Genomic DNA, 89,862 nt, shown 5'->3' with positions numbered 1-89,862 from the left:
CCCCCCCCCCCCCCCCCCCCCCCCCCCCCCCCCCCCCCCCCCCCCCCCCCCCCCCCCCCCCCCCCCCCCCCCCCCCCCCCCCCCCCCCCCCCCGGCCCGGGTCTACCGGGGGTACCAGACGGCCCCGGCGAAGGCTCCGCCGAGGGTGGTGACGAGGGTGAGCAGACGGTGCGGGACGTGCTCGACGGTCAGGTGGAGTCCCCGGATCCTGATCTCCAGGAACGGGCGCGGCCGGGTGTCCGCAGTGCGTAGGGTGCGCGGCATGAGGTGGTTCTCCTTGTCCCTCGGGCCCGTTGGCGGGCCGTCGGGTCAAGAGAACGGTCCTGGCGTCATGTTGGCGACGCCGCAAGCCCGTATTGCGCGACGGCACGCAAGTTGCGCGCCTCGCAAGAGGGGAAAGTGCATGTCAGAGCAGCCTTCGAGCCCGAGCGGGGCCCAGTCGTTGCAGAGGTTGGGTTCCCTGAAGGGGCTCAATCCCGAGGAGGCGGCGTTCGCCCAGCACCTGCGCGAACTGCGCGAGGACCTGGGGATGTCCTCCACGGAGATCGTGACGTGGCTCAGGGAGAACGAGCCCGAGGTGAAGGTGGACGCGAGCCGGCTCTCCCGCTTCCTGAGCGGTGCGAACCTGCCGCAGCCGCCCTTGCTGCCGGCCCTGCACCGGCTGCTGGCCGAACGCGGGGCCGTGGATCCCGAGCGGGTCCGGGAGGGGTGGAACCGGCTGTACGCGGCCGCGCAGACCAAGGGTCCGCTGGTCGCGCGGGAGTACAAGGAGCAGGCCCTGCGGATCGCGCTGGAGGAGGAACGCGTGCGGACCGCGCAGGACCTCACCGGGCTGCGCGAGGAGATCGCCCGCGAGCGGGAGCACCGGGAACGGCTCGAAGACAGCCTCGCCGACGTCTTCGACCAGCCGTCCGGTGGCCACGAGGAGGTGCAGGGCCTGGAGGAGGAACTGGAGGGCGTCACGCGCCGGATCGAGGAGCTGGAGGACCTGGTGCAGCAGCACGAGGCGGTGCTGCGGCTCCAGCGGTCCGAGGCCGACCGGGCCAGGCGTGCCCGGCTGGAGACCCGCAGCGAGCTGGACGCGTGGCAAGGGGTGGGCGCGGGCCCCTGGACGGACGACCCGAAGGCCGTCGCCCGCTCAGTGGTCGCGTTCCGCGACGAGGGGGAGGATGAGCAGGCCGACCGGCTGCTCCTCCTCGCGGCGCGGGACCTCCCGGTCGATGCCCTTCCCCACCTGAACGACGCCTTCGACGACCTCGGCCGGCCGATCGAGCCGCGGCGGCTGAGTCGGGCCATCGGCGCACAGCGCAAGGCCAAGGACCTGCTCGAACTGACCAGACCCGAAGGTGTCGCCCCCCTGCCGGGTGAAGTCCGGCCGCCCCCGTCGCCCAGCGCCTGGGCGCAGCGGGTACTGACGGACACGGGCCGCCTGGCACCCGTGCGGGAACTGGTCCTGCTGGTCAGGCTCCTCGCCGAGACGGGCCGACACGCAGACAAGGGGTACGTGACCCAGGGCCTGAAGACCCGCACGGAGGGGCTGGACGAGATCGCCGCCTCGGGCGCGTTCCATCCCAACGAGCTGCCCCAGACCACCGACCCGGGCCCGTGGACCGGACAGGGGACGTCCCCGGCCACCCCCAAGCGCCGCTGGTTCCGTACCTGAGCCGGTCGGCCCGCGCCGGAAATCCCGCTGCTCCAGGGCTGGTTGACCCTTAGCATGGCCCACCATGTCGACCAACGAACGAATGATCGAGCTGGCTCTGGACCGGATCGGCGCGGGCTACGTCTTCCCGGAGAAGGCCGCGCTCATCGCGACCGCGATCCGCGGCCGGCTCGCGGCGGGTGCGTACGAGGGGCTGGACGGCCCCGCGCTGTGCGAGACGGTGACGGCGCACCTCCAGGAGGCCTGTCCGGACAAGCACCTGCGGCTGCTCTGGACGGACGTTCCGCAGTCGCTGGAGCCGGCGGACGACGACGGCGGGCAGGCCGCCTTCCTCGCGCTGCTCCGGAAGGAGAACCACGGGATCGGCCGCGTCGAGCACCTGGAGGGGAACGTCGGGCTCATCGACCTCCGGCGCATCACGACCGCCGCCGAGGGCGCGGGCATGATCGGAGCGGCCATGCAGCTGGTCGCGCACAGCTCCGCGCTCGTCCTGGACCTGAGGGCGTGCAGCGGCGGGTCGGCCGAGGGGGCGGCGATGTGGTGCAGCTACTTCTTCCCGGACGACCAGGTGCACCTGAACGACATCTACGACCGGCGCACCGACACCACCCGCCAGTTCTGGACGACCGCCCACCTGCCCGCGCCGCGCTACGCGGGCCGCCCGGTGTACGTGCTCACGAGCGCGGCCACGTTCTCCGGCGGCGAGGACGTGGCGTACACCCTTCAGGCGCACGGACGGGCCACCGTCGTCGGGGGGACGACGCGGGGCGGCGCCCATCCGACGGAGCGCCACGCCGTGGCCGAGCACGTCCTCGTGACCGTGCCGACGAGCCGCGCGATCAGTACCGTCACCGGCACCAACTGGGAGGGCGTCGGGGTCGTTCCCGATGTCGAGGTCCCGGCGGAGCAGGCCCTCGACGTGGCGCTCAAGGCCGCGCTGCGCCGGGCGGAGGCGGACGCCGGGCCCCGCTGACCCGGGCCGCGCGGTGGGGCGGCCCGGCCTCCCCCGTCGGCTACCGCGCCCCGTACACCGCCCCCGGCGCCGGCGCCGCCGCCAGTAGTTTCGCCGCCGCCTCGCCCGCCTCCGCCGGGGTCCGGCGGGCGGCGCGGTCGGCGGTGGGGCCGGGGCGCCAGCCCTCCATGACCGTGATGCGGCCGCCCTCCGCCTCGAAGACGCGGCCCGTGACCCCGGCCGAGGCGTCCGAGCCGAGCCAGACCACCAGCGGGGAGACGTTCTCCGGGGCCATCGCGTCGAAGGCGCCCTGCGCCGGGGCCGCCATGGTGTCCGCGAAGGTCTGCTCCGTCATGCGGGTCCGGGCCGCCGGGGCGATGGCGTTGACCTGGACCCCGTAGCGGCCCATCTCGGCCGCGGCGACCAGGGTCAGGCCGAGGATCCCGGCCTTGGCCGCACTGTAGTTGCCCTGGCCGACCGAGCCCAGCAGGCCGGCGCCCGAGGAGGTGTTGACCACCCGGGCGGAGACCGGGCGGCCCGCCTTCGCCTCGGCGCGCCACCAGGCGGCGGCGTGCTTCAGCGGCAGGAAGTGGCCCTTGAGGTGGACCCGCATCACGGCGTCCCAGTCGTCCTCGTCCAGGTTGACGAGCATCCGGTCGCGCAGGAACCCGGCGTTGTTGACCAGGGTGTCCAGGCGGCCGAAGACGGAGACCGCGCACTCCACCAGGGAGGCCGCGCCCGCGGCGGTGGCGATGTCCCCGCCGTGGGCCACCGCCTCGCCGCCCGCCGCCCTGATCTCCTCGGCCACCAGAGCCGCCGGACCGTCCGGGCCGGGCTGCCCGTCGAGTCCCACCCCGAGGTCGTTGACGACGACCCGCGCGCCCTCCGCCGCGAAGGCCAGGGCGTGGGCCCGGCCCAGGCCGCGGCCCGCGCCCGTCACCACGACCACGCGTCCGTCCGCCATGGCCGCCTTGCCCGCCGTACCCGCCGTACCCGCCATCTCAGCTCTCCTTGTTGACAGTTGCCGCATCAAGAAACGCCGGGCGCTCCCCGCCCCCGTGCACCAGCAGGCTCGCCCCGCTGACGTATCCCGCCCGGTCGGAGGCGAGGAACACCGCCGCCTCCCCCACGTCCGAGGGCTCGGCGAGCCGGCCCAGGGGGACGGTCGCGCCGACCGCCGCGATGCCCGCCTCGTCGCCGTAGTGCAGGTGCGCGAGCTCGGTGCGCACCATGCCCAGGACCAGGGAGTTGACCCGCACCTCGGGCGCCCACTCGACGGCCATGGAGCGGGCCAGGTTCTCCAGCCCCGCCTTGGCCGCCCCGTAGGCGGCGGTGCCGGGCGAGGGGCGGGTGCCGCTGACGCTGCCGATCATCAGGACCGAGCCGCGCGAGGCCCGCAGCCACGGGTGGGCGGCGAGCGAGGCGGTCAGCGGGGCGATGAGGTTCAGCTCCAGGACGCGGGCGTGCCGCTCGGCCCCGCCCTCGCCGAGGAGCCGGTACGGGGTTCCGCCCGCGTTGTTCACCAGGCAGTCGAGCCGCCCGAAGCGGTCGGCGACCGAGGCGAAGAACTCCGTCACGGCGCCGGGATCGCGCAGGTCGACGGGGGTGAAGGCGGCTTCCCGCCCGCCCGCCGCGACCGGTTCCTCCGGTGGTCTGCGGGCGCAGACCACCACCTCCGCGCCCGCCGCGAGGAACGCCCGCGCGATCCCGGCGCCGACGCCCCTGGTTCCGCCGGTGACGACGATGACCCTCCCCTTGAGCTCCATCGGCTGCTACCTTCCTCGCCTAACAAATGTTTGGTGGAAAGGTAGCTGATCCGCTCATGGGTGTCTCCACCTCCAGCCCCGGCAAGGGCATATCCCTCGTCACAGTCGACTTCCCGCCCGTCAACGCCCTTCCCGTCCAGGGCTGGTACGACCTCGCCGACGCCCTGCGCGCCGCCGGCCGCGATCCCGGGGTCCGCTGCGTGGTCCTGGCCGCCGAGGGCCGCGGCTTCAACGCGGGCGTCGACATCAAGGAGGTGCAGCGCGACACCGGGCACGGCGCCCTCATCGGCGCCAACCGCGGCTGCTACGAGGCCTTCGCCGCCGTCTACGAGTGCGAGGTGCCGGTCGTCGCGGCCGTGAACGGGTTCTGCCTCGGCGGCGGCATCGGCCTCGTCGGCAACGCCGACGCCATCGTCGCCTCCGACGACGCCGTCTTCGGCCTGCCGGAGCTCGACCGCGGCGCCCTCGGCGCCGCCACCCACCTGGCCCGGCTCGTCCCGCAGCACCTGATGCGCGCCCTCTACTACACCTCGCGCACCGCCACCGCCGCCGAACTGCACGCGCACGGCTCGGTCTGGAAGGTGGTCCCGCCCGCGGAACTGCGGGCCGCCGCCCTGGAACTGGCCGCCGAGATCGCCAGGAAGGACGGCTACCTGATCAGGCTGGCCAAGGCCGCCATCAACGGCATCGACCCCGTCGACGTCCGGCGCAGCTACCGCTTCGAACAGGGCTTCACCTTCGAGGCCAACCTCAGCGGGGTCGCCGACCGGGTCCGCGACACCTTCGGGAAAGACGCCTCCGGCAAGCAAGGGAGCACCCGGTGACCGACAAGACCATGACCCCCGACGAGGTGGCCGGCCGCTTGCGCAGCGGCATGACCGTGGGCATCGGCGGCTGGGGCTCGCGGCGCAAGCCGATGGCCCTGGTCAGAGCGCTGCTCCGGTCCGAGATCACCGATCTGACCGTGATCTCGTACGGCGGCCCCGACGTCGGCCTCCTCGCCGCCGCGGGCCGCATCGCCAGGCTGATCGCCCCCTTCGCCACCCTGGACTCCATCCCGCTGGAGCCGCACTTCCGGGCCGCCCGCGAGAGCGGCGCGTTCGCCCTCACCGAGTACGACGAGGCCATGTTCATGTGGGGCCTGCACGCCGCCGCGAACCGGCTCCCCTTCCTGCCCGTCCGGGCCGGCCTCGGCTCCGACGTGATGCGGGTCAACCCGGAGCTGCGCACCGTCACCTCCCCCTACGCCGACGGCGAGGAGTTCGTCGCCGTCCCCGCCCTGCGCATGGACGCGGCCCTGGTCCACCTCAACCGCGCCGACCGCCTGGGCAACGGCCAGTACCTCGGCCCGGACCCCTACTTCGACGACCTGTTCTGCGAGGCCGCCGACACCGCGTACGTCTCCTGCGAACAGCTCGTGGAGAGCACCGAGCTCGCCAAGGCCGGCCCCCCGCAGTCCCTGCTGGTCAGCCGGCACTCCGTCACCGGGGTCGTGGAGACCCCGAACGGCGCGCACTTCACCTCCTGCGTCCCCGACTACGGCCGCGACGAGGCCTTCCAGAAGCTCTACGCCACCACCCCCTGGCCCGAGTTCGCCGCCCGCTTCCTCTCCGGTCCGGGCGAGCACGACTACCAGACCGCCGTCCGCACCTGGCACGAGGAGCAGCAGTGACCAGCCCGATCAGCCGTTCGGAATACTGCGTGGTCGCCTGCGCCGAGGCCTGGCGCGACAACGGCGAGGTGCTCGCCAGCCCCATGGGCCCGGTCCCCTCCTTCGGTGCCCGGCTCGCCAAGCGCACCTTCTCCCCCGACCTGCTGCTCACCGACGGCGAGGCGATGCTGGTCGGAATCGACGGCACGCCCGAGGGCTGGCTCCCGTACCGCAGGCACCTGACGATGGTCACCGGCGGGCGGCGGCACGTGATGATGGGCGCCAGCCAGATCGACCGGTACGGGAACCAGAACATCTCCTGCATCGGAGCCTGGGAGCGGCCCGCCCGCCAGCTCCTGGGGGTGCGCGGGGCTCCGGTGAACACCCTGAACAACCCGGTGAGCTACTGGGTGCCCCGGCACTCCCCCCGGGTCTTCGTCGAGCGCGTCGACATGGTCAGCGGCGTCGGCTACGACCGCGCCGAGGCCGCCGGGGTCACCCGCTTCCACCACCTGCCCCGGGTGGTCAGCGACCTCGGCGTCTTCGACTTCACCGGCCCCGGTCACACGATGCGCCTGGTCTCCCTCCACCCGGGGGTCACCCTCGACCGGGTCCGGGAGGCGACCGGCTTCGAACTGGCGGTCGCCGACGAGGTCCCGTACACCCGTGAACCGACGGAGCGGGAGCTGCGGCTGATCCGCGAGGTCATCGACCCCGAGGGCCTGCGCGACCGGGAAGTGCGGGTCTGACATGGGGGAAGGGACCGGCGGGGCCGAAGTGCCCGCCCTGGAGACGGCGTTCACCAAGCTGGTCGGCGTCCGCCACCCGATCGTCCAGACCGGCATGGGCTGGGTGGCCGGGCCACGGCTGGTGTCGGGGGCGGCGAACGCGGGGGCCCTCGGCATCCTGGCGTCGGCGACGATGACCCTGGAGCAGCTGCGGGCGGCCGTCCACGAGGTCAAGTCCCGTACGGACGCCCCCTTCGGGGTCAACCTGCGCGCGGACGCCGGGGACGCCGCCGAACGCGCGCAGCTGATCATCGACGAGGGCGTCCGGGTGGCCTCCTTCGCGCTGGCCCCGTCGAAGGAGCTGATCGCCCGCCTCAAGGACGCGGGGGTGGTGGTGATCCCCTCCATCGGGGCGCGCCGGCACGCCGAGAAGGTCGCGGCCTGGGGCGCGGACGCGGTGATCGTGCAGGGCGGGGAGGGCGGCGGGCACACCGGGGACGTGGCCACGACGGTGCTGCTGCCTCAGGTGGTCGACGCGGTGGACGTCCCGGTGGTCGCGGCGGGCGGCTTCCACGACGGCCGCGGCCTGGTGGCGGCCCTGGCGTACGGGGCGGCGGGCGTCGCCATGGGCACCCGGTTCCTGCTGACCTCCGACTCGACCGTCCCGGACGCCGTCAAGGCGGAGTACCTGAAGGCGACCGTCAAGGACGTCACCGTCACCACCGCCGTGGACGGGCTCCCGCACCGGATGCTGCGCACGGAGCTGGTCGACGCGCTGGAACGGGCCGGGCGGACCCGGGCGCTGGCGCGGGCCGTGCGGCACGCGGCGGGCTTCAGGAGACTGTCGGGCCTGTCCTGGTCGCGGATGGTGCGCGACGGCCTGTCCATGAAACACGGCAAGGACCTGTCCTGGAGCCAGGTCCTGCTCGCCGCCAACACCCCCATGCTCCTGAAGGCGTCCATGGTCGAGGGCCGTACGGACCTCGGTGTCATGGCATCCGGCCAGGTCGCGGGGGTGATCGAGGATCTGCCGTCCTGTGCGGAGCTCGTCGGCCGCGTCATGGCCGAGGCACACGCGGTACTGCACACGCTCCGCGCCCTGCCACCGGCAGGGTGATCCCCCTTCTCCTCCACGGGAGTCGTCCCCATGAGCCGTGCCCGAATCCGTCTGGCGTCCACGGCGGCCGCCGTCGCACTCACCGCCGCGGTCGCCCTTCCCGCCGCGGCGCCCGCCGTCGCGGCACCCGGAGCGGGGGCCGCTGCCCTCCGCCCCCTCCGGCAGCAGGCAACGGCGATCCGTCAGATCCCGCTCCAGGGCGCCGTCAACGTCCGTGACGTTGGCGGCTACCGCACGTACACCGGCGGACTGGTCCGCCAGGGGCTGGTCTACCGCTCCGACGCGCTGGGCAGGCTGACCCCGGCGGACATCACCACCGTCGCGGGTCTCGGCCTCACCAAGGCCGTCGACTTCCGCATCCCCATGGAGGTCCAGTACGACGGCGCCGACCGGCTGCCGGCCGGGCTCTCCGCCACCTCCCGCCCGGTCAGCGACCTGGGCCTGTACGGCACCCTGGTCGGCGCGATCGCCAGCGGCGATCCCGTCAAGCAGGAGCAGATGCTGGGCGGCGGCCGGGCCGAGGCCTACATGCGGGACATCTACCGCACCTTCGTGAGCAGCCCCGAGAACCGGGCGCAGTTCGCGGCGACGCTGCGGGAGATCGCGGACTCCGGCCAGGGACCGCTGCTGTACCACTGCACGTCCGGCAAGGACCGCACCGGCTGGATGAGCTACGTGCTGCTGCGCGCGCTGGGCGTGCCGGAGGCGTCGGCCGGGAGCGACTACCTGGCCTCGAACACCTTCCGCGGGGCCTACGACGCCCAGGTCCGGGCGGGCCTCAAGCAGTCGGGCCGGATGCAGAACCCCGACCTGCTGATCCCGCTCCAGGAGGTGCGCCAGGACTACCTGGACGCGGCGACCGCGCAGCTGGACGCCGACTACGGCGGCTTCTACGGCTACCTGACGGACGGCCTGGGCCTGGACCTGCGGACGCTCGCGAAGCTCCAGGCCAAGATGGTGCGCTAGCGGGCCCGGCCCCGGCAGGGCACGGACGGCACGAAGGGGCCGGGCGGTGCGTGACGCACCACCCGGCCCCTTCTCGTGTCGCTGGGGGTCAGACCGCCCGGCGGCGGCCCTGGCCGCCGGTGCCGACGCGGCTGCGCGCGGAGGCCGCGGCAGCGCCACCGGAGGAGGCGCCCCCGGAGGAGCGGCGGCCCTGACCGGCGGAGCCGGCGGCCGAGCCGGAGCCCTGGCCGCCCTGGCCGCGGCGGGAGCGGTCGGAGCCGGCGGCGGGGGCCTGCCCGGACGCGCCGGAGCCGGTGCGGCGGCCGCGGCCGCCGGAGGCGGGGGCGGCACCCGTGCCGGAGCCGGTGCGCGGACCGCCCGAGCGGCGGCGCGCGGAGCCCGAGCCGGAGCCGGAGCGCTGCTTCGGCGGGGTCGCGACCGGGACCTCCAGCACCACGGGGATGCCCGAGGGCTCCCGGGCGCCGGTCAGGCGGGACAGCTCCTCGTCGGAGGACTTGATCTGCGCGGTGCGCGGGGTGATCCCGGCGTCCGACATCAGCCGGGTCATGTCGCGCTTCTGGTCGGGCAGGACCAGGGTGACCACGCTGCCGGACTCGCCGGCGCGGGCGGTACGGCCGCCGCGGTGCAGGTAGTCCTTGTGGTCGGTGGGCGGGTCCACGTTGACGACGAGGTCGAGGTCGTCGATGTGGATGCCGCGCGCGGCCACGTTGGTGGCGACCAGTGCGGTGACCTCGCCCGTCTTGAACCAGTCGAGGGTGCGGTTGCGCTGCGGCTGCGAGCGTCCGCCGTGCAGGCCGGAGGCGCGGACGCCGTCGGCCAGCAGCTTCTTGACCATGCGGTCCACGCCGCGCTTGGTGTCGACGAACATGATCACCCGGCCGTCGCGTGCGGCTATGCGCGTGGCCACGGCCTTCTTGTCGGTCTCGTCCATGACGTACAGGACGTGGTGCTCCATCGTGCTGACCGCGCCGGCGGACGGGTCGACGGAGAAGGCGACCGGGTCGGTGAGGAACATCTTGACGAGCTTGTCGATGTTCTTGTCGAGGGTCGCCGAGAACAGCATGGTCTGGCCACCGGGCTCGACCTGCTTGAGCAGGGCGGTGACCTGCGGCATGAAGCCCATGTCGGTCATCTGGTCGGCCTCGTCGAGGACCGTGACGGCGACCTGGGAGAGGTCGGCGTCGCCGCGGTCGATGAGGTCCTTCAGGCGGCCGGGGGTGGCGACGAGCACCTCGGCGCCGCGGCGCAGGGCGCCGGACTGCCGGTTGATCGACATGCCGCCGACGACGGTGGCGATGCGCAGGTTGACGGCCGTGGCGTAGGGGGCCAGGGCGTCGGTGACCTGCTGCGCGAGCTCGCGGGTCGGTACGAGGACCAGCGCGAGCGGCGCCTTCGGCTGCGCGCGGCGGCCGGAGGTGCGGGAGAGCAGGGCCAGGCCGAAGGCCAGCGTCTTGCCGGAGCCGGTGCGGCCGCGGCCGAGCAGGTCACGGCCGGCGAGGGAGTTCGGCAGCGTGGCGGCCTGGATGGGGAACGGCTCGGTCACGCCCTGGGCGGCGAGGGTCTTCAGCAGCGCCTCGGGCATGTCCATGTCCTCGAACGCGGCCACCGGCGGGAGGGCCGGGGTCAGCGGTTCGGGCATGGTGAATTCTTGCGGCCGGGCAACGGGGGCGGACTTCTGCCGTCCCGCGCCAGCCTTCGGACGTCCCTGGGCCGCACCTCGGCCCCGGGTGGGGCGGCGGCTGGGTCGTGCGGAGCTGGAGCTGGTCATGCGGAAAAAGCCCTCCTGAAACCGGCAGGTGCGAAACAGCGGTCGAGACAGCAGACAAGCCGGGGCCCGCACCTCGCGGCGCGGACCCCGGCATGCTGAAGAAATTAGGCGGGGAGGATGTTCTCCGCCTGGGGGCCCTTCTGGCCCTGCGTCACGTCGAAGGTCACGCGCTGACCCTCGGTGAGCTCACGGAAGCCCTGGGTGGCGATGTTCGAGTAGTGGGCGAAGACGTCCGGGCCGCCACCGTCCTGCTCGATGAAGCCGAAGCCCTTTTCCGAGTTGAACCACTTCACGGTACCGTTAGCCATTTGAATCTCCTGAATAGGCGGCAAGGGCCCCATCCGGAGATTCCGGTAAAAACAATTAAAGCGCCTGTCGGAGCATTCCCGTCAGGCGCACATAAAGTTCATGGGTACCACAACTGCAACAGCCCCAAAGCTAGCACACCTCCCCCGGGGGGCGACAAGACGCGGCGGCGGACCGCCGTGGCCGCCCGCCGCGCGTCCGCAGGACGTCAGAGGCGTTCGATGATCGTGACGTTGGCCTGGCCGCCGCCCTCGCACATCGTCTGGAGGCCGAAGCGGCCGCCCGTGCGCTCCAGTTCGTGCAGGAGGGTGGTCATCAGCTTGACGCCGGTCGCGCCCAGCGGGTGGCCCAGGGCGATGGCGCCGCCGTTGACGTTCACCCGGTCGGGGTCGGCCCCCGTCTCCTTCAGCCAGGCCAGGACCACCGGGGCGAAGGCCTCGTTGATCTCCACCAGATCGATGTCGGAGAGGGTCAGGCCCGTCTTCTTCAGGGCGTGCGCGGTCGCGGGGATCGGCGCCGACAGCATCCGGATCGGGTCCTCGCCGCGGACCGACAGGTGGTGGACGCGGGCCCGGGGGGTGAGGCCGTGCTCGGCGACCGCCCGCTCGGAGGCGATCAGCATCGCCGCCGCCCCGTCGGAGACCTGGGAGGAGACGGCCGCGGTGAGGGTGCCGCCCTCGACGACGGGCCGCAGACCGGCCATCTTCTCCAGGCTGGTGTCCCGGCGCGGTCCCTCGTCCACGCGCACGTCCCCGTAGGCGACGGTCTCGCGCTCGAAGCGGCCCTCGTCGATGGCCCGCAGGGCCCGCCGGTGGGAGCGCAGGGCGAATTCCTCCATGTCGCGCCGGGAGATCCCCCACTTCTCGGCGATGAGCTGCGCCCCGTGGAACTGGTTGACGGGGGCGTCCCCGTAGCGGGCGCGCCAGCCGGCCGATCCCGCGTAGGGGCCCTCGGTGAGGCCCAGGGGTTCGGCGGCCTGCCGGGAGGCGAAGGCGATGGGGATCATCGACATGTTCTGGGTGCCGCCCGCGACCACCAGGTCCTGGGTGCCGGACAGGACGCCCTGCGCCGCGAAGTGGACGGCCTGCTGGGAGGAGCCGCACTGGCGGTCGACGGTGACGCCCGGCACCTCCTCGGGCAGTCCGGCCGCCAGCCAGGCCGTGCGCGCGATGTCCCCGGCCTGCGGGCCGACGGTGTCGAGGCAGCCGAAGACCACGTCCTCGACGGCGGCCGGGTCGATCCCGGTCCGCTCGACCAGCGCCTTCAGGACGTGGGCGCCGAGGTCGGCGGGGTGCACGGCGGACAGGCCGCCGCCCCTGCGGCCCACGGGGGTGCGTACGGCGTCGACTATGTAGGCCTCGGGCATCGGGACTCCTCCGGTGGTTACGTGCGTACGGCGATCCCGTCCAGCACCATCGACAGGTACTGGCGGGCGATCTCCTCGGGGCTGTGCTGTCCGCCGGGCCGGTACCAGGAGGCGGCGACCCACACCGTGTCGCGGACGAAGCGGTAGGTGAGGCGGATGTCGAGGTCGGCCCGGAAGACCCGGGCGGCGACCCCGCGCTCCAGCGTGCCGAGCCACGCCTTCTCGAACTTGACCTGCGAGTCCGAGAGGTAGTGGAAGCGGGGCTGGGCGGACAGGGTCCGCGCTTCCTTCTGGTAGATGGCGACGGCGGCGCGGTGCCGGTCGATCTCCCGGAAGGACTCGGTGACGAGGGCCTCGATGGTCTCCCTGGGGCCGAGACCGGCGGCCAGGACGGTGTCGTAGCCCGCCCACAGCTCGTTCAGGAAGGCCGAGAGGATCTCGTCGAGCATCGATTCCTTGGAATCGAAGTGGTAGTAGAGGCTGCCGGCGAGCATCCCGGCGGCGTCGGCGATCTTGCGGACGGTGGTGGCGTTGTAGCCCTGGGCCGCGAAGACCTCGGCTGCGGTGCCGAGGAGTTCGCGTCGGCGCTCGGGGGAGGCCGTCACCTGCGGCTTCTTCTTGTTCGTTGGCACGGGCCCATTCTGCGGCTACGCGTGCTGGCTGCTGACCGAGACGGTCTCGCCCGTCATGTAGGACGAGTAGCCGCAGGCCAGGAAGACGATCACGTTGGCGATCTCCCAGGGCTCCGCGTAGCGGCCGAAGGCCTCGCGGGCGGTGAGTTCGGTGAGCAGCTCCTCGCTGGTGACCTTCACCAGGTGGGGGTGCATGGCCAGGCTGGGGGCGACCGCGTTGACCCGTACGCCGAAGGCCGCCGCCTCCAGCGCGGCGCAGCGGGTCAGGGCCATCACCCCGGCCTTGGCGGCGGCGTAGTGGGCCTGGCCGGTCTGCGCGCGCCAGCCGATGACGGAGGCGTTGTTGACGACGACCCCTCCCCGGCCGGCGGCCTTGAGGGAGCGCAGCGCGGCGCGGGTGCAGCGGAAGGTGCCGTTCAGGGTGACGTCGAGGACGCGGGACCACTGTGCGTCGGTCATGTCGACGAGGTCGGCGGTGCCGCCGAGCCCGGCGTTGTTGACGATGACGTCGAGGCCGCCGTGGAGCTCCTCGGCGCGGTCGAAGAGGGCCTGGACCTGCTCCTCGTCGGTGACGTCGCAGGGCAGGGAGGCGACGCGGTCCGCGCCGAACTCGGCGGCGAGGGCCTGCTCGGTCTCCTTCAGCCGGCGGGCGTGGGCGTCGCCGATGAGGACGCGGGCGCCTTCCTCCAGGAAGCGGCGGGCGGTGGCGCCGCCGATGCCGGCCCCGGCGGCGGCGGTGATGACGGCGGTGCGGCCCGCCAGCAGGTCGTGGGCGGGGACGTACGCGGGCGCGGTCATGTCCGTGCCTCCTTGGGAAGGCCGAGGATCCGCTCGGCGACGATGGTGCGCTGGATCTCGTCGGAACCCGCGTAGATCGTGTCGGCGCGGGAGAAGAGGAAGAGCCTCTGCCAGTCGTCGAGGTCGTACGGGTCCCCGTGCGCGCCGCCCGCGAGGAGGGAGGCGGCGCCGCGGACGTCCATGGCGAGTTCGCCGAGGTCGCGGGGCCAGCGGGCCCGGTACAGCTTGGCCGGGGAGGGTGCGGTGCCGGGGCTCAGTGCGGTGGCGCGCAGGGTCTCCAGGCCGATCCAGGCACGTACCAGCCGGTCGCGGACCAGCGGGTCGGCGAGGGCGCCGTTGCGTGCGGCCAGTGCGGCGAGGTCCTCCGGTTCGCGGCGGAAGCCGACCTGCTGGCCGAGGGTGGAGACGCCGCGCTCCCAGGGGGTGTCTGACGGATGTCCGTGGGGAAGGAGCGGCGTCCGGTGCGTGCTCTCGGCGTGCCGACCGGAAGCCCGCGTACTGGACGTACTTGGGCTTTCGGTCGGTGCGGCGAGAGTGCGTGCCGGGCGTCGCGACGCCGCGGAGATCCGTCAGACACCCCCTAGCCGAGGGTGGCCATGGCGACGGCCCGGCCGTCGCCGGGTGCGCCGACGACGTGGGCGGCGTCGGTGCGGGCGCCGTCGAAGAAGACCTCGTTGAACTCGGAGGTGCCGGTGAGCTGGACGATGGGCCGGATCTCGACCCCGGCCTGGTCCAGGGGGACCAGGAGGCAGGACAGGTCAGCGTGGCGCCGGGAGCCGGGGGTGGTGCGGGCGACTCCTCGCGTTCGCGGCCCGGTCCGCCGCGGCCCCTGAGGGCGGCGAACTCACCGGTGAGGTGGGCCCGTAGCCAACTCCGGACCGCGGTGCGGAACTCCTCGACGCTGCTCATGGCCGTACGTTAACCTACCAAACACTTGTTAGGGAAGGATGTCCGCATGCCCGACGCCACCGACGCCCCACCGGTGCTGGACGAGCGGCGCGGCCCCGTCGCGTACGTGACGATGAACCGCCCCCGCTACCGCAACGCGCAGAACAGCGCGATGACCTACGCCCTGGACGACGCCTTCTACCGGGCCTCCGACGACCCGGAGGTGAAGGTGGATGGGCATCCCCGGGGTCGAGTTACTTCGCGCACCCGTGGGCGATGCCCCCGCGGATCGCGAAGGAGTTCCTCTACACCGGCGACCGGATGCCCGCCCGGCGGGCGTACGAGGTCGGCATGGTCAACCGGGTGGTGGCCCCGGACGCTCTGGCCGCCGAGACCGAGCGGCTGGCCCTGCGGATCGCCGAGATGCCCCCGTTCGGGCCGGCCCTGACCAAACGGGCCGTCAACCAGGCCGAGGACCTCCAGGGGATGCACGGCGGCATGGACTCGGTCTTCGGACTGCACCACCTGGCGCACGCCCACAACGCCGAGACGGCGGCGGACTCGCTCGGCGGCACGGACGTGGCCGCCATGAAGGAGGCGAACGGCTGATGGACCTGACCGAGACCGCGGAGGTGGCGGCCTTCCGGGCCGAGGCGCGGGCCTGGCTGACCGCGCACGTACCGCGGCGGCCCCTCCCCTCGCTGGAGACCGCGGAGGGCTTCGAGGCGCACCGGGAGTGGGAGGCGCGGATGGCCGCCGACCGCTGGTCGGTGGTGTCCTGGCCCGAGGAGTACGGCGGCCGGGGCGTGGACCTCGAACGGTGGCTGGTCTTCGAGGAGGAGTACTGGGCGGCGGGCGCACCGGGCCGGGTCTCGCAGAACGGCATCAACCTCCTCGCCCCGACCCTCTTCGACCACGCGAGCCCCGCCCAGCGGGCCCGGGTGCTGCCCTCCATGGCGAGCGGCGAGGTGATCTGGGCGCAGGCCTGGTCCGAGCCGGAGTCGGGCTCCGACCTGGCCTCGCTGAAGTCCCGGGCCGAGCGCACGGAGGGCGGCTGGCTGCTGTCGGGGCAGAAGACCTGGTCCTCCCGGGCCGCGTTCGCGGACCGGGCCTTCGGCATCTTCCGTACGGATCCCGGTGCGGACCGGCCCCACCGGGGGCTGACGTACCTGATGTTCGGCCTGCGCGAGCCGGGGGTGACGGTGCGGCCCATCGGCCGGCTCGACGGCAAGCCCGCCTTCGCCGAACTCTTCCTCGACCGGGTCTTCGTACCCGACGAGGACGTGATCGGGGAGCCGGGGCAGGGCTGGCGGATCGCGATGGCGACGACGGGCAACGAGCGCGGGCTGACCCTGCGCTCCCCCGGCCGGTTCCTGGCCGCCGCCGACCGGCTCCTGGCCCTGTGGCGGGAGCGGGGCGACCCGGCGGACACGGCCCTGCGCGACCGGGTCGCGGACGCGGTGGTCGGGGCGCGCGCCTACGAGCTGTTCACCCGGGCCGGCGCCTCCCGCTTCGCGGCGGGCCGCGCGATCGGCGCCGAGTCCAGCCTGAACAAGGTGTTCTGGTCCGAGTACGACATGGCCCTGCACGAGACGGCCCTGGACCTGCTGGGCCCGGACGCCGAGCTGGCGGAGGGCGAGTGGGCCGAGCCGTGGGTCTTCTCCCTGGCCGGGCCGATCTACGCCGGCACCAACGAGATCCAGCGCGACATCATCGCCGAGCGGCTGCTCGGCCTCCCGAAGGGCCGCCGCTGATGCGCTTCCTGCCGACCGAGGAACAGGACGACTTCACCCGTACGCTGCGCTCCCTCCTCGGCGCCGCCGAGGTGCCCGCGGCCGTGCGGGCCTGGGCCGCCGGGGAGCACGGACCGGGGCTCGCCCTGTGGTCGCGGCTCGCGGACACGGGGCTGTTCGCGCTGGCGGTGCCGGAGGCGTACGAGGGGATGGGCCCGCTCCCGGTGGAACTGGCCCTCGGCTTCGTGGAGCTGGGCCGGGCCGGCGTCCCCGGGCCGGCCGTGGAGAGCGCGGCGGTGTCGGTGCTCCTGGCGCACCTCGGGGACGGGGCACTGGCGAAGCGTTTCCTCCCGGGGCTGGCGGCGGGTACGGCCCCGGCCACGCTGACCCTGCCGGGGGGCTCCCCGTACGCCCTGGACGCGGACGCGGCCACCTGGCACTTCACCGTCTCGGCGGCGGGGGAACTGCGCCTCGCCCCGGCCGGGAGCACCGTCGCCCCGCTGGCCTCCCTCGACCCGGCCCGCAGGCTCGGGGCCCCGGCGGACGGCGGGGAGCTCCTCGCGGCGGGCCCGGCCGTCACGGCCGCCGCGGAGGCGGCCCTGCGGTGGGCGCGGCTGCTGACGGCGGCCCAGTGCCTGGGCGTCGGCGAGGCCCTGCTCGGGCGGACCGTGGAGTACGCGAAGCAGCGCACCCAGTTCGGGACGCCGATCGGCGGTTTCCAGGCGGTCAAGCACCGGCTGGCGGACACCCTGCTGGGTCTGGAGTTCGCCCGGCCGCTGCTGTGGGCGGCGGCGCTGTCCCTGGAGCCGGGCGAGGTCGCGGCGGCGAAGCTCGCCGCGGGCGGGGCGGCGTACGCGGCCGCGCTGACCGCGCTGCAGCTGCACGGGGCCGTCGGCTACACCGAGGAGCTGGACCTGTCGCTGTGGCTGCGCAAGGCCCGGCCGCTGCGGGACGCGTGGGGCACGCCCGCGCAGTGCCGGGAGCGGGTGCTTCAGTCCCGGGAGCGGTAGTACGTCACCAGCGCGGTGTTCACCAGCACCAGGCCGGCGAACCACAGGGCCTGTGTGCGCATCCCCAGCCCGGCCAGGGCGAGGGCCGCGGACCCGAACACGACGGCCTTCACCGCGAGTACGGCCGGCAGCGGGACCGGATAGCGGGCGCGCGGCGCGGCGAAGGCCCCCCACAGCACGGCCGCGGCGCCCGCCACCACCGCCCCGAGCAGCGCGCCGACGACGATGTGGCCGCCCCACTCGTAGCCCCAGACGGCGAGCGCGAGGAGGGCGGCGACCTCCAGGAGGAAGGCGAGGAGTTCGTTGGCCCGCCGGAACGCGCGGTGGGCCGCGGAGGCGGCCGCCATCACGGGTTCCGGGCGAGGTGCAGGGCGACGGTGTAGGGCTCCTCCACCGTCCCGTCCGGGAAGAGCCCCTCCAGCCGGGCGCGCTCGGCGTCCATGAACGCGCGGGTGCCCTCCTCCCCGAGGAGCAGGAAGGCCGAGTGGCTGGAGAGGTTGGCGAGGTGGGCGTCGAGGGGGATCCGGCGCGACCAGGCGACGGTGCGGGTGGCGAATCCGGAGCCGATGCCCTGCGGGAGGGTGCGGAACCGGGTGGCACCGTCCGCCTCGAAGAACGCGCGGATGCGCGCGCCCTGTTCGGCGACCCAGGGGACGGACTCGTCTATGTCGTTCCACCAGATGGCGAGCGCCCCGCCGGGCCGCAGGACGCGGCGGGCCTCCGGGACGGCGCGGGCGGGGTCCGTCCAGTGCCAGGCCTGTGCGTACGTGACGAGGTCGAAGGCGCCGGTGGACAGGGGCAGTCGGTCCCCGTCGCCGCGGACGACCGGGATGTCCGGGTGCGCCCGCCGGAACTCGGCGGCCATCCCGTCCCCGGGCTCCACGGCGACCACCTCGGCCCCGCGCCGGCGCATCGGTCCGGTCCCGAGGCCGGTCCCGGCCCCCACGTCGGCCACCCTGGCGCCGGCGAGCGGCCGGCCGGCCAGCTCCTCGACGGCGTCGTACAGCGCTTCGGGATACCCGGGGCGGTGGGCCGCGTAGAGCGCGGCGGCCGCGTCGAAGGAACGGGCACGTGTCGTCATGTGCCCATTGTTTTCGATCGCCCTCCCCCTGACCAGCCCTTTCCTCCCACCCGCAGGCCGCCGGGGCTCGGTCTTTACAGGACACATAGGGCGATGGCCGATTTTCCCGACTTTGTAATCACATTGCCTGTCGTTTACGGTGTCGGAGGCGCGGACGAACCGCGCCTGGATTCGCGGGAGGTGATCAGCGTGCCTATTGGCAGTAGTTCCATGGCGTATACGCCACCGATCCCGCTCGACGCGCTGCGCTAGTCGCGCCTCTTTATCCCCATCCGACTTACACGGATCCGACTTATCCGGATCCGACACCGCATCGGCATGCCCCGGCACGTCCACCGGTGTCCGGGGCGCGCAGCGGTCGATCATGCACCGCAGCCCCGACTTCCCCGACTTTCCCGGCGAAACACATTCGCCACACGTTTACCGCCGAATCACGTCCGAGATCCGCGGAAGGAATGCCATGACCAACATGACGCCGACGACCCACGACAACACCCTCATGCCGGCCGAAACGGTGGAGGAGCACGCCCAGAAGGTGGAGCTGCTCCGCGAGATCAACCGGGAGATCCGCGGACTGAACCAGGAAATGGAAGACATCCGGGAAATCACCGAGGACCAGCTGAAGGTCACCGTGGAAACCCGGAGGGTGAGCGCCTGGACGGCGATTGCCGTCGTGCCCGGCGCCCTGGCGTCGCTCTACGGCTCCAATTTCGAGCACATGCCCGAGCTCCAGTTCAAGTACGGCTGGCCGGTGTTCCTCGCCGTCCTGGCGTCCACCGCGCTGGCGACCTACTTCGGGGTCAAGCGCAAGGGCTGGCTGTAGGCGGCCCGCCGCCGACCAGAGGAAGGGCAATCAAATGTCGGACAATTCCATGCGCCCCGTCCCGGCCGGGCTCACCCCGAAAGACCTCGACGCGTACTCGAACGAAGAGCTGCGCGAATTCCTCCAGGGAGTCCGCCGTTACCGGAAGGAAATGGTATTGCTCCACCGGAAGTCGGTGGAGCTCTTCGAGGGGAGCCGGGTCGCCCGGAGGGTGACCTCGTGGCTCGTGGTGTTCATGGTCCCCACGCTGCTGGGTGGTATCTACTCGGCGAACTTCCACCAGCCCGAGACCGCGCTGGTCTGGGCCTGGCCCGCCTTCCTCGCCCTGGTGGCCGGTTCGGGGATCGCCATGTTCGCGCACTTGCGGCGCAGGGGCTGCATCTAGGGAAGACGAGGATCCATGACCCGCAGCACACGGCGGGGCGGTTCGGGGGACCGCCCCCGCCGCACCGCACGCATCGCCGTCCCCTCGCTCCTCCTCGCCGTGGCCCTGCTCTTTCCGCGGCTCCTGCCCAACAGACCGGGCAACCTCGGCAGCCTGGCCGAGACCGCCCTCCCGTGGTCCGCCGTCGCGATAGTGGTCCTCCTCCTGTGGGCGGTGGCGCGCGGCACACGGCTGGGAATGGCCGCGGCCCTGGTGCCCCTCGTGGCCTGGTGCACCGTCTTCGTGCCCACCCTGGCGGCGCCGCCCCGTGCGGGGCTCGGCGACTTCAGGGCCCTGTCCTTCAACGTCGGCGGGGCCCGCACCACCCCCGAGGCCGTCGCCCGGGAGGTGATCGCCACCGGCGCCGATCTCGTCGCCCTGGAGAAGGTCCCCCTGGGGGCCGTCCCCGCGTACGAGAAGGCGCTCGCCGCGGCGTACCCCCACCACACCACCCGCAACACCCTCGGCCTGTGGTCGCGCCATCCGCTGCGCGAGGTCGAGGCGATGGACCTGGGCGGCCCCTGGCCGCACGCGATCCGGGCCGTCGCCGGGACCCCCGGTGGTGACACCGCCGTCTACACGGTGCGGCTGCCCTCCGTACGGGTCCGGGCGACCGAGGGCTTCGCCATCGGGCCCCGCGACGCGGCGGCGGCCGCACTGGCCGACCGCATCGCGCGGGATCCGGCCCCCCGCATGATGCTGCTCGGCGACCTCAACGGCAGCCTGGACGACCGGGGTCTGGCGCCCCTCGCCCGGCAGCTGGAGCCCGCGCACGAACACGCGGGCCAGGGCTTCGGGTTCACCTGGCCCGCCCCCTTCCCAGTGGTCCGGATCGACCACGTACTGCTGCGCGGCCTGGAGGCCACCACCACCAGCGTCCTGCCGGACCTGGGCAGTGACCACCGGCCCGTCCTCACCGAGGTGAGACGCACGGTGTGACGGGGCCGGGACGGGGGTGGGCCGCCGCCGGACGGATCAGGCGCGGCGCAGGGAGAGGCGCATGAGGGTGGCCGTCTGGAAGAGGAGGAGGACGGCGGTGGCGGCCTGGGCGGCCCACTGGGCGGGGCCGGTGTCCGGCCGGTCGTACGCCGCCCAGGCCGCGGCGCCCGCCAGGGCCACGCCCACCGCGACGGCGGCGACGAGGAAGCGGCCCGCGAACTCCGCCGGCGTGCCCTGGGGGACGGCGGAGCCGAGGACGAACACCCCGAGCAGGACCGGGATCCAGGGTGCTCCGGCGTCGCGCAGCAGGAAGGCGGCGCCCGCCTCCACGGCGAGGAGCAGGCAGGCGCGCAGGAGGAAGCCAGGCATGGACACATCATGCCGGGGAATCCGGCGTGCGCACCCGCCCACGGCCCGCATAAGATCCACCGCAAGGGCGGGGTCGTAGTACAGAGGTCGTTGCACCCCCCTGCAAGGGGGAAGACGCCGGTTCGAATCCGGCCGCCCCGCCCCCCTGTCCCGGCGTCTCCTTCACGGCGTCTGCGCCAGCCAGGCCGCCGCGCCCGCGAGCGCCGCCCGGCCGGCCGGCAGCGGCAGGCCCAGGAAGCCGTGGAAGACCCCTGGGTGGAGCCTGACCTCGCAGTCCACCCCCGCCTCCCCCAGCCGGCGCCCGTACGCCATCCCCTCGTCCCGCAGCAGGTCGCAGTCGGCGAGGAGGATCAGCGTGCGGGGCAGTGCGGCCAGCGCCTCCCGGCCGGCCCTCAGCGGCGAGACGTGCGGGTGCGCGGGATCGCCGCCGTACTGGTCCCAGTACCAGGCCATGTGCGCGGCGGTGTGGAAGTGGTCCCGGCCGTACGTGGTCACCGACCCGGAGCCCATCGAGGCGTCCAGCGGCGGGTACGCCAGCAGTTGCCCGGCGGCCAGTCCGGGTGCGCGCAGCGCGGTGACGGCGGCCAGGTTGCCGCCGCTGGAGTCCCCCGCGACCACCACCCGCCCCGGATCGCAGCCCAGCGCCTCCGCTTCGGCCCGCGCCCACAGCAGTACGCGCAGGGCGTCGTCGCAGGCGGCGGGCCAGGGGTGTTCGGGGGCCAGCCGGTAGTCGGCGGAGACGACCACCGCCCCTGAGGCGGCGGCCAGCTTCCGGCACAGGGCGTCGTGCGTGTCCAGCCCGCACATCACCCAGCCGCCGCCGTGGAAGTACACGGCGAGCGGCCGGCCGGCGGCTCCCGGCGCGGGGTCGTAGATCCGCACCGGGACCCCGCCCGCGTCGGCGTCGCGCACCGAGGCGACCTCGGGTCCGGGCGGGCCGGGCACGGCCGCCGCCCGCAGGGCCGTCACGTCCCCGGGTCCGGGGAAGACCGCCGCCATCGCGTCGCACAGCCCCCGCGCGGCGGGGGAGAGCCGCCCGCTCATCCGGCCGTCATCCCGCCGTCGACCGCGAACTCGGTCCCCGTCACGTACGAGGAGGCGTCCGAGCACAGGAACAGCACCAGCTCCCCGACCTCCCGGGGCCGCCCCATCCGGCCCAGCGGCACGTGCGACCAGTCCCGTCCGGCGACCGCCTCGGCCACCATCGGGGTGTCGATGGCCCCCGGGTGCACGGAGTTGACCCGGATCCCGTCCCCGGCCAGGTCCAGCGCGGCGGACCGGGTCAGCCCGCGCAGGGCGAACTTGGTGGACCCGTAGGCCGCGTGGCCGGGTATGCCGACCAGGCCCGCCGTGGAGGAGATGTTGACGACCGAGCCGCCGCCGGCCGCCCGCAGCACGGGCGCGACGGCCTGGATGCCGAGGAAGGGCCCCAGCAGGTTGACCCGGAGCAGTTCCTCGAAGCCCTGCGCGCTCTGCTCCTCCACGTGCGCGGTGCGCCACAGGGCGGCGTTGTTGACGAGTGCCGAGACGGTCCCGAAGGCGGCCACCGCCTCCCGCACCACCTCGGCCCAGCTGCCCGCGTCGGCCACGTCGTGCCGTACGTAGAGCGCGCGGTCCCCCAGTGCGGCGGCGACCGCCCGGCCCTCCTCCTCGCGGACGTCGGTGACGACGACCCGCGCCCCGGCCTCCGCGCACAGCCGGGCCTCCTCGGCGCCCTGGCCGCGTCCGGCGCCGGTGATCACGACGACCTTCCCGTCGAGTGAGATCACGGCTCAGCCCTCCAGTTCCAGGGCGCGGAAGTGCGGGATGACCTTCTCGCCCCACTGCCGGATGGTCTCCATGCAGGCCTCCTGCGGGACGGTGCCCATCTGGATCAGGCACATGACCTCGTCGACGCCGATCTCGCGCAGCTGCTCGACGTAGGCGATGGCCGTCTCGGCGCTGCCGTAGGCGTGGTCGGCGTTGTAGGTGCCGGTGTCGACCGGGCGGGCGGGGATGTTCGCCTCGTGCAGCCGGGCGACGAGCTCCTCGCGGCCCCGGTCGAGGGCGCCCACGTGGTCCTCGTCCTCGGCGTAGCCCGTCGGGGCGGGCGCGTTGCCGTACCAGTGGGCGATGGACTCGGCGAAGAAGCGCTGCCCGCGCGTGCCCAGGCGCAGCGCGCGCTCGGCGTCGTCGAGGACGATCGTGGGGCAGAGGGCGGAGAGGTGGTCGTTGACCCGGTCCGAGACGAGGCGCTCGCCGGTGCGGGCGGCGATGGCCTCGTCGTAGACCTTGCGCATGGCGCGGACGTCGTCGGCGCCGGCGAAGCCCATCACCAGGGCTCCGATGCCCAGTTCGGCGGCGAGCTTGAGGGTGTCGTGCTTGGAGCAGGCCATGAACAGGGGCGGGTGCGGGTCTTGCACCGGGCGGGGCAGGACCGCGCCGGGGCCGATGTCGAGCGACCCGTGCCATGCGAACTCCGGCTCCCGCCAGGCGGCGGAGAAGATCCGCAGCGCCTCCTCCATCTGCGGGTAGGTGTCCTCGGGGTTCACCCCGTACATGGACATCTCCTGGCGGGTGGCCCCTCGCCCGGCACCGATGTCGACGCGGCCGCCGGAGAGCACGTCGAGCATGGCGGCCCGCTCGGCGACGCGCACCGGGTGCTGGTAGGCGAAGGGCATGGTGACCACGCCGTGGCCGATACGGATCTTCCGCGTCCGGGCGGCGACCCAGGTCAGGAAGATCTCGGAAGCGCTCATGTGGGCGTACTGGGTCAGGGAGTGGTGTTCCACGGCCCAGATCCGGTCGAAGCCCATCTCCTCGGCGAACACGGCCTGTTCGACGCAGTCGTGGATGACCTGGCGTTCGCGTTCGGGGGTGGGGTCGACGAGCTGCGCCTCGAAGATCATCGAGAACTTCACGGTGCGGTCCCTCCATCCAGCTGTGGGGGCAGGTTTTTGCAGATATTTCGATTAGGAATACTTCTAGCAGTCATATCCTGTCAGGGGAAGGGCATCGCGGGGACCGGCCATAGACTGCGCTGCGTGGCAGACGAGACGAACACGCGCACGCTCCCGGCGACCAGCTGGGCGGTGCTCGGCCTGCTCTCCTTCGGTGAGGAGCTGTCGGGCTACGACCTGAAGAAGTGGTCGGACTGGTCGCTGCGCTTCTTCTACTGGAGCCCGTCCTTCAGCCAGATCTACAGCGAGCTCAAGCGGCTGGAGAAGGCCGGCTACGCCTCCTCGCGGATGGTCGCCCAGGACACCGGCACCCGCGACAAGCGCGTGTACCGGATCACCGACGAGGGCATGGCCGCCGTACGGGAATGGGCGCGCGAGGCACCGGTCGACCCCCCGGTCCTCAAGCACGGGCCGATGCTGCGGCTGTGGCTGGGCCACCTGCTGGAGCCGGAGCAGATGCGCGAAATCCTGCTCCAGCACCAGGAGTTCGCGGAACGGATGCGCCGCCGCGCGGTGGCGGACGTGGAGGGGGCCCAGGACGAGGCCGCATGGGCCTACCCCACCCTCACCCTCAAGTGGGCGGAGCGGTACTACGCCTCCGAGCGCGACCTGGCCGTCGCCATGCTCGCGGACATCGAGGCGCTCGCCCCGGCCCCGGAGTCCGGCACCCGCCCGTAGGCGCGCCGGAAGTAGAGCAGCGCCCCGGTCACCGCCGAGGAGCTGACCGCCTGGGCCCCGTACCGTACCTGGGCTCGGCGGTGCTGACCTGCAGGCGCTGCTCGCGTCCGGGGACCGGGAGGCCTGCGCACGGCACCTGCCGGGGCTGGCGGACGGGTCGGCGGTGGGGGCGCTGGCCTGGGCGGAGGGCCCGGACGACGGTTCCGCGACCGGTTCCGCGACCGGGGACGGACCCGGGGCCGGGCCCGCGGCGGGGCGTGGCGGGTGGGAGGACGGGGACCTCGTCACCCGGGCCGAGCCCGCCGGATCCGGCTGGCTGCTCACCGGCACCAAGCGGTACGTCCTGGCCGGCCCCCGGGCGACCCCTGCTGGTCCTCGCCCGGGTCCGCGACCTGGCCTGCTCCGAGGCGTACGCGTACGTCGCGGGCGAGATGATCCAGCTGCACGGCGGGATCTGCATCACCTGGGAGCACGAGGCGCACACCTTCTTCAAGCGCGCCCACGGCTCGGCGCAGCTCTTCGGTCCGCCCGCCGCCCACCGGGAGCGGCTGGCCGCACATCTGGGGTACGCCCCGGCCCGCTGACGTACCCTCGGGCCCATGACGGGCAGCGCCATGGACCTCCACGCGGTGCGAGCAGCCGCTCCGGCACTCGTGAACCTCTACAAGAGCGCCGGGGTGTCGCTGCGCGAGCACGGACTGGACGGTGGCCGGGCCGCCGTCTACCTGGTGCTGGACTACTCCGGATCGATGCGCCCCTACTACGCGGACGGCACCGTGCAGGCCCTCGCCGACCGGGTGCTGGGCCTGTCCGCGCACCTCGACGCCGACGGCCGGATCCCGGTCGTCTTCTTCTCCACCGAGGTGCACGCGGTGGAGGAGGTCCGCCTCGGCGGGCACGAGGGCCGGGTCACCGCCATAGCCGCCGGCCTCGGCCACATGGGGAAGACGGCGTACGACGCGGCCATGGACGCGGTCATCGACCACTACCTGGACGCGGGAACGCGCGAACCGGCGCTGGTCGTCTTCCAGACCGACGGCGGCCCGCTCAGCAAGCCCGCCGCGGAGCGGTACCTGTGCAAGGCGTCCCGGCTGCCGCTGTTCTGGCAGTTCGTCGGCTTCGGGAACACCCGGAGCAGCCAGTTCGACTTCCTGCGCCGACTGGACGAACTGCCCGTCCCGGCCCTGCGGGCGGTGGACAACGCCGGCTACTTCCACGCGGGCCCCGACCCGCGGACCGTGCCGGACGCCGTGCTCTACGACCGGCTCCTCGGGGAGTTCCCGGCCTGGCTGCGGGCGGCGCGCGCGGCGGGGATCGTGCGCGCCTGAGCGGCGGGCGACGGGGGCCGCGCTTTCATGGGGCCATGAAGACGAACAACTGGGCAGCGTTCGAGCAGGCGGAACCCGAGTTCGCGGCGGCCGTGCGGGCCCGCTTCGCGCAGTACCCGCACCATGTCCTGGGCACCCTGCGCAAGGACGGCTCGCCCCGCCTGAGCGGGCTGAACGTCGACTTCCGCGGCGGGGAGCTGTGGCTGGGCATGATGCCGGGCTCGCTGAAGGCCCTCGACCTCCAGCGCGATCCGCGGTTCGCCCTGCACACCAACCCCGGCGGCGGCGAGGACATGCCCGACGGGGACGTGCGGATCTCCGGGCGGGCGGTGGAGCTCGTGGACCCGCCGGAGCTGCACCGCTACGCGGAGGAGACCGAGTCCCCGCACCCCTTCCACCTCTTCCACGCCGAGCTGAGGGAGGTCGTGCGGGTCTCGGTGGAGGGCGAGGAGCTGGTGGTGCGGACGTGGACCCCGGCGCACGGGCTGCACACCCTGCGCCGGGGCAACGACGACGAACCCGCCCGGGAGGACCCCGTCAGCTGAACGGCAGGCCCGGGAGCGGGCCGCGGACCGGACCGCCGGCCGGCAGGCCGCCGACCGGTCCGAGGGCGGCCGGGTCCACGTCCACCCAGTTCCGGTCGATGTTGATCGTCACCCCGCCGTACGAGGCGTCGTGGTCCCCGCGGAACTGGTGGGCCCGGCGCGGCCCGGCCCACTGCGCGGTGTGCTCGGGCAGGCCCATGTCGGCGTCGGTGACGGAGGCCGCCAGGTTCCAGCGGGCCACCCACAGCACGTCCGGCATGGCCTGCGGGGCCTGCTGGTAGTGGGCACTGAGCGCCCTGGCCCCGGAGCTCGCGGAGACGTACGCCGCCGCGCGGTAGCCCAGCTCGTGCAGGCGGACCGTCCAGGCGGTGAGGTAGGCGACGACGGGGGCGTCCCAGGTGGCCCGGTCGGTGTAGTTCTCCAGGTCGTTGTAGAGCACCGTGCCCGCGTCCAGGCCGAGCGAGCGGGCCGCGTCGGCGGCGCCGTCGGCCGCCTCCCGGCCCTGGTCGTTGGCCCGGGAGGGGTCGGTGGACAGGCCGGTGCTGGAGCTGTTCCAGGGCTGCGGTCCCACCCAGATCGGCATCAGGTGCCAGCCGGCCGCGGCCTGCTTGCGGACCCAGCCCGCCGTCAGCTGCGGCTGGGCGCAGGCGCGGGCCCGGCCGCCGATGTAGATGCCGACCGCGCCGAAGGGGGAGTCGGCGTGCCAGGCGTCCATCGCCCGCTGGGTCGGGGCGGTGCAGGCGTCGAAGCCGGTGCCGGTGAAGGCCTGCTGGGTGGCGCGGGGTGCCGCCGCCGGGCCCGCGGCGGTGACCACCGGCGCGGTGGCGGGGGCCGGTGCGCCCTCCGGAGCGGCGGCCCGGGCCAGCATGCCCCGTACGGCGGCCGGGTCCTCCCCGTAGGAGAGGGTGGCCATCACCCCGGTCCCGCGCAGGGCGTAGCGCAGCTCGCCGCTGTCGGCGTCGGCGGGCGGCAGCGCGGTGCCGGCGTCGACGGGGAAGGTGGGGATGTCGGCGCGGGGCGGGGCGCCGTCGATGGGCTCCAGGTGCAGGGTGTCGGCGCGGTGGGCGACGGCCCGGCCGGAGGCGCATTCGGCCTGGGTGCCGGCGTGCCCGAGGTAGAGCGCGGGGCGGTCCAGGCGCAGGCAGGCGTCGGGGTGGCGGTCGAGGTCGACGACCTGCCAGCCGGCGGGGAGGGTGAGGTGCAGCCCCTGGTAGTCGACGGTCCGCCCGCCGTCGGCGCCCGCGGCGGCGACGGCGGGCGACAGGGGGGCGACGGGCAGCAGCAAGGCGGCGCCGAGCAGGCACCGCAGCAGCGTTCGGGAGGGCATGGCGCCCACAGTTACCAGACCCCGGCCCCGTCAACCGCGGTCCTCCGAGGCGCAGATCCTCCGTACGGCCTACCGCGCCCGGCCGCCGTCCCGCCCCGCGCGCGTCCCCGGCCGGGCCGCACCGACCGACCCCCACGCGGCCGGTGCGGCCCCACCCCCCTCGGGCCGGGGGCGGCGTCCGGGCGTCTCCCCCGGTCCCCGGACTCCCCCCCCCACGAGCCGGGGGGCCACCCCAACGAGTGGTCCCCCGGCCCCCGCCGCGCCGGGCGCGGCGCCCCCGGACCCGGCCCCCGGCCCTCGCCCCCGCCTCACCCACACGGGTGAGGCCGGGGCGGCGCCCCGCCGCCGCCCGGGCTCACTCCGGCGGGCAGTAGCCCGTCGAGGTCGGCGGCACGAACACGGCGTACAGGACCAGGTCCCCCGAGACCTCCACCTCGGTCCCCGTGTACCCGAAGTTCGTTTCCTCGAAGTTCAGGTGCCCCGGCAGGGCCGTCTCCTTCACCGGCTTCCCGAGGTGCAGGACGGTGATCCTCCCCCTGCAGTCCCGTACGTCCGGGGGCCGGCTCCCCTCGACGAAGCCGTTGTCCGGGCCGACCGTGAACTCCCGGTCCTCGACCGGCTCGTACCGGTACGAGAGGCTGTAGAGCCGCCCGGTCACCGGGTCCCTGTTCACCTCCCTCGTCATCACCACCCGGAACTGGGCCACGGACACCTTCTGCGCCCCGCACGGCCGGTGCAGGGAGTCCGGGCGGAAGTGCACGCCGTCGGACTCGGCGGCCAGGCCGTGCTTCTGCCCGTAGGACTCGCCTTCGAGGCCCCTGAGATAGGCGGCCCGGGCGGCCTCGTCCATGTCGTCGGTGCTCGTGCAGGTGGGCGTCGGGGTGGGCGTCGGCGACGGACTTTCGGACGGGGTCGGGGTCGGCGTCGGGGTCGGCGTCGGCGTCGGGGACGGGCTCGGGGTCGGCGTCGCGGCCCGGCTCGTCGTCCCGGCCCGCGTGCCCCCCGACGGGCCGGGCCGCGCGTCCGCCGAGCGGCCGGAGCAGCCGGCGGCGGCGGTGAGCAGGCAGGCGGCCAGGACAGGGGCGGCGAACCCTCGTAATCGGCGCATCGGGCATCCTCCCGGACATGTGAGGACGGGTCGCTCCCGAGCGTGACAGGGCGGGCCCGCGCGCACATCCGTAGGACCACCTACGTAAGTGCGTATCCGCGCGTGCGCCGGCTCGCTACGCTTCTTCTCCTCGCCAGTCGCAGGGGGGCTCATCATGACCAGGACCGGGCCGGTGGGCCGGGAGGCCGAACTGCGGCTCCTCGACGAGGTCCTCGCCGGGCGGGGCACGGACGGCCCCCGCGTGGTGGACCTGACCGGCGCGGCGGGCATCGGCAAGAGCCGGCTGCTGACGGAGCTGTGCTTACGGGCCCGGTCGCGCGGCATGGGCGTGCTGCGCGGCCGGGCCACCGAGTACGAACGGCACACCCCCTACGGGCTGTTCACCGACGCCTTCGCCGACCTGGACCCGGAGCTGCTGCACCCCGGCACCGGCCCCGCGGCCGCCCTCGCCGCCGCCGCGGCGCCCGTGCTCCGGGGCATAGGGGACGGGGGCGGCGGGGGCGGGCACTCCGGCGGCCGGGACCCCGGCGGCTGGGACACCGGGGACGGTCCCGTCGGCGGCGGGGGCCCCGGCCGCGGGCATCCCGCGCCCCGGGAACCCGACGGCGGCCCCACCGGCGGAGCCCGCTCCCGGCCCGCCGCCTCCCCGGACGCCGACCCGGCCGCCGCCGCGCATGCCGCCGCGCACGCCGACCGGTACACCGACCGCTTCGCCGTGCACCGGGCCACCGCCCGCCTGCTCGCCGCCCTCAGCCGTACCGGATCGGGGCTGCTCGTCGCCCTGGACGACCTCCACTGGGCGGATCCCGCCTCCCTGGAACTCCTCGACCACCTCGTCCGGCACCCCCCGCACGCCCCCGTCCTCACCGCCGTCGCCCGGCGCGACCGCCAGACCTCGGCCTCGCTCGCCGCCGCCCTGACCCGCGGGGTGGACACCGGCGCGGTGCTCCGGCTCGGCCTGGGCCCGCTGCCCGAGCGGGACTGCGTCGAGCGGCTCGCCCCCGGGCTCCGGGCGGACCGGGCCACCCGGCTCTACGCGGCCAGCGGGGGCAACCCGCTGTACTTCCTGACCCTGCTCCAGGTCCAGGACCCCGGCGCCGGGGCACGTTCCCCGCTCGGCGGACTCGGCTCGCTGCTGCTGGACGAACTGACCCCGCTGACCCCGGCCCAGCGCCGCACCGTCGAGGCTGTGGCCGTGCTCGGCGACCACGCCACCCCCGCGCTGCTGGCGGAACTCGCCCCGGGCCCCGCCGGGGAACTCGACGCCACCCTGCGGGCGCTGGCCCTGCGCGACCTGGTGCGGCCCGGCCCCGCCGGGAGCTGGACCCTGCGCCACCCGGTGCTGCGCACGGTCGTCCACGAGAACGCCGACCACCGGCGCCGCATCCGCATGCACCGCACCGCCGCCGAGGCGCTGGCCCGCGCCGGGGCCCCGGCGCCCGTCCGGGCCCACCACGTCGAGCACGCGCTCACCGACTGGGACCCGGCCGGTGCCGCCGTACTGCTGGAGGCGGCCGCGCTCGCCGCCGCCACCGCCCCCGCGAGCTCCGCGCACTGGCTCGCGGCCGTCCTGCGGGTGCTGCCGGACGGGCCCCGGTACGCCGGGCAGCGCCTCGCCCTGATGCTGGACCGGGCCCGGGCCCTGAGCGTCTGCGGCGAACTGCGCGCGGGGCGCGACCTGCTGGCCGAAATGATCGAGGCGGTACCGCCGGACGACGAGAGCGGGCTGCGCCCGGCCGCGGTCACCCTGTGCGCCTCGCTGGAGCGCCACCTCGGCCGGTACGCGCGGGCCGAGGCGCTGCTGCGCCGGGAGCTGTCGCGCAGCCCCGCCCCGCCGCCTTCCGACCTGCTGGCCCTCGGCATCGAACTCGGTTCCTCCGCCCCGCACTCCACCCCGTACCCCGCGGTCCGCGCCGACGTCCTGCGCACCCGCGGGCTGGCCCGCCGGCTGGGCGACGCGGCCGCCGAAGCGGACACCCTGGCCCTGATGGCGCTGGGCGAGGCCTACGAGGGCGGGCTCGACGCCGCCGCGCGGTACGCCGACCGGGCCGACGCCCTGCTGGAGACCCTCGCCGACCGGGACCTGGCCCTGCGGGGGGAGTCCCGGGCCCGGCTCAGCGCCGCCTCGTTCTACCTGGAGCGCTACGGGGAGGCCCAGCGGCACGCCGACCGGGGACTGGCGCTCGCCCGCCGGGCCGGCCCCCCGCACATCCTGTCGCACCTGCTGCAGTGCAAGGCCAACGTGCTGATGAGCACCTGCCGGCTGCACCCGGCGCTGGAGCTCGTCGAGGAGGCCGAGACCATCGCGCGCGGGATCGGCAACCCGGACCTGCTGGCCCTCGCACTCACCAACAAGGCCCAGGTGCTGCTCGCCTCCCTGCCGCCGGGGGACCCGGAGTCGCTCGCCGTCGCCGAGGAGGCGGCGGCCGTCGCGGGCCCGCGCACCAGCTGGTGGGCCTCTCTGGCCTGGTGCGTGCTCGGGTACGCGGCCCTGTTCGCCGGGAAGCCCGAGCGGGCCCGCACGGCCGTGCTCCGGGCGGCCCGCCCCGACCTGTCGGGGCTCCAGCCGTCGATGCGCCCGCTGTTCCTGGAGGCCCTGGTGACGGCCACCGTCGCGGGCGGCGACCTCGACTCGGCCGACGGCTGGGCCGCCCTGGCCACCGCGGACGCACAGCGGCTCGGGCTGCCCACGCAGCGGGCCTCGGCGCTGCGCAGCACCGCGCAGGTCCTGGCGGCCCGGGGCAGGACCGCCGAAGCGGCCGAGGCGTACGCGGGCGCGGCGCGGGAGGCGGCCCGCTCCGGGGCCACCCTGTGGGAGGCCCAGTCCCTGCTGCTCGGCGCCTCCGTGGCGGCGGACGGCCCGGCGGAGGCGATGTGGCACCGGGGCCGCGGCCTGGCGGAGTCGGGCGGCGCCCACCTCCTGACGGGCCTGGCGGACCTGATCCGCCCGTCAGCGCCCGCCGCTCCCCCGCCCGCGCCCACGCCCCCGCTGCCCGGTCTCACCCCCCGGGAACGGGAGATCGCCGCCCTGGTCGCCGAGGGCCTCACGACGGCGGCCATCGCGGCCCGCCTCCACCTGAGCCCCCGTACGGTGGACACCCACCTCTCCCACATCTACCGCAAGACCGGCGTCACGACCCGCGCCGCCCTGGCGGCCCTCACGGCCCGCGCGTCCCCGCCCCGTTGAGTTCGTGCCCGGCGCCCCGCCCCCGTCACCGGAAGCACCGGGAACCACCCGGCGCCGGTACGGGCCGGGCCCTCGCGGCCCGTACGGCCTACCGCGCGGCGGCGGCCCGCACCATGTGCACGTCCACCGGGTCCTGGGCCTCGACGGTGAATCCGTACCGCTCGTACAGCCCCCTCGCGGCGCTCCCCAGCAGCACGGTCAGCCGCACTTCGGCCCCCTCGGCGTCGGCCCGCGCCAGCACACCCTCCAGTATCCGGGTCCCGATCCCCCGCCCCTGGTGCGCCGCGTCCAGGTAGAAGTGCTCCAGCACCAGTCCGCCCCGCGCCGGCCGCACGGTGAGACTCCCCACCGGCTCCCCGCCGGCCTCGATGACCCGGGAGTGCTCACCGCCGAACGAATCCCGGATCAACTGCCGGGCCCGATGGTGGTCGTAGCGCCCGAGCCGCTCCAGGTCGTCCCGCATCACGGCCGCCTTCAACTCGGCGACCCACTCGACGTCCCCGTCCCTCACGGCCCGCACCCGTAAATCCATCCCACCAGTATCACCAGCCACTCCCGGGGGCGTTGTCAGTGGTGCCGCCTACCGTGGACACAGGCATCGGTGATCACTGTCTCCGGGGGGAAAGCCATGAACCACACACGCATCACCCGCACGGCCATGACGCTCACAGCGGCGGCCGCGGCACTGGTACTGACCACAGGGGTGGTCCAGGCATCCGCGGCGGAGGGGGAAGTGATCTCCTACCCGGGCCCCGACGGCCTGATCTGGGTGCCGGAGATCACCGGTTCCAGCGGCTTCGTCTCGGGCGGCCTCGCCTCCTACCTGGACACCTTCACCACCTTCGCCTGCGAGGGCGGCGGCAGCATCGAGGTGTCGTTCCGCCTCGACAACCACCCGGACCGCAACCCGGCCCCCTTCACCCTGGACTGCCCGACGGGCACCCCGGCGACCATCACCGTCCCCCTCGGCACCGGCCTGTCCGGCGGCTTCGGCGCCGCGGTGACGGCCTCCACCCCGACCACCCGCTGGGGCGCCGTGGTGGTCCAGCCCGAATAACCACCCCCTGGCCGGCGCCCGCCCCTCCCCACGGGCTCCTGGACCGCACCGAACGTATCGCCATTCGCGAATAGCGGCCAGGTTTGCAGGATGGGTTCACTCCTTGGCGTCGCATACCGTGGGGGTCAACGGAGCACGCAGAACGTCCGGGAGGCAGCGTGAGCGGCAGTGAGTGGACCAGCGTGTCAATGCCGTACCTGACCCCACGCGCGTCCGGCGCCACCGATGCATGGACCGAAGAGTCCCGGGCCGCAGGCCGGCGGGGAAGCCAGCGCATCGTCCACGCCGGGGAGGTCCCGGCGCCACCTGCCGTCGCGGCCCTCCTCGGCATCGGGTACGGGGACACCGTCGTCGTACGCCGCCGAATCATCGAACTCGACGGCGAACCGACCGAACTGACGGACACCTACTACCCCGCGGCCATCGCGTCGGGCACCCCCCTGTCCGCCACGGGAAAGATCCGCGGCGGCGCCGTGACCCTGCTCGCTGCCCTCGGGCACACCGGCGTACGGGTCGTCGAGAACGTGACGGCCAGGATGCCGGGCGACGAGGAACGTGATCACCTGCGCCTCGGACCTGGCCAACCGGTACTCCAGCTCTCCCGCACCACCTACGACGCGGAGGACCGGCCGATCCAGGCAGACGTGATGGTCATGCCCGCCAACCGCCAGCAGCTGCGCTACGAGATCAGGATCGGATGACCGTGCCCAACTCCGAGACCGAGGGGCTCGATCCGCGACCGCTCCACGCCCGCATCGCCGCCGACCTCCGCGACGAGATCATGAGCGGCAGTCTCGCACCGGGGGCGAAGCTGCCCTCGACCACGCAACTGAAGGCCCGCTTCGACGCGTCCAACGCCACGATCCAGAAGGCCGTTCAACTCCTGAAGGACGAAGGTCTGGCAGTCGGCCGTGCCGGAGCCGCGGTCACCGTACGGGAGAACCGGCAGCGAACCGTCCGGCCCGCGAGATCCCTCGCAGGGACGGAGGACGGAGGGGCGTACCCCTGGCTCGCCGAAGTCGCAGAGCAAGGGGCGGCCGCACGCAGCACGCTGCTCGCGGTCGAAACCGTGGTGGTCGCCGGCGATGTCGCGGAAGCGCTGGGGTGCCCGGAGGGCAGTCCGGCGGTATGCCGCCGACAGCTGATCAGCATCAACGATGAACCTGCGGAGCTGGTGAGCTCCTACTACCCGCCGGACATCGCCGACGGCACACCGCTGGCCGAACCGCGCAGGATCAGAGGGGGCACCCCGACGCTCCTCGCCGGACTGGGATTCCCTCCCCGCCGAAGCGTCGACCGGGTCTCCGCCAGGGTCGCGACGCAGAAGCAGTACACGTCGCTGCGGCTGCCGGGTGATCTTCCGGTCCTGCGCACCCTCCGCACGGTGTACGGGGACGGAGGCCGCCCCGTGGAGGTCACCGTCATGGTGAAGGCCGGACACCTCTACGAGCTCCGGTACGAGTTCACCCCCGAGTAGCTCGCCCCCGAACGCCACCGCGCCCGCCATCCCTGGTCGGGGACATGGCGGGCGCGGTGTCAGAATTCCGCACGTCGTTGTACGGACCGTATGAGGGGTCCCGCCCCGGACGGGGCGGGGGCAACGGTGGTTACACCGTCAGGGAGCGGTCCGTCGGCTTGACCGGGTACGGGAGGGCGCTGCTGCCGGTCAGGAAGCGGTCCACGCCGCGGGCGGCCGAGCGGCCCTCCGCGATGGCCCAGACGATCAGCGACTGGCCGCGGCCCGCGTCACCGGCGACGAAGACGCCGTCGACGTTGGTCGCGTAGGCGGCGTCGCGGTCGATGTTGCCGCGCGCGTCCAGCTCCAGCCCGAACTGCTGGACCAGGCCGTTCGCCTGGTCGGTGCCCGTGAAGCCCATCGCCAGGGTGACCAGCTGCGCGGGGAGGACGCGCTCGGTGCCCGGCTTCTGGACGAGCTTGCCGTCCTCGAAGGCGACCTCGACCAGGTGGAGCGACTGGACGTTGCCGTCCTCGTCGCCCTCGAAGTGGGTGGTGGAGACGGAGTAGACCCGCTCGCCGCCCTCCTCGTGCGCCGAGGTGACCTTGTAGAGCATGGGGAACGTCGGCCAGGGCTGGTTGGAGTTCCGGTCCTCGCCCGGCTTCGGCATGATCTCCAGCTGGGTGACCGAGGCCGCGCCCTGGCGGTGGGCGGTGCCGACGCAGTCCGCGCCGGTGTCGCCGCCGCCGATGACGACCACGTGCTTGCCCTCGGCGGTGATCGGCGGGGCCAGGAAGTCGCCCTCCTGGACCTTGTTCGCGAGGGGGAGGTACTCCATCGCGAGGTGGATGCCGTTCAGCTCCCGGCCGGGGACCGGCAGGTCGCGGGAGACGGTGGCGCCCGCCGCGATGACCACCGCGTCGAACCGCTTGCGCAGGTCGGTGGCGGTGATGTCACGGCCGACCTCGATGCCCGTGCGGAACTTGGTGCCCTCCGCGCGCATCTGCTCGATGCGGCGGTTGATGTGCACCTTCTCCATCTTGAACTCGGGGATGCCGTAGCGCAGCAGCCCGCCGATGCGGTCGGCGCGCTCGTACACCACCACGGTGTGGCCGGCCCGGGTCAGCTGCTGGGCGGCGGCCAGACCGGCGGGACCGGAGCCGATGACGGCGGCGGTCTTGCCGGACAGGCGCTCGGGCGCCTGCGGGGTGACGTCGCCGTTGTCCCAGGCCTTGTCGATGATCGAGACTTCGACGTTCTTGATGGTGACGGCCGGCTGGTTGATGCCGAGCACGCACGCCGACTCACAGGGGGCCGGGCACAGGCGGCCCGTGAACTCCGGGAAGTTGTTCGTCGCGTGCAGCCGCTCCGACGCCGCCGCCCAGTCCTCGCGGTACGCGTAGTCGTTCCACTCGGGGATCAGGTTCCCGAGCGGGCAGCCGTTGTGGCAGAACGGGATGCCGCAGTCCATGCAGCGCCCGGCCTGCTTGCTGATGATCGGGAGCAGCGAGCCCGGGACGTAGACCTCGTTCCAGTCCTTCAGCCGGTCGGCGACGGGACGGGAACAGGCGGTCTCGCGGGGGGTGGTGAGGAAGCCCTTCGGGTCAGCCATGGGTCGCCGCCTCCATCATCTTCTCCGTGGTCTCGGACTCCGAGAGTCCGGCCAGCTCGGCGGCGTCCTTGGCGGCGAGCACTGCCTTGTACGTGGTGGGGATGATCTTGCTGAAGCGGTCCACCGCGGCGTCCCAGTCAGCCAGGAGCTTCGCGGCCACGGTCGAGCCGGTCTCCTCCTCGTGGCGGCGCACCACATCGTGCAGCCACTGCTTGTCGGCGTCGGAGAGGTCGGTCTCGACCGCCTCCGTGTTGCCGACGTTGACGTTGTTCCGGTCGAGATCGATGACGTACGCGACGCCGCCCGACATGCCCGCCGCGAAGTTGCGGCCGGTCTCGCCCAGGACGACCGCCCGGCCACCGGTCATGTACTCGCAGCCGTGGTCGCCCACGCCCTCCGAGACGACCAGGGCGCCGGAGTTGCGGACGCAGAAGCGCTCGCCGGTGCGGCCGCGCAGGAACATCTCGCCGCCGGTGGCTCCGTAGCCGATGGTGTTGCCGGCGATGGTGGAGTACTCGGCGAGGTGGTCGGCGCCGCGGTCCGGGCGGACCACGATCCGGCCGCCGGAGAGGCCCTTGCCGACGTAGTCGTTGGCGTCGCCCTCCAGGCGGAGGGTGACGCCCTTCGGCAGGAAGGCGCCGAAGGACTGGCCGGCGCTGCCGGTGAAGGTGAGGTCGATGGTGTTGTCGGGCAGGCCCGCACCACCGAACTTCTTCGTGACCTCGTGGCCGAGCATGGTGCCGACGGTCCGGTTGATGTTGCGGATCGCGACCTGGGCGCGGACCGGCTGGGCCGCCTCCGCCGTCCCGGCGTTCAGCGCGTCGGCCGCGAGCTTGATCAGCTCGTTGTCCAGGGCCTTCTCCAGACCGTGGTCCTGCTCGATCAGGGCGTGGCGGACCGCGCCCTCGGGCAGCTCCGGCACGTAGAAGAGGGGTGCGAGGTCGAGCCCCTGCGCCTTCCAGTGCGTGACGGCCTTGCTGGTGTCGAGGAGCTCGGCGTGACCGACGGCCTCCTCGATCGTGCGGAAGCCCAGCTCGGCGAGGATCTCGCGCACCTCCTCCGCGATGAACTCGAAGAAGTTGACGACGAACTCGGGCTTGCCGGAGAAGCGGTCGCGCAGGACCGGGTTCTGGGTGGCGATGCCGACCGGGCAGGTGTCCAGGTGGCAGACGCGCATCATGACGCAGCCGGAGACGACGAGCGGCGCGGTCGCGAAACCGAACTCCTCGGCGCCGAGCAGCGCGGCGATGACCACGTCGCGGCCGGTCTTGAGCTGGCCGTCCGTCTGGACCACGATGCGGTCGCGCAGCCCGTTGAGCAGCAGGGTCTGCTGGGTCTCGGCGAGGCCGAGCTCCCAGGGGCCGCCCGCGTGCTTGAGCGAGGTGAGCGGGGAGGCGCCCGTTCCGCCGTCGTGGCCGGAGATGAGGACGACGTCCGCGTGGGCCTTGGAGACACCGGCGGCCACGGTCCCGACGCCGACCTCGGACACGAGCTTCACGTGGATGCGCGCGGCCGGGTTGGCGTTCTTGAGGTCGTGGATCAGCTGGGCCAGGTCCTCGATGGAGTAGATGTCGTGGTGCGGCGGCGGGGAGATGAGCCCCACGCCCGGCGTCGAGTGACGCGTCTTGGCGACCCACGGGTAGACCTTGTGGCCGGGCAGCTGGCCGCCCTCACCGGGCTTGGCGCCCTGCGCCATCTTGATCTGGATGTCGTCCGCGTTGACCAGGTACTCGGAGGTGACGCCGAAGCGGCCGGAGGCGACCTGCTTGATCGACGAACGCCGCGCCGGGTCGTACAGGCGGTCCGGGTCCTCGCCGCCCTCACCGGTGTTGGACTTGGCGCCCAGCTGGTTCATGGCGATGGCGAGGGTCTCGTGCGCCTCCTTGGAGATGGAGCCGTACGACATGGCGCCGGTGGAGAAGCGCTTGACGATCTCGGAGACCGGCTCGACCTCGTCGATGGAGATCGAGGGGCGGTCCGAGGCGAAGCCGAACAGGCCGCGGAGCGTCATCAGGCGCTCGGACTGCTCGTTCACCCGGTCGGTGTACTGCCGGAAGATGTCGTACCGGCGGTTGCGGGTGGCGTGCTGGAGGCGGAAGACCGTCTCCGGGTCGAAGAGGTGCGGCTCGCCCTCGCGGCGCCACTGGTACTCGCCGCCGATCTCCAGCGCGCGGTGCGTGGCCGCGATGCCTGAGGCCGGGTACGCCTTGGCGTGGCGGGCGGCCACCTCCTTGGCGACGACGTCCAGGCCGGCGCCGCCGATCTTGGTGGCGGTGCCGCTGAAGTAGGTGCCGACGAACTCCTCGTCGAGGCCGACGGCCTCGAACACCTGGGCGCCGCGGTAGGAGGCGACCGTGGAGATGCCCATCTTGGACATGACCTTCAGGACGCCCTTGCCGAGGGCGTAGATCAGGTTCTTGATGGCCCGCTCCGGCTCCAGGCCGGACAGGAAGGTGCCCGCGCGCAGCAGGTCCTCGACGGACTCCATCGCCAGGTACGGGTTGACCGCGGCCGCGCCGTAGCCGATGAGCAGCGCGACGTGGTGGACCTCGCGGACGTCACCGGCCTCGACCAGCAGACCCACCTGGGTGCGCTGCTTGGTGGCGATGAGGTGGTGGTGCACCGCGGAGGTGAGCAGCAGCGACGGGATCGGCGCGTGCTCGGCGTCCGAGTGGCGGTCCGACAGGACGATCAGGCGGGCGCCGGCCTCGATGGCCGCGTCGGCCTCGGCGCGGATCTCCTCGATCCGCGCGGCGAGCGCCTGGCCGCCGCCTGAGACCCGGTACAGGCCCGAGAGGGTGGCCGCCTTCATGCCCGGCATGTCGCCGTCGGCGTTGACGTGTATGAGCTTGGCCAGCTCGTCGTTGTCGATCACCGGGAAGGGCAGGGTGACGCTGCGGCAGGACGCGGCGGTCGGCTCCAGCAGGTTGCCCTGGGGACCCAGCGAGGACAGCAGCGAGGTGACGAGCTCCTCGCGGATGGCGTCCAGCGGCGGGTTGGTGACCTGCGCGAAGAGCTGGGTGAAGTAGTCGAAGAGCAGCCGGGGGCGCTCGGACAGGGCCGCGATCGGGGAGTCCGTGCCCATGGAGCCGAGCGGCTCACCGCCCGTGCGGGCCATGGGCGCGAGGATGACGCGCAGCTCTTCCTCGGTGTAGCCGAAGGTCTGCTGGCGGCGGGTGACCGAGGCGTGGGTGTGGACGATGTGCTCGCGCTCGGGCAGGTCCGTCAGCTCGATCTCGCCGGTCTCCAGCCATTCGGCGTAGGGGGCGGCGGCGGCCAGCTCGTTCTTGATCTCGTCGTCCTCGATGATCCGCTTCTGGGCGGTGTCGACGAGGAACATCCTGCCGGGCTGCAGGCGGCCCTTGCGGACGACCTTGGCCGGGTCGATGTCGAGGACGCCGACCTCGGAGCCGAGGACGACGAGGCCGTCGTCGGTGACCCAGTAGCGGCCGGGGCGCAGACCGTTGCGGTCGAGGACCGCGCCGACCTGGGTGCCGTCGGTGAAGGTGACGCAGGCCGGGCCGTCCCAGGGCTCCATCATCGTGGAGTGGTACTGGTAGAACGCGCGGCGGGCCGGGTCCATGGAGGTGTGGTTCTCCCACGCCTCCGGGATCATCATCAGCACGCTGTGCGGCAGCGACCGGCCGCCGAGGTGGAGCAGCTCCAGGACCTCGTCGAAGGAGGCCGAGTCGGAGGCGTCCGGGGTGCAGATCGGGAAGATGCGGTCCAGGGCGCCGTCACCGAAGGCGCCGGAGGCCAGCTGGGACTCGCGGGCCTTCATCCAGTTCCGGTTGCCCTTGACCGTGTTGATCTCGCCGTTGTGCGCGACGAAGCGGTACGGGTGGGCGAGCGGCCAGGACGGGAAGGTGTTCGTCGAGAACCGGGAGTGGACCAGGGCGAGCGTCGACGCGAAGCGGCGGTCGGAGAGGTCCGGGAAGAAGGGCTCCAGCTGGCCGGTGGTCAGCATGCCCTTGTAGACGATGGTCCGGGCGGAGAGCGACGGGAAGTAGACCCCGGCCTCGCGCTCGGCGCGCTTGCGCAGCACGAAGGCCTTGCGGTCCAGCTCGATGCCGGTGCTGCCGTTGCTCACGAACAGTTGCGAGAAAGCCGGCATGGTCGCGCGGGCGCCGTTGCCGAGCAGGTCGGGGGTGACCGGGACCTCGCGCCAGCCGAGGACCGTGAGGTTCTCCTCGGCGGCGATGGCCTCGATCCGCTCCACGGCGACGGCCTGTGCGGTGCCGTCGGCGGGGAGGAAGGCGATGCCGACGGCGTAGGCGCCGGCCTCGGGGAGCTGGAAGCCGGCGACCTCGCGCAGGAAGGCGTCCGGCACCTGGGAGAGGATTCCGGCGCCGTCGCCCGAATCCGGCTCGGATCCGGTGGCGCCCCGGTGCTCGAGGTTCCGCAGTACGGTCAGCGCCTGCTCGACGAGGGTGTGGGTCGCCTCGCCGGTGAGGTTCGCCACGAATCCGACGCCACAGGCGTCTTTCTCGTTGCGCGGGTCGTACATGCCCTGCTGGGCGGGGCGACCGTCCATGGGCGACCAGGCGGTGGTGCTGGGGCCGGTCGCGGAGTGCGTGGATGCGGAACGCATCGGCTCTCCCGTCGTCGTCGTGGCATATGTGCATAGCCGAGGGACGACGTTGGCCCTCTGCGAAATTTCGTGCAGGTTACATGATGACGGCAATCCCGAGAAGCGGATATGGCGTTCCAACATGCGGACTTCGCACGAGGCAGGAAAGAAGGACCTTCGCTGGGCTGCGGGGGCTCCTACATGGACTTCTGTGGACACAGCACGGGGCGAAGGTCCCGGCGCGAGGCGGGCATCGTTGCCCGGGCGCCCTGGTCTGATGCCCCGCGGTCACGGAATCGAAACCGCCGGGTAACGGACTACTTATGTTGCGTACTGCATAGTGTCTCACTCTCGCGGCGGTTAGCCTACGACGCCACCGATCCAGGTTCCCAGGATGTACGTCACACCGGCGGCCGCACCACCCAGGAGCAGCTGACGGGCGCCGCTGTACCACCAGGACCGGGCGGTGACCCGTGCGACGACCGCGCCGCAGGCGAAGAGCCCGATGAGCGCGAGCAGCACGGCCGGCCACAGGGCGGTCGCCCCGAGCAGGTAGGGCAGCAGGGGCAGCAGCGCGCCCAGCGCGAAGGACCCGAAGGACGAGACGGCGGCGACGAGCGGCGAGGGCAGGTCGTCCGGGTCTATCCCGAGTTCCTCGCGGGCGTGGATCTCCAGCGCCTGCTCCGGGTCGCGGGAGAGCTGCATGGCGACCTCGCGGGCGAGGGCGGGCTCGACGCCCCGCGAGACGTAGAGCTCGGCGAGCTCCTCCATCTCGTCGACGGGGTGCTTGCGCAGCTGCTGGCGCTCCACGTCCAGCTCGGCGAGGACCAGTTCGCGCTGCGAGGCGACGGAGGTGTACTCCCCGGCCGCCATCGAGAAGGCGCCGGCCGCGAGGCCCGCCAGGCCGGTGATGACGATCGTCTGCGGGGCGACGGCACCGCCGGCCACACCGGTCATCAGCGCGAGGTTGGAGACGAGGCCGTCCATGGCGCCGAACACGGCGGGCCGCAGCCATCCGCCGTTGACGTCGCGGTGGGTGTGGTTGTCGCGGTGGGCGGTGTGCAGCGGCGCTTCGATGTCGATGATGGACATGCGTCGAATCTCCCCTTTTCGTACGAGTGGGTACGCGAAGGCACCGCGCAGCCGTGCCCACCATCCGGGCACCCCCTGAACACCTCGAAACTACGCACGATTTCTGCCGCCCGCCAGCAAGGAAGGCCGTACTTACCTGGGGTTTCGCGGGTCGGCGACCGGGTGACGGCGACGTTCGCGGGGCGTTTCGCGGCGAGCGACAAACCTCATGCCGTGGCACAAATCCCCCAAGGGCTCATCATGAGTCCCATCAAGTGGAGAGGCGCGCCATGGAGCTGATCGCATCCCTTCCGCAGGCCCATCCGCAGGTCGTCCTCGAACGGGCCAGGGGCGCTCTTCTCGGCCTCGCGGTGGGCGATGCGCTGGGCGCCCCCGCGGAGAACATGAAGCCGTCGGAGATCCGGGCGAAGTGGGGCCGCATCGAGGGCTTCGTCTCGGACGACCCGGCGGGCACGGACGACACGGAGTACGCCATCTTCTCGGGCCTGCTGCTGGCCCGGCACGGCTCGGCGCTCACCGTCGCCCACGTCGAACGGGCCTGGCACCACTGGATCGCGGACCTGGACGAGGGCCCCTTCCGCGGGGCCGGCTTCTCGGAGCGCGGCACCCTGGAGAACCTCCGGCGGGGCCTGGCCGCGCCCATCTCGGCGCAGCACCGCCACGCCTGGAGCGACGGCCTCGCCATGCGGGCGGCCCCGTTCGGGGTGTTCGCGGCGGGCCGCCCGGCGGAAGCCGCCCGGCTCGTCGCCATCGACGGCTCGGTCAGCCACGACGGCGAGGGCATCTACGGGGGCCAGGCCGTGGCCGCCGGGGTCGCGGCGGCGATGGCGGGCGGCTCCCCCGCCTCCGTGGTCTCGGCGGCCCTGTCGGTCATCCCGTCCGACTCCTGGACGGCCCGCTCCCTGCGGCGCGCTGTCACCGCCGCCCCGCGCGGGGAGCGGGCGGTGCGGTCGGCGGTGGTCATCGGGGGCTACCCGTGGACGGACCTCGCCCCGGAGGCGGTGGGCCTGGCGTTCGGGGCCTTCGCCGCCTGCGCGGGCGACTTCTCCGCCTCCGTCCTGACCGCCGTCAACATGGGCCGGGACGCCGACACCACCGCCGCCGTGGCGGGTTCCCTGGCCGGGGCCCTGTCCGGCGCCGCCGCGATCCCCGCCGCCTGGGCATCGGCCATCGGCCCGGTCCGGGGCAGCTGCCTCCCCTCGATGCGGGGCTACCACGTCCTGGACATCGCGGACCTCCTCACCCCGGAAACCGAGCCGCCCCGATGACCCCGAACCCCACCCTGCCCCCGCCGCCGCCGACTCCGACGGCAGCTCCGACCACGGTCCCGACTCCGGGCCCGACTCCGGGCCCGACTCCGGGTCCGGCCGCGAGCCCGGCTCCGGCCCCAGGCCCGACCGAGGGCCCGGCCCAGGCGGCGCCCGCGACTCCGACTCCCGCCCAGGCCACGGCTCCGGCGGCAGGCCTGGCCGCGGCCCCGGCCCCCGGAGGCCGCGGAGTGGTGGAAGCCGGCGGGGTGTCCGTCGCCCCGGCGGGCCCGGCCGGGCCAGGGTCCCGGCACGGCGTCGGGGGTCCGCCCCCGGCGTTCGTGCGGGTCCGGCTCCGGGAGGCCCCCGCGACCGGGCCCGGGGGGCCGCCCCCGGTCGCGGGGCCGGGCGGGGCGCGGGGAGCCTCCGCGCCCGGCGGCGCCCCGCGCCCGGAGACCCGTACCCCGGACGGACCTCCACCGGCACGCGCGCCGCGACGGATCGAGGGGCTCCTCCTCGGTCTCGCCGCCGGAGACGCCGCCGGCTGGCCCGCCGCCCGCCACCGCGCCAGCCGCATGCCCGAGTGGACCCGCCGCCTCACCCGCGAGCTCGACACCTTCGCCGAGCAGAACGCCACCACCACCCTCCCCGTCCCCATCGCCCTCAACCAGCCCCCCGAGCCGCTCCGCCTCGGCCCCTCCGACGACGCCGAATGGGCCGCCTTCGCGGCCGAGTCCGTCCTCACCGCCGCCGGGGTGCTGCTCAGCGACCTCTCCCGGTCCCGCCGCATGCGCGCCGCCATCGACCTCGCCTGGAACGCCCTGGCCTCCGAAATCGCCGCGGCAGCGGAACGCGCCCCCGAGGTCGAGTCCGCCGTGCTCCCCCTGCGCGCCCGCATCTCCGTCCGCGCCGGCCTCGGCAACCTCGCCGCCGGCCTGCGCCCGCCCGCCACCGGCCACGACAACCCGCACTACTTCGACGACGCCGCCTGCGTCCGCGCCTGCGTGCTCGCCGTGGTCCACCCCGGCGACCCCCGGGCCGCCGCGGACCTCGCCGAGTTCGACGCCCGCTACACCCAGGACGGCGACGGCGTCCACGGGGCACGCGCCATGGCCGCCGCCCTCGCCACGGCCCTCGCGGGCGCGGACACCGACACCGCCGTCGACGCCGCCCTCGAACAGCTGCCCGCCGCCACCGAGATCGGCCGCAACGCCCGGCACGCCGTCGAACTCGCCCGCGCCGACGGCGGGGCCGGCGCGTTCGCCCTCGTCCCCCTCCTGGAACACCAGATCGTGGACCACGTCTACAGCTACGGCATCGCCGCCGCCGAGACCGTCCCCGTCGCCCTCGCCCTCGCCACCGCCGCCCGCGGCCGCGTCGCCGAAGCCGTCCCGGCCGCCGCCTGCCTCTCCCGCGTCGCGGACTCCGCCCCGGCCCTCGCGGGCGCCCTCACCGGAGCCCTCGGCGGCGGCGACTCCCTCCCCGCGGCCTGGCGCGAGGCCTGCCGCACCCTCTCCGGCTGCGCCCTGCCCCGCCTCGCCGGCACCGACCTCGTGGAACTGGCCGCCCTGCTCACCCGTACGGAACTCACCTCACCCAAGGGATGATTCGGACATGACGCTCACACTGGAGGACCGGTTCACCGGGGCCCTCGTCGGAGCCGCCGTCGGCGACGCGCTCGGCGGCCCCGTGGAGGGCTGGTCCCCCGACCGGATCGTGGAACGGCACGGCGGCCGCGTGCACGGCATCGTCGGCCCCTGGTACGAGGACTGGCGCACCGCCCGCCCCATCGCGCCGTACCACAAGGGCGACGGCCACGTCACCGACGACACCCTGATGACGCACGCGCTGGTCCGGGTGTACGCGACCGTCCGGGACCACCTGGACGCGTACGCGGTCGCCGACCACCTGGTCCCGGACCTGATGACGGTCCCCCGCTGGATCCCGGAACTGGAGGCGGAGGCCCTGCCCCTCCAGCGGGTGTTCCTCGCCGAGAAGTGGATCGTGACCCGGCTGCACTACGCGCACGCCGACCCCCGCGAGGCCGGCACCGGCAACATCGTCAACTGCGGTGCGGCGATGTACATGGCACCGGTCGGACTGGTCAACGCGGGCAACCCGGCCGCCGCGTACGCCGAGGCCCTCGACGTCGCCGGCGCGCACCAGTCCTCGTACGGGCGGGAGGCGGCGGGCGTCTTCGCGGCGGCGGTGGCGGCGGCCTGCGCACCGGGCGCGAGCGCCGCCTCGGTAGTGGAGACCGCCGTGGCCCTGGCGAAGGACGGCACCCGTGCCGCCATCGCCGCCGTGCGCGAAGTCGCCGCCCGGCACCGGGACTTCGAGTCGGCGCTGGCTCCGCTCCGGGAGGCAGTGGCCCCGTACGACTCGGTCGGCCCGGACTACCGCGCGCCCTCCCTCGGCGCCCGGCGGCCGTCCCGGCTGCACTCCATCGAGGAGCTCCCCGTCGCCCTCGGCATGCTGCTCGTAGCGGACGGCGCCTACGAGGCCGCCGTGCTCGGCGCCGTCAACTACGGCCGCGACTGCGACTCCACCGCCACCATGGCGGGCGCGATCGCGGGCGCGCTGGGCGGTGCGGGGGCCGTGCCCGAGGGGTGGGCCAAGCGGGTCGCCGAGGCCAGCCGCCTCGACCTGCACGGGCCGGCCGCGGAGCTGGCGGCGGTCGCCCGGGAGGTCTTCGCCCGCGACCGGGAGCGCCGCCGCGCCCACGAGACGGCCTTCACGGCCATCGCCTCCCCGCGGTGACGGGGGATCCGGCCGGGGAACCGGCCACGCCCGGTCACGGGGCCGGCGCCCGGGTGGCCCCCGTACGGCTGACCTGGGCGCAGCCCGAGGACCTGATCGGGCACGAGCTGCGGCAGGCCGCGGAGGACGGCCGGGACGCCGGGCCCGTGCTGCGCGCCTGGACGGCCGCGGGCGGCCGGCCGGCCCCCGTGCGGACCGGCGCCTCCCCCGCCCCGGCCCCGCCGGAACTCCGTGCCCTGGCCTCCCGACTGCTGGACGAACTCGCCGCCCTCCCGGCCCCGTCGGCCGCGACGGAACCCACCGCCTGGCCGGCGATCCGGGCCACCTGGCCCCCGGTCCCCCCGGCACCCGCCCCGGAGGACCCACGGGCCGCGTCCCGCCCCGGGCGGAGCCCCGCCACCCAGGACTCCCGGCCGCACGGTCCGGACCGTCCCGCGCCCGCGACCGGATCCCCGTACCCCGGTCCGCGAGGCACGGGAACGGACCCCGGCCGGCCGGCCCACGGAACCGGGCCCCTGGACCGCGACCCCACTGCGGAGGCGCGCCACGCCCGCCTCCCGGGCCACCACCCCCGGAGCCCCGGTGCGCGGGCCGCCGGGGTCACCGCACCGCCCCCGGACCGGGGTCCGGGCGAGGCGGGGCCGGCGGCGGCAGGCGGACCGCACCAGCGGAACCGGACGGCCGAGCGGCCCGCCGCACCAGGCCCGGCGCCCAGGCTGGGCGCCGGGCCGGAGCCGGAATCGGGGCCGGGGCGCGGGTGCGGGGCCGGGGGCCGGTCGGGCCTCGGGCCCGATCCCGTGCTGCGCCGCAGGCTGGAGGCCGCCTGGCTCGGCCGGGCCGTCGGCTGCGTGCTCGGCAAGCCCGTCGAGAAGCTCCCCCTCGACGGCATCCGCGCCCTCGCCCGCGCCACCGGCAACTGGCCGCTGGCCGACTGGTTCACCGCCCGCGGCGTCCCCGCGGAGCTCCTCGCCGCCCACCCGTGGAACCGCCGCTCCGCCGCCACCTCCCTCGCCGAGAACATCGACGGCGTCCCCGAGGACGACGACCTCGACCACCCCCTCCTCGGCCTCCTCCTGCTCCAGCGGCACGGCAAGGCCTTCGCCACCGCCGACCTCGCCCGCCTCTGGCTGGACGAGCTCCCGGCCGGCCGCGCCTTCACCGCCGAACGCGTCGCCTACCGCAACCTCCTCCTCGGCCTGGAGCCCCCGGAGACCGCCACCCACCACAACCCCTTCCGCGAGTGGATCGGGGCCCTGATCCGCGCCGACGTGCACGGCTGGACCAACCCCGGCGACCCGTCCGCCGCCGCCGAACAGGCCTACCGGGACGCCACCCTCACCCATACCGCCAACGGCGTGTACGCCGCCCTCTTCACCGCCGCGACGATCGCCGAGGCCGCCGGCGGCCGGGCCGACGTGCACACCGCGCTCCGGGCCGGGCTGGCCGTCGTACCGCCCCGCTCGCGCCTCGCCGACGCCGTCCGCTTCGGGATCCGTACCGCCCGCGACGAGGCGGACTTCGACCGGGTCGTGGACCGGCTGCACGCCTGCTACGGCCACTACCACTGGGTGCACGCCCTCCCCAACACCGCCCTGATCGCCGCCGCCCTCACCCACGCCGACGGGGACTTCACCCACTCCGTGTGCCGGGCCGTCTCCGGCGGCTGGGACACCGACTCCAACGGCGCCACGGCCGGCTCGGTCGCGGGGATCCTGACGGGGTCCCCCGACCGCATCCCGGAGCGCTGGACGGCGCCCCTCAAGAACCGCCTCGCCACCACCGTCGCCGGATTCGACGGCATCGGCTTCGACACCCTCGCCCACCTCACCGCCCAGGAGGCAGCCCGATCATGACGGCCATCGCCGTGCTCGGCAGTACGAACATGGACCTCGTCGCCTACGTGCCCCAGGCACCCCGTCTCGGGGAGACCGTCACCGGACGGGAGTTCCGCACCGTCCCCGGCGGCAAGGGCGCCAACCAGGCGGTGGCCGCCGCCCGCCTCGGCGGGGAGGTGGTGATGATCGGCGCCGTCGGGGCGGACGAGTTCGGCGTACGGCTGCGCTCCGCGCTCACCGCGGCCGGGGTCGAGACGGCCGCGCTGCGCACCGTCGAGACGGCCAGCGGCACGGCGCACATCACGGTCGACGACGAGGGCGCCAACAGCATCGTCGTGATCCCCGGCGCGAACGGCACCGTCACCGGTCTGGAGGCGGGCGACGCCTCCCGCATCGGGGCCGCCGACTGCCTGCTGCTCCAGCTCGAACTCCCCCTGGAGGCCGTCCTCGCGGGCGCCGCGGCCGCCCGCGAGCAGGGGGTCCGTACGGTCCTCACCCCGGCCCCCGCGCGTCCGCTGCCGCGGGAACTGCTGGAGCTGATCGACCTCCTGGTGCCGAACGAGCACGAGGCGGCGGCCCTCACCGGCCGCACCGATCCCCTCGCAGCGGCGGAGGCCCTGCTGCGCGACGTGCCGGAGGTGGTGGTGACCCTGGGCGCGGCCGGCGCCCTGTACGCGGCACGCGGGCGGGAGCCGGTGACCGTAGCGGCGCCCCGGGTGCGGGCGGTGGACACCACCGCCGCCGGGGACACCTTCGTGGGGGCCCTCGCCGTGGCCCTCGGGGAGGGCCGTCCGATGCCCGGGGCACTGGACTGGGCCTCCCGGGCGGCCGCCCTGTCGGTGCAGCGCCACGGCGCCCAGGACTCGATGCCGACCCGCGCCGAGGTCGACCACCCGACGGCCCCGCCCCCGGCCCGGAACCCGGCCCCGGCCCCCGGCGCCGGGACCGGCTCCCGCGCCGACTCCCGGACCGACACCGGCACCGGGACCGACACCGGCACCGGCACCGCCGCTCGGGTGGAAGCCGGATCCGGGCCGGGGGCCGACCCTGCCGACCCGGCCGCCGCCGCCGGCGCCGCCGGGACCGCCGCCGGGGCCCGGCCCGGGTGCGGGGGTGACCTGTGAGGGCCCCCGGGTTCGGGCCCCGCTCCCCGGGGCCGCTGGAAGGGCTCCGGGTGCTCGACCTCGCCACCCTCTTCGCCGGGCCGCTCGCCGCCACCCTGCTCGGGGACTTCGGTGCCGAGGTGGTCAAGGTCGAGCACCCCGACCGCCCCGACCCCTCCCGCGGCCACGGCCCCGCCAAGGACGGCGTCGGGCTGTGGTGGAAGCTGCTCGGGCGGAACAAGCGGACGATCACCCTCGACCTGTCCACCCCCGGCGGCCGGGACACCCTGCTGCGGCTGGCCGCCACCGCCGACGTGGTCGTCGAGAACTTCCGCCCCGGCACCCTGGAGAAGTGGGGTCTGGGCTGGCCGGAGCTGTCGGCCGCCAACCCGCGCCTGGTGCTGGCCCGCGTCACGGCGTTCGGCCAGCGGGGCCCGTACGCCCACCGGCCCGGCTTCGGCACCCTCGCCGAGGCCATGAGCGGCTTCGCCGCGATCACCGGCGAGCCGGACGGCCCGCCCACCCTGCCGCCCTTCGGCCTCGCCGACTCGATCGCCGCGCTCACCACCGCGTACGCCGTGATGACGGCGCTCGCGGGACGGGACCGCACCGGCCGCGGGCAGGTCGTGGACCTGGCGATCATCGAGCCGATCCTCACCGTGCTGGGCCCCCACCCGCTCTGGTACGACCAGCTCGGCTACGTCCAGCCGCGCACCGGAAACCGCTCCACCAACAACGCGCCCCGCAACACCTACTGCAGCGCGGACGGCCGCTGGCTGGCCGTCTCCACCTCGGCGCAGTCCGTCGCCGAGCGGGTGCTGCGGCTGGTCGGCCGGCCGGAGCTGATCGCGGAGCCCTGGTTCGCGACCGGCTCCGGGCGGGCCGCCCACGCGCACGTCCTCGACGAGGCGGTGGGCGGCTGGATCGGCCGCCACAAGGCCGACGACGTGGTCGCCGCCTTCGAGGAGGCCGAGGCTGCGGTGGCCCCGGTCTACGACGTCCGGGACGTGATGGCCGACCCGCAGTTCGCCGCACTGGACACGGTCACCGAGGTCGAGGACCCCGAGCTGGGCCCGGTCCGCATGCAGAACGTCCTCTTCCGGCTGTCCGCGACCCCCGGCGGGATCCGCTGGGCGGGCCGCCCGCACGGCGCCGACACCGATGCCGTCCTGACCGAGCTCGGCCTGACCGGGGCCGAGATCGCCGCCCTCCGAACGGAGCGTGCACTGTGATCCTGACCTGGCTCTACGCCCCCGGGGACCGCCCCGAGGTGGTGGCCAAGGCCCTGCGGTGCGGGGCGGACGCCGTCATCGTCGACCTGGAGGACTCGGTATCGGCCTCCCGCAAGGAGTACGCCCGCGCGGCCACCGCCGAGCTGCTCAGCGAGCGGCCCCCGGTCCCCGTCCACGTCCGCGTCAACGCGCTCGGCTCCCCCTGGGCCGGCGCCGACCTCACCGCGCTGGTCCGGCTGCGCGGGCTCGCGGGACTGCGGCTGCCGAAGATCGACGCCCCCGAGCAGATCGGCCGGGTCGCCGACCGGGCGGGCGGGGTGGCCCTGTACGCGCTGCTGGAGTCCGCACTGGCCGTGGAGCGGGCCTACGAGATCGCCCGCGCACACCCGTCCCTGCACGGGCTGACCCTCGGCGAGGCCGATCTCCGGGCCGACCTGGGCGTCACCGCGGAGGCCGGGCTGGACTGGCCGCGCTCCCGGGTGGTGGTCGCCGCCCGCGCGGCCGGGCTGGCGCCGCCGGCCCAGTCGGTGTTCCCGGACATCCGGGACCTGGAGGCACTGGCCGCCTCCTGCGCGCGCGGCCGGGCGCTCGGGTTCCTCGGCCGGGCGGCGATCCACCCCCGCCAGCTCCCGGTGATCGAGGGGGCCTACCTCCCCCGGCCCGAGGAGGTCACCGCCGCCGAGGAGATCGTCACCGCCGCCCGGGCCACCCCGGGGGCCCTGGCCCTGCCCGACGGCCGCTTCGTGGACCCGGCCGTGGTGGCCGCGGCCCACCGCACCCTGACCCTCTCCCGCCGGGCGGACGCGCGCTGACCCCGGGTACGCCGGAGGGGGCGCCGCGGCCCGCGCGACGCCCCCTCCGGTGGGACCCGTTCAGCTCTTGTCGGCCTCGGCCCCGGCCTCGGCCCCGGCCTCGGCCCCGGCCTCGGCCCCGGCCTTGGCCCCGGTGCCGGTGCCGGGCTTGCGCAGATCGGCCTTGACGGCCCCCTCGGGCTCCTTGGCGTCGCCGGTCTTGGCGTCGCCGGTCTTGGCACCACCGGCCCCGGCGTCGAGCGCCGCCGCCTCGGCGGGACCGCCGGAGGCACCCGCACCGGTCTCCGGTTCCACGACCTCCTCGCGGCCCGGCCGCAGCTTCGCCGAGAGGACGAAGTAGACCACCGCGAGGATGAAGACCACGATCGCGGTCCAGACGTTCAGCCGCACCCCGAGGATGTGGTGCGCCTCGTCGACCCGCATGTACTCGATCCAGCCGCGGCCCAGGCAGTACGCGGCCACGTACAGGGCGAAGGCCCGGCCGTGCCCGAGCTTGAAGCGGCGGTCGGCCCAGATCACCAGCGCCGCGACGCCGAGGCACCACAGCGATTCGTAGAGGAAGGTCGGGTGGTAGGTGCCGGCGACCCGGTTGGGCCCTTCGCTGATCTTCAGCGCCCACGGCAGGTCGGTGGCGCGCCCGTAGAGCTCCTGGTTGAACCAGTTGCCCCAGCGGCCGAAGGCCTGGGCGATGGCGATGCCGGGGGCCAGGGCGTCGGCCCAGGCGGGCAGCGGGATGCCGCGCAGCCTGCAGCCGATCCAGGCTCCGACCGCGCCGAGCGCGATCGCGCCCCAGATGCCCAGGCCGCCTTCCCAGATCTTGAAGGCGTCGACCCAGTCGCGGCCTTCGCCGAAGTAGAGCTGGTAGTCGGTGATCACGTGGTAGAGGCGGCCGCCGACGAGGCCGAACGGCACCGCCCACACGGCGATGTCCGCGACCGTGCCCGGCTTTCCGCCGCGCGCGATCCACCGCTTGTTGCCGAGCCAGACGGCGACGAAGACGCCGATGATGATGCAGAACGCGTAGCCGCGGAGCGGGATCGGTCCGAGATGGATCACGCCGGTCGACGGACTGGGGATATAGGCAAGGGTCATGGCAGACATGACGCTACCCTGCCGGGCGGTACCGACCGCAACCCGCCCGGCAAGCTGAAACCAAAACCACACACGGCGAAGGCCGGCCGGTCACTCCTGGGCTGCCCCCGCTGCCCCCTTGGACAGGGACTTCGAGCCGCCCGACCCGGACGCCCTGCCCGAGGCCGACGCCGACGGGGACGCGGCGGCCGACGGAGACGCCGAGCCGGAGGGCTTGCCCTTCGGGACCCCGGCGGCGGCCTCGACCTTCGCCTTCAGCTTCTGGGGGGTGAGCGGATCGGCCTGGTCGGCGAAGATGTCCTTGCCGTCGAGCAGGACGGTCGGGGTGCCGCGGAACTTGCCGGCCGCGAAGGCCCCGTGCGACTTGCCGACCCAGCTGTTGTGCGTGCCGTCCTCCACGCAGGAGCGGAACGCGGCGGTGTCCAGGCCGTCCACCTTCCCGGCCAGCTCCAGCAGCCTGGCGTTCTTGCCGTAGGCGTCGTCGGTCTCCTCCGGCTGGTTCTGGAAGAGGAGGTCGTGGTAGGCGGCGAACTTTCCGGCGTCCTGGGCGCAGGCGGCGGCGTTGGCGCCCTTGAGCGAGCCGCTGCCGCCCATGTTCCCGTCGATCAGGGTGACGAGGTGGTACTCGACCTTGAGCAGCCCCCTGGACTCCAGGTCGTGGATGGTGTCCCGGTAGTTGGTCTCGAAGGCCTTGCAGGCGGGGCAGCGGAAGTCCTCCCAGACGGTCAGCTGGGACTTGGCCCCGGCCGGACCGGTCTGGATGGCGAGCGCGTCCTTGCCGGTGGCTCCCGACGGCGCGGCCACCGGACCGGCCTTGGCGGACTTGTCCCCGGACCCGGTGTTGGCGGCGATCAGGCCGACCACGGCCGCCAGGCCGAGGACGCCGACCACCGCCGCCGAGACGATGAGGGTCCGCCGGCGCTTGTCCCGGGTCTTCTGCCGCTCGCGCTCCTGCTGGAGTCGCTCCCGGGCCGATCGTTTCGTCGTCGCATCGCGGTTCGCACCGTCGTTCTTCTCGCTCACGTTCGGCCAAACGAAGCGGGGAGGCACTCGCGTGCCTCCCCGCTCCCGTTTCCACTCGATCGGGCTACAGAACCCCCGTCGGGGCCCGCCCGGCGTCAGGACCTGCGTACGCCTTCCGCGAGCTCGCCCGCCAGGGCCCGTACGGCGGCCAGCCCGGCCTGCTCGTCCGGCGCGTCCAGCAGCAGCTTCACGAAGGCCGAACCGACGATCACGCCGTCGGCGAAGCTCGCCACCTGCTTGGCCTGGACGGGGTTGGAGACGCCCAGACCCACGCAGACCGGCAGCTCGGTGGTGGTGCGGGTGCGGCGCACCAGCTCCTGGGCCTCGTTGCCGACGGACTCGCGGGTGCCGGTGACGCCCATGAGCGAGGCGGCGTAGACGAAGCCGGAACCGGCGGCCGTGATGGTCGCCAGGCGCTCGTCACGGCTGCTGGGGGCCACGACGAACACGGTCGCCAGACCGTGCTCCGCCGCGTGCTCGCGCCACAGCGCGGACTCCTGGACCGGAAGGTCGGGCAGGATGCAGCCCGCGCCGCCCGCCGCCGCCAGCTCGGCGGTGAACCGCTCGACGCCGTAGCGGTCGATGGGGTTCCAGTAGGTCATGACGAGGATCGGGACCCCGGTGGCCTCGAAGGTCTCGCGCACGGTCCGCAGCACGTCGGCGATCTTGACGCCGCCGCGCAGGGCGATGTCGTCGGCCGTCTGGATGACCGCGCCGTCCAGGACGGGGTCGCTGTGCGGCAGACCGATCTCCACGACGTCCGCGCCGCCCGCGATGATCGCCTTGGCGGCCTCGATGGCGCCGTCGACGGTCGGGAACCCGGCCGGGAGGTAGGCGACGAGGGCCGCGCGGTCCTCGGACTTCGCCTTCGCGAGGGTGGCGCTCAGCAGTTCGATGTTGCCCTGGTTGCTCACTTGTTCTCCCCCTCGGTCCCGTTCTCGGACGTGCCGTCGTACAGGCCGAAGTAGCGTGCGGCCGTGTCCATGTCCTTGTCGCCGCGGCCGGACAGGTTGACCACGATCAGGCCGTCCTTGCCCAGCTCCTTGCCCAGGTCGAGGGCTCCGGCGAGGGCGTGCGCCGACTCGATGGCCGGGATGATGCCCTCGGTGCGGGACAGCAGGCGCAGGGCCTGCATGGCGGCGTCGTCGGTGACCGCGCGGTACTCGCCGCGGCCGGTGTCCTTGAGGTAGGAGTGCTCGGGGCCGATGCCCGGGTAGTCCAGACCCGCGGAGATCGAGTAGGGCTCGGTGATCTGGCCCTCCTCGTCCTGGAGGACGTAGGAACGGGAGCCGTGCAGGATGCCGGGCTCGCCCGCGGTCAGGGTCGCCGCGTGCTCGCCGGTCTCCACGCCGTGTCCGGCGGGCTCGAAGCCGACCAGGCGGACGTCGGCGTCCGGGATGAAGGCGTGGAAGAGGCCGATGGCGTTGGAGCCGCCGCCGACGCAGGCCGCGACGGCGTCGGGCAGGCGGCCCGCGCGCTCCAGGATCTGGCGGCGGGCCTCGACGCCGATGACGCGGTGGAAGTCGCGGACCATGGCCGGGAAGGGGTGCGGTCCGGCGACGGTGCCGAAGAGGTAGTGGGTCTCCTCGACGTTGGCGACCCAGTCGCGGAACGCCTCGTTGATGGCGTCCTTGAGGGTGCGCGAGCCCGACTTCACGGCGATGACCTCGGCGCCGAGCATGCGCATGCGGGCCACGTTCAGGGCCTGGCGCTGGGTGTCGATCTCGCCCATGTAGATGGTGCAGTCGAGGCCGAAGAGGGCGCAGGCGGTGGCGGTGGCCACGCCGTGCTGGCCGGCGCCGGTCTCGGCGATGACGCGGGTCTTGCCCATGCGCTTGGTGAGCAGCGCCTGGCCCAGCACGTTGTTGATCTTGTGCGAGCCGGTGTGGTTGAGGTCCTCGCGCTTGAGGAAGATCCGGGCGCCGCCCGCGTGCTCGGCGAAGCGGGGCACCTCGGTGAGGGCGCTGGGCCGGCCCGTGTAGTTGACCATGAGCTCGTTGAGCTCGGCGGCGAAGGCCGGGTCGCCCTTGGCCTTCTCGTACTCGACGGCGACCTCGTCCACGGCGGCGACCAGCGCCTCCGGGATGAACTTGCCGCCGAAGTCACCGAAGTAGCCCTCGGTGTTCGGGACGTGACCCTCCGGGTCCGGGATGAAGAACGAGCTGGTGGACATGGCCACTACTCCTACGTGTACGGAATGCGCGACGGGGGGCTGGTTGCACCGTATTGCGCCGTCGGTCCGCGGCCCGCGCACCCCGCTGGGGGTGCGCCGCCGTGCGGACGCCCGGCCCGCGCCGGAGCCTGGGGCTCGGGCACGGGGCCGTGCGCGACCTCCCGTCCGGCACGTCTTCGCGTACCGGGCCGGGGCGGCCGTCGTCTACAGCGCGGCTCCGCCGCGCCATCGCATTCCGTTGACCTGACCGGGCTCGGAGCCGATCACGTACCGCACCCGCCGGCCGTGCACGCGCCGGGCCGGGGCGCGGCAGCCGCGGGGGCGGCAGCCGCGCGCCAGGGGCGCGTGCGCCGTCGGCACGCCGGCCGGGCCGTGGCCCGGTCGGGTGCGGACGGAGGGGCGGGAAGGAGGCATGGGAAGGGTCAGCTCCGGCCGTGGCGCAGGGCGGGGTGGGCTCCGGCGGCGACGAGGTCGGCGACGGCCGCCTTCGGGTCGCGTCCGGTGACCAGGGACTCTCCGACGAGGACGGCGTCGGCGCCCTCGTTGGCGTACGCGATCAGGTCGTGCGGTCCGCGGATGCCGGACTCGGCGACCTTCACGATGTGGGGCGGGATCTCTCCGACGATCCGCTCGAAGGTGGAGCGGTCGACCTTGAGGTCCTTGAGGTTGCGCGCGTTGACGCCGATGATCTTGGCGCCCGCGGCGACGGCCCGCTCGATCTCCTCCTCGTCGTGGACCTCCACGAGCGGGGTGAGGCCGATGGACTCGGCCCGCTCGATGAGGGAGACGAGGGCCTCCTGGTCCAGGGCAGCGACGATCAGCAGCACGAGGTCGGCGCCGTAGGCGCGGGCCTCCCACAGCTGGTACGCCGTGACGATGAAGTCCTTGCGCAGGATCGGGATGTCCACGCGGGCGCGGACGGCCTCCAGGTCGGCCAGCGAGCCGCCGAAGCGGCGCTGTTCGGTGAGGACGGAGATGACCGCCGCACCGCCGGCCTCGTAGTCGGCGGCGAGCCCGGCCGGATCGGCGATCGCGGCCAGCGCGCCCTTGGAGGGGCTGGAGCGCTTGACCTCGCAGATCACCTTGACGCTGTCGCCACGCAGGGCGGCGACACCGTCCTTGGCCTGGGGCGCCTTGGCGGCACGCTCCTTGAGCTCGTCGAGGCTCACGCGGGCCTGCCGTTCGGCAAGGTCTTCGCGGACCCCTTCGATGATCTCGTCGAGCACACTCACGCGAGCGGCCCCCTTCCGGGTTGATGACGGTCGGCCGCCTTGCAGACACGTTCCACTGCAAGGTCAGCACTCAAATGGTATCCGCAGCTCTCTACGCGCTCTGCACTGACTTCGCGGTTTCCCATTGACTGGACAGTCGGAATATGGCATTCCCATGGCTCCCCGCAAGGGGCGCCGCGCTTCACGGGGCGAGAGCGGAACCAAACGGGAGATTTCGGACGATCGAGAAGAGCAGCACCAGCGCGCCGATCCCCCACCAGTACGCCGGCCGCAGCGCGATCCGCGGCGCCGGACGGCCGCCGAAGGCCCGCACCAGCCACAAGGCCAGGAAACCGGCGAAGACGAAGTAGCCCGCGACGGCCACGGCATTGGCGCCGAGCGCCGCGGCGAGGTCCCCCTGGGCGAAGGCGTGCGCGCTGCGCAGCCCGCCGCAGCCCGGACACAGGATCCCGGTCAGCCGCAGCAGCGGGCACACCGGGTAGTGACCGGGCTCGTTCGGGTCCACGGTGCCCACGTACGCGAAGGCGGCCACGGCCCCGGCCAGGGTGAGCACCGGCGCGACGGCCCGCCGGACCCGCGGCACCGCCGCGGGCGACGGCTCGGGCGGTACGGGCCACCGGGGCCCGGACCCGCCGGGCGGGGCGGCGGGAGCGGGGGCGGCGGGGGTGCGAGAGGCGTCCACCCGCTGATTCTCTCCGGTCATGACAAAAGGCGCAGCCCGACCGGGCCGCGCCTTTCGAACCGCGGGATCCGCGGGAACCGCGCTCAGACCTTGGCGGGAACGCGGTTGGCGGCGATGACCTCGGCGAGGTCGCGGTGGGCGGCCTTCGGCGCGCCCATGCCCGCGGCCCGCATCGCGAGACCGACGACTCCGCCGAGCGCGACGACGACGAGACCCGCCCAGAACCCGAGCGGGTTCGCCAGCACCATGAAGGCGCCGGAGACGCAGAAACCGATGAAGGCGATGATGACACCGGTCCAGGCGGCCGGGGTGTGTCCGTGGCTCGTGCCCGCCATGAGTTGCTCCTCGTTGCTCTGTCGCACGTGCGGTACGCACGCTCACTGTCATTGTCCCGCACGGGGCGTGCGGATTCTCCACTGGGTGGGGCTTAGTGGGTGGGGTCCTCGCCCCGGTCCAGAGCCTTCCACAGGTCCTCCGGCCGGTCCGGGTCCACCGCCGCGGGAGTCCTGTGGCGCGGGCTGCCGTCGCGCTCGTAGCGGCCGCCCATGGCGGGCCAGCCACGGCCGAAGCGGACCGCGAGGAGCCCGGCGAGCAGGATCAGGACCGCGCCCGCGGCCGTGATGTACGGCCAGGCCGTATGGGTCAGTTCGGCCGCCCGGGCGGCGGTGTCGGCCGTGGCGGTGACGGCCCGTTCGTCGAGCGCCCGGTGGTCGTCGGCGGCGGCCACCGCGGACAGCGCCCCGCCGAGGCCGCTCAGCGCGAGCAGGACGGACACCAGCAGCCGCCCGCGGCCCCGTACGGCGAACACCGCCACCAAGGCCGCGAGGCCGACGATGGCCAGGGCCGCGGGCAGGCCCGTGACGGCCCGCCCGTCCGCCGTCAGCGGGAGCGAGCCGCCTCCCACGGCGGCGCTGCCCCGGGCCCAGACGCGGCCGGAGGCGAGCAGGACGACGGTGGCGCCGAGCGCGCCGAGCAGCAGGGCGACGGCCACGCTGCGGCGGGCGCTCCCGGCCTCGGGGGCCTCGGCGTCGGCGGGGGCGGCGGGGGGTGGGGGTACGGCACTCACGTACCCCACTATCCCCTACGCCCTCAGCCGTGGTGGAGGCGGTTCGCCGCTCCCACGGCGCGGAGCACGGCGGCCGCCTTGTTGCGGCACTCCAGGTCCTCCAGCTCCGGTACCGAATCCGCGACCACACCCGCTCCGGCCTGCACGTACGCCGTCCCGTCGCGCAGCAGCGCGGTGCGGATGGCGATCGCCGTGTCGGAGTCGCCCGCGAAGTCGAGGTAGCCGACGCACCCGCCGTAGAGGCCCCGGCGGGAGGGCTCCAGCTCCTCGATGATCTGCATGGCGCGCGGCTTGGGGGCGCCCGAGAGGGTGCCGGCCGGGAAGCAGGCGGTGAGCACGTCGAAGGCGGTCTTGCCCTCCGCGACCCGCCCGGTGACGGTGGAGACGATGTGCATGACGTGCGAGTAGCGCTCGATGCTCATGAAGTCCACGACCTCGACCGAGCCCGGCTCGCAGACCCGGCCCAGGTCGTTGCGCCCGAGGTCGACGAGCATCAGGTGCTCGGCGCGCTCCTTGGGGTCGGCCAGCAGCTCCTCGGCGAGCTCGTTGTCCCGCTGCGGGGTCGCGCCGCGGTGCCGGGTGCCGGCGATGGGGTGGACCATGGCCCGCCCGTCCTCGACCTTGACCAGCGCCTCGGGGCTGGACCCGACCACGTCGAAGCCGTTCTCGAAGCGGAAGAGGTACATGTACGGGGACGGGTTCGTGGCCCGCAGGACGCGGTACACGTCCAGTGCGGAGGCGCTGCAGGGGGTCTCGAACCGCTGCGAGGGCACCACCTGGAAGGCCTCGCCGGCCCGGATGCGCTCCTTGACGTCCTCGACGGCGGCCTGGAACTGCTCTCCGCCCCAGAGCGCCTCGAAGGCGGGCAGCTCGGACTCCGGGAGCGGGGCCGGTACGTAGGGCGCGGGCCGGGCGAGGTCCGCCTCCATGGCGTCGAGGCGGGCGACGGCGTCCGCGTAGGCCTCGTCGGCGCCGGTGTCGAGCGCGTTGTGGTTGATCGCGTTGGCGATCAGCAGGACCGTGCCGTCCCAGTGGTCGAGGACCGCCAGGTCGGAGGTGAGCAGCATGGTGAGCTCGGGGAGCCGCAGGTCGTCGGAGGTGTGCTCGCCGATGCGCTCCAGCCGGCGGACGATGTCGTAGCCCAGGTAGCCGACCATGCCGCCGGTGAAGGGGGGCATCCCGCCCGCGAGGTCGCGGGGGGTGTGCAGGGCCTCGACGGTGGCGCGCAGCGCCTGCAGCGGGTCGCCGTCCGTGGGGACGCCGACGGGCGGGGTGCCGATCCAGTGCGCCTGGCCGTCCTTGACGGTCAGGGTGGAGGCGCTGCGGACGCCGACGAAGGAGTAGCGGGACCAGGAGCGGCCGTTCTCGGCGGATTCGAGGAGGAAGGTGCCCGGGCGTTCGGCTGCCAGCTTCCGGTAGAGCCCGACGGGGGTGTCCCCGTCGGCCAGGAGTCGGCGGCTCACGGGGATGACGCGGCGGTCGGCCGCGAGCTTGCGAAACGTCTCAAGATCCATGGCGGGGGAACCTACCTAGCTATTCGGCGGCCAGCGGAAGGACATCGGCGTCGAAACACGTGCGGGCGCCGGTGTGGCAGGCGGCGCCGACCTGGTCGACCTTGACGAGCAGGGTGTCCGCGTCGCAGTCGAGGGCCACCGACTTCACGTGCTGGACGTGGCCGGAAGTGTCCCCCTTGACCCAGTACTCCCGGCGGCTGCGGGACCAGTAGGTGCAGCGGCCGGTGGTCAGGGTCCGGTGCAGGGCCTCGTCGTCCATCCAGCCGAGCATGAGCACCTCGCCGGTGTCGTACTGCTGGGCGATGGCCGGTACCAGACCGTCCGCGGAGCGCTTGAGGCGGGCGGCGATGGCGGGATCGAGTGAGGACGTACTCATGCGGGCCATTGTGCCGCGTGATCGGGGCCGGAACGGATCACTGTCCGCCTGATGAGCACGCGCGGGGCGGTATCCGGCCGTAGGCTGTCGCGCATGTCTACCCATGCGAAGCGTGAACGCCTGCTGCTGGCGGACCTGTTGGAGGCGGCCGGGCCGGAGGCGCCGACGCTGTGCGAAGGCTGGCGGGCGCGGGAGCTCGCGGCGCACGTGGTGGTCCGGGAGCGGCGCCCGGACGCGGCGGGCGGCCTGCTGCTGAACGCGCTCAAGGCCCGCCTGGACCGGGCGATGGCGGAGTACGCGGCCAAGCCGTACGAGGAGCTCATCCAGCTGATCCGGACGGGGCCGCCCCGGATGTCGGTGTACGCGCTGAAGCAGATCGACGAGGCCGCCAACGCGGTGGAGTTCTACGTCCACGCGGAGGACGTGCGGCGGGCGCAGCCGGACTGGTCGCCGCGGGCGCTGGACCCGGTGTTCTCGGACGCGCTCTGGTCCCGCCTGGAGAAACTGGCCCGCCTCACCGGCCGGCGCTCCCCGGTCGGGCTGGTCCTGCGGCGCCCGGACGGGCGGACGGCGGTGGCGCACAAGGGGGTGCCGGTGGTGACGGTCACCGGGGAACCGGGCGAACTGACGCTGTTCTGCTTCGGGCGGCAGGACGCGGCGGCGGTGGAACTGGAGGGCGAGAAGGAAGCGGTGTCCCGCCTGACGCGGGCGCAACTGGGCATCTGACTCCGCCGGACCCGGCCCCGCCGGCGATCGGGCGGCGGGGCACGGGGGGGGATCAGCGGACCGGGTGGCCCGCTTCGCGGAGGGCGGACTTGACCTCGGCGATCCGCAGGTCGCCGAAGTGGAACACCGAGGCCGCGAGCACCGCGTCGGCACCCGCCTCGATGGCCGGCGGGAAGTGCTCCAGTCTGCCGGCGCCGCCGGAGGCGATCACCGGGATCGTGACGTGCCTGCGGACCGCCGCGATCATCTCGGTGTCGTAGCCGTCCTTCGTGCCGTCGGCGTCCATCGAGTTGAGCAGGATCTCCCCGGCGCCGAGTTCGGCGGCCCGGTGGGCCCACTCGACGGCGTCGATGCCGGTGCCCCGGCGGCCGCCGTGGGTGGTGACCTCGAAGGAGCCGGAGGCCGTGCGGCGGGCGTCGACGGACAGCACCAGGACCTGCCGGCCGAAGCGTTCCGCGATCTCCTGGATCAGCTCCGGGCGCGCGATGGCGGCCGTGTTCACGCCCACCTTGTCCGCGCCGGCCCGCAGCAGCTTGTCGACGTCGTCCGCCGTGCGGACGCCGCCTCCCACCGTCAGGGGGATGAAGACCTGCTCGGCGGTGCGGCGGACCACGTCGTAGGTGGTCTCGCGGTTGCCGGAGGAGGCGGTGATGTCCAGGAAGGTCAGCTCGTCGGCGCCTTCGGCGTCGTACAGCTTGGCCATCTCCACCGGGTCGCCGGCATCGCGCAGGTTCTGGAAGTTGACGCCCTTGACGACCCGGCCGTTGTCCACGTCCAGGCAGGGGATCACGCGTACGGCGAGGCTCATCCGGCCACCGCCTTGTACGCCTCGACCTCCACCTCGACGACCATCGACGGGTCGACGAAGCCGGAGACGATGATCATCGAGGCGGCGGGGCGGACGGTGTCGAAGAGGGCCTTGTGGGCGCGGCCCACCTCGTCCACGTCCCGGGCGTGCGTGAGGTACATCCGGGTGCGGACGACGTCGTCGGGGCCGAGCCCGGCCTCGGCGAGCGCCTTGAAGGCGACCTCGAAGGCCTTGACGGCCTGGTCGTACGGGCCGCCCCCGTCGGCCGCGGTGCAGCCGGAGACGAGGACGAGGCCGTTGGGGAGGGCGACGGCGCGCGAGTAGCCGATGACGTCCTCGTAGGGGCCGCCGGAGGAGATGCGGCGTACGTCTGCGGAGCTCATGCGGAGACCACCTTCAGGGCTTCTTCCAGGGTGAAGGCCTTGGCGTACAGGGCCTTGCCGACGATCGCGCCCTCGACGCCCTCGGGGACCAGCGCGGAGAGCGCGCGCAGGTCGTCCAGGGAGGAGATGCCGCCGGAGGCGACGACGGGGCGGTCGGTGGCGGCGCAGACGTTCTTCAGCAGCTCCAGGTTGGGGCCGGTGAGGGTGCCGTCCTTGCCGATGTCGGTGACGACGTAGCGGGCACAGCCCTCGGAGTCCAGGCGGGCGAGGGTCTCGTAGAGGTCGCCGCCCTCGCTGGTCCAGCCGCGGCCCTTGAGGGTGGTGCCGCGCACGTCCAGTCCGATGGCGATCTTGTCGCCGTGCTCGGCGATGGCCCTGGCGGCCCACTCCGGGGTCTCCAGGGCGGCGGTGCCGAGGTTCACGCGGGTGCAGCCGGTGGCGAGGGCCGCGGCGAGCGTGGCGTCGTCGCGGATGCCGCCGGACAGCTCGACCTTGATGTCCATGGCGCGGGTGATCCCGGCGACCAGGGCGCGGTTGTCACCGGTGCCGAAGGCGGCGTCCAGGTCGACGAGGTGCAGCCATTCGGCGCCGGAGCGCTGCCAGGCGAGGGCCGCCTCCAGCGGGGAGCCGTAGGAGGTCTCGCTGCCGGAGACGCCGTGGACGAGGCGCACGGCCTGGCCGTCGCGGACGTCGACCGCGGGGAGGAGCTCAAGCGTCTTCATCAGAGGGTCTCGATCCAGTTGGTGAGCAGCTGGGCACCGGTGTCACCGGACTTCTCGGGGTGGAACTGGGTGGCCCACAGGGCTCCGTTCTCCACGGCCGCGACGAAGGGACGGCCGTGGGTGGCCCAGGTGACCTTGGGCGCGCGGATGGCCGGGTTGGTGACCTCCAGGCTCCAGTCGTGCGCCGCGTAGGAGTGGACGAAGTAGAAGCGGGCGTCGGCGTCGAGCCCGGCGAAGGCCTGGCTGTCGGCGGGCGCGTCCACGGTGTTCCAGCCCATGTGGGGGACGACGGGGGCCTTGAGCGGGCCGACCGTGCCGGGCCACTCGTCGAGGCCCTCGGTCTCCACCCCGTGCTCGATGCCGCGCTCGAAGAGGATCTGCATGCCGACGCAGATGCCCATGACCGGGCGGCCGCCGGAGAGGCGGCGGCCGATGATCCAGTCGCCGCGGGCGTCCTTGAGGCCCTGCATGCAGGCCGAGAAGGCGCCCACGCCGGGGACCAGGAGGCCGTCGGCGTCCATCGCCTTGTCGTAGTCGCGGGTGATCTCGACGTCGGCGCCGACGCGGGCGAGGGCCCGCTCGGCGGAGCGGACGTTGCCGAAGCCGTAGTCGAAGACGACGATGTTCTTTGCTGCGCTCATTCCCAGATTCCTTGGATTCGCAGGACTCCGGCCGCGAGGCACATCACGGAGCCGAGGGCGAGCAGAATGATCACCGACTTGGGCATCTTCTGCTTCTGGAAGGAGTAGACGCCCCCGGCCAGGAACAGGCCGAGGACGATCAGGATGGTGTTGAGGCCGTTCACGGCTAGAGGGCGCCCTTCGTGGAGGGCAGGATCCCGGCGGCGCGCGGGTCGAACTCCGCGGCGTAGCGCAGGGCCCGGGCCAGGGCCTTGAACTGGCACTCCACGATGTGGTGGGCGTTGCGGCCGTACGGGACGTGGATGTGCAGGGCGATCTGGGCCTGCGCCACGAAGGACTCGAAGATGTGCCGGGTCATCGTCGTGTCGTACTCGCCGATCATCGGCGCCATGTTCTCGGGCTCGGTGTGCACGAGGTACGGGCGGCCGGACAGGTCGACGGTCACCTGGGCCAGGGACTCGTCGAGCGGCACGGTGCAGTTGCCGAAGCGGTAGATGCCGACCTTGTCGCCGAGGGCCTGCCTGAAGGCGGCGCCGAGCGCGAGGGCGGTGTCCTCGATGGTGTGGTGGCTGTCGATGTGCAGGTCGCCGTCGGTCTTGACGGTGAGGTCGAAGAGTCCGTGGCGACCCAGCTGGTCGAGCATGTGGTCGTAGAAGCCCACGCCGGTCGAGACGTCGACCTTGCCGGTGCCGTCGAGGTTTATCTCGACGAGGACCGAGGTCTCCTTCGTGGTCCGTTCGACCCGTCCGATGCGGCTCATGCCTGCTGCTCCTTCTTCAGTGCGCGAACCGCTTCCAGGAACGCGTCGTTCTCGGCCGGGGTGCCGGCGGAGACCCGCAGCCAGCCCGGTACGCCGTTGTCCCGGACCAGGACGCCCTGGTCGAGGATCTTCTGCCAGGCGGTGTGCGAGTCGTCGAACTTCCCGAACTGGATGAAGTTCGCGTCGGACTCGGTGACCTCGTAGCCGATGGCCCGCAGCTCGGTGACGAGGCGGTCCCGTTCGGCCTTGAGCTGCTCGACGTAGCCGAGCAGGGTGTCGGTGTGCTCCAGGGCGGCCAGCGCGGTCGCCTGGGTGACGGCCGACAGGTGGTACGGCAGGCGCACCAGCTGGACGGCGTCGACCACCGCGGGGTGCGCGGCCAGGTAGCCCAGGCGCAGGCCGGCGGCGCCGAAGGCCTTGGACATGGTCCGGGAGACCACCAGGTTGGGGCGGCCCTCGATCAGCGGCAGGAGCGAGTCGCGGTGGCTGAACTCCACGTACGCCTCGTCCACGACGACCAGGGACGGCTTGGCTGCCTGCGCGGCCTCGTAGAGGGCGAGGACCGTCTCGGCCTCGACCGCGGTGCCGGTGGGGTTGTTGGGCGAGGTGATGAAGACGACGTCGGGGGCGCTCGAAGCGATGGCCTGCTCGGCGGCGGCCAGGTCGATGGTGAAGTCGTCCCGGCGCGGACCGGAGATCCAGCCCGTGCCCGTGCCGCGGGCGATCAGCGCGTGCATCGAGTACGAGGGCTCGAAGCCGATCGCGGTGCGCCCGGGGCCGCCGAAGGTCTGGAGCAGCTGCTGGATGACCTCGTTGGAGCCGTTGGCGGCCCAGACGTTCTCCCTGGCGACGGGGTGCTTGCCGGTACGGGTGAGGTAGGCGGCCAGTTCCGTGCGCAGCTCGACCGCGTCGCGGTCGGGGTAGCGGTTGAGGGTGCGGGCGGCGTCGGCCACCCGCTCGGCGATGCGCCGGACCAGCTCCTCGGGGAGCTCGTACGGGTTCTCGTTGGTGTTCAGCTGGACGGGCACGTCGAGCTGGGGGGCGCCGTACGGGGTCTTTCCGCGCAGTTCGTCCCGGATGGGGAGGTCGTCGATCCCGAAACTCACTGGGTGGGCACCTTCCATCCGAAGCGGGCCTTGAGGGCCGCGCCGTGCGCGGGCAGGTCCTCGGCCTCGGCGAGGGTCACCACGTGGTGGGTGACCTCGGCGAGGGCGTCCCGCGTGTAGTCGACGATGTGGATGCCGCGCAGGAAGGACTGCACGGACAGGCCGGAGGAGTGGCAGGCGCAGCCGCCGGTGGGCAGCACGTGGTTCGAGCCGGCGCAGTAGTCGCCGAGGGAGACCGGTGCCCAGGGGCCGACGAAGACAGCCCCGGCGTTGCGGACGCGGGCGGCCCACGAGGCGGCGTCGGCGGTCTGGATCTCCAGGTGCTCGGCGCCGTACGCGTCGACGACCTTGAGGCCGTCCTCCAGGCTGTCGACCAGGACGATCGCGGACTGCTTGCCCGCGAGGGCGGGCTTGATCCGGTCCTCGACGTGCTTGGTGGCCGCGACCTGCGGCTCCAGCTCCTTCTCGACGGCGGCCGCGAGCTCCTCGGAGTCCGTGACGAGCACGGCGGCGGCCAGCGGGTCGTGCTCGGCCTGGCTGATCAGGTCGGCGGCGACGTGGACCGGATCGGCCGTGGAGTCCGCGAGGACCGCGATCTCGGTGGGGCCGGCCTCGGTGTCGATGCCGATCTTCCCGGTGAAGTAGCGCTTGGCGGCGGCGACCCAGATGTTGCCGGGGCCGGTGACCATGTTGACCGGGAGGCAGTCCTCCGTGCCGTACGCGAACATCGCGACGGCGACGGCGCCGCCGGCCGCGTACACCTCGTCCACGCCGAGCAGCGCGCACGCGGCGAGGATCGTCGGGTGCGGCAGGCCGCCGAACTCCCTCTGCGGCGGGGACGCGAGCGCGATCGACTCGACGCCCGCCTCCTGGGCCGGTACGACGTTCATCACGACGGAGGACGGGTACACGGAGCGGCCGCCCGGGGCGTACAGGCCCACGCGCTCGACCGGCACCCACTTCTCGGTCACGGTGCCGCCGGGGACCACCTGGGTGGTGTGCTCGGTGCGGCGCTGGTTGCGGTGCACGATCCGGGCGCGCCGGATGGACTCCTCCAGGGCGGCGCGGACGGCCGGGTCCAGCTCGTCGAGGGCGGCCTTCAGCGCCTCGGCGGGCACCCTGACCCGCTCCAGCTCCACCCCGTCGAACTTCCGCGCGTACTCGATCAGCGCCGCCGTGCCACGATGATGGACGTCCTCGCAGATGGGCCGCACTTTCTCCAGTGCGGCTTCCACGTCGAACTCGGCACGGGGCAGCAGATCGCGCAGGGCGCCACCCTCGGGGAGGGCGTCACCGCGCAGGTCGATACGAGAGATCACCTCCCAATTCTCTCAGACCGGCTCCCGCCACCGTTCGCCCGTATCACTGGCTGATACACGTCCCGGATGTCACGGGCCCCCCTTAGCGTTTCCCGTACACGCACGTGACAGCGGGGGGGCTGCCATGACCGAAACGCAGGTGGACGGGCGACCGGGTGACCTGACCGACGCCGAACACCTCATGTGGCAGACGTTCCGGGCGGGCACCGTCTGCGACCTCAGTGCCCGGGTGGCCGAGCTGGACGACCCGCACGGCGACGCGGAGTGGGGTCCCGAGCGCCGGGTCCGGGCGGAGGTCGTCGCCCTGCTCCTGCTGGCCGGACCCGAGCCCGTCCCGGGGCGCGTCGGATGCCTGAAGCTTCGCGGCGCGCAGATCACCGGGCGCCTCGACCTGTCGGGCGGCACGGTGCCCCCGTACGTCGAGATCCGGGCGTGCCGCTTCGACGGCGAGATCCAGCTCTCCGAGACCCGCTTCGGCACCCTGCGGCTGGACAACTGTGCCGTCCCCCGCATCGAGGCGGCCCGGCTGCACACCGAGGGGGACCTGCACCTGGCGCGCTGCCGGGTGGCGCGGGGGATCCGGCTGACCGACGCCCAGATCGGCACCGACCTGCTGATCAGCCAGGCCGTCTTCCAGCGGGACAACCGGGGGCGGGCGATCGCCGCCGACGGGATGGCGGTCGCGCAGGACGTCCAGGCCGACATGGTGGAGACGTACGGGGAGGTGAGCCTGCGCGGGGCGAAGGTGGGCGCCTCGATGAGCCTGCGCGGGGCCCGGCTGCGCAACCCGTACGGCCGGCGCGCGCTGAACGCCCCGACCCTGACCGTCGAGCGGACCCTGTACCTGACCTCCGTGGGCCTGCCCCGCGAGGCTCCCGATCCGGCCCGCCCGTACGACTGGGCCCAGACCCCCACGCGCGGCGGGCCGGAGCGGCGCTTCGAGTGCGGGGGCGGGATGCGGCTGGACGACGGCCGTTTCGGGGACTCCGTGGACTTCTACGGGGCCCGGTTCGACCTGCGGCCCGACCAGGAGGTCTCGCTCCGGCGGATCCAGACCCCCGAGCTCCGCTTCGTCGGCGAGGCGCCGCAGCGGGGCCGGGTGGTGGTGTCGGGGGCGAAGGTGGTCAAGCTGGTCGACCGCTCCACGAGCTGGCCCGGTCCCGGCCGCCTGTCCATGGAGGGGTTCGTCTACGAGAACCTCGCCCCGCGGGGCCACTTCCCGCTCGCCCGCCGCCTCGACTGGGTGGCGGCGGCCACCCCCGAGTACTCCCCGGAGCCCTACGAGCGGCTCGCGGCCGTGCTGCGGGCCGGCGGGGAGGACGCGGACGCCCGCGAGGTGCTGGTCGCCAAGCACCGGAGGCGCCGGAGCACCCTGCCGCCCGCGGCCAGGGCCTGGGGGTACCTCCAGGACTGGACGGTGGTGTACGGCTACCGGCCGGGGCGGGCGGCCCTGTGGATGGCGGTGCTCTGGGCGGCCGGCGCCCTGCTGTTCTCCGGCCACCGTCCGGAACCGCTCAAGGCGGACGAGCACCCGCAGTGGAACGCCGCCCTGTACGCGCTCGATCTGCTGCTGCCGGTGATCGATCTCGGTCAGGAGGGCCAGTGGAAGGTGCAGGGCGGCTGGCAGTGGGCCGCGGCGGCCCTCGTCCTGCTCGGCTGGATCCTGGCCACGACGGTCGCCGCGGGCGCGTCCCGGCTGCTGCGGCGGGGGTGACGGCCCGGGCCGTCCGGCCACTACCCTGTGCCTCGTGACCACCGTTCGCCTGCCCCTCTTCCCGCTGAACCAGGTTCTGTTCCCGGGCCTCGTGCTGCCGCTCAACGTCTTCGAGGAGCGGTATCGCGCCATGATGCGCGAGCTGCTGAAGACCGGGGAGGACGAGCCGCGCCGGTTCGCCGTCGTCGCGATCCGCGACGGCCGGGAGGTGGCCCCCACCGCGCCCGGTCTGCCCGACCCGACGGCGCTGCCCGCGCGGGGTCCCGCGGCGGGCTTCGGCGCGGACCCGATCCAGGCGTTCCACCGGGTCGGCTGCATCGCGGACGCGGCGACGATCCGGGAGCGGGAGGACGGCACGTTCGAGGTGCTGGCCACCGGCACGACCCGGGTGCGGCTGCTGTCGGTCGACGCGTCGGGGCCGTTCCTGGCCGCCGAGCTGGAGGAGCTCGCGGAGGACGCGGGCGAGGGCGCGGGCGCCCTCTCGGAGGGGGTCCTGCAGGCCTTCCGCAGCTACCAGAAGCGCCTGGCCGGGGCCCGCGAGCGCACCCTGGCCTCGACGCCGGACCTGCCGGACGAGCCCTCGGTGGTCTCCTACCTGGTGGCGGCCGCCGCCGTGCTGGACATCCCGGCCAAGCAGCGCCTCCTTCAGGCCCCGGACACCGCGACGCGCCTGGCGGAGGAGCTGAAGCTGCTGCGCGCCGAGACCGCGGTGATCCGGCACCTCCCGTCCCTGCCCGCGGTGGACCTGACCCGCACCCCGACGAGCCCGAACTGAAGGCATGGCGAAGAAGCAGAAGCAGCAGACGGCGGGCACTCCGGCGATCGTCGCCCTGACCGCGGCCGGGGTCGACTTCACCACGCACGCCTACGAGCACGACCCGGCCCACCCCTCCTACGGGGAGGAGGCCGCCGAGGCCATGGGCGTCTCCCCGGACCGGGTCTTCAAGACGCTCGTCGCGGACGTCGACGGGGTCCTCACGGTGGCGGTGGTCCCGGTCTCGGGCTCACTGGACCTGAAGGCCCTGGCGGGCGCGGTGGGCGGGAAGCGGGCGGCGATGGCCGACCCCGCGCTGGCGGAGCGCACCACGGGCTACGTCAGGGGCGGCATCTCCCCGCTGGGGCAGCGCAAGCGGCTGCGCACGGTGGTGGACGCTTCCGCCTCCGCGCACCCCACGATCTGCGTCTCGGCGGGCCGCCGGGGCCTGGAGGTCGAACTCTCCCCCGCCGCCCTCACCACCCTGACCACGGCCACACTGGCCGCCATCGCCCGCCCTTAGCCCCTCGTGGGACCGGTCTCCCCGCAGGAAGCGAGGAGGCCGGGGGGTCAGGAACCGGCGCGCGGAGGCTCCGACGGGGACAGGTGCGGAGGGGACGGCTCCGCGTGGAGGTGTTCCGGCGGGTACGCGCCGTACGACTCGGTGGACGGCGACGGGTCCCGCGGCCCCCAGAGGGCGGTCAGCCCGAGGTGGACGGCGACGGCCGTCATCGGCCACACCAGCAGCACCCCGTACGCCAGCACCTGCAGCGGCGCGTCGAACGGCACCCCCTTGCCGGCCTTCGCGGCGGCCGCCGGCACGTCGGAGCCCGGTCCGAGCCACAGCCCCAGCCGCCACCCCACCAGCGCGGCGAAGCCCGCCCCGAGGGCCAGCCCGACCACCAGGGGTACGCCCCCGCGCCGCCGCCACAGGAACACGCCGAGCGCGCTCAGCACCCCGAACCCCAGCGCCAGCAGGAAGAACGTCCCGTCGGCCCCGATCCGCGCCTCGCTCTCGGTGTCCCGCAGGAAGACGGCCTCGCCGTTGGAGACGTACTGGACGCGCGGCGCGAGCCACACCCACAGCAGCCCGAGGAGTACCCCGGCCACGCCCACCACGAGGGCGACGGCGGCCCCGTCACGGATGTCCGCCGGGGTGACGGCGTCCTCCGGCTTCGGGAGGTCGGGGAGGTCGGAGGGAGACGACGGCGGCGTCACGGCTTCGGTCACCCCCACATCGTGCCAGGTACGCCCGGCGACGGCGTCAGCGGACCGCCGCCCGCCGGTAGGCCCAGGTGGCGACGGTCAGGGACAGCAGCCCGACGGCCCCGCACACCCCGAGGTCGAGGGCGACCGCCGACCAGTGCGGGTGCGGGGCGAAGGTCTCCGCGAAGGCCTGCACCCCGTAGGTGGACGGCAGCAGGTCCCGCGCCCAGACGACCGGGCCGGGCATCCGCTCCGGCGGCAGCACCCCCAGCAGCAGCGCCGCCGACATGCCCAGCTGCCCGGCCAGCGTGGCCAGCTCCTGGCGCGGGGCGAGCAGCCCCAGCGCGGCGCCGAGCCCGGCGAGGGCGGCCCCGGCGAGCGGCACCACGGCGGCCAGGATCCACAGCCCGCCCATCGGCAGCCCGAACAGCACGCAGCCGAAGACGGCCGTGACCAGGGTCCCCGGCAGGGTGAAGGAGGCGTACGCGGCGGCCGCACCCAGCACCACCGAGGCGGGCGGCACCGGCAGGGTGGCGTAGTGGTCCAGCCCGCCGCTCGCCCGGAGCTGCCCGAAGTACTGCGCGAGCAGGTTCAGCGCGACGAAGGCGACCACCAGCACGGACGAGCCGGCGACGACGGCACGCGCCTCGGAGCCGCCGCCCCCGTCGACCACGCCCCGCATCAGAATCATGATCCCGACGGACTGGAAGGTGGCCACGAACAGCAGCGGGATGCGCGCCACGCGTGCCCGGGACAGCTGGGCCCGGTAGACGGCGGCGAGCGCGGGGAAGAAGCGGGCGCGGGGCGCAAGCACCCCGGGTACCGCGGCAGCGACGTCGGTCACGACTTGACCAGACCCTTCATCCGTCCACCCAGCGCGAGGTAGACGTCCTCCAGGCTCGGCGTGGCCAACGTGAAATCGTCGAGGGCGGCGAAGGCCGGGCCGCCGGTCACGGCGGCGACGGCGGCGCGGGCCTCGTCCTGGCCCAGCCGCAGCACCCAGCGCCGCCCGGACTCGGCCGCCCGCGGGGCGAGCTCCGCGACCTCGGGGACCTCCAGCGGCGGGGCGGTGCGCCACACCAGCTCCAGGCGGACCTCGTCGGAGACGCGGGCCTTGAGTCCGGCGGGGGTGTCGCAGGCGATGACCTTGCCCTGGTCGATGACGGCGACCCGGTCGAGGACCGTCTCGGCCTCGATGACGTTGTGGGTGACCAGCAGGACGGTGGCGCCGTGGCGCTCGCGGCGCCGGTCCACGGCGGCCCACACGGCGCGCCGGGCGACGGGGTCCATGCCGGTGGTGGGCTCGTCGAGGACGAGCACGGGCCGCTCGCCGACCAGGGCCGTTGCGAAGCAGGCGAGGCGGCGCTGGCCGCCGGAGAGCTTCTTCAGGGGGCGTCCGGCGATCGCGGTCAGCCCCAGTTCCTCCAGCACCTCGTCCCGCGCGGTCCGCGCGTCGCGCGCGGCGAGTCCGCGGAGCCGGCCGGTGGTCTCGGCGGCCAGGGAGACGGTGAGCTCGTCGAGGGCGGTGGACTCCTGGCCGAGGTAGGCCAGGAGGCGGGCGGCCCGCTCGGGGTGGCGCACGAGGTCGTGGCCGAGCAGGGTGACGGCGCCCTCGTCGGGCCGCATCAGCCCGGTCAGCTGGCGGACCAGGGTGGACTTGCCGGCGCCGTTGGGGCCGAGCAGGCCGAAGATCTCGCCGCGCCGGACCTCCAGGGAGATCCCGTCGTTGGCCCGGGTCTCGGGCAGGGCGGGGGCCCCGCGCCGGCCGCGCACCGCCGGGTACGTCTTGACCAGGTCACGCACCGCGCAGACCACGTCGGAAGCCGTTCCGGCGGCCGCTGCCGTGGGGTGCCCTGCCTGTGCTGTGCCCGTACTCACGAGGGAGCAGCCTACGCGGCTTCCGCCCCTACTCGGCCGCCGGGGTCGGCGGGCCGGAGGGCACCGGGGCACCCGCCGTGCCCGGTGCGGCGCCGACGTGCTCGGCCGCCGCGCGGACGTCGATCTCGCGCCAGAACCCGGCGCGGATGGCGTAGCGGTCGTGTTCGTCGATCTGGTCGTCCTTGTGCGCGAGGAGTCCGAACCGGGCGGCGTAGCGGAGCAGCTCCCCGTCGATCCGGTGCGGGACGCGCGGGTACATGGTGGCGAGTTTCTGCAGGTGGACGGTCTCCGGGAGGCGTTCCATCCAGCGCCGGGCGAACACCTGGCCGACCTCGAACGGGTCGCCGCCGACGGTGGTGATGTCCTCCTCGCGGTCCGCCCAGCGCTGTTCGGCGCTGGTGAGCTGGGCGAGGGTGGGCAGCGAGGCGGTCTCCGCCGGTTCGCCGAGCGGCCCGGCCCGGTCGATCCAGCCCCTGTCGGAGGACCAGCGCAGGGCGCTGCCGGCCGGGGCCGGGGCGCTCTGGACCTGCCGGTCGGCCGGGGCCGGGCCGGGGGCGCGCAGCGAGGCGAGGTCCTTGGGGGTGGGGACGGGCTTGGCGCCCTCGGTCGCGGGCGCCGGTACGGGTGCTCCGTTCGGGGGGTTCCCGGGGGCTTCCCGGTCGGTGGTGGCCGCGGCGCCGTTGCCGTTGCCGTTGCGGGCGGCTTCGGCGAGGGCCGCCTCGGGCAGGGGCGCGGAGAGGATCGCGGCGATCTCGGGGCGCGGGGCGGGCGGCGGGGGGCAGAGCCCGGCCAGGTCGCGGGCGCGGACGGCCCGGGTGATCCAGGCCCGGTCCAGGACGCGGCGTTCGTCGGCTTCGGCGACGAGGTCCTCGGACTGGTTGTAGTCCCCGTCGGCGGCCTGGACGGCCCACAGGTGGACGGCGACCCCGTGCTCCTTGGCGGACATCAGCCCGGGGAGCAGGTCGCCGTCGCCGGTCACCAGGACCACGTCGGAGCAGGCCCGGTTGCGGGCGAGTTCGGTGAGTTCGGCGTGCATGGCGGCGTCCACGCCCTTCTGCGCCCAGCGGCCGTCGCTGCGGGTCAGGGCGCCGAGGCGGACGGTGACCCGGGGCATGACGCGCAGCCGGCGGTGTTCGGGCTGCGGCACCCGGTCGGGAGCCCCGTCGAACCAGTAGATCCGCAGGAGGGGCTGCTCGGTGTCGGCCTCGGCCCGCTCGCGCAGGCCCTGGATGAGGGCGGTGTGGTCGACGGTGATGCGGGAGCGGGAGGGCTCTCCGGCGAGGAGGCTCGCGGCGGCGCCGAGCAGGTATCCGGCGTCCACCAGGACGACGCAGCGGTCCACGCGTTCCACCCTCTTCCGTGGGGTTCCCAGGGGGTACTCGTTAGGTTTTCCCCGAGTCTGCCCGACCGCAAGGGTGTTGACGGCCGGAACTCGATCATCGGCGTGGCGGATCTCCCGGCGGGCCGGACGAGGGGCTCCACTACGCGCAGTAATGATCCAAAATGCGTGGGTTGTGCTGGTGTGTGAGTGTGAAGGCGGCCCTGGCCCCTACACCCCCCACGGAGGCATCCCATGGCCAAGAACAAGAACCAGAAGCAGCCGGCCAAGCAGCAGCCCCGATCGGCGCAGGATCCGTCGAAGGCGTCGATGGAGTCCTCCCCGGACGAGCGCTCCTCCCAGTCGCCGAGCCCGCTGGACATGGCCCACAAGGGCAAGCAGAAGCGCTTCGGCCACAACTGACGCCGCCGCCCAGGTACGAGCGAGGGCGCGCCCGGAGTTCCGGGCGCGCCCTCGCTCGCGCGTGGCCGCGGGTCCGCGCGTACGGCCGCGGGCCCCTCGGGTCCGGGCCGGCTCGGCCTAGCCGGCCAGGCAGGAGGGGCCGAGCAGCACCTTGAGGTCGCCGAAGAGCGCCGGGTCGGGCTGGACCCGGTGCCGGTCCAGGCGCAGCACGGTGGTGGTCCGCGGCCCCTGGAGCTTGATCCGCACCTCGGTGTTGCCCTTGTGGTGGCGCAGGATCTCGCCCAGACGGGTCACCATCGGCGGGGTGACCTTGACGGTCGGGATGGTGAGGACGACGGGGGCGTTGGTCCCGGCGGAGGAGAGGTCGGGGACCATCATCTCCATGGCGACGAGCCGGGGGACGTCCTCGCGCTTGTCGAGGCGGCCCTTGACGAAGACGACGGTGTCCTCGACCAGCTGGGTGGAGACGAGCTGGTAGGTCGCGGGGAAGAACATGCACTCGATGGACCCGGCGAGGTCCTCGACGGTGGCGATGGCCCAGGCGTTGCCCTGCTTGGTCATCTTGCGCTGGAGGCCGGAGATGATGCCGCCGATGGTGACGACGGCGCCGTCGGAGTGCTCGCCGCCGGTCAGCTGGGAGATGCCGGCGTCGGTCTTGTCGGAGAGCACGTGCTCCAGGCCGAAGAGCGGGTGGTCGGAGACGTACAGGCCGAGCATCTCGCGCTCCTGCGCGAGCAGGTAGGACTTCTCCCACTCCACGTCGGAGAACTCCACGTCGAGGCCGAAGCCGGGCTCGTCGCTCGCGCCCTCGTCACCCATTCCGCCGAAGAGGTCGAACTGTCCCTCGGCCTCCTTGCGCTTGACGGCGACCACGTTGTCGATCATCGGCTCGTGGTGGGCGACCAGACCCTTGCGGGTGTGGCCCATCTCGTCGAAGGCTCCGGCCTTGATCAGCGACTCGACGGTGCGCTTGTTGCAGACGACGGCCTCGACCTTGTCCAGGAAGTCGGGGAAGGTGGAGTACTTCCCCTTGCTCTTCCTGGTCTTGATGATCGACTCGACGACGTTCTGGCCGACGTTGCGCACGGCGGTGAGGCCGAAGAGGATCACGTCGTCGCCCTGGGCGGCGAAGTTCGGCTCGGACTCGTTGACGTTCGGCGGGAGCACCTTGATGCCCATGCGCCGGCACTCGTTCAGGTAGATCGCGGACTTGTCCTTGTCGTCCTTGACCGAGGTGAGGAGGCCGGCCATGTACTCGGCCGGGAAGTTCGCCTTGAGGTAGGCGGTCCAGTAGGAGACGAGCCCGTACGCGGCCGAGTGGGCCTTGTTGAAGGCGTAGCCGGCGAAGGGGACCAGGACGTCCCAGAGGGCCTTGATCGCCGCGTCGCTGAAGCCCTTGCCCCTGGCGCCCTCCTCGAAGATGACGAAGTTCTTCGCCAGTTCCTCGGGCTTCTTCTTGCCCATCACGCGGCGCAGGATGTCGGCCTCGCCGAGCGAGTACCCGGCGATGATCTGGGCGGCCTTCTGGACCTGCTCCTGGTAGACGATCAGGCCGTAGGTGACCGCGAGCACCTCTTCGAGCGGCCCCTCCAGCTCCGGGTGGATCGGGGTGATCTCCTGCTGCTTGTTCTTGCGCAGGGCGTAGTTCGTGTGCGAGTTCATGCCCATCGGGCCCGGCCGGTACAGGGCCGAGACGGCGGAGATGTCCTCGAAGTTGTCGGGCTTCATCAGGCGCAGCAGGGAGCGCATGGGCCCGCCGTCGAACTGGAACACGCCGAGGGTGTCGCCGCGGCCGAGCAGCTCGAAGGTCTTGGGGTCGTCGAGCGGGAGGGCCAGGAGGTCGATGTCGATCCCCTTGTTGGCCTTCACCATCTTGACGGCGTCGTCCATGATCGTGAGGTTGCGCAGGCCGAGGAAGTCCATCTTCAGCAGGCCGAGCGACTCGCAGCTCGGGTAGTCCCACTGGGTGATGGTGACGCCGTCGGTGTGCCGCACCCAGACGGGCACGTGGTCGGTGATCGTCTCGCTGGACATGATCACGCCGGCGGCGTGCACGCCCATCTGGCGGACCAGGCCCTCGACGCCGCGGGCGGTGTCGATGACCTTCTTCACGTCCGGCTCGTTCTCGTACATCCCGCGGATCTCGCCGGCCTCGCCGTAGCGGGGGTGCGTCGGGTCGAGGATGCCGGAGAGGGGGATGCCCTTGCCGAGGACGTCGGCGGGCATGGCCTTGGTGAGCCGGTCGCCCATGGCGTACGGGTAGCCCAGGACGCGCGCGGAGTCCTTGATCGCGTTCTTGGCCTTGATGGTGCCGTAGGTGCCGATCATGGCGACCTTGTCGGCGCCGTACTTCTCGGTCACGTACCTGATCACCTCGACGCGCCGGCGCTCGTCGAAGTCGATGTCGACGTCGGGCATGGAGACGCGCTCGGGGTTCAGGAACCGCTCGAAGATCAGGCCATGGGTGATCGGGTCGAGGTCGGTGATGCCCATGGCGTACGCGACGATCGAGCCGGCCGCGGAGCCTCGGCCGGGGCCGACCGCGATGCCCTGGTTCTTGGCCCACATGATGAAGTCGGCGACCACGAGGAAGTAGCCGGGGAAGCCCATCGAGATGATCGTGTCCATCTCGTACTCGGCCTGCTGCATCCGGTCGTCCGGGATGCCCCCGGGGTAGCGGCGGTGCATGCCGCGCATGGTCTCCTCGCGGAACCAGCTGACCTCGGTGTGGCCCTCCGGGATGTCGAACTTCGGCATCAGGTTCCGGAACTTGAACATGCCCTCGGTGTCGATCTGGTCGGCGACCAGCCGCGTGTTGGCGCAGCCCTCCTGCCAGGCGTCCGAGGAGTCGATGGCGTACATCTCGTCGGTCGACTTGAGGTAGTAGCCGGTGCCGTCGAAGCGGAAGCGGTCCGGGTCCGAGAGGTTCTTGCCGGTCTGGATGCACAGCAGGGCGTCGTGCGCGGTGGCCTCGCTCGCGTACGTGTAGTGCGAGTCGTTCGTGACCAGCGGCGGGATGCCGAGCTTCTTGCCGATCTCCAGCAGACCGTCGCGGACCCGGCGCTCGATCTCGATGCCGTGGTCCATCAGCTCCAGGAAGTAGCGGCCCTCGCCGAAGATGTCCTTGTAGTCGGAGGCGGCCTGCACGGCCTCGTCGAACTGGCCGAGGCGCAGCCGGGTCTGCACCTCGCCGGACGGGCAGCCGGTGGAGGCGATCAGGCCCTCGGACCACTTGGAGATGGTCTCCTTGTCCATCCGCGGCCACTTCGTGAGCCAGCCCTCGGCGTACGCGTCGGAGGACAGCCGGAAGATGTTGTGCAGGCCGGTGGCGTTCGATGCCCAGATGGTCTTGTGGGTGTAGCCACCCGAACCGGAGACGTCGTCGCGCTTCTGGTGGGGCTGGCCCCACTGGATGCGCCGCTTGTTGCGCCGGGACTCGGGTGCGACATATGCCTCGATGCCGATGATCGGGGTGATCCCGGCCTTCTGGGCGGTGTGGAAGAAGTCGTACGCCCCGTGGAGGTTGCCGTGGTCGGACATCGCGATGTGCGTCATGCCCATCTCGTTGCACGCGTTGAACATGTCCTTCAGCCGCGCGGCACCGTCCAGCAGCGAGTACTGGGTGTGGACGTGCAGGTGCGTGAACGGCGTCTTGGTCACGGTGGGAGCCTCCGGGGGGAGAGAGGGGCGGCAGCTTTGAATCCTACGTCTCCCGGCTGACACAAACGGGGCACCGACCGGTACCTTCATCCGTTGCAGACCCAAGGACACCTGTCCGAAATGCGATCCCGTACGTGATCGACCAGCGCCATCAGGAGGATCCGCCATGGCGGTACCCGAGACGACCGACGAGCAGCGCGCCGAGCAGATACTCGACGTGTTCGACACCGCGTTCGGAGAGCTGCTCGCGGCCGACCCCGCCGCCTTCCAGGTCAAGTTCCGGAAGATGGCGGCCTCGGCCTTCGCCTTCTACCGGGGCACCGCCTGCCTCTTCTACTCCGACCTGGAGCGCGACCGGCACGGCGGCCCGTACCTGGACGAGCAGACGGGCCGGGTGTGGATCCACGGCGACCTGCACGCCGAGAACTTCGGCACGTACATGGACTCCAACGGCCGGCTCGTCTTCAACGTCAACGACTTCGACGAGGCCTACGTCGGCCCCTTCACCTGGGACCTGAAGCGCTTCGCCGCCTCCGTCGCCCTGATCGGCTACACCAAGGCCCTCGGCGACGCGCAGATCAGCGAGCTGGTGCGGATCTACGCGGGCGCCTACCGCGAGCGCATCCACCACCTGGCGACCGGGGCCAAGCACGAGGAGGTCCCCTCCTTCACATTGGACACCGCCGAGGGCGCGCTGCTCTCCGCCCTGCGCTCGGCGCGCTCCCGCACCCGTTTCTCCCTGCTGGACTCGATGACGGAGATCCGCGACCACGAGCGCCGCTTCACCGACGGCGGGGGCGCGATCGAGCTGGACGCGGCCACCCGGTACAAGGTGCTGGCCGCCTTCGACGGGTACCTGGAGACCCTGCCCGAGGAGTCCCTGGTCCGCCCGGACTCCTACCGGGTCAAGGACGTCGTGGGCCGCCGGGGCGTGGGCATCGGCTCGGCCGGCCTGCCCTCGTACAACATCCTGCTGGAGGGCCACAGCGACGCCCTGGAGAACGACGTCGTGATCTACCTCAAGCAGGCGCAGACCCCGGCCGTGTCCCGGCACATCACCGACCGGGCGGTGCGCGAGTACTTCGAGCACGAGGGCCACCGCACGGTGATCTCGCAGCGCGCCCTCCAGGCGCACGCCGACCCGTGGCTGGGCTGGACGGAGCTGGACGGGGCCGGGCAGCTGGTCGCGGAGGTCTCCCCGTACGCGGTGGACCTGGACTGGTCCGACCTGGACGACCCGGAGGAGATCGCGGCGGTCGTCGCGGACCTGGGCCGGGCCACGGCCACCATGCACGCGGCGGCCGACGCCGCGGAGAGCGGCCACTCCCTGGTCCCCTTCTCCACCGAGCGGGCCATCGACGCGGCGATCGCCGCCGACGAGGAGGGCTTCGCGACGCTCCTGGTGGACTTCGCGCACGCCTACGGGGCTCGGGCGCGGGCCGACCACCAGATCTTCGTGGACCTGTTCCGCAACGGCCGGATCATGCCGTAGGTCCGGTGCCGCGGCGGCCCCGGAGCCCTGGATTCACAGGGAGGCATGGCAGACTCGCGACGATGGACATATCAGGAGCAGGACCGAGGGCACTGCGGGCCGCGCTGTTCAGCGCGCTCGTCGTGCTGCTCTCGGCCGGCTCCCACGTGCTCCTGTCCCGGGTCCCGCTGCCGCCCCTGCTGGCCGCCGGGGCCTTCGCGGGGGTCTTCGCGATCGCGTTCGCGCTGGCGGGCCGCGAGCGCGGCTTCGGACCGATCGCCGGGCTGCTGGTCCCGCTGGAACTGGCCGCCGACACGGTCTTCACCGCCGGACAGCGCGTCTGCTACGGCCCCGCGGGCGGACCGGTCTCCGGGCCGCTGCACGCGCTGGGCCTGGACGGGCTGTGCGGCGGGACCCCGGTGGGCGGCTCGCTGACCACCGTGGCCGGCCCCGTCGGCGATCCCGCCGCCCTGCTGGCCGCCCCCGGTCCGTGGACGCCCTGGCTGCTGCTGGGCGGGCACGTCGGCATCGGGCTGCTGGCCGCCGCGTGGCTGCGGCACGGCGAGCGGGCCCTGGCCCGGCTGCTGCGGGCGGTGGCCGCCCTGGCGTTCCGGCCGCTGCTGCTGGCGGTCGCCCCGTTGGCGGCGGGTGCCGGGCCCGCCGGGCGGGCGCCGCGCCGGCCGTTCCCGGGCGCGGGTGCCCGTACCCGCTTCCCGGCGCATTCCGTGGGACGGAGGGGACCTCCCGTACGCGCGGCGCTCGCGAGCGCCTGACGTACGTACGGCAGTCCCCCCTCGTCCTTCCACGTCCCACGGAGATCATCATGAGTGCACGCAACAGCCAGCAGAACAAGGCCGCCGCCCGCGAGAAGCTGCGCATCGAGCGCGAGAAGCAGGCCAAGAAGGACAAGGCGCGCCGCCAGGCGTTCGTGGCCGCCGGGATCGTCGGCGTCCTGGCCCTGGCCGCGGGCGTCGGCTACCTGGTCGTCAAGGGCAACGAGCCCGGCTACTGGGAGAAGGCCGCCGACGCCACCCTGGTCAAGCCGAAGAACACCGAGGGCGCGGACGGTCTGACCGTCGTCGTCGGCAAGCCCGAGGCCAAGAAGACCCTGGAGATCTACGAGGACTCCCGCTGCCCGGCGTGCGCCGCCTTCGAGCAGTCGTCCGGCGAGCAGGTCAAGAAGGACGTCGACGCGGGCAAGTACAAGCTCCGGTACTTCGGTGCCACCTTCATCGACAACGCGTCCAAGGGCGAGGGCTCGAAGAACGCGCTGAGCGCGCTGGGCGCGGCGCTGAACGTCAGCCCGCAGGCCTTCCTCGACTACAAGGCCGCGCTGTACTCCAAGGACCTGCACCCCGACGAGAGCGTCGACAGCTTCGCCAAGGACGACTACCTGATCAAGGTCGCGGACACGGTTCCGGCACTCAAGGGCAACGCCGAGTTCAAGAAGGCCGTCGAGGACGGTACGTACGACCGGTGGGCGATGGACATGTCGAAGGCCTTCAACAAGTCCGGGGTGACGGGCACCCCGACGCTGAAGATGGACGGCAAGAAGATCGACACCCCGGCGACGCCGGAGGCGTTCACGGCCGCGATCGACAAGGCCCTGGCCGGCTGATCCGTCCGCATCCGGCCGCAATTGTGCGGACAACGGGTGGGTGAACTCCCAGAGTTCGCCCACCCGTTCCCTTTCCGAGACTGTTCCTGGCTGAATACCGATCAGTAATATGATCGCCCGTGACCAGTCATCTCACCCCCTCCGCCGACGGCGCCGCCACGGCCGCCCGCCCGGCACATCCGCGCCGCCGTTCGGTCGTCCTGGCCGCCGCCGCCACGGCCGCGCTCGCGCCGATCACCGCGCTCGGCGCCCCGGCCGCCCACGCGGCCGGATCCACCCCCGCCTTCCTGCACGGCGTCGCCTCGGGCGACCCGCTGCCCGACGGGATCCTGCTGTGGACCCGCGTCACCCCGACCGCGGAGGCCGTCCCCGCCTCCGGCCTCGGCCCGGACACCGCCGTGGGCTGGGAGGTGGCCGAGGACAAGGCCTTCTCCCGGATCGTCGCGAGCGGTTCCGTCACCGCCAGTGCCGCCACCGACCACACCGTCAAGGCCGACGTGCGCGGACTGCGCCCGCAGACCCCGTACTGGTACCGGTTCACCGCCGGCGCCACGGTCTCCCCGGCCGGACGGACCCTGACCGCCCCGGCCGCCGACACCCGCACCCCCGGCGTGCGCTTCGGCGTGGTGTCCTGCGCCAACTGGGAGTCCGGGTACTTCTCGGCGTACCGGCACCTGGCCGCCCGCACCGACCTGCACGCGATCCTGCACCTCGGGGACTACATCTACGAGTACGCCACGGGGGCGTACCCGGAGCCCAAGTACGTCGTGCGCCCGCACGAGCCCCGGAACGAGATCCTCTCGCTGGCCGACTACCGCACCCGGCACGGCAAGTACAAGACGGACGCCGACCTCCAGGCCCTGCACGCGGCGCACCCGATCGTCGCCATCTGGGACGACCACGAGTTCGCCAACGACGCCTGGTCCGGCGGCGCGGAGAACCACACCCCCGCCACCGAGGGCGACTGGGCGGCCCGCGCGGCCGCCGCCAAGCAGGCCTACTTCGAGTGGATGCCCGTACGCCCCTCCATCGCGGGCACCGTCTACCGGCGGCTGCGGTTCGGCACCCTCGCCGACCTGCACCTGCTGGACCTGCGCAGCTTCCGTTCGCAGCAGACGAAGGCCGGCAGCGGCTCGGTGGACGACCCCGAGCGCACCATCACCGGACGGGCGCAGCTGGACTGGCTCAAGGCGGGCCTGGCCTCCTCGAACGCGACCTGGCAGCTGGTGGGCACCTCGGTGATGATCTCGCCGGTGGCCTTCGGCGCGCTGCCCGCGCACCTGCTGAAGCCGCTCACCAAGCTGCTCGGCCTGCCCGAGGGCGGAATAGCGATCAATGTGGATCAGTGGGACGGCTACACGGACGACCGCAAGGAACTCCTGGGCCACTTGAAGGACCGGAACATCAAGAACACGGTGTTCCTGACCGGCGACATCCACATGGCATGGGCGAACGAACTCCCGGTGGAGAAGGCGACGTACCCGGGCTCGGGCACGGCGGCGACCGAGTTCGTGGTGACCTCGGTGACCTCCGACAACCTCGACGACATGCTGCACGTCCTGCCGGACACGCTCTCGCTGGTCGCGGAATCGGCCATCAAGGCCGCGAACTGGCACGTCAAGTGGCTGGACATGGACGCCCACGGATACGGCGTCCTGGACGTGACGGCCGAGCGCTCGCAGATGGACTACTACGTGGTTTCGGACAAGCGGCGGCAGGACGCGACCTCCTCCTGGGAGCGCTCGTACCGCACGCTGAACGGCACGCAGAAGGTGGAGCGGGCCGACCGCCCGGTTTCCTGACAGACCGTCAAATCTGCTGTCGGTAGGGGTTTCTGGTGCAGACCAGGGGCCCCTACCGCACCATCGGCAACAAATCTTTAACCTCCGGGTACTTGCCAATTGAATGACATGCACACGTAAGCTTCCGGCCAGCGTGAGGAAATACCTCACCCCCCACCACGCTTCGCGAGGAGTCAACGTGCGCGCTGTTGCCCGCATATCCCCCCTGCTCCGCCGCCGCCTCATGGGCACGGCCGTCCTGGCCTCCACCCTGGCCTTCGCCCCGCTGACGGCCCCGACCACGGTCGCCGCCGCCGCTGCGAAGACCCCCGCCGAGGTCTGTGCCGAGCAGGGCTCCGCCCCTGCCAACGCCCGTGTGGCGCGGCCCAAGGACCACCACGCGGCCGATCCCAACGAGATCAGCGACGCCCAGGTCAAGTCCATGGACGCCGACCTGAAGAAGAAGCTCGCCCAGCTCCAGCTCTCCCCGCAGCAGAGCGAGGGCATGCGCGCCGGCGCCGCGGCCGCCGTCACGACCATCCCGGTCTACGTGCACGTCATCACCTCCGGCAGCACCGGCAAGCTGACGGCCACCCAGATCAACAACCAGATCTCGGTCCTCAACGCGGCCTACGCGGGCCAGGGCACCGGCAACGTCAACTCCGGCTTCCAGTTCAGCCTGGCCGGGACCGACTACACCGACAACTCGACCTGGTACAACGTCTCGGACGGCACCAAGGCCGAGAAGGACATGAAGAACGCCCTGCGCAAGGGCGGCAAGAACGCGCTCAACCTCTACACCGCCAACCTCGGCGGCGGGCTCCTCGGCTGGGCGACCTTCCCCAGCTCCTACAACTCGGCGCCCAAGATGGACGGCGTCGTCATCCTCAACTCCTCGGTGCCCGGCGGCTCCGCCACCAACTACAACGAGGGCGACACCGCCACCCACGAGGTCGGCCACTGGATGGGTCTGTACCACACCTTCCAGGGCGGCTGCACGGGCAGCGGCGACTCGGTCTCCGACACCCCGGCCGAGTCCAGCGCCGCCTTCGAGTGCCCGACCGGGCGCGACACCTGCACCGCGCCGGGCGCCGACCCGATCCACAACTTCATGGACTACACGTACGACTCCTGCATGTACCAGTTCACGGCCGGCCAGGTGTCGCGCATGAAGAGCATGTGGACGGCCTACCGCGCCTGACCCGCGGCCGGTCTTCCCCGCTCCGTCCGCTCCATCCGCTCCACCGCGCCTCCCGCGCAACCGGCAGGGCCCCCGGCGTCACCGCCGGGGGCCCTGCCTCCGTCCGTCCCGCGGGCCCGCTCCCTACAGGCTGTCGAGGAAGCCGAGCGCGACCTTCCAGGTCTCCTCCGCCGCCTCCGCGTCGTAGTCGTCCAGGTCCGGGTCCGTGAACAGGTGACCGGCCCCGGGATAGGTGTGCACCTCCACGTCCGCTCCGGCCCGCCGCATCCGCAGGTACCAGGCGGTCAGCCAGTCGTGCGGCTCGAAGGGGTCCGGGTCGGCGACGTGCAGCTGCACCGGCAGCTCGTCGGCCGACGCGTCCTCGTCCAGGTCCGCCGTGCCGTGCAGGAGCAGCAGTCCGCGCGCCTTGTCGTCGGCCAGCGCCAGGTGCTGGGCGACGGAGCCGCCGTAGGAGAAGCCGGCGTAGACCAGACCCTGGTCGGAGTACGGCGCCACGGCCAGGACCGCCCGCTTGAGCAGCTCGTCGCGGCCGACCTCGTCCTGGTGGGCCATCCCCTCCTCGACCGTCGCGAACGTACGCCCCTCGAAGAGGTCGGGCACCTGGACCTGGTGTCCGGCCGCGCGCAGCCGGTCGGCCGCCGCGTGCACCGCGGGCCGCAGCCCGTACGTCGAGTGGAAGAGCACGATGTTCATGCCTCCCATCGTGCCATTCGCGGCGAAGGGGGGAGTCGCGGGACCCGTCGCGGTTAGGTTCTGGGTATGGAGATGGAGAACGTCCTGCGTCCCGTCGTGGCCCTGGCCGCCGTGCTGGTCCTCACCCTGCTCGCCGGGTGGCTGCTGGACCTGATGCTGCGCAAGGCGGACGCCCGGCACACCGAGACCCCGTTGTGGGGGCTGCTGCGCCGCTGCGTCCCGCCCTTCCGGCTGGTCCTGGCCACGGGCCTGCTGCAGGCCTCGTACCGGCGGGCGGGCGTCTTCCCCGCCCACCGGGCCGCCGTCGGGCACGTCCTGGCCCTGCTGATGATCGCCTCGACCGCCTGGCTCCTCGTCCGGATCGCCACGGCGGTCGTGGACTCCGTCTACTCCCGCTACGCCGCCTCCGCCCCGGACTCCGCCCGGGTCCGCCGCGTCCGCACCCAGGTCACCCTGATCCAGCGGGTGCTCGTCGCCGTGGCGGTGGTGGTCTCGGTCGCCGCGATGCTGCTGACCTTCCCCGCCATGAGGGTGGCCGGCGCCTCGATGCTGGCCTCGGCCGGCGTCCTCGGCATCGTGGCCGGCATCGCCGCCCAGTCCACCCTCGGCAACCTCTTCGCCGGACTCCAGATCGCCTTCGGCGACACCGTGCGCATCGGGGACACCGTGGTCGTGGACAAGGAGTGGGGCACGGTCGAGGAGATCACCCTGACCTTCCTCGTCGTCCGCACCTGGGACGAACGCCGCATCACGATGCCGGTCTCGTACTTCACGAGCAAGCCCTACGAGAACTGGTCGCGCGGCGGCGCCGAGATCACCGGCACCGTCCTCTTCCACCTCGACCACGCGGCGCCGGTAGCCCTGATGCGGGACAAGCTCGCGGAGCTCCTCAAGGACATCCCCGAATGGGACGGCCGCACCGGTTCCCTGGCCGTCACCGACACCACCCCGAACACCATCGTGGTGCGCGCCGTCGTCACGGCGAAGAACGCCGACGAGGTGTGGACCTTGCGCTGCGCGGTGCGCGAGCAGCTGGTCGCCTGGCTGTCCGCCCAGCACCCGTACGCCTTCCCCCGCGTCACGACCTCGGAGAGCGACCCCCGCCCTTAGGGGGTGTCTCTTCCGGGACGACCCGGGCCGGTGCGGGGCGGAGCGGTCAGAACGTCAGGCGCAGCAGCGCGCCGCCGCCGGGTGCGGGCTGCGCCGTCAGCTCCGCCGCGTGCGCCCGCGCGATCTGCCGGGCCATCGCCAGCCCCAGCCCCGAGCCCGGCAGGGCGCGGGCGGTCCCGGCCCGGTAGAAGCGGTCGAAGACGTACGGCAGGTCCTCCGGGGCGATGCCAGGACCGTGGTCGCGGACCGTCAGCTCGGGGGCACCGCCGTCGTGCACCGTCAGCTCCACCTCCACCGGCAGCCCCGGCGGGCTGAACTTCGCCGCGTTGTCCAGCAGGTTCCCCACCAGCCGGCTCAGCCGCGCCGGCACCCCCGGCACCACCGCCTCGGCCGTCTCGACACGGAACTCCACCGCGGGCCAGTGCGCCCCCGCCACCTCCGCGCAGTGCCGCACGAGGAGGTCCAGCCGCACCTGTTCCACCAACGGCGTCGGCTCCTCGTCCCGCGCGAGCTCGATCAGGTCGTTCACCAGCCCCGTCACCTCCCGCAGCTGGCGCCCCAGCGCAGCCGCCGCCCGTTCGCGCTGGGCGGTGGTCAGCCGGTCGGCGCGGGCCAGCAGTTCCGCGTTGGTCCGCAGCGCCGTCAGCGGGGTCCGCAGCTCGTGCGAGGCGTCCGCGACCAGCCGCCGCTGCGCGGTGACGGACTGCTCCAGTTCCCCGAGCATCGTGTTGAAGCTCCCGGCCAGCCGCGTGATCTCGTCCTCCCGCCCCGGCGGCGGCAGCTCGATGCGGTACCGCGGATCCCGGGTCGCGGCGATCCGCTCGGCCATGGCGGTCAGCCGGGTCACCGGGGCGAGGCCGGTCCGGGAGACCCAGCGGCCGAGTACGGCGGCCAGCAGCACCCCCGCCACCGCCGTCAGGACGAGCCACCAGACGGCCTCCTGCGAACCGCCCTCGACGCTGTCGGCCCGCAGCGCCACCTGGAGGGCCCGCCCCTCGGCGTAATCGGTGGTGAGCATCCGCGCGGGGTGCCCGTCCACCGTGATGTTCGAGAAGTACGGGGCCCGCGTGCCGGCGGCGACCTGCCGCGCGGCCGGGGCCACGGGCAGCAGCCCCGGCGCCGACGGGTCCCGGTCCGGGTCGGCGGGCACCACCTCCGCGCACGCGGGGGCGGCCAGGAAGCGGCACTCCCCCGCCAGCGTGCCGGGGACCTCGTCGGGATTGCGCTGCGCGGCGAGCCGGGCGGACTGGGTCAGGTTGAGATCGAGCTGCCAGTACAGCGCGTCCCGTACGACGAAGAACGCGGTCACGCACATCACGACGGCCACCAGGGCCACGGCCGCGGTGACGGACAGCGCCAGCCGGGTCCGCAGCGGCCCCCGCCTGCGCCAGAACGCGGCGCTCCGCCGCCGGTCACCGCGTTTCACGCCGTGTCCAGCCGGTAGCCGACCCCGTGCACGGTGTGGACCAGCCGGGGCTCGCCGCCGGCCTCCAGTTTCCGGCGCAGGTAGCCGACGTACACGGCGAGCGAGTTGGAGTCCGGCCCGAAGTCCTGCCCCCACACCAGTTCGAGGATCAGCTCGCGCGGAAGCACCTGCCCGGGGTGGCGCAGGAGCAGTTCCAGCAGCGCGGCCTCGGTCCGGCTGAACTCCAGCGGCCGCCCGCCCCGCCGGCCGGTCCGGGTCCCGGGGTCCAGAACGAGGTCGTCGAAGCCCAGCGGGGCGGCGCCCGGGGGCTCGGGGGCGGCCCGCCGCAGCAGGGCCCGCACCCGCGCGACCAGCTCGTCCAGCGCGAACGGTTTGACGAGGTAGTCGTCGGCCCCGGCCTCCAGCCCGTCGACGCGTTCGCTGACGGAGTCCAGCGCGGTCAGGATGAGCACGGGCGTGCGGTCACCCATCGCCCGCAGCTGCCGGCACACCCCCAGCCCGTCGAGCACCGGCATCAGCACGTCCAGGACGACCGCGTCCGGCTCCCAGCGCGCCACCTCGGACAGAGCGGCCAGCCCGTCCGCCGCTCCCCGCACCTCGAACCCCTCGATGGCCAGGCCGTCCTCCACGGCGGCCCGCACCTCGGGCTCGTCGTCGACCACCAGAATCCGCTGCCTCATAGGACAAAGACTGCCAAAGGCGTCGACGAGAACCTCTTAGAACGTTCTTAGGACGCACCGCGAGTGTGCGTCCATGACCACTCGACACACACCGGCGGCACTCTCCGTCGTGATCGGCGCGGGCGGCACCGGCGGCCACATCTACCCGGGGCTCGCCCTCGCCGAGGCGCTGCGCGCGGCCGTCCCGCGGGCCGTGATCTCGTTCGTCGGGACCGAACGGGGCCTGGAGACCGAGCTGATACCGGGCGCCGGCTACCGCCTGCACACCGTTGACATGATCCCCTTCGACCCTGCGCTGGGCGCGAAGCGCTACCTGCTGCCCGCCGCGCTGCTGCGCTCGGCCCACCAGGCCCGTGCGGTGATCCAGGCGCAGGGCGCGCACGCGGTCGTCGGCATGGGCGGCTATCCGAGCGCGCCGGCGGTGCTCGGCGCCCGGCTGGCCGGGCTGCCGGCCGTGATCCACGAGTCGAACGCGGTGCCCGGCCGGGCCAACCGGTTCGCGGCCCGGCTCACCCCGCACGTCGCGGTGGCCTTCGACCGCAGCCGCTCCCGCCTGGCGGGCGGGGCGAGGGCGCTGACCACCGGCATGCCGATCTCCGCGGCGCTGGCGGGGCTCGCGGACCTCCCCGGCCCGCGGCGGGCGGAGCTGCGCGCCGAGGCCCGGCTCGCGCTGGGCGTCCCCCCTGGGCGACGGCTGGTGGTCTTCAACGGGGGCAGCCTGGGCGCCGTACGCCTCACCGGGGCGGCCGTCGCCCTGGCCGGGCTCTGGCAGGGGCGGGACGACGTACAGCTGCTGATCAAGACGGGCCCGGCGGCGCTGCCCGACACGGAGGCGGACCTCACCGCGACCGGCGGCCGTCGGATCGCCCGGGCCGTGCCGTACCTGGACCGCATGGACCTCGTCTACGCGGCCGCCGACCTGGTGGTGTGCCGGGCGGGCTCCGCGACGGTGGCCGAGCTCGCGGCGACCGGGGTCCCGGCCGTGCTCGTGCCCTACCCGCACGCCCCGGGCGACCACCAGACGCACAACGCCCGGGTCCTGTCCGACGCGGGCGCGGGGCTGCTGCTGTCCGACGCGGAGGCCACCGCCGAACGCCTCGCCGAGCTCATCGGCCCGCTGCTGGCCGACCCGGCCCGGCTGGCGTCGATGGCGGGCGCCGCCGACCCCGGCCCGCACGCGCGGGCCGCCGAACTGCTGGCCACGGAGGTCCTCCGCGTGGCCGGCCTCTCCCTTCCCACCCTGGAGCACGCATGATCACGAACTGGACCGGCCGCACCGTCCTCGTCACCGGGGCCGAGGGGTTCATCGGCTCGACGCTGGTGGACCTGCTGGTGGCGCGGGGCGCCCGGGTCCGCGCCTTCGTGCACTACAAGCCGTACGCCGAGAAGGGCCACCTGGCCCGCTACCTCGCCGACCCCGACGGCCCGGTGGAGATGTGGGCGGGCGACGTCCGCGACGCGGGCCGGGTCAGCGACGCGGTGGCCGGGTGCGACACCGTCTTCCACCTCGCGGCACTGATCGGGATCCCGTACAGCTACGCCTCGCCGGGCGCGTACGTGCAGACGAACGTCACCGGTACGGAGAACATGGCGGAGGCCTGCCGCCGCCACGGGGTGCGCCGCCTGGTCCACACCTCCACGAGCGAGGTCTACGGCACGGCCCTCACGGCGCCCATCACGGAGGAGCACCCGCTCCAGCCGCAGTCCCCGTACTCCGCTTCGAAGATCGGCGCGGACATGATGGCGCTCTCCTTCCACCACGCCTTCGAACTGCCGGTGACGGTGGTGCGCCCCTTCAACACCTACGGCCCGCGCCAGTCGGCGCGCGCGGTGATCCCGACGATCCTGGCCCAGCTGCACTCGGGCGCCCGTGAGGTGCGCCTCGGCTCCCTGTCCCCCACCCGGGACTTCACGTACGTGACGGACACGGCCGAGGGCTTCCTCGCGGTGGCGGAGTGCGACCGGGCGCTGGGCCAGGTGGTCAACCTCGGCTCCGGCCAGGAGATATCCGTCGGCGACCTGGCGCAGGCGCTGATCGCGGCCTCGGGCCGGGACGCCGAGGTGGTCGTGGACCCGTCCCGGCTGCGCCCCTCGGGCAGCGAGGTCCAGCGCCTCCTCTCGGACAACTCCCGCGCCCGCGCGTGGGCCGGCTGGAAGCCGGAGGTCTCCCTGACGGAGGGCCTGCGCCGCACCTCCGACTGGATCGCGGCGAACCTGCACCTCTTCGCCCCGGACCGCTACCAGGTCTAGGCCGTCTCCTGCGGATCCCGCCCGCCCCGGTCCCGCCCGCCCCGGTCCCGCCCGCCCCGGTCCCGGCCGTCACCGGGGCCGGGGGGGGGCCGGTTTGTCGGTGGCACCCCCCAGCCCCCCCCCCCCCCACGGACCCCTCCGGACGTACACATCGGGGGGGTGCAGCACACCATCCACGATTCCCCGGT

The 89,862-nt window shown here is 73.5% G+C and carries 88 protein-coding genes, 1 tRNA gene and 2 pseudogenes; 42 read left to right on the top strand and 49 right to left on the bottom strand.

Annotation, left to right across the window (positions count from 1 at the left end; genetic code table 11):
- Positions 1 to 102: 102 nt before the first annotated feature.
- Positions 103 to 264 (bottom strand): hypothetical protein, encoded by a 162-nt coding sequence (locus tag ACZ5D2_RS28835; protein WP_371679013.1) that lies wholly within the window; start codon positions 262 to 264, stop codon positions 103 to 105.
- A gap of 139 nt (positions 265 to 403) precedes the next feature.
- On the opposite strand from ACZ5D2_RS28835, the gene ACZ5D2_RS28830 reads away from it, so the two are divergent.
- Together ACZ5D2_RS28830 and ACZ5D2_RS28825 are read left to right on the top strand one after the other, a co-directional pair.
- Positions 404 to 1,663: a hypothetical protein gene (locus ACZ5D2_RS28830; protein WP_371679012.1), complete on the top strand. Its 1,260-nt coding sequence runs from the start codon at positions 404 to 406 to the stop codon at positions 1,661 to 1,663.
- Positions 1,664 to 1,727: 64 nt separating this feature from the next.
- Positions 1,728 to 2,636 (top strand): S41 family peptidase, encoded by a 909-nt coding sequence (locus tag ACZ5D2_RS28825; protein WP_371679011.1) that lies wholly within the window; start codon positions 1,728 to 1,730, stop codon positions 2,634 to 2,636.
- A 40-nt stretch (positions 2,637 to 2,676) separates the two neighbouring features.
- Here the strand turns inward: ACZ5D2_RS28825 and ACZ5D2_RS28820 are convergent, their stop codons facing one another.
- Together ACZ5D2_RS28820 and ACZ5D2_RS28815 are read right to left on the bottom strand one after the other, a co-directional pair.
- Positions 2,677 to 3,615, bottom strand: coding sequence for an SDR family oxidoreductase (locus ACZ5D2_RS28820; protein WP_468933239.1), 939 nt, complete (start codon positions 3,613 to 3,615; stop codon positions 2,677 to 2,679).
- Between the two features lies 1 nt (position 3,616).
- Positions 3,617 to 4,381, bottom strand: coding sequence for an SDR family oxidoreductase (locus tag ACZ5D2_RS28815; RefSeq protein ID WP_468933236.1), 765 nt, complete (start codon positions 4,379 to 4,381; stop codon positions 3,617 to 3,619).
- Between the two features lie 56 nt (positions 4,382 to 4,437).
- Here ACZ5D2_RS28815 and ACZ5D2_RS28810 point away from each other — a divergent pair, with 56 nt between their 5' ends.
- Genes ACZ5D2_RS28810 through ACZ5D2_RS28790 form a run of 5 tightly spaced genes read left to right on the top strand, consistent with a single transcriptional unit; the run spans position 4,438 to position 8,843 of the window.
- Positions 4,438 to 5,205, top strand: a complete 768-nt coding sequence (locus tag ACZ5D2_RS28810) for an enoyl-CoA hydratase family protein (protein WP_371679008.1) — start codon at positions 4,438 to 4,440, stop codon at positions 5,203 to 5,205.
- A complete protein-coding gene (locus ACZ5D2_RS28805) occupies positions 5,202 to 6,053 on the top strand; it encodes a CoA transferase subunit A (protein WP_371679007.1) in 852 nt (283 codons plus the stop codon). The genes ACZ5D2_RS28810 and ACZ5D2_RS28805 overlap by 4 nt, the downstream gene beginning before the upstream one ends.
- Positions 6,050 to 6,781, top strand: a complete 732-nt coding sequence (locus ACZ5D2_RS28800) for a CoA-transferase subunit beta (RefSeq protein ID WP_371679006.1) — start codon at positions 6,050 to 6,052, stop codon at positions 6,779 to 6,781. The genes ACZ5D2_RS28805 and ACZ5D2_RS28800 overlap by 4 nt, the downstream gene beginning before the upstream one ends.
- Positions 6,782 to 6,818: 37 nt before the next feature.
- Positions 6,819 to 7,877, top strand: coding sequence for an NAD(P)H-dependent flavin oxidoreductase (locus tag ACZ5D2_RS28795; RefSeq protein WP_371681305.1), 1,059 nt, complete (start codon positions 6,819 to 6,821; stop codon positions 7,875 to 7,877).
- Positions 7,878 to 7,907: 30 nt separating this feature from the next.
- On the top strand, positions 7,908 to 8,843 hold the full coding sequence (locus ACZ5D2_RS28790; RefSeq protein WP_468933232.1) for a tyrosine-protein phosphatase: 936 nt from the start codon (positions 7,908 to 7,910) through the stop codon (positions 8,841 to 8,843).
- 88 nt (positions 8,844 to 8,931) lie between these two features.
- On the opposite strand, the gene ACZ5D2_RS28785 is transcribed toward ACZ5D2_RS28790, so the two are convergent.
- From ACZ5D2_RS28785 to ACZ5D2_RS28755, 7 genes and pseudogenes are all read right to left on the bottom strand, one after another.
- Entirely contained in the window at positions 8,932 to 10,611 is a 1,680-nt protein-coding gene (locus tag ACZ5D2_RS28785; protein ID WP_371679004.1) for a DEAD/DEAH box helicase, read from the bottom strand.
- Positions 10,612 to 10,715: 104 nt separating this feature from the next.
- The gene (locus ACZ5D2_RS28780) at positions 10,716 to 10,919 is read right to left on the bottom strand and encodes a cold-shock protein (RefSeq protein WP_007263537.1); all 204 of its coding nucleotides are present in this window, start codon (positions 10,917 to 10,919) and stop codon (positions 10,716 to 10,718) included.
- Positions 10,920 to 11,125: 206 nt separating this feature from the next.
- Entirely contained in the window at positions 11,126 to 12,283 is a 1,158-nt protein-coding gene (locus ACZ5D2_RS28775; RefSeq protein WP_371679003.1) for an acetyl-CoA C-acetyltransferase, read from the bottom strand.
- 17 nt (positions 12,284 to 12,300) lie between these two features.
- Entirely contained in the window at positions 12,301 to 12,915 is a 615-nt protein-coding gene (locus tag ACZ5D2_RS28770; protein WP_371679002.1) for a TetR/AcrR family transcriptional regulator, read from the bottom strand.
- 15 nt (positions 12,916 to 12,930) lie between these two features.
- Positions 12,931 to 13,713: an SDR family oxidoreductase gene (locus ACZ5D2_RS28765; RefSeq protein WP_468933227.1), complete on the bottom strand. Its 783-nt coding sequence runs from the start codon at positions 13,711 to 13,713 to the stop codon at positions 12,931 to 12,933.
- Positions 13,710 to 14,279: an acyl-CoA dehydrogenase family protein gene (locus ACZ5D2_RS28760; protein WP_468933249.1), complete on the bottom strand. Its 570-nt coding sequence runs from the start codon at positions 14,277 to 14,279 to the stop codon at positions 13,710 to 13,712. The genes ACZ5D2_RS28765 and ACZ5D2_RS28760 overlap by 4 nt, the downstream gene beginning before the upstream one ends.
- A 17-nt stretch (positions 14,280 to 14,296) precedes the next feature.
- Positions 14,297 to 14,509 (bottom strand): annotated as a pseudogene (locus tag ACZ5D2_RS28755) (acyl-CoA dehydrogenase); the annotation flags it as partial.
- A gap of 368 nt (positions 14,510 to 14,877) precedes the next feature.
- On the opposite strand from ACZ5D2_RS28755, the gene ACZ5D2_RS28750 reads away from it, so the two are divergent.
- From ACZ5D2_RS28750 to ACZ5D2_RS28740, 3 genes are read left to right on the top strand one after another with little or no spacing between them, the layout of a single operon-like run.
- Positions 14,878 to 15,210, top strand: coding sequence for an enoyl-CoA hydratase-related protein (locus tag ACZ5D2_RS28750; RefSeq protein WP_468933224.1), 333 nt, complete (start codon positions 14,878 to 14,880; stop codon positions 15,208 to 15,210).
- Positions 15,210 to 16,355 carry an acyl-CoA dehydrogenase family protein gene (locus ACZ5D2_RS28745; protein ID WP_371679000.1) on the top strand — a complete coding sequence of 382 codons (1,146 nt, stop codon included), beginning with the start codon at positions 15,210 to 15,212 and terminating at the stop codon, positions 16,353 to 16,355. The genes ACZ5D2_RS28750 and ACZ5D2_RS28745 overlap by 1 nt, the downstream gene beginning before the upstream one ends.
- Positions 16,355 to 17,344 (top strand): acyl-CoA dehydrogenase family protein, encoded by a 990-nt coding sequence (locus ACZ5D2_RS28740; RefSeq protein WP_371678999.1) that lies wholly within the window; start codon positions 16,355 to 16,357, stop codon positions 17,342 to 17,344. Before ACZ5D2_RS28745 ends, ACZ5D2_RS28740 begins: the two co-directional genes overlap by 1 nt.
- Here the strand turns inward: ACZ5D2_RS28740 and ACZ5D2_RS28735 are convergent.
- Positions 17,326 to 17,691 carry a YrdB family protein gene (locus ACZ5D2_RS28735; protein WP_371678998.1) on the bottom strand — a complete coding sequence of 122 codons (366 nt, stop codon included), beginning with the start codon at positions 17,689 to 17,691 and terminating at the stop codon, positions 17,326 to 17,328. The genes ACZ5D2_RS28740 and ACZ5D2_RS28735 overlap by 19 nt on opposite strands.
- Positions 17,691 to 18,425 carry a class I SAM-dependent methyltransferase gene (locus ACZ5D2_RS28730; protein ID WP_371678997.1) on the bottom strand — a complete coding sequence of 245 codons (735 nt, stop codon included), beginning with the start codon at positions 18,423 to 18,425 and terminating at the stop codon, positions 17,691 to 17,693. Before ACZ5D2_RS28730 ends, ACZ5D2_RS28735 begins: the two co-directional genes overlap by 1 nt.
- A gap of 460 nt (positions 18,426 to 18,885) precedes the next feature.
- On the opposite strand from ACZ5D2_RS28730, the gene ACZ5D2_RS28725 reads away from it, so the two are divergent.
- From ACZ5D2_RS28725 to ACZ5D2_RS28715, 3 genes are read left to right on the top strand one after another with little or no spacing between them, the layout of a single operon-like run.
- Complete coding sequence (locus ACZ5D2_RS28725) at positions 18,886 to 19,248, top strand: CorA family divalent cation transporter (protein ID WP_371678996.1); 363 nt, start codon at positions 18,886 to 18,888, stop codon at positions 19,246 to 19,248.
- A gap of 34 nt (positions 19,249 to 19,282) precedes the next feature.
- Complete coding sequence (locus ACZ5D2_RS28720) at positions 19,283 to 19,633, top strand: CorA family divalent cation transporter (protein ID WP_371678995.1); 351 nt, start codon at positions 19,283 to 19,285, stop codon at positions 19,631 to 19,633.
- A 15-nt stretch (positions 19,634 to 19,648) separates the two neighbouring features.
- Positions 19,649 to 20,611: an endonuclease/exonuclease/phosphatase family protein gene (locus ACZ5D2_RS28715; protein ID WP_371678994.1), complete on the top strand. Its 963-nt coding sequence runs from the start codon at positions 19,649 to 19,651 to the stop codon at positions 20,609 to 20,611.
- 36 nt (positions 20,612 to 20,647) lie between these two features.
- On the opposite strand, the gene ACZ5D2_RS28710 is transcribed toward ACZ5D2_RS28715, so the two are convergent.
- On the bottom strand, positions 20,648 to 20,980 hold the full coding sequence (locus ACZ5D2_RS28710; RefSeq protein ID WP_371678993.1) for a hypothetical protein: 333 nt from the start codon (positions 20,978 to 20,980) through the stop codon (positions 20,648 to 20,650).
- 67 nt (positions 20,981 to 21,047) lie between these two features.
- On the opposite strand from ACZ5D2_RS28710, the gene ACZ5D2_RS28705 reads away from it, so the two are divergent.
- Positions 21,048 to 21,122: transfer RNA gene (locus ACZ5D2_RS28705), tRNA-Cys, on the top strand.
- A gap of 20 nt (positions 21,123 to 21,142) precedes the next feature.
- On the opposite strand, the gene ACZ5D2_RS28700 is transcribed toward ACZ5D2_RS28705, so the two are convergent.
- The 3 genes from ACZ5D2_RS28700 to ACZ5D2_RS28690 are packed head-to-tail and all read right to left on the bottom strand — an operon-like array spanning position 21,143 to position 23,880.
- Positions 21,143 to 22,024 carry an alpha/beta hydrolase gene (locus ACZ5D2_RS28700; protein WP_371678992.1) on the bottom strand — a complete coding sequence of 294 codons (882 nt, stop codon included), beginning with the start codon at positions 22,022 to 22,024 and terminating at the stop codon, positions 21,143 to 21,145.
- The gene (locus tag ACZ5D2_RS28695; RefSeq protein WP_371678991.1) at positions 22,021 to 22,749 is read right to left on the bottom strand and encodes an SDR family NAD(P)-dependent oxidoreductase; all 729 of its coding nucleotides are present in this window, start codon (positions 22,747 to 22,749) and stop codon (positions 22,021 to 22,023) included. Before ACZ5D2_RS28695 ends, ACZ5D2_RS28700 begins: the two co-directional genes overlap by 4 nt.
- A gap of 3 nt (positions 22,750 to 22,752) precedes the next feature.
- Positions 22,753 to 23,880, bottom strand: a complete 1,128-nt coding sequence (locus tag ACZ5D2_RS28690) for an LLM class flavin-dependent oxidoreductase (RefSeq protein ID WP_371678990.1) — start codon at positions 23,878 to 23,880, stop codon at positions 22,753 to 22,755.
- Positions 23,881 to 24,003: 123 nt separating this feature from the next.
- Here ACZ5D2_RS28690 and ACZ5D2_RS28685 point away from each other — a divergent pair, with 123 nt between their 5' ends.
- The 4 genes from ACZ5D2_RS28685 to ACZ5D2_RS28670 all read left to right on the top strand — a co-directional run bounded on the left by ACZ5D2_RS28685 (position 24,004) and on the right by ACZ5D2_RS28670 (position 26,470).
- Complete coding sequence (locus ACZ5D2_RS28685; protein WP_468933214.1) at positions 24,004 to 24,597, top strand: PadR family transcriptional regulator; 594 nt, start codon at positions 24,004 to 24,006, stop codon at positions 24,595 to 24,597.
- Positions 24,598 to 25,028: 431 nt separating this feature from the next.
- Complete coding sequence (locus ACZ5D2_RS28680) at positions 25,029 to 25,181, top strand: hypothetical protein (protein ID WP_371678988.1); 153 nt, start codon at positions 25,029 to 25,031, stop codon at positions 25,179 to 25,181.
- A 15-nt stretch (positions 25,182 to 25,196) separates the two neighbouring features.
- Positions 25,197 to 25,925 (top strand): VWA domain-containing protein, encoded by a 729-nt coding sequence (locus tag ACZ5D2_RS28675; RefSeq protein WP_371678987.1) that lies wholly within the window; start codon positions 25,197 to 25,199, stop codon positions 25,923 to 25,925.
- Between the two features lie 35 nt (positions 25,926 to 25,960).
- Complete coding sequence (locus ACZ5D2_RS28670; protein ID WP_371678986.1) at positions 25,961 to 26,470, top strand: pyridoxamine 5'-phosphate oxidase family protein; 510 nt, start codon at positions 25,961 to 25,963, stop codon at positions 26,468 to 26,470.
- Here ACZ5D2_RS28670 and ACZ5D2_RS28665 read toward each other — a convergent pair.
- On the bottom strand, positions 26,463 to 27,797 hold the full coding sequence (locus ACZ5D2_RS28665; RefSeq protein ID WP_371678985.1) for a DUF1906 domain-containing protein: 1,335 nt from the start codon (positions 27,795 to 27,797) through the stop codon (positions 26,463 to 26,465). The genes ACZ5D2_RS28670 and ACZ5D2_RS28665 overlap by 8 nt on opposite strands.
- 355 nt (positions 27,798 to 28,152) lie before the next feature.
- Complete coding sequence (locus ACZ5D2_RS28660) at positions 28,153 to 28,905, bottom strand: hypothetical protein (protein WP_468933209.1); 753 nt, start codon at positions 28,903 to 28,905, stop codon at positions 28,153 to 28,155.
- Positions 28,906 to 29,059: 154 nt separating this feature from the next.
- Between ACZ5D2_RS28660 and ACZ5D2_RS28655 the strand changes: the two genes are divergently transcribed.
- A complete protein-coding gene (locus ACZ5D2_RS28655) occupies positions 29,060 to 32,092 on the top strand; it encodes an AAA family ATPase (RefSeq protein ID WP_468933206.1) in 3,033 nt (1,010 codons plus the stop codon).
- Between the two features lie 88 nt (positions 32,093 to 32,180).
- Here ACZ5D2_RS28655 and ACZ5D2_RS28650 read toward each other — a convergent pair whose 3' ends face one another.
- Entirely contained in the window at positions 32,181 to 32,624 is a 444-nt protein-coding gene (locus ACZ5D2_RS28650) for a GNAT family N-acetyltransferase (RefSeq protein ID WP_371678982.1), read from the bottom strand.
- A gap of 96 nt (positions 32,625 to 32,720) precedes the next feature.
- Between ACZ5D2_RS28650 and ACZ5D2_RS28645 the strand changes: the two genes are divergently transcribed.
- The 3 genes from ACZ5D2_RS28645 to ACZ5D2_RS28635 all read left to right on the top strand — a co-directional run bounded on the left by ACZ5D2_RS28645 (position 32,721) and on the right by ACZ5D2_RS28635 (position 34,626).
- On the top strand, positions 32,721 to 33,149 hold the full coding sequence (locus ACZ5D2_RS28645) for a hypothetical protein (RefSeq protein WP_468933202.1): 429 nt from the start codon (positions 32,721 to 32,723) through the stop codon (positions 33,147 to 33,149).
- Between the two features lie 158 nt (positions 33,150 to 33,307).
- Complete coding sequence (locus ACZ5D2_RS28640) at positions 33,308 to 33,850, top strand: GntR family transcriptional regulator (protein ID WP_468933199.1); 543 nt, start codon at positions 33,308 to 33,310, stop codon at positions 33,848 to 33,850.
- Positions 33,847 to 34,626 carry a GntR family transcriptional regulator gene (locus ACZ5D2_RS28635; RefSeq protein ID WP_371678979.1) on the top strand — a complete coding sequence of 260 codons (780 nt, stop codon included), beginning with the start codon at positions 33,847 to 33,849 and terminating at the stop codon, positions 34,624 to 34,626. The genes ACZ5D2_RS28640 and ACZ5D2_RS28635 overlap by 4 nt, the downstream gene beginning before the upstream one ends.
- Positions 34,627 to 34,756: 130 nt before the next feature.
- On the opposite strand, the gene ACZ5D2_RS28630 is transcribed toward ACZ5D2_RS28635, so the two are convergent.
- The 3 genes from ACZ5D2_RS28630 to ACZ5D2_RS28620 form a co-directional block, all read right to left on the bottom strand.
- Positions 34,757 to 36,217, bottom strand: coding sequence for a glutamate synthase subunit beta (locus ACZ5D2_RS28630; RefSeq protein ID WP_468933196.1), 1,461 nt, complete (start codon positions 36,215 to 36,217; stop codon positions 34,757 to 34,759).
- Positions 36,210 to 40,751, bottom strand: coding sequence for a glutamate synthase large subunit (gltB, locus tag ACZ5D2_RS28625; protein WP_371681304.1), 4,542 nt, complete (start codon positions 40,749 to 40,751; stop codon positions 36,210 to 36,212). Before gltB ends, ACZ5D2_RS28630 begins: the two co-directional genes overlap by 8 nt.
- A 396-nt stretch (positions 40,752 to 41,147) precedes the next feature.
- On the bottom strand, positions 41,148 to 41,879 hold the full coding sequence (locus tag ACZ5D2_RS28620) for a VIT1/CCC1 transporter family protein (RefSeq protein WP_371678977.1): 732 nt from the start codon (positions 41,877 to 41,879) through the stop codon (positions 41,148 to 41,150).
- Positions 41,880 to 42,148: 269 nt separating this feature from the next.
- Here ACZ5D2_RS28620 and ACZ5D2_RS28615 point away from each other — a divergent pair, with 269 nt between their 5' ends.
- The 7 genes and pseudogenes from ACZ5D2_RS28615 (at position 42,149) to ACZ5D2_RS28585 (ending at position 50,868) form a co-directional block, all read left to right on the top strand.
- Positions 42,149 to 43,147 (top strand): ADP-ribosylglycohydrolase family protein, encoded by a 999-nt coding sequence (locus ACZ5D2_RS28615; protein ID WP_266838523.1) that lies wholly within the window; start codon positions 42,149 to 42,151, stop codon positions 43,145 to 43,147.
- Positions 43,144 to 44,733 (top strand): ADP-ribosylglycohydrolase family protein, encoded by a 1,590-nt coding sequence (locus tag ACZ5D2_RS28610; RefSeq protein WP_468933191.1) that lies wholly within the window; start codon positions 43,144 to 43,146, stop codon positions 44,731 to 44,733. The genes ACZ5D2_RS28615 and ACZ5D2_RS28610 overlap by 4 nt, the downstream gene beginning before the upstream one ends.
- Positions 44,734 to 44,740: 7 nt before the next feature.
- Positions 44,741 to 45,886, top strand: a complete 1,146-nt coding sequence (locus ACZ5D2_RS28605; protein WP_468933189.1) for an ADP-ribosylglycohydrolase family protein — start codon at positions 44,741 to 44,743, stop codon at positions 45,884 to 45,886.
- 515 nt (positions 45,887 to 46,401) lie between these two features.
- Positions 46,402 to 47,739 carry an ADP-ribosylglycohydrolase family protein gene (locus ACZ5D2_RS28600; protein ID WP_468933246.1) on the top strand — a complete coding sequence of 446 codons (1,338 nt, stop codon included), beginning with the start codon at positions 46,402 to 46,404 and terminating at the stop codon, positions 47,737 to 47,739.
- A pseudogene (gene rbsK / locus ACZ5D2_RS28595) lies at positions 47,736 to 48,611 on the top strand (ribokinase); the annotation flags it as partial. The gene ACZ5D2_RS28600 and the pseudogene rbsK, both read left to right, overlap by 4 nt.
- Before the next feature lie 284 nt (positions 48,612 to 48,895).
- Positions 48,896 to 50,056: a CaiB/BaiF CoA transferase family protein gene (locus ACZ5D2_RS28590; RefSeq protein ID WP_371678973.1), complete on the top strand. Its 1,161-nt coding sequence runs from the start codon at positions 48,896 to 48,898 to the stop codon at positions 50,054 to 50,056.
- A complete protein-coding gene (locus ACZ5D2_RS28585; RefSeq protein WP_371678972.1) occupies positions 50,053 to 50,868 on the top strand; it encodes an HpcH/HpaI aldolase/citrate lyase family protein in 816 nt (271 codons plus the stop codon). Before ACZ5D2_RS28590 ends, ACZ5D2_RS28585 begins: the two co-directional genes overlap by 4 nt.
- 60 nt (positions 50,869 to 50,928) lie before the next feature.
- Here ACZ5D2_RS28585 and lgt read toward each other — a convergent pair whose 3' ends face one another.
- The 11 genes from lgt to hisI all read right to left on the bottom strand — a co-directional run bounded on the left by lgt (position 50,929) and on the right by hisI (position 60,035).
- Complete coding sequence (lgt, locus tag ACZ5D2_RS28580; protein WP_468933184.1) at positions 50,929 to 51,960, bottom strand: prolipoprotein diacylglyceryl transferase; 1,032 nt, start codon at positions 51,958 to 51,960, stop codon at positions 50,929 to 50,931.
- Positions 51,961 to 52,050: 90 nt separating this feature from the next.
- Positions 52,051 to 52,983 (bottom strand): DsbA family protein, encoded by a 933-nt coding sequence (locus ACZ5D2_RS28575; RefSeq protein ID WP_371678970.1) that lies wholly within the window; start codon positions 52,981 to 52,983, stop codon positions 52,051 to 52,053.
- A 95-nt stretch (positions 52,984 to 53,078) separates the two neighbouring features.
- The gene (gene trpA, locus ACZ5D2_RS28570; RefSeq protein ID WP_371678969.1) at positions 53,079 to 53,897 is read right to left on the bottom strand and encodes a tryptophan synthase subunit alpha; all 819 of its coding nucleotides are present in this window, start codon (positions 53,895 to 53,897) and stop codon (positions 53,079 to 53,081) included.
- Positions 53,894 to 55,156, bottom strand: coding sequence for a tryptophan synthase subunit beta (trpB, locus tag ACZ5D2_RS28565; RefSeq protein WP_371678968.1), 1,263 nt, complete (start codon positions 55,154 to 55,156; stop codon positions 53,894 to 53,896). Before trpB ends, trpA begins: the two co-directional genes overlap by 4 nt.
- Positions 55,157 to 55,360: 204 nt before the next feature.
- A complete protein-coding gene (gene trpM / locus ACZ5D2_RS28560; protein WP_266838532.1) occupies positions 55,361 to 55,570 on the bottom strand; it encodes a tryptophan biosynthesis modulator TrpM in 210 nt (69 codons plus the stop codon).
- 8 nt (positions 55,571 to 55,578) lie between these two features.
- Entirely contained in the window at positions 55,579 to 56,388 is an 810-nt protein-coding gene (gene trpC, locus ACZ5D2_RS28555; protein ID WP_371678966.1) for an indole-3-glycerol phosphate synthase TrpC, read from the bottom strand.
- A gap of 181 nt (positions 56,389 to 56,569) precedes the next feature.
- Positions 56,570 to 57,091, bottom strand: a complete 522-nt coding sequence (locus ACZ5D2_RS28550; protein ID WP_371678965.1) for a DUF2752 domain-containing protein — start codon at positions 57,089 to 57,091, stop codon at positions 56,570 to 56,572.
- Between the two features lie 62 nt (positions 57,092 to 57,153).
- The gene (locus tag ACZ5D2_RS28545) at positions 57,154 to 57,405 is read right to left on the bottom strand and encodes an HGxxPAAW family protein (RefSeq protein WP_266838535.1); all 252 of its coding nucleotides are present in this window, start codon (positions 57,403 to 57,405) and stop codon (positions 57,154 to 57,156) included.
- Between the two features lie 92 nt (positions 57,406 to 57,497).
- Positions 57,498 to 58,145 carry a TIGR02234 family membrane protein gene (locus ACZ5D2_RS28540; protein WP_371678964.1) on the bottom strand — a complete coding sequence of 216 codons (648 nt, stop codon included), beginning with the start codon at positions 58,143 to 58,145 and terminating at the stop codon, positions 57,498 to 57,500.
- Positions 58,146 to 58,159: 14 nt separating this feature from the next.
- Positions 58,160 to 59,650, bottom strand: a complete 1,491-nt coding sequence (locus ACZ5D2_RS28535) for an anthranilate synthase component I (RefSeq protein ID WP_371678963.1) — start codon at positions 59,648 to 59,650, stop codon at positions 58,160 to 58,162.
- A 19-nt stretch (positions 59,651 to 59,669) separates the two neighbouring features.
- Complete coding sequence (gene hisI, locus ACZ5D2_RS28530) at positions 59,670 to 60,035, bottom strand: phosphoribosyl-AMP cyclohydrolase (RefSeq protein ID WP_371678962.1); 366 nt, start codon at positions 60,033 to 60,035, stop codon at positions 59,670 to 59,672.
- An 84-nt stretch (positions 60,036 to 60,119) separates the two neighbouring features.
- On the opposite strand from hisI, the gene ACZ5D2_RS28525 reads away from it, so the two are divergent.
- On the top strand, positions 60,120 to 60,752 hold the full coding sequence (locus ACZ5D2_RS28525) for a TIGR03085 family metal-binding protein (RefSeq protein ID WP_371678961.1): 633 nt from the start codon (positions 60,120 to 60,122) through the stop codon (positions 60,750 to 60,752).
- Positions 60,753 to 60,804: 52 nt separating this feature from the next.
- Here the strand turns inward: ACZ5D2_RS28525 and hisF are convergent, their stop codons facing one another.
- The 8 genes from hisF to hisD are packed head-to-tail and all read right to left on the bottom strand — an operon-like array spanning position 60,805 to position 66,491.
- Positions 60,805 to 61,560 carry an imidazole glycerol phosphate synthase subunit HisF gene (gene hisF / locus ACZ5D2_RS28520; protein ID WP_468933174.1) on the bottom strand — a complete coding sequence of 252 codons (756 nt, stop codon included), beginning with the start codon at positions 61,558 to 61,560 and terminating at the stop codon, positions 60,805 to 60,807.
- Positions 61,557 to 61,943 (bottom strand): RidA family protein, encoded by a 387-nt coding sequence (locus tag ACZ5D2_RS28515; protein WP_371678959.1) that lies wholly within the window; start codon positions 61,941 to 61,943, stop codon positions 61,557 to 61,559. The genes hisF and ACZ5D2_RS28515 overlap by 4 nt, the downstream gene beginning before the upstream one ends.
- Positions 61,940 to 62,665 (bottom strand): bifunctional 1-(5-phosphoribosyl)-5-((5-phosphoribosylamino)methylideneamino)imidazole-4-carboxamide isomerase/phosphoribosylanthranilate isomerase PriA, encoded by a 726-nt coding sequence (priA, locus tag ACZ5D2_RS28510; protein ID WP_371678958.1) that lies wholly within the window; start codon positions 62,663 to 62,665, stop codon positions 61,940 to 61,942. Before priA ends, ACZ5D2_RS28515 begins: the two co-directional genes overlap by 4 nt.
- Positions 62,665 to 63,312 (bottom strand): imidazole glycerol phosphate synthase subunit HisH, encoded by a 648-nt coding sequence (hisH, locus tag ACZ5D2_RS28505; protein ID WP_371681302.1) that lies wholly within the window; start codon positions 63,310 to 63,312, stop codon positions 62,665 to 62,667. The genes priA and hisH overlap by 1 nt, the downstream gene beginning before the upstream one ends.
- Positions 63,303 to 63,470 carry a hypothetical protein gene (locus ACZ5D2_RS28500; protein WP_266838544.1) on the bottom strand — a complete coding sequence of 56 codons (168 nt, stop codon included), beginning with the start codon at positions 63,468 to 63,470 and terminating at the stop codon, positions 63,303 to 63,305. The genes hisH and ACZ5D2_RS28500 overlap by 10 nt, the downstream gene beginning before the upstream one ends.
- Before the next feature lie 2 nt (positions 63,471 to 63,472).
- Positions 63,473 to 64,066, bottom strand: coding sequence for an imidazoleglycerol-phosphate dehydratase HisB (hisB, locus tag ACZ5D2_RS28495; RefSeq protein ID WP_048480319.1), 594 nt, complete (start codon positions 64,064 to 64,066; stop codon positions 63,473 to 63,475).
- A complete protein-coding gene (locus ACZ5D2_RS28490) occupies positions 64,063 to 65,190 on the bottom strand; it encodes a histidinol-phosphate transaminase (RefSeq protein WP_371678957.1) in 1,128 nt (375 codons plus the stop codon). Before ACZ5D2_RS28490 ends, hisB begins: the two co-directional genes overlap by 4 nt.
- A complete protein-coding gene (gene hisD / locus ACZ5D2_RS28485) occupies positions 65,169 to 66,491 on the bottom strand; it encodes a histidinol dehydrogenase (protein ID WP_468933168.1) in 1,323 nt (440 codons plus the stop codon). Before hisD ends, ACZ5D2_RS28490 begins: the two co-directional genes overlap by 22 nt.
- Before the next feature lie 124 nt (positions 66,492 to 66,615).
- Between hisD and ACZ5D2_RS28480 the strand changes: the two genes are divergently transcribed.
- From ACZ5D2_RS28480 to ybaK, 3 genes are read left to right on the top strand one after another with little or no spacing between them, the layout of a single operon-like run.
- The gene (locus ACZ5D2_RS28480; protein WP_468933164.1) at positions 66,616 to 68,205 is read left to right on the top strand and encodes an oxidoreductase; all 1,590 of its coding nucleotides are present in this window, start codon (positions 66,616 to 66,618) and stop codon (positions 68,203 to 68,205) included.
- Between the two features lie 34 nt (positions 68,206 to 68,239).
- On the top strand, positions 68,240 to 68,980 hold the full coding sequence (locus ACZ5D2_RS28475) for an LON peptidase substrate-binding domain-containing protein (protein WP_371678954.1): 741 nt from the start codon (positions 68,240 to 68,242) through the stop codon (positions 68,978 to 68,980).
- Between the two features lie 4 nt (positions 68,981 to 68,984).
- Positions 68,985 to 69,482, top strand: coding sequence for a Cys-tRNA(Pro) deacylase (gene ybaK / locus ACZ5D2_RS28470; RefSeq protein WP_371678953.1), 498 nt, complete (start codon positions 68,985 to 68,987; stop codon positions 69,480 to 69,482).
- A 47-nt stretch (positions 69,483 to 69,529) separates the two neighbouring features.
- Here the strand turns inward: ybaK and ACZ5D2_RS28465 are convergent, their stop codons facing one another.
- The 4 genes from ACZ5D2_RS28465 to ACZ5D2_RS28450 are packed head-to-tail and all read right to left on the bottom strand — an operon-like array spanning position 69,530 to position 73,394.
- On the bottom strand, positions 69,530 to 70,195 hold the full coding sequence (locus ACZ5D2_RS28465; protein WP_371678952.1) for a hypothetical protein: 666 nt from the start codon (positions 70,193 to 70,195) through the stop codon (positions 69,530 to 69,532).
- Positions 70,196 to 70,223: 28 nt separating this feature from the next.
- Complete coding sequence (locus ACZ5D2_RS28460) at positions 70,224 to 71,009, bottom strand: ABC transporter permease (protein ID WP_266838551.1); 786 nt, start codon at positions 71,007 to 71,009, stop codon at positions 70,224 to 70,226.
- A complete protein-coding gene (locus tag ACZ5D2_RS28455) occupies positions 71,006 to 72,043 on the bottom strand; it encodes an ABC transporter ATP-binding protein (RefSeq protein WP_371678951.1) in 1,038 nt (345 codons plus the stop codon). The genes ACZ5D2_RS28460 and ACZ5D2_RS28455 overlap by 4 nt, the downstream gene beginning before the upstream one ends.
- Positions 72,044 to 72,071: 28 nt before the next feature.
- Positions 72,072 to 73,394 (bottom strand): NYN domain-containing protein, encoded by a 1,323-nt coding sequence (locus ACZ5D2_RS28450; RefSeq protein ID WP_371678950.1) that lies wholly within the window; start codon positions 73,392 to 73,394, stop codon positions 72,072 to 72,074.
- A 222-nt stretch (positions 73,395 to 73,616) separates the two neighbouring features.
- Here ACZ5D2_RS28450 and ACZ5D2_RS28445 point away from each other — a divergent pair, with 222 nt between their 5' ends.
- Positions 73,617 to 73,784, top strand: a complete 168-nt coding sequence (locus tag ACZ5D2_RS28445; RefSeq protein ID WP_371678949.1) for a hypothetical protein — start codon at positions 73,617 to 73,619, stop codon at positions 73,782 to 73,784.
- A gap of 117 nt (positions 73,785 to 73,901) precedes the next feature.
- Here the strand turns inward: ACZ5D2_RS28445 and dnaE are convergent, their stop codons facing one another.
- The gene (gene dnaE, locus ACZ5D2_RS28440; protein ID WP_371678948.1) at positions 73,902 to 77,444 is read right to left on the bottom strand and encodes a DNA polymerase III subunit alpha; all 3,543 of its coding nucleotides are present in this window, start codon (positions 77,442 to 77,444) and stop codon (positions 73,902 to 73,904) included.
- A gap of 166 nt (positions 77,445 to 77,610) precedes the next feature.
- On the opposite strand from dnaE, the gene ACZ5D2_RS28435 reads away from it, so the two are divergent.
- The 5 genes from ACZ5D2_RS28435 (at position 77,611) to ACZ5D2_RS28415 (ending at position 83,515) form a co-directional block, all read left to right on the top strand.
- Entirely contained in the window at positions 77,611 to 78,936 is a 1,326-nt protein-coding gene (locus tag ACZ5D2_RS28435) for a DUF2252 domain-containing protein (RefSeq protein ID WP_371678947.1), read from the top strand.
- A gap of 62 nt (positions 78,937 to 78,998) precedes the next feature.
- On the top strand, positions 78,999 to 79,688 hold the full coding sequence (locus ACZ5D2_RS28430; protein ID WP_371678946.1) for a hypothetical protein: 690 nt from the start codon (positions 78,999 to 79,001) through the stop codon (positions 79,686 to 79,688).
- A 50-nt stretch (positions 79,689 to 79,738) separates the two neighbouring features.
- The gene (locus ACZ5D2_RS28425; protein WP_371678945.1) at positions 79,739 to 80,533 is read left to right on the top strand and encodes a DsbA family protein; all 795 of its coding nucleotides are present in this window, start codon (positions 79,739 to 79,741) and stop codon (positions 80,531 to 80,533) included.
- 119 nt (positions 80,534 to 80,652) lie between these two features.
- Positions 80,653 to 82,335: an alkaline phosphatase D family protein gene (locus ACZ5D2_RS28420; RefSeq protein ID WP_371678944.1), complete on the top strand. Its 1,683-nt coding sequence runs from the start codon at positions 80,653 to 80,655 to the stop codon at positions 82,333 to 82,335.
- A gap of 223 nt (positions 82,336 to 82,558) precedes the next feature.
- Complete coding sequence (locus ACZ5D2_RS28415; RefSeq protein ID WP_371681301.1) at positions 82,559 to 83,515, top strand: zinc metalloprotease; 957 nt, start codon at positions 82,559 to 82,561, stop codon at positions 83,513 to 83,515.
- A 123-nt stretch (positions 83,516 to 83,638) separates the two neighbouring features.
- Here the strand turns inward: ACZ5D2_RS28415 and ACZ5D2_RS28410 are convergent, their stop codons facing one another.
- The gene (locus ACZ5D2_RS28410) at positions 83,639 to 84,217 is read right to left on the bottom strand and encodes a dienelactone hydrolase family protein (protein WP_078950219.1); all 579 of its coding nucleotides are present in this window, start codon (positions 84,215 to 84,217) and stop codon (positions 83,639 to 83,641) included.
- 63 nt (positions 84,218 to 84,280) lie between these two features.
- Between ACZ5D2_RS28410 and ACZ5D2_RS28405 the strand changes: the two genes are divergently transcribed.
- Positions 84,281 to 85,318, top strand: coding sequence for a mechanosensitive ion channel family protein (locus ACZ5D2_RS28405; RefSeq protein ID WP_371681300.1), 1,038 nt, complete (start codon positions 84,281 to 84,283; stop codon positions 85,316 to 85,318).
- A 46-nt stretch (positions 85,319 to 85,364) separates the two neighbouring features.
- Here ACZ5D2_RS28405 and ACZ5D2_RS28400 read toward each other — a convergent pair whose 3' ends face one another.
- Positions 85,365 to 86,744: a sensor histidine kinase gene (locus ACZ5D2_RS28400; RefSeq protein WP_468933152.1), complete on the bottom strand. Its 1,380-nt coding sequence runs from the start codon at positions 86,742 to 86,744 to the stop codon at positions 85,365 to 85,367.
- Positions 86,741 to 87,424, bottom strand: coding sequence for a response regulator transcription factor (locus ACZ5D2_RS28395; RefSeq protein ID WP_371678942.1), 684 nt, complete (start codon positions 87,422 to 87,424; stop codon positions 86,741 to 86,743). The genes ACZ5D2_RS28400 and ACZ5D2_RS28395 overlap by 4 nt, the downstream gene beginning before the upstream one ends.
- A gap of 73 nt (positions 87,425 to 87,497) precedes the next feature.
- Here ACZ5D2_RS28395 and ACZ5D2_RS28390 point away from each other — a divergent pair, with 73 nt between their 5' ends.
- Both ACZ5D2_RS28390 and ACZ5D2_RS28385 read left to right on the top strand, forming a co-directional pair.
- Positions 87,498 to 88,679, top strand: a complete 1,182-nt coding sequence (locus ACZ5D2_RS28390) for a UDP-N-acetylglucosamine--N-acetylmuramyl-(pentapeptide) pyrophosphoryl-undecaprenol N-acetylglucosamine transferase (RefSeq protein ID WP_371678941.1) — start codon at positions 87,498 to 87,500, stop codon at positions 88,677 to 88,679.
- Positions 88,676 to 89,674 (top strand): SDR family NAD(P)-dependent oxidoreductase, encoded by a 999-nt coding sequence (locus tag ACZ5D2_RS28385; protein ID WP_371678940.1) that lies wholly within the window; start codon positions 88,676 to 88,678, stop codon positions 89,672 to 89,674. The genes ACZ5D2_RS28390 and ACZ5D2_RS28385 overlap by 4 nt, the downstream gene beginning before the upstream one ends.
- The last annotated feature ends 188 nt before the right edge of the window (positions 89,675 to 89,862 follow it).

It is taken from the genome of Streptomyces sp. NPDC031479 (genome assembly GCF_055581065.1).
Note: the sequence above shows the minus strand (reverse complement) of the source record. Positions and strands in the feature narration are given on the sequence as shown.

What these genes read in the sequence shown, in the direction of transcription:
- ACZ5D2_RS28835 (WP_371679013.1), bottom strand. Translation starts at nt 264, where the DNA reads ATGCCGCGCACCCTACGCACTGCGGACACCCGGCCGCGCCCGTTCCTG.
- ACZ5D2_RS28830 (WP_371679012.1), top strand. Translation starts at nt 404, where the DNA reads ATGTCAGAGCAGCCTTCGAGCCCGAGCGGGGCCCAGTCGTTGCAGAGG.
- ACZ5D2_RS28825 (WP_371679011.1), top strand. Translation starts at nt 1,728, where the DNA reads ATGTCGACCAACGAACGAATGATCGAGCTGGCTCTGGACCGGATCGGC.
- ACZ5D2_RS28820 (WP_468933239.1), bottom strand. Translation starts at nt 3,615, where the DNA reads ATGGCGGGTACGGCGGGTACGGCGGGCAAGGCGGCCATGGCGGACGGA.
- ACZ5D2_RS28815 (WP_468933236.1), bottom strand. Translation starts at nt 4,381, where the DNA reads ATGGAGCTCAAGGGGAGGGTCATCGTCGTCACCGGCGGAACCAGGGGC.
- ACZ5D2_RS28810 (WP_371679008.1), top strand. Translation starts at nt 4,438, where the DNA reads ATGGGTGTCTCCACCTCCAGCCCCGGCAAGGGCATATCCCTCGTCACA.
- ACZ5D2_RS28790 (WP_468933232.1), top strand. Translation starts at nt 7,908, where the DNA reads ATGAGCCGTGCCCGAATCCGTCTGGCGTCCACGGCGGCCGCCGTCGCA.
- ACZ5D2_RS28785 (WP_371679004.1), bottom strand. Translation starts at nt 10,611, where the DNA reads ATGACCAGCTCCAGCTCCGCACGACCCAGCCGCCGCCCCACCCGGGGC.
- ACZ5D2_RS28780 (WP_007263537.1), bottom strand. Translation starts at nt 10,919, where the DNA reads ATGGCTAACGGTACCGTGAAGTGGTTCAACTCGGAAAAGGGCTTCGGC.
- ACZ5D2_RS28775 (WP_371679003.1), bottom strand. Translation starts at nt 12,283, where the DNA reads ATGCCCGAGGCCTACATAGTCGACGCCGTACGCACCCCCGTGGGCCGC.
- ACZ5D2_RS28765 (WP_468933227.1), bottom strand. Translation starts at nt 13,713, where the DNA reads ATGACCGCGCCCGCGTACGTCCCCGCCCACGACCTGCTGGCGGGCCGC.
- ACZ5D2_RS28750 (WP_468933224.1), top strand. Translation starts at nt 14,878, where the DNA reads ATGCCCCCGCGGATCGCGAAGGAGTTCCTCTACACCGGCGACCGGATG.
- ACZ5D2_RS28745 (WP_371679000.1), top strand. Translation starts at nt 15,210, where the DNA reads ATGGACCTGACCGAGACCGCGGAGGTGGCGGCCTTCCGGGCCGAGGCG.
- ACZ5D2_RS28740 (WP_371678999.1), top strand. Translation starts at nt 16,355, where the DNA reads ATGCGCTTCCTGCCGACCGAGGAACAGGACGACTTCACCCGTACGCTG.
- ACZ5D2_RS28735 (WP_371678998.1), bottom strand. Translation starts at nt 17,691, where the DNA reads ATGGCGGCCGCCTCCGCGGCCCACCGCGCGTTCCGGCGGGCCAACGAA.
- ACZ5D2_RS28730 (WP_371678997.1), bottom strand. Translation starts at nt 18,425, where the DNA reads ATGACGACACGTGCCCGTTCCTTCGACGCGGCCGCCGCGCTCTACGCG.
- ACZ5D2_RS28725 (WP_371678996.1), top strand. Translation starts at nt 18,886, where the DNA reads ATGACCAACATGACGCCGACGACCCACGACAACACCCTCATGCCGGCC.
- ACZ5D2_RS28720 (WP_371678995.1), top strand. Translation starts at nt 19,283, where the DNA reads ATGTCGGACAATTCCATGCGCCCCGTCCCGGCCGGGCTCACCCCGAAA.
- ACZ5D2_RS28715 (WP_371678994.1), top strand. Translation starts at nt 19,649, where the DNA reads ATGACCCGCAGCACACGGCGGGGCGGTTCGGGGGACCGCCCCCGCCGC.
- ACZ5D2_RS28710 (WP_371678993.1), bottom strand. Translation starts at nt 20,980, where the DNA reads ATGCCTGGCTTCCTCCTGCGCGCCTGCCTGCTCCTCGCCGTGGAGGCG.
- ACZ5D2_RS28700 (WP_371678992.1), bottom strand. Translation starts at nt 22,024, where the DNA reads ATGAGCGGGCGGCTCTCCCCCGCCGCGCGGGGGCTGTGCGACGCGATG.
- ACZ5D2_RS28680 (WP_371678988.1), top strand. Translation starts at nt 25,029, where the DNA reads ATGATCCAGCTGCACGGCGGGATCTGCATCACCTGGGAGCACGAGGCG.
- ACZ5D2_RS28675 (WP_371678987.1), top strand. Translation starts at nt 25,197, where the DNA reads ATGACGGGCAGCGCCATGGACCTCCACGCGGTGCGAGCAGCCGCTCCG.
- ACZ5D2_RS28670 (WP_371678986.1), top strand. Translation starts at nt 25,961, where the DNA reads ATGAAGACGAACAACTGGGCAGCGTTCGAGCAGGCGGAACCCGAGTTC.
- ACZ5D2_RS28665 (WP_371678985.1), bottom strand. Translation starts at nt 27,797, where the DNA reads ATGCCCTCCCGAACGCTGCTGCGGTGCCTGCTCGGCGCCGCCTTGCTG.
- ACZ5D2_RS28660 (WP_468933209.1), bottom strand. Translation starts at nt 28,905, where the DNA reads ATGCGCCGATTACGAGGGTTCGCCGCCCCTGTCCTGGCCGCCTGCCTG.
- ACZ5D2_RS28655 (WP_468933206.1), top strand. Translation starts at nt 29,060, where the DNA reads ATGACCAGGACCGGGCCGGTGGGCCGGGAGGCCGAACTGCGGCTCCTC.
- ACZ5D2_RS28650 (WP_371678982.1), bottom strand. Translation starts at nt 32,624, where the DNA reads ATGGATTTACGGGTGCGGGCCGTGAGGGACGGGGACGTCGAGTGGGTC.
- ACZ5D2_RS28645 (WP_468933202.1), top strand. Translation starts at nt 32,721, where the DNA reads ATGAACCACACACGCATCACCCGCACGGCCATGACGCTCACAGCGGCG.
- ACZ5D2_RS28635 (WP_371678979.1), top strand. Translation starts at nt 33,847, where the DNA reads ATGACCGTGCCCAACTCCGAGACCGAGGGGCTCGATCCGCGACCGCTC.
- ACZ5D2_RS28630 (WP_468933196.1), bottom strand. Translation starts at nt 36,217, where the DNA reads ATGGCTGACCCGAAGGGCTTCCTCACCACCCCCCGCGAGACCGCCTGT.
- gltB (WP_371681304.1), bottom strand. Translation starts at nt 40,751, where the DNA reads ATGGACGGTCGCCCCGCCCAGCAGGGCATGTACGACCCGCGCAACGAG.
- ACZ5D2_RS28620 (WP_371678977.1), bottom strand. Translation starts at nt 41,879, where the DNA reads ATGTCCATCATCGACATCGAAGCGCCGCTGCACACCGCCCACCGCGAC.
- ACZ5D2_RS28615 (WP_266838523.1), top strand. Translation starts at nt 42,149, where the DNA reads ATGGAGCTGATCGCATCCCTTCCGCAGGCCCATCCGCAGGTCGTCCTC.
- ACZ5D2_RS28610 (WP_468933191.1), top strand. Translation starts at nt 43,144, where the DNA reads ATGACCCCGAACCCCACCCTGCCCCCGCCGCCGCCGACTCCGACGGCA.
- ACZ5D2_RS28605 (WP_468933189.1), top strand. Translation starts at nt 44,741, where the DNA reads ATGACGCTCACACTGGAGGACCGGTTCACCGGGGCCCTCGTCGGAGCC.
- lgt (WP_468933184.1), bottom strand. Translation starts at nt 51,960, where the DNA reads ATGACCCTTGCCTATATCCCCAGTCCGTCGACCGGCGTGATCCATCTC.
- trpB (WP_371678968.1), bottom strand. Translation starts at nt 55,156, where the DNA reads ATGTCCACCAGCTCGTTCTTCATCCCGGACCCGGAGGGTCACGTCCCG.
- trpM (WP_266838532.1), bottom strand. Translation starts at nt 55,570, where the DNA reads ATGCCTCCTTCCCGCCCCTCCGTCCGCACCCGACCGGGCCACGGCCCG.
- ACZ5D2_RS28550 (WP_371678965.1), bottom strand. Translation starts at nt 57,091, where the DNA reads ATGACCGGAGAGAATCAGCGGGTGGACGCCTCTCGCACCCCCGCCGCC.
- ACZ5D2_RS28545 (WP_266838535.1), bottom strand. Translation starts at nt 57,405, where the DNA reads ATGGCGGGCACGAGCCACGGACACACCCCGGCCGCCTGGACCGGTGTC.
- ACZ5D2_RS28535 (WP_371678963.1), bottom strand. Translation starts at nt 59,650, where the DNA reads ATGGATCTTGAGACGTTTCGCAAGCTCGCGGCCGACCGCCGCGTCATC.
- hisI (WP_371678962.1), bottom strand. Translation starts at nt 60,035, where the DNA reads ATGGCCCGCATGAGTACGTCCTCACTCGATCCCGCCATCGCCGCCCGC.
- ACZ5D2_RS28525 (WP_371678961.1), top strand. Translation starts at nt 60,120, where the DNA reads ATGTCTACCCATGCGAAGCGTGAACGCCTGCTGCTGGCGGACCTGTTG.
- hisF (WP_468933174.1), bottom strand. Translation starts at nt 61,560, where the DNA reads ATGAGCCTCGCCGTACGCGTGATCCCCTGCCTGGACGTGGACAACGGC.
- ACZ5D2_RS28515 (WP_371678959.1), bottom strand. Translation starts at nt 61,943, where the DNA reads ATGAGCTCCGCAGACGTACGCCGCATCTCCTCCGGCGGCCCCTACGAG.
- priA (WP_371678958.1), bottom strand. Translation starts at nt 62,665, where the DNA reads ATGAAGACGCTTGAGCTCCTCCCCGCGGTCGACGTCCGCGACGGCCAG.
- hisB (WP_048480319.1), bottom strand. Translation starts at nt 64,066, where the DNA reads ATGAGCCGCATCGGACGGGTCGAACGGACCACGAAGGAGACCTCGGTC.
- ACZ5D2_RS28490 (WP_371678957.1), bottom strand. Translation starts at nt 65,190, where the DNA reads ATGGAAGGTGCCCACCCAGTGAGTTTCGGGATCGACGACCTCCCCATC.
- ACZ5D2_RS28480 (WP_468933164.1), top strand. Translation starts at nt 66,616, where the DNA reads ATGACCGAAACGCAGGTGGACGGGCGACCGGGTGACCTGACCGACGCC.
- ybaK (WP_371678953.1), top strand. Translation starts at nt 68,985, where the DNA reads ATGGCGAAGAAGCAGAAGCAGCAGACGGCGGGCACTCCGGCGATCGTC.
- ACZ5D2_RS28445 (WP_371678949.1), top strand. Translation starts at nt 73,617, where the DNA reads ATGGCCAAGAACAAGAACCAGAAGCAGCCGGCCAAGCAGCAGCCCCGA.
- ACZ5D2_RS28435 (WP_371678947.1), top strand. Translation starts at nt 77,611, where the DNA reads ATGGCGGTACCCGAGACGACCGACGAGCAGCGCGCCGAGCAGATACTC.
- ACZ5D2_RS28430 (WP_371678946.1), top strand. Translation starts at nt 78,999, where the DNA reads ATGGACATATCAGGAGCAGGACCGAGGGCACTGCGGGCCGCGCTGTTC.
- ACZ5D2_RS28425 (WP_371678945.1), top strand. Translation starts at nt 79,739, where the DNA reads ATGAGTGCACGCAACAGCCAGCAGAACAAGGCCGCCGCCCGCGAGAAG.
- ACZ5D2_RS28415 (WP_371681301.1), top strand. Translation starts at nt 82,559, where the DNA reads ATGGGCACGGCCGTCCTGGCCTCCACCCTGGCCTTCGCCCCGCTGACG.
- ACZ5D2_RS28410 (WP_078950219.1), bottom strand. Translation starts at nt 84,217, where the DNA reads ATGGGAGGCATGAACATCGTGCTCTTCCACTCGACGTACGGGCTGCGG.
- ACZ5D2_RS28405 (WP_371681300.1), top strand. Translation starts at nt 84,281, where the DNA reads ATGGAGAACGTCCTGCGTCCCGTCGTGGCCCTGGCCGCCGTGCTGGTC.
- ACZ5D2_RS28395 (WP_371678942.1), bottom strand. Translation starts at nt 87,424, where the DNA reads ATGAGGCAGCGGATTCTGGTGGTCGACGACGAGCCCGAGGTGCGGGCC.
- ACZ5D2_RS28390 (WP_371678941.1), top strand. Translation starts at nt 87,498, where the DNA reads ATGACCACTCGACACACACCGGCGGCACTCTCCGTCGTGATCGGCGCG.
- ACZ5D2_RS28385 (WP_371678940.1), top strand. Translation starts at nt 88,676, where the DNA reads ATGATCACGAACTGGACCGGCCGCACCGTCCTCGTCACCGGGGCCGAG.